This window comes from Pradoshia sp. Z3_51 (assembly GCF_058215915.1).
Map to the genome: position 1 here is coordinate 1 of NZ_JBZAJC010000008.1, position 113,306 is coordinate 113,306.

Annotated in this window: 123 protein-coding genes, 6 pseudogenes, 2 riboswitches and 1 other annotated feature; of the genes and pseudogenes, 39 read left to right on the forward strand and 90 right to left on the reverse strand. The window is 35.9% G+C overall.

Annotated features, from left to right (window positions below):
- Nucleotides 1–228: 228 nt before the first annotated feature.
- From abc-f to AC4BHA_RS14100, 3 genes are all read right to left on the reverse strand, one after another.
- Nucleotides 229–2,121 carry a ribosomal protection-like ABC-F family protein gene (gene abc-f, locus AC4BHA_RS14090; RefSeq protein ID WP_066101673.1) on the reverse strand — a complete coding sequence of 631 codons (1,893 nt, stop codon included), beginning with the start codon at nucleotides 2,119–2,121 and terminating at the stop codon, nucleotides 229–231.
- Between the two features lie 129 nt (nucleotides 2,122–2,250).
- A complete protein-coding gene (locus tag AC4BHA_RS14095) occupies nucleotides 2,251–2,370 on the reverse strand; it encodes an RAxF-45 family protein (RefSeq protein WP_368072416.1) in 120 nt (39 codons plus the stop codon).
- Nucleotides 2,371–2,469: 99 nt separating this feature from the next.
- A complete protein-coding gene (locus AC4BHA_RS14100) occupies nucleotides 2,470–3,081 on the reverse strand; it encodes a TVP38/TMEM64 family protein (protein ID WP_066101678.1) in 612 nt (203 codons plus the stop codon).
- A 213-nt stretch (nucleotides 3,082–3,294) separates the two neighbouring features.
- On the opposite strand from AC4BHA_RS14100, the gene AC4BHA_RS14105 reads away from it, so the two are divergent.
- Complete coding sequence (locus AC4BHA_RS14105) at nucleotides 3,295–3,669, forward strand: YhjD family protein (RefSeq protein WP_066101681.1); 375 nt, start codon at nucleotides 3,295–3,297, stop codon at nucleotides 3,667–3,669.
- Nucleotides 3,670–3,681: 12 nt separating this feature from the next.
- Here the strand turns inward: AC4BHA_RS14105 and AC4BHA_RS14110 are convergent, their stop codons facing one another.
- Nucleotides 3,682–4,278: a competence protein ComK gene (locus AC4BHA_RS14110; RefSeq protein ID WP_066101684.1), complete on the reverse strand. Its 597-nt coding sequence runs from the start codon at nucleotides 4,276–4,278 to the stop codon at nucleotides 3,682–3,684.
- 258 nt (nucleotides 4,279–4,536) lie between these two features.
- On the opposite strand from AC4BHA_RS14110, the gene AC4BHA_RS14115 reads away from it, so the two are divergent.
- A complete protein-coding gene (locus tag AC4BHA_RS14115; protein WP_066101689.1) occupies nucleotides 4,537–4,767 on the forward strand; it encodes an IDEAL domain-containing protein in 231 nt (76 codons plus the stop codon).
- Between the two features lie 112 nt (nucleotides 4,768–4,879).
- On the opposite strand, the gene AC4BHA_RS14120 is transcribed toward AC4BHA_RS14115, so the two are convergent.
- The 5 genes and pseudogenes from AC4BHA_RS14120 to AC4BHA_RS14140 all read right to left on the reverse strand — a co-directional run bounded on the left by AC4BHA_RS14120 (nucleotide 4,880) and on the right by AC4BHA_RS14140 (nucleotide 8,674).
- Nucleotides 4,880–5,695, reverse strand: a complete 816-nt coding sequence (locus tag AC4BHA_RS14120) for an aminoglycoside adenylyltransferase domain-containing protein (RefSeq protein ID WP_140461140.1) — start codon at nucleotides 5,693–5,695, stop codon at nucleotides 4,880–4,882.
- 22 nt (nucleotides 5,696–5,717) lie between these two features.
- A pseudogene (locus AC4BHA_RS14125) lies at nucleotides 5,718–6,175 on the reverse strand (GNAT family N-acetyltransferase).
- 46 nt (nucleotides 6,176–6,221) lie between these two features.
- The gene (locus tag AC4BHA_RS14130; protein WP_490558825.1) at nucleotides 6,222–6,689 is read right to left on the reverse strand and encodes an NUDIX domain-containing protein; all 468 of its coding nucleotides are present in this window, start codon (nucleotides 6,687–6,689) and stop codon (nucleotides 6,222–6,224) included.
- A 62-nt stretch (nucleotides 6,690–6,751) separates the two neighbouring features.
- Nucleotides 6,752–7,288 (reverse strand): DinB family protein, encoded by a 537-nt coding sequence (locus AC4BHA_RS14135; protein WP_066101702.1) that lies wholly within the window; start codon nucleotides 7,286–7,288, stop codon nucleotides 6,752–6,754.
- Nucleotides 7,289–7,417: 129 nt separating this feature from the next.
- Entirely contained in the window at nucleotides 7,418–8,674 is a 1,257-nt protein-coding gene (locus AC4BHA_RS14140) for a M48 family metallopeptidase (RefSeq protein WP_490558826.1), read from the reverse strand.
- Between the two features lie 197 nt (nucleotides 8,675–8,871).
- Between AC4BHA_RS14140 and AC4BHA_RS14145 the strand changes: the two genes are divergently transcribed.
- Nucleotides 8,872–9,465 (forward strand): SCO family protein, encoded by a 594-nt coding sequence (locus AC4BHA_RS14145; RefSeq protein ID WP_139891472.1) that lies wholly within the window; start codon nucleotides 8,872–8,874, stop codon nucleotides 9,463–9,465.
- 166 nt (nucleotides 9,466–9,631) lie between these two features.
- Here the strand turns inward: AC4BHA_RS14145 and AC4BHA_RS14150 are convergent, their stop codons facing one another.
- Nucleotides 9,632–10,534, reverse strand: coding sequence for a patatin-like phospholipase family protein (locus tag AC4BHA_RS14150; RefSeq protein WP_139891473.1), 903 nt, complete (start codon nucleotides 10,532–10,534; stop codon nucleotides 9,632–9,634).
- Nucleotides 10,535–11,070: 536 nt separating this feature from the next.
- Nucleotides 11,071–11,341 (forward strand) — a binding site (T-box leader).
- 64 nt (nucleotides 11,342–11,405) lie between these two features.
- Between AC4BHA_RS14150 and AC4BHA_RS14155 the strand changes: the two genes are divergently transcribed.
- Nucleotides 11,406–12,611 (forward strand): MFS transporter, encoded by a 1,206-nt coding sequence (locus AC4BHA_RS14155; protein WP_490552047.1) that lies wholly within the window; start codon nucleotides 11,406–11,408, stop codon nucleotides 12,609–12,611.
- Between the two features lie 70 nt (nucleotides 12,612–12,681).
- On the opposite strand, the gene AC4BHA_RS14160 is transcribed toward AC4BHA_RS14155, so the two are convergent.
- From AC4BHA_RS14160 to AC4BHA_RS14170, 3 genes are all read right to left on the reverse strand, one after another.
- Nucleotides 12,682–13,494 (reverse strand): alpha/beta fold hydrolase, encoded by an 813-nt coding sequence (locus tag AC4BHA_RS14160; RefSeq protein WP_066101718.1) that lies wholly within the window; start codon nucleotides 13,492–13,494, stop codon nucleotides 12,682–12,684.
- A 154-nt stretch (nucleotides 13,495–13,648) separates the two neighbouring features.
- Entirely contained in the window at nucleotides 13,649–14,074 is a 426-nt protein-coding gene (locus tag AC4BHA_RS14165; RefSeq protein ID WP_139891475.1) for a hypothetical protein, read from the reverse strand.
- A 223-nt stretch (nucleotides 14,075–14,297) separates the two neighbouring features.
- Nucleotides 14,298–15,056: an SDR family NAD(P)-dependent oxidoreductase gene (locus tag AC4BHA_RS14170; RefSeq protein WP_066101722.1), complete on the reverse strand. Its 759-nt coding sequence runs from the start codon at nucleotides 15,054–15,056 to the stop codon at nucleotides 14,298–14,300.
- Between the two features lie 136 nt (nucleotides 15,057–15,192).
- Here AC4BHA_RS14170 and AC4BHA_RS14175 point away from each other — a divergent pair, with 136 nt between their 5' ends.
- Nucleotides 15,193–15,621 carry an RrF2 family transcriptional regulator gene (locus tag AC4BHA_RS14175; RefSeq protein ID WP_066101725.1) on the forward strand — a complete coding sequence of 143 codons (429 nt, stop codon included), beginning with the start codon at nucleotides 15,193–15,195 and terminating at the stop codon, nucleotides 15,619–15,621.
- A 120-nt stretch (nucleotides 15,622–15,741) separates the two neighbouring features.
- Here the strand turns inward: AC4BHA_RS14175 and AC4BHA_RS14180 are convergent, their stop codons facing one another.
- The 12 genes and pseudogenes from AC4BHA_RS14180 to AC4BHA_RS14235 form a co-directional block, all read right to left on the reverse strand.
- Nucleotides 15,742–16,728 (reverse strand): ABC transporter substrate-binding protein, encoded by a 987-nt coding sequence (locus AC4BHA_RS14180; protein ID WP_139891476.1) that lies wholly within the window; start codon nucleotides 16,726–16,728, stop codon nucleotides 15,742–15,744.
- Between the two features lie 14 nt (nucleotides 16,729–16,742).
- A complete protein-coding gene (locus AC4BHA_RS14185; protein ID WP_490558827.1) occupies nucleotides 16,743–17,411 on the reverse strand; it encodes an ABC transporter ATP-binding protein in 669 nt (222 codons plus the stop codon).
- 25 nt (nucleotides 17,412–17,436) lie between these two features.
- Nucleotides 17,437–18,198, reverse strand: coding sequence for an ABC transporter permease (locus AC4BHA_RS14190; protein WP_148630851.1), 762 nt, complete (start codon nucleotides 18,196–18,198; stop codon nucleotides 17,437–17,439).
- Complete coding sequence (locus tag AC4BHA_RS14195) at nucleotides 18,191–18,814, reverse strand: hypothetical protein (RefSeq protein ID WP_066101735.1); 624 nt, start codon at nucleotides 18,812–18,814, stop codon at nucleotides 18,191–18,193. The genes AC4BHA_RS14190 and AC4BHA_RS14195 overlap by 8 nt, the downstream gene beginning before the upstream one ends.
- 381 nt (nucleotides 18,815–19,195) lie before the next feature.
- Nucleotides 19,196–19,546: an immunity protein CdiI family protein gene (locus AC4BHA_RS14200; protein ID WP_066101738.1), complete on the reverse strand. Its 351-nt coding sequence runs from the start codon at nucleotides 19,544–19,546 to the stop codon at nucleotides 19,196–19,198.
- A gap of 194 nt (nucleotides 19,547–19,740) precedes the next feature.
- Entirely contained in the window at nucleotides 19,741–20,085 is a 345-nt protein-coding gene (locus tag AC4BHA_RS14205; RefSeq protein ID WP_490558828.1) for a DUF2178 domain-containing protein, read from the reverse strand.
- Nucleotides 20,075–20,314, reverse strand: a complete 240-nt coding sequence (locus tag AC4BHA_RS14210) for a helix-turn-helix transcriptional regulator (RefSeq protein WP_077247964.1) — start codon at nucleotides 20,312–20,314, stop codon at nucleotides 20,075–20,077. The genes AC4BHA_RS14205 and AC4BHA_RS14210 overlap by 11 nt, the downstream gene beginning before the upstream one ends.
- Nucleotides 20,315–20,502: 188 nt before the next feature.
- Nucleotides 20,503–21,381 (reverse strand): SMP-30/gluconolactonase/LRE family protein, encoded by an 879-nt coding sequence (locus tag AC4BHA_RS14215; RefSeq protein ID WP_139891480.1) that lies wholly within the window; start codon nucleotides 21,379–21,381, stop codon nucleotides 20,503–20,505.
- A gap of 408 nt (nucleotides 21,382–21,789) precedes the next feature.
- Nucleotides 21,790–22,977 carry an MFS transporter gene (locus AC4BHA_RS14220; protein ID WP_225983657.1) on the reverse strand — a complete coding sequence of 396 codons (1,188 nt, stop codon included), beginning with the start codon at nucleotides 22,975–22,977 and terminating at the stop codon, nucleotides 21,790–21,792.
- Between the two features lie 285 nt (nucleotides 22,978–23,262).
- Nucleotides 23,263–23,766, reverse strand: coding sequence for a GNAT family N-acetyltransferase (locus AC4BHA_RS14225; RefSeq protein ID WP_490558829.1), 504 nt, complete (start codon nucleotides 23,764–23,766; stop codon nucleotides 23,263–23,265).
- A gap of 97 nt (nucleotides 23,767–23,863) precedes the next feature.
- Nucleotides 23,864–24,160 (reverse strand): annotated as a pseudogene (locus AC4BHA_RS14230) (GNAT family N-acetyltransferase); the annotation flags it as partial.
- Between the two features lie 18 nt (nucleotides 24,161–24,178).
- Nucleotides 24,179–24,319 carry a hypothetical protein gene (locus tag AC4BHA_RS14235; RefSeq protein WP_490558830.1) on the reverse strand — a complete coding sequence of 47 codons (141 nt, stop codon included), beginning with the start codon at nucleotides 24,317–24,319 and terminating at the stop codon, nucleotides 24,179–24,181.
- Nucleotides 24,320–24,590: 271 nt separating this feature from the next.
- Here AC4BHA_RS14235 and AC4BHA_RS14240 point away from each other — a divergent pair, with 271 nt between their 5' ends.
- Complete coding sequence (locus tag AC4BHA_RS14240; RefSeq protein WP_139063794.1) at nucleotides 24,591–24,908, forward strand: hypothetical protein; 318 nt, start codon at nucleotides 24,591–24,593, stop codon at nucleotides 24,906–24,908.
- A gap of 93 nt (nucleotides 24,909–25,001) precedes the next feature.
- Nucleotides 25,002–25,274: a DUF2651 family protein gene (locus AC4BHA_RS14245; protein WP_490558831.1), complete on the forward strand. Its 273-nt coding sequence runs from the start codon at nucleotides 25,002–25,004 to the stop codon at nucleotides 25,272–25,274.
- 114 nt (nucleotides 25,275–25,388) lie between these two features.
- Here AC4BHA_RS14245 and AC4BHA_RS14250 read toward each other — a convergent pair whose 3' ends face one another.
- The 6 genes from AC4BHA_RS14250 to AC4BHA_RS14275 form a co-directional block, all read right to left on the reverse strand.
- Entirely contained in the window at nucleotides 25,389–26,003 is a 615-nt protein-coding gene (locus tag AC4BHA_RS14250; protein WP_139891483.1) for an FMN-binding negative transcriptional regulator, read from the reverse strand.
- Between the two features lie 79 nt (nucleotides 26,004–26,082).
- Nucleotides 26,083–26,793 (reverse strand): B3/B4 domain-containing protein, encoded by a 711-nt coding sequence (locus AC4BHA_RS14255; protein WP_490558832.1) that lies wholly within the window; start codon nucleotides 26,791–26,793, stop codon nucleotides 26,083–26,085.
- 51 nt (nucleotides 26,794–26,844) lie between these two features.
- Complete coding sequence (paiA, locus tag AC4BHA_RS14260; RefSeq protein WP_490558833.1) at nucleotides 26,845–27,363, reverse strand: spermidine/spermine N(1)-acetyltransferase; 519 nt, start codon at nucleotides 27,361–27,363, stop codon at nucleotides 26,845–26,847.
- 24 nt (nucleotides 27,364–27,387) lie between these two features.
- Nucleotides 27,388–27,840 (reverse strand): MarR family winged helix-turn-helix transcriptional regulator, encoded by a 453-nt coding sequence (locus tag AC4BHA_RS14265; RefSeq protein WP_066101766.1) that lies wholly within the window; start codon nucleotides 27,838–27,840, stop codon nucleotides 27,388–27,390.
- Between the two features lie 184 nt (nucleotides 27,841–28,024).
- A complete protein-coding gene (locus AC4BHA_RS14270) occupies nucleotides 28,025–28,924 on the reverse strand; it encodes an alpha/beta fold hydrolase (protein ID WP_490552062.1) in 900 nt (299 codons plus the stop codon).
- A gap of 195 nt (nucleotides 28,925–29,119) precedes the next feature.
- Nucleotides 29,120–29,506 carry a nuclear transport factor 2 family protein gene (locus tag AC4BHA_RS14275; RefSeq protein ID WP_140461135.1) on the reverse strand — a complete coding sequence of 129 codons (387 nt, stop codon included), beginning with the start codon at nucleotides 29,504–29,506 and terminating at the stop codon, nucleotides 29,120–29,122.
- A gap of 206 nt (nucleotides 29,507–29,712) precedes the next feature.
- Between AC4BHA_RS14275 and AC4BHA_RS14280 the strand changes: the two genes are divergently transcribed.
- Together AC4BHA_RS14280 and AC4BHA_RS14285 are read left to right on the forward strand one after the other, a co-directional pair.
- Entirely contained in the window at nucleotides 29,713–29,853 is a 141-nt protein-coding gene (locus AC4BHA_RS14280; protein ID WP_490552064.1) for a hypothetical protein, read from the forward strand.
- A 35-nt stretch (nucleotides 29,854–29,888) separates the two neighbouring features.
- Entirely contained in the window at nucleotides 29,889–30,170 is a 282-nt protein-coding gene (locus AC4BHA_RS14285; protein ID WP_066101781.1) for a hypothetical protein, read from the forward strand.
- Between the two features lie 30 nt (nucleotides 30,171–30,200).
- Here the strand turns inward: AC4BHA_RS14285 and AC4BHA_RS14290 are convergent, their stop codons facing one another.
- The 7 genes and pseudogenes from AC4BHA_RS14290 to AC4BHA_RS14320 all read right to left on the reverse strand — a co-directional run bounded on the left by AC4BHA_RS14290 (nucleotide 30,201) and on the right by AC4BHA_RS14320 (nucleotide 35,285).
- Complete coding sequence (locus AC4BHA_RS14290) at nucleotides 30,201–31,040, reverse strand: phosphotransferase family protein (RefSeq protein WP_175354228.1); 840 nt, start codon at nucleotides 31,038–31,040, stop codon at nucleotides 30,201–30,203.
- Nucleotides 31,041–31,176: 136 nt separating this feature from the next.
- A complete protein-coding gene (locus tag AC4BHA_RS14295) occupies nucleotides 31,177–31,641 on the reverse strand; it encodes a GNAT family N-acetyltransferase (protein ID WP_066101788.1) in 465 nt (154 codons plus the stop codon).
- A 79-nt stretch (nucleotides 31,642–31,720) separates the two neighbouring features.
- The gene (locus AC4BHA_RS14300; protein WP_490552067.1) at nucleotides 31,721–32,614 is read right to left on the reverse strand and encodes a DMT family transporter; all 894 of its coding nucleotides are present in this window, start codon (nucleotides 32,612–32,614) and stop codon (nucleotides 31,721–31,723) included.
- Between the two features lie 206 nt (nucleotides 32,615–32,820).
- A complete protein-coding gene (locus AC4BHA_RS14305) occupies nucleotides 32,821–33,357 on the reverse strand; it encodes a GNAT family N-acetyltransferase (protein ID WP_066101794.1) in 537 nt (178 codons plus the stop codon).
- Between the two features lie 45 nt (nucleotides 33,358–33,402).
- Nucleotides 33,403–33,840, reverse strand: a complete 438-nt coding sequence (locus tag AC4BHA_RS14310) for a GNAT family N-acetyltransferase (protein ID WP_066101797.1) — start codon at nucleotides 33,838–33,840, stop codon at nucleotides 33,403–33,405.
- Between the two features lie 85 nt (nucleotides 33,841–33,925).
- A pseudogene (locus tag AC4BHA_RS14315) lies at nucleotides 33,926–34,622 on the reverse strand (nucleotidyltransferase domain-containing protein).
- A 138-nt stretch (nucleotides 34,623–34,760) separates the two neighbouring features.
- Entirely contained in the window at nucleotides 34,761–35,285 is a 525-nt protein-coding gene (locus AC4BHA_RS14320) for a GNAT family N-acetyltransferase (RefSeq protein ID WP_490558850.1), read from the reverse strand.
- Between the two features lie 189 nt (nucleotides 35,286–35,474).
- Here AC4BHA_RS14320 and AC4BHA_RS14325 point away from each other — a divergent pair, with 189 nt between their 5' ends.
- Nucleotides 35,475–35,882: a hypothetical protein gene (locus tag AC4BHA_RS14325; protein ID WP_066101814.1), complete on the forward strand. Its 408-nt coding sequence runs from the start codon at nucleotides 35,475–35,477 to the stop codon at nucleotides 35,880–35,882.
- Nucleotides 35,883–35,943: 61 nt separating this feature from the next.
- Here the strand turns inward: AC4BHA_RS14325 and AC4BHA_RS14330 are convergent, their stop codons facing one another.
- The 6 genes from AC4BHA_RS14330 to AC4BHA_RS14355 form a co-directional block, all read right to left on the reverse strand.
- Entirely contained in the window at nucleotides 35,944–36,738 is a 795-nt protein-coding gene (locus AC4BHA_RS14330) for an ABC transporter ATP-binding protein (protein ID WP_066101815.1), read from the reverse strand.
- Nucleotides 36,704–37,750 carry an ABC transporter permease gene (locus tag AC4BHA_RS14335; protein ID WP_490558834.1) on the reverse strand — a complete coding sequence of 349 codons (1,047 nt, stop codon included), beginning with the start codon at nucleotides 37,748–37,750 and terminating at the stop codon, nucleotides 36,704–36,706. The genes AC4BHA_RS14330 and AC4BHA_RS14335 overlap by 35 nt, the downstream gene beginning before the upstream one ends.
- Before the next feature lie 45 nt (nucleotides 37,751–37,795).
- On the reverse strand, nucleotides 37,796–38,785 hold the full coding sequence (locus AC4BHA_RS14340; RefSeq protein ID WP_066101818.1) for an ABC transporter substrate-binding protein: 990 nt from the start codon (nucleotides 38,783–38,785) through the stop codon (nucleotides 37,796–37,798).
- Nucleotides 38,786–39,055: 270 nt separating this feature from the next.
- Complete coding sequence (locus tag AC4BHA_RS14345) at nucleotides 39,056–40,609, reverse strand: fatty acid--CoA ligase family protein (protein ID WP_140461130.1); 1,554 nt, start codon at nucleotides 40,607–40,609, stop codon at nucleotides 39,056–39,058.
- Nucleotides 40,610–40,896: 287 nt separating this feature from the next.
- Entirely contained in the window at nucleotides 40,897–41,886 is a 990-nt protein-coding gene (gene lplA, locus AC4BHA_RS14350) for a lipoate--protein ligase (protein ID WP_066101822.1), read from the reverse strand.
- 18 nt (nucleotides 41,887–41,904) lie between these two features.
- Nucleotides 41,905–42,642: an MBL fold metallo-hydrolase gene (locus AC4BHA_RS14355; protein WP_490558835.1), complete on the reverse strand. Its 738-nt coding sequence runs from the start codon at nucleotides 42,640–42,642 to the stop codon at nucleotides 41,905–41,907.
- Nucleotides 42,643–42,990: 348 nt separating this feature from the next.
- Here AC4BHA_RS14355 and yhfH point away from each other — a divergent pair, with 348 nt between their 5' ends.
- Nucleotides 42,991–43,125, forward strand: coding sequence for a protein YhfH (yhfH, locus tag AC4BHA_RS14360; RefSeq protein WP_077247967.1), 135 nt, complete (start codon nucleotides 42,991–42,993; stop codon nucleotides 43,123–43,125).
- Between the two features lie 994 nt (nucleotides 43,126–44,119).
- The gene (locus AC4BHA_RS14365; protein ID WP_257468976.1) at nucleotides 44,120–44,254 is read left to right on the forward strand and encodes a hypothetical protein; all 135 of its coding nucleotides are present in this window, start codon (nucleotides 44,120–44,122) and stop codon (nucleotides 44,252–44,254) included.
- A gap of 302 nt (nucleotides 44,255–44,556) precedes the next feature.
- Here the strand turns inward: AC4BHA_RS14365 and AC4BHA_RS14370 are convergent, their stop codons facing one another.
- From AC4BHA_RS14370 to hemE, 4 genes are all read right to left on the reverse strand, one after another.
- Nucleotides 44,557–45,087, reverse strand: coding sequence for a GNAT family N-acetyltransferase (locus tag AC4BHA_RS14370; protein ID WP_490558836.1), 531 nt, complete (start codon nucleotides 45,085–45,087; stop codon nucleotides 44,557–44,559).
- Nucleotides 45,088–45,315: 228 nt separating this feature from the next.
- The gene (hemY, locus tag AC4BHA_RS14375) at nucleotides 45,316–46,749 is read right to left on the reverse strand and encodes a protoporphyrinogen oxidase (protein ID WP_490558837.1); all 1,434 of its coding nucleotides are present in this window, start codon (nucleotides 46,747–46,749) and stop codon (nucleotides 45,316–45,318) included.
- A gap of 29 nt (nucleotides 46,750–46,778) precedes the next feature.
- Entirely contained in the window at nucleotides 46,779–47,717 is a 939-nt protein-coding gene (gene hemH, locus AC4BHA_RS14380; protein ID WP_066101838.1) for a ferrochelatase, read from the reverse strand.
- Nucleotides 47,717–48,778, reverse strand: a complete 1,062-nt coding sequence (gene hemE, locus AC4BHA_RS14385) for a uroporphyrinogen decarboxylase (RefSeq protein WP_490558838.1) — start codon at nucleotides 48,776–48,778, stop codon at nucleotides 47,717–47,719. The genes hemH and hemE overlap by 1 nt, the downstream gene beginning before the upstream one ends.
- A 287-nt stretch (nucleotides 48,779–49,065) precedes the next feature.
- On the opposite strand from hemE, the gene AC4BHA_RS14390 reads away from it, so the two are divergent.
- On the forward strand, nucleotides 49,066–49,560 hold the full coding sequence (locus tag AC4BHA_RS14390) for a hypothetical protein (RefSeq protein WP_066101844.1): 495 nt from the start codon (nucleotides 49,066–49,068) through the stop codon (nucleotides 49,558–49,560).
- 205 nt (nucleotides 49,561–49,765) lie between these two features.
- On the forward strand, nucleotides 49,766–50,950 hold the full coding sequence (locus AC4BHA_RS14395) for a M20 metallopeptidase family protein (protein ID WP_139891496.1): 1,185 nt from the start codon (nucleotides 49,766–49,768) through the stop codon (nucleotides 50,948–50,950).
- Between the two features lie 108 nt (nucleotides 50,951–51,058).
- Here AC4BHA_RS14395 and AC4BHA_RS14400 read toward each other — a convergent pair whose 3' ends face one another.
- The 3 genes from AC4BHA_RS14400 to AC4BHA_RS14410 are packed head-to-tail and all read right to left on the reverse strand — an operon-like array spanning nucleotide 51,059 to nucleotide 53,736.
- Complete coding sequence (locus tag AC4BHA_RS14400) at nucleotides 51,059–51,784, reverse strand: EcsC family protein (RefSeq protein ID WP_139891497.1); 726 nt, start codon at nucleotides 51,782–51,784, stop codon at nucleotides 51,059–51,061.
- Between the two features lie 19 nt (nucleotides 51,785–51,803).
- A complete protein-coding gene (locus tag AC4BHA_RS14405; protein ID WP_490558839.1) occupies nucleotides 51,804–53,003 on the reverse strand; it encodes an ABC transporter permease in 1,200 nt (399 codons plus the stop codon).
- Nucleotides 52,996–53,736, reverse strand: a complete 741-nt coding sequence (locus tag AC4BHA_RS14410) for an ABC transporter ATP-binding protein (RefSeq protein WP_066101856.1) — start codon at nucleotides 53,734–53,736, stop codon at nucleotides 52,996–52,998. The genes AC4BHA_RS14405 and AC4BHA_RS14410 overlap by 8 nt, the downstream gene beginning before the upstream one ends.
- A 520-nt stretch (nucleotides 53,737–54,256) precedes the next feature.
- On the opposite strand from AC4BHA_RS14410, the gene AC4BHA_RS14415 reads away from it, so the two are divergent.
- Complete coding sequence (locus AC4BHA_RS14415) at nucleotides 54,257–54,679, forward strand: HIT family protein (RefSeq protein ID WP_066101859.1); 423 nt, start codon at nucleotides 54,257–54,259, stop codon at nucleotides 54,677–54,679.
- Between the two features lie 327 nt (nucleotides 54,680–55,006).
- Nucleotides 55,007–55,873 carry a glycosyltransferase family 8 protein gene (locus AC4BHA_RS14420; RefSeq protein WP_139891498.1) on the forward strand — a complete coding sequence of 289 codons (867 nt, stop codon included), beginning with the start codon at nucleotides 55,007–55,009 and terminating at the stop codon, nucleotides 55,871–55,873.
- A gap of 279 nt (nucleotides 55,874–56,152) precedes the next feature.
- Here AC4BHA_RS14420 and AC4BHA_RS14425 read toward each other — a convergent pair whose 3' ends face one another.
- The gene (locus AC4BHA_RS14425) at nucleotides 56,153–57,139 is read right to left on the reverse strand and encodes an alpha/beta fold hydrolase (RefSeq protein WP_257468977.1); all 987 of its coding nucleotides are present in this window, start codon (nucleotides 57,137–57,139) and stop codon (nucleotides 56,153–56,155) included.
- Between the two features lie 349 nt (nucleotides 57,140–57,488).
- Between AC4BHA_RS14425 and serC the strand changes: the two genes are divergently transcribed.
- Both serC and AC4BHA_RS14435 read left to right on the forward strand, forming a co-directional pair.
- Nucleotides 57,489–58,568, forward strand: coding sequence for a 3-phosphoserine/phosphohydroxythreonine transaminase (gene serC, locus AC4BHA_RS14430; RefSeq protein WP_066101865.1), 1,080 nt, complete (start codon nucleotides 57,489–57,491; stop codon nucleotides 58,566–58,568).
- 114 nt (nucleotides 58,569–58,682) lie between these two features.
- Entirely contained in the window at nucleotides 58,683–59,198 is a 516-nt protein-coding gene (locus AC4BHA_RS14435) for a tryptophan transporter (RefSeq protein ID WP_066101867.1), read from the forward strand.
- A 60-nt stretch (nucleotides 59,199–59,258) separates the two neighbouring features.
- Here the strand turns inward: AC4BHA_RS14435 and yhzF are convergent, their stop codons facing one another.
- Nucleotides 59,259–59,486, reverse strand: coding sequence for a membrane protein YhzF (yhzF, locus tag AC4BHA_RS14440; RefSeq protein WP_483861443.1), 228 nt, complete (start codon nucleotides 59,484–59,486; stop codon nucleotides 59,259–59,261).
- A 216-nt stretch (nucleotides 59,487–59,702) separates the two neighbouring features.
- Between yhzF and AC4BHA_RS14445 the strand changes: the two genes are divergently transcribed.
- From AC4BHA_RS14445 to AC4BHA_RS14455, 3 genes are all read left to right on the forward strand, one after another.
- Nucleotides 59,703–60,068 (forward strand): YtxH domain-containing protein, encoded by a 366-nt coding sequence (locus AC4BHA_RS14445; RefSeq protein ID WP_139891499.1) that lies wholly within the window; start codon nucleotides 59,703–59,705, stop codon nucleotides 60,066–60,068.
- Between the two features lie 123 nt (nucleotides 60,069–60,191).
- Nucleotides 60,192–60,767, forward strand: coding sequence for an HTH-type transcriptional regulator Hpr (locus AC4BHA_RS14450; protein ID WP_066101876.1), 576 nt, complete (start codon nucleotides 60,192–60,194; stop codon nucleotides 60,765–60,767).
- Nucleotides 60,768–60,976: 209 nt separating this feature from the next.
- Nucleotides 60,977–61,165, forward strand: a complete 189-nt coding sequence (locus AC4BHA_RS14455; RefSeq protein ID WP_066101879.1) for a hypothetical protein — start codon at nucleotides 60,977–60,979, stop codon at nucleotides 61,163–61,165.
- 81 nt (nucleotides 61,166–61,246) lie between these two features.
- Here AC4BHA_RS14455 and AC4BHA_RS14460 read toward each other — a convergent pair whose 3' ends face one another.
- Entirely contained in the window at nucleotides 61,247–61,333 is an 87-nt protein-coding gene (locus AC4BHA_RS14460) for a YjcZ family sporulation protein (protein ID WP_066101882.1), read from the reverse strand.
- 34 nt (nucleotides 61,334–61,367) lie between these two features.
- Nucleotides 61,368–61,454: a YjcZ family sporulation protein gene (locus AC4BHA_RS14465; protein WP_066101885.1), complete on the reverse strand. Its 87-nt coding sequence runs from the start codon at nucleotides 61,452–61,454 to the stop codon at nucleotides 61,368–61,370.
- A 282-nt stretch (nucleotides 61,455–61,736) separates the two neighbouring features.
- Here AC4BHA_RS14465 and AC4BHA_RS14470 point away from each other — a divergent pair, with 282 nt between their 5' ends.
- Nucleotides 61,737–62,585 carry a peptidylprolyl isomerase gene (locus AC4BHA_RS14470; RefSeq protein ID WP_066101888.1) on the forward strand — a complete coding sequence of 283 codons (849 nt, stop codon included), beginning with the start codon at nucleotides 61,737–61,739 and terminating at the stop codon, nucleotides 62,583–62,585.
- Between the two features lie 38 nt (nucleotides 62,586–62,623).
- On the opposite strand, the gene AC4BHA_RS14475 is transcribed toward AC4BHA_RS14470, so the two are convergent.
- The 6 genes from AC4BHA_RS14475 to AC4BHA_RS14500 form a co-directional block, all read right to left on the reverse strand.
- Nucleotides 62,624–62,794: a sporulation YhaL family protein gene (locus AC4BHA_RS14475; protein WP_066101891.1), complete on the reverse strand. Its 171-nt coding sequence runs from the start codon at nucleotides 62,792–62,794 to the stop codon at nucleotides 62,624–62,626.
- 109 nt (nucleotides 62,795–62,903) lie between these two features.
- Nucleotides 62,904–63,842, reverse strand: coding sequence for a 3'-5' exoribonuclease YhaM (yhaM, locus tag AC4BHA_RS14480; RefSeq protein ID WP_066101894.1), 939 nt, complete (start codon nucleotides 63,840–63,842; stop codon nucleotides 62,904–62,906).
- A gap of 65 nt (nucleotides 63,843–63,907) precedes the next feature.
- Entirely contained in the window at nucleotides 63,908–66,886 is a 2,979-nt protein-coding gene (locus AC4BHA_RS14485) for an ATP-binding protein (protein ID WP_139891500.1), read from the reverse strand.
- Between the two features lie 18 nt (nucleotides 66,887–66,904).
- On the reverse strand, nucleotides 66,905–68,128 hold the full coding sequence (locus AC4BHA_RS14490) for a metallophosphoesterase family protein (RefSeq protein ID WP_180349927.1): 1,224 nt from the start codon (nucleotides 68,126–68,128) through the stop codon (nucleotides 66,905–66,907).
- A 216-nt stretch (nucleotides 68,129–68,344) separates the two neighbouring features.
- A complete protein-coding gene (locus tag AC4BHA_RS14495; protein WP_139891502.1) occupies nucleotides 68,345–69,583 on the reverse strand; it encodes an ABC transporter permease in 1,239 nt (412 codons plus the stop codon).
- The gene (locus AC4BHA_RS14500; RefSeq protein WP_139891503.1) at nucleotides 69,576–70,475 is read right to left on the reverse strand and encodes an ABC transporter ATP-binding protein; all 900 of its coding nucleotides are present in this window, start codon (nucleotides 70,473–70,475) and stop codon (nucleotides 69,576–69,578) included. Before AC4BHA_RS14500 ends, AC4BHA_RS14495 begins: the two co-directional genes overlap by 8 nt.
- Nucleotides 70,476–70,627: 152 nt before the next feature.
- Here AC4BHA_RS14500 and AC4BHA_RS14505 point away from each other — a divergent pair, with 152 nt between their 5' ends.
- Complete coding sequence (locus AC4BHA_RS14505) at nucleotides 70,628–70,813, forward strand: YhzD family protein (protein ID WP_139891504.1); 186 nt, start codon at nucleotides 70,628–70,630, stop codon at nucleotides 70,811–70,813.
- A gap of 46 nt (nucleotides 70,814–70,859) precedes the next feature.
- Here AC4BHA_RS14505 and AC4BHA_RS14510 read toward each other — a convergent pair whose 3' ends face one another.
- The 5 genes from AC4BHA_RS14510 to AC4BHA_RS14530 form a co-directional block, all read right to left on the reverse strand.
- Nucleotides 70,860–71,651, reverse strand: coding sequence for an enoyl-CoA hydratase (locus AC4BHA_RS14510; RefSeq protein WP_139891505.1), 792 nt, complete (start codon nucleotides 71,649–71,651; stop codon nucleotides 70,860–70,862).
- A 154-nt stretch (nucleotides 71,652–71,805) separates the two neighbouring features.
- Complete coding sequence (locus AC4BHA_RS14515) at nucleotides 71,806–73,308, reverse strand: coproporphyrinogen III oxidase (protein WP_139891506.1); 1,503 nt, start codon at nucleotides 73,306–73,308, stop codon at nucleotides 71,806–71,808.
- A gap of 673 nt (nucleotides 73,309–73,981) precedes the next feature.
- Nucleotides 73,982–74,851 (reverse strand): HAD hydrolase family protein, encoded by an 870-nt coding sequence (locus AC4BHA_RS14520; protein ID WP_066101926.1) that lies wholly within the window; start codon nucleotides 74,849–74,851, stop codon nucleotides 73,982–73,984.
- 171 nt (nucleotides 74,852–75,022) lie between these two features.
- Nucleotides 75,023–75,373: a YlbF/YmcA family competence regulator gene (locus tag AC4BHA_RS14525; RefSeq protein WP_066101929.1), complete on the reverse strand. Its 351-nt coding sequence runs from the start codon at nucleotides 75,371–75,373 to the stop codon at nucleotides 75,023–75,025.
- 93 nt (nucleotides 75,374–75,466) lie between these two features.
- The gene (locus AC4BHA_RS14530) at nucleotides 75,467–76,603 is read right to left on the reverse strand and encodes a DUF445 domain-containing protein (protein ID WP_139891507.1); all 1,137 of its coding nucleotides are present in this window, start codon (nucleotides 76,601–76,603) and stop codon (nucleotides 75,467–75,469) included.
- 199 nt (nucleotides 76,604–76,802) lie between these two features.
- Here AC4BHA_RS14530 and AC4BHA_RS14535 point away from each other — a divergent pair, with 199 nt between their 5' ends.
- The 4 genes from AC4BHA_RS14535 (at nucleotide 76,803) to AC4BHA_RS14550 (ending at nucleotide 80,052) form a co-directional block, all read left to right on the forward strand.
- Entirely contained in the window at nucleotides 76,803–77,018 is a 216-nt protein-coding gene (locus AC4BHA_RS14535; RefSeq protein WP_066101936.1) for a YheE family protein, read from the forward strand.
- Between the two features lie 31 nt (nucleotides 77,019–77,049).
- A complete protein-coding gene (locus AC4BHA_RS14540) occupies nucleotides 77,050–77,949 on the forward strand; it encodes a PucR family transcriptional regulator (protein WP_066101938.1) in 900 nt (299 codons plus the stop codon).
- Between the two features lie 135 nt (nucleotides 77,950–78,084).
- Nucleotides 78,085–79,185, forward strand: a complete 1,101-nt coding sequence (locus AC4BHA_RS14545; RefSeq protein WP_066101941.1) for an ABC transporter ATP-binding protein — start codon at nucleotides 78,085–78,087, stop codon at nucleotides 79,183–79,185.
- Between the two features lie 651 nt (nucleotides 79,186–79,836).
- Nucleotides 79,837–80,052: an alpha/beta-type small acid-soluble spore protein gene (locus AC4BHA_RS14550; protein WP_066101945.1), complete on the forward strand. Its 216-nt coding sequence runs from the start codon at nucleotides 79,837–79,839 to the stop codon at nucleotides 80,050–80,052.
- Between the two features lie 67 nt (nucleotides 80,053–80,119).
- Here the strand turns inward: AC4BHA_RS14550 and fumC are convergent, their stop codons facing one another.
- Nucleotides 80,120–81,508, reverse strand: coding sequence for a class II fumarate hydratase (gene fumC, locus AC4BHA_RS14555; RefSeq protein ID WP_139891508.1), 1,389 nt, complete (start codon nucleotides 81,506–81,508; stop codon nucleotides 80,120–80,122).
- Nucleotides 81,509–81,935: 427 nt separating this feature from the next.
- Between fumC and AC4BHA_RS14560 the strand changes: the two genes are divergently transcribed.
- Complete coding sequence (locus tag AC4BHA_RS14560; protein WP_066101953.1) at nucleotides 81,936–82,232, forward strand: HPr family phosphocarrier protein; 297 nt, start codon at nucleotides 81,936–81,938, stop codon at nucleotides 82,230–82,232.
- A 100-nt stretch (nucleotides 82,233–82,332) separates the two neighbouring features.
- Here the strand turns inward: AC4BHA_RS14560 and AC4BHA_RS14565 are convergent, their stop codons facing one another.
- Both AC4BHA_RS14565 and AC4BHA_RS14570 read right to left on the reverse strand, forming a co-directional pair.
- Nucleotides 82,333–84,330, reverse strand: coding sequence for a transglycosylase domain-containing protein (locus AC4BHA_RS14565; protein ID WP_490558840.1), 1,998 nt, complete (start codon nucleotides 84,328–84,330; stop codon nucleotides 82,333–82,335).
- A 111-nt stretch (nucleotides 84,331–84,441) separates the two neighbouring features.
- Nucleotides 84,442–84,606, reverse strand: a complete 165-nt coding sequence (locus AC4BHA_RS14570; protein ID WP_175354229.1) for a hypothetical protein — start codon at nucleotides 84,604–84,606, stop codon at nucleotides 84,442–84,444.
- 300 nt (nucleotides 84,607–84,906) lie between these two features.
- On the opposite strand from AC4BHA_RS14570, the gene AC4BHA_RS14575 reads away from it, so the two are divergent.
- A complete protein-coding gene (locus tag AC4BHA_RS14575) occupies nucleotides 84,907–85,407 on the forward strand; it encodes a universal stress protein (protein ID WP_066101960.1) in 501 nt (166 codons plus the stop codon).
- Nucleotides 85,408–85,576: 169 nt separating this feature from the next.
- Here the strand turns inward: AC4BHA_RS14575 and AC4BHA_RS14580 are convergent, their stop codons facing one another.
- The 4 genes from AC4BHA_RS14580 to AC4BHA_RS14595 all read right to left on the reverse strand — a co-directional run bounded on the left by AC4BHA_RS14580 (nucleotide 85,577) and on the right by AC4BHA_RS14595 (nucleotide 88,988).
- Nucleotides 85,577–86,038 (reverse strand): helix-turn-helix domain-containing protein, encoded by a 462-nt coding sequence (locus AC4BHA_RS14580; protein WP_066101963.1) that lies wholly within the window; start codon nucleotides 86,036–86,038, stop codon nucleotides 85,577–85,579.
- A 301-nt stretch (nucleotides 86,039–86,339) separates the two neighbouring features.
- The gene (gene thiT, locus AC4BHA_RS14585) at nucleotides 86,340–86,930 is read right to left on the reverse strand and encodes an energy-coupled thiamine transporter ThiT (RefSeq protein WP_066101964.1); all 591 of its coding nucleotides are present in this window, start codon (nucleotides 86,928–86,930) and stop codon (nucleotides 86,340–86,342) included.
- A gap of 113 nt (nucleotides 86,931–87,043) precedes the next feature.
- Nucleotides 87,044–87,144, reverse strand: a riboswitch (TPP riboswitch).
- A 64-nt stretch (nucleotides 87,145–87,208) separates the two neighbouring features.
- Nucleotides 87,209–88,468 carry a dicarboxylate/amino acid:cation symporter gene (locus AC4BHA_RS14590; protein WP_066101967.1) on the reverse strand — a complete coding sequence of 420 codons (1,260 nt, stop codon included), beginning with the start codon at nucleotides 88,466–88,468 and terminating at the stop codon, nucleotides 87,209–87,211.
- Between the two features lie 349 nt (nucleotides 88,469–88,817).
- Nucleotides 88,818–88,988 (reverse strand): hypothetical protein, encoded by a 171-nt coding sequence (locus AC4BHA_RS14595; RefSeq protein ID WP_180349928.1) that lies wholly within the window; start codon nucleotides 88,986–88,988, stop codon nucleotides 88,818–88,820.
- Nucleotides 88,989–89,462: 474 nt separating this feature from the next.
- On the opposite strand from AC4BHA_RS14595, the gene AC4BHA_RS14600 reads away from it, so the two are divergent.
- Nucleotides 89,463–90,824, forward strand: coding sequence for a hemolysin family protein (locus AC4BHA_RS14600; RefSeq protein ID WP_077247972.1), 1,362 nt, complete (start codon nucleotides 89,463–89,465; stop codon nucleotides 90,822–90,824).
- Nucleotides 90,825–91,010: 186 nt separating this feature from the next.
- Here AC4BHA_RS14600 and AC4BHA_RS14605 read toward each other — a convergent pair whose 3' ends face one another.
- A complete protein-coding gene (locus AC4BHA_RS14605) occupies nucleotides 91,011–92,108 on the reverse strand; it encodes an AI-2E family transporter (RefSeq protein ID WP_066101969.1) in 1,098 nt (365 codons plus the stop codon).
- A gap of 167 nt (nucleotides 92,109–92,275) precedes the next feature.
- On the opposite strand from AC4BHA_RS14605, the gene AC4BHA_RS14610 reads away from it, so the two are divergent.
- From AC4BHA_RS14610 to AC4BHA_RS14620, 3 genes and pseudogenes are all read left to right on the forward strand, one after another.
- Complete coding sequence (locus AC4BHA_RS14610) at nucleotides 92,276–92,482, forward strand: hypothetical protein (RefSeq protein ID WP_139891509.1); 207 nt, start codon at nucleotides 92,276–92,278, stop codon at nucleotides 92,480–92,482.
- 47 nt (nucleotides 92,483–92,529) lie between these two features.
- Nucleotides 92,530–92,745: pseudogene (locus AC4BHA_RS14615) on the forward strand (hypothetical protein); the annotation flags it as partial.
- Between the two features lie 80 nt (nucleotides 92,746–92,825).
- Entirely contained in the window at nucleotides 92,826–93,065 is a 240-nt protein-coding gene (locus tag AC4BHA_RS14620) for a hypothetical protein (RefSeq protein WP_066101977.1), read from the forward strand.
- Between the two features lie 161 nt (nucleotides 93,066–93,226).
- On the opposite strand, the gene AC4BHA_RS14625 is transcribed toward AC4BHA_RS14620, so the two are convergent.
- Nucleotides 93,227–94,450, reverse strand: a complete 1,224-nt coding sequence (locus AC4BHA_RS14625) for an aminopeptidase (RefSeq protein WP_066101980.1) — start codon at nucleotides 94,448–94,450, stop codon at nucleotides 93,227–93,229.
- Between the two features lie 118 nt (nucleotides 94,451–94,568).
- Nucleotides 94,569–95,486, reverse strand: coding sequence for a LysR family transcriptional regulator (locus AC4BHA_RS14630; RefSeq protein WP_066101984.1), 918 nt, complete (start codon nucleotides 95,484–95,486; stop codon nucleotides 94,569–94,571).
- A gap of 122 nt (nucleotides 95,487–95,608) precedes the next feature.
- On the opposite strand from AC4BHA_RS14630, the gene AC4BHA_RS14635 reads away from it, so the two are divergent.
- Nucleotides 95,609–96,898 carry an NCS2 family permease gene (locus AC4BHA_RS14635; RefSeq protein WP_139891510.1) on the forward strand — a complete coding sequence of 430 codons (1,290 nt, stop codon included), beginning with the start codon at nucleotides 95,609–95,611 and terminating at the stop codon, nucleotides 96,896–96,898.
- A 136-nt stretch (nucleotides 96,899–97,034) separates the two neighbouring features.
- Here AC4BHA_RS14635 and AC4BHA_RS14640 read toward each other — a convergent pair whose 3' ends face one another.
- From AC4BHA_RS14640 to AC4BHA_RS14655, 4 genes are all read right to left on the reverse strand, one after another.
- Complete coding sequence (locus AC4BHA_RS14640; protein WP_139891579.1) at nucleotides 97,035–97,907, reverse strand: cation diffusion facilitator family transporter; 873 nt, start codon at nucleotides 97,905–97,907, stop codon at nucleotides 97,035–97,037.
- A 226-nt stretch (nucleotides 97,908–98,133) separates the two neighbouring features.
- The gene (locus AC4BHA_RS14645; protein WP_066101990.1) at nucleotides 98,134–99,072 is read right to left on the reverse strand and encodes a magnesium transporter CorA family protein; all 939 of its coding nucleotides are present in this window, start codon (nucleotides 99,070–99,072) and stop codon (nucleotides 98,134–98,136) included.
- Between the two features lie 18 nt (nucleotides 99,073–99,090).
- Entirely contained in the window at nucleotides 99,091–99,213 is a 123-nt protein-coding gene (locus tag AC4BHA_RS14650) for a hypothetical protein (RefSeq protein WP_257468979.1), read from the reverse strand.
- 295 nt (nucleotides 99,214–99,508) lie between these two features.
- Nucleotides 99,509–100,033: a YusW family protein gene (locus tag AC4BHA_RS14655; protein ID WP_066101994.1), complete on the reverse strand. Its 525-nt coding sequence runs from the start codon at nucleotides 100,031–100,033 to the stop codon at nucleotides 99,509–99,511.
- 232 nt (nucleotides 100,034–100,265) lie between these two features.
- Here AC4BHA_RS14655 and AC4BHA_RS14660 point away from each other — a divergent pair, with 232 nt between their 5' ends.
- Complete coding sequence (locus tag AC4BHA_RS14660; protein ID WP_139891511.1) at nucleotides 100,266–102,413, forward strand: MMPL family transporter; 2,148 nt, start codon at nucleotides 100,266–100,268, stop codon at nucleotides 102,411–102,413.
- An 80-nt stretch (nucleotides 102,414–102,493) separates the two neighbouring features.
- Nucleotides 102,494–102,607: pseudogene (locus AC4BHA_RS14665) on the forward strand (AIM24 family protein); the annotation flags it as partial.
- 691 nt (nucleotides 102,608–103,298) lie between these two features.
- Here AC4BHA_RS14665 and AC4BHA_RS14670 read toward each other — a convergent pair.
- Nucleotides 103,299–103,502 (reverse strand): hypothetical protein, encoded by a 204-nt coding sequence (locus tag AC4BHA_RS14670; protein WP_490558841.1) that lies wholly within the window; start codon nucleotides 103,500–103,502, stop codon nucleotides 103,299–103,301.
- Nucleotides 103,503–103,747: 245 nt separating this feature from the next.
- Between AC4BHA_RS14670 and AC4BHA_RS14675 the strand changes: the two genes are divergently transcribed.
- Nucleotides 103,748–104,155, forward strand: coding sequence for a small multi-drug export protein (locus AC4BHA_RS14675; protein WP_490558842.1), 408 nt, complete (start codon nucleotides 103,748–103,750; stop codon nucleotides 104,153–104,155).
- A 146-nt stretch (nucleotides 104,156–104,301) separates the two neighbouring features.
- Here the strand turns inward: AC4BHA_RS14675 and AC4BHA_RS14680 are convergent, their stop codons facing one another.
- The 4 genes and pseudogenes from AC4BHA_RS14680 to AC4BHA_RS14695 all read right to left on the reverse strand — a co-directional run bounded on the left by AC4BHA_RS14680 (nucleotide 104,302) and on the right by AC4BHA_RS14695 (nucleotide 108,163).
- Nucleotides 104,302–104,499, reverse strand: a complete 198-nt coding sequence (locus AC4BHA_RS14680) for a hypothetical protein (RefSeq protein WP_490558843.1) — start codon at nucleotides 104,497–104,499, stop codon at nucleotides 104,302–104,304.
- A gap of 799 nt (nucleotides 104,500–105,298) precedes the next feature.
- A complete protein-coding gene (locus AC4BHA_RS14685) occupies nucleotides 105,299–105,670 on the reverse strand; it encodes a fluoride efflux transporter FluC (RefSeq protein WP_490558844.1) in 372 nt (123 codons plus the stop codon).
- Nucleotides 105,667–106,041 carry a fluoride efflux transporter CrcB gene (gene crcB, locus AC4BHA_RS14690; protein WP_490558845.1) on the reverse strand — a complete coding sequence of 125 codons (375 nt, stop codon included), beginning with the start codon at nucleotides 106,039–106,041 and terminating at the stop codon, nucleotides 105,667–105,669. Before crcB ends, AC4BHA_RS14685 begins: the two co-directional genes overlap by 4 nt.
- 47 nt (nucleotides 106,042–106,088) lie before the next feature.
- A riboswitch (Fluoride riboswitch) is annotated at nucleotides 106,089–106,149 on the reverse strand.
- 769 nt (nucleotides 106,150–106,918) lie between these two features.
- Nucleotides 106,919–108,163: pseudogene (locus AC4BHA_RS14695) on the reverse strand (IS110 family RNA-guided transposase).
- 964 nt (nucleotides 108,164–109,127) lie between these two features.
- Between AC4BHA_RS14695 and AC4BHA_RS14700 the strand changes: the two are divergent.
- A complete protein-coding gene (locus AC4BHA_RS14700) occupies nucleotides 109,128–109,430 on the forward strand; it encodes a DUF2089 family protein (protein WP_151675531.1) in 303 nt (100 codons plus the stop codon).
- Entirely contained in the window at nucleotides 109,423–109,707 is a 285-nt protein-coding gene (locus tag AC4BHA_RS14705) for a hypothetical protein (RefSeq protein ID WP_490553213.1), read from the forward strand. Before AC4BHA_RS14700 ends, AC4BHA_RS14705 begins: the two co-directional genes overlap by 8 nt.
- A gap of 231 nt (nucleotides 109,708–109,938) precedes the next feature.
- On the opposite strand, the gene AC4BHA_RS14710 is transcribed toward AC4BHA_RS14705, so the two are convergent.
- The 5 genes from AC4BHA_RS14710 to AC4BHA_RS14730 all read right to left on the reverse strand — a co-directional run.
- Nucleotides 109,939–110,313: a DUF2750 domain-containing protein gene (locus AC4BHA_RS14710; RefSeq protein ID WP_490558846.1), complete on the reverse strand. Its 375-nt coding sequence runs from the start codon at nucleotides 110,311–110,313 to the stop codon at nucleotides 109,939–109,941.
- A 172-nt stretch (nucleotides 110,314–110,485) separates the two neighbouring features.
- Nucleotides 110,486–110,767, reverse strand: coding sequence for a colicin immunity domain-containing protein (locus AC4BHA_RS14715; protein WP_490558847.1), 282 nt, complete (start codon nucleotides 110,765–110,767; stop codon nucleotides 110,486–110,488).
- A 422-nt stretch (nucleotides 110,768–111,189) separates the two neighbouring features.
- Nucleotides 111,190–111,726: a hypothetical protein gene (locus tag AC4BHA_RS14720; RefSeq protein ID WP_490558848.1), complete on the reverse strand. Its 537-nt coding sequence runs from the start codon at nucleotides 111,724–111,726 to the stop codon at nucleotides 111,190–111,192.
- 226 nt (nucleotides 111,727–111,952) lie between these two features.
- The gene (locus tag AC4BHA_RS14725; protein ID WP_139892834.1) at nucleotides 111,953–112,456 is read right to left on the reverse strand and encodes an SMI1/KNR4 family protein; all 504 of its coding nucleotides are present in this window, start codon (nucleotides 112,454–112,456) and stop codon (nucleotides 111,953–111,955) included.
- Nucleotides 112,457–112,808: 352 nt separating this feature from the next.
- On the reverse strand, nucleotides 112,809–113,306 hold a 498-nt coding region (locus AC4BHA_RS14730; protein WP_490558849.1), incomplete at its 5' end, for an Ltp family lipoprotein.

Genomic DNA, 113,306 nt, shown 5'->3' on the forward strand with positions numbered 1-113,306 from the left:
ATTTATATTATAATATACCATAAAAAGAAAATAATTCCTTTTTGTACCTAAAAGCAACAATCTATACGAAAAGAGCCAAAAATAAAAATATCAATCACTTCGCCTACAACAATCTCATTCGACAAATTCCACTTTTTCCCTGCACAATTTCTTTTTCAAAAGCAAGAAAAAGACGGCAATCATTAGTTTGCCGTCTCTTCAGCCCATATTTGATTTATTTTAGATCATCTACTCTCCACAATCCAACCTATCCAATTCTTCATAAAGATCTTCACGTACCTCTTCTGCTTCTTTCTTTTTTACATATAGTAGTTGAAGTGCTTCTACCGCTGTCTCCTTCTCCATATCACGAATGATTTCTGATAAGCGATGTTCCACTTTATCAATTTTTTTCTCCAGTGATTCGTAAGTCTCATTCGAAATTACATGGTGTACAAGCTTCACATTACTCTGACTCTGAGTCACCAATTGACTTGCTTGCTTTACTTGTAACATATCTGCAAGCATATGCTCTCTCGCCCAAGAGTAATTTCCTAAATAAACCTGTAATATTCGATTTTGTAGCCAATATGTTTTTTGAAATAGCTTATTCAGCAAGTATCGATCATGGCTGACCACAATAATGGTCCCCGAAAATTCACTTAATGCTTCTTCCAGCACTTCTCTCGAATCAATATCCAAATGATTCGTTGGTTCATCCAGTATCAATAAATTAATATCCTGGTACATTAGCTGAGCGAGTCGTAATCTCATACGCTCACCCCCGCTTAATTTTTCTACCTTTTGAAAGACTTGAAAACCATAGAAAAGGAACCGGGCCAGAATATGACGGGCTTCCCCTTCTGTAACATGGACCTCTTGGCGGAAGGCCTCCAAAACGGTCATGTCTTTTCCTTCTTGAAATAGCTGTTGAGACAAGTATCCAATCTTCACATTGCTGCCCAGTTTGACCTCTCCAACGTCAGGTGTAAACTCATTCAGAACCAGTTTAAGAATGGTTGATTTCCCGGTGCCGTTAGCACCAACAATCGCAATTCGTTCACCGTATTGAACAAGCAGGTTCATATTCTCAAACAGTGTTTGCGTACCAAATCGCTTCGTAATTCCATGAAGCTGCAGGACATCTTTACCGCTTCGCTCAGATTGGTCGAAGTCTAGGTCCATTTTACGTCTTTCTAAAATGGGCCGTTTAATTTTCTCCATTCTCTCTAAGGCACGTTCCATATTGCGGGCACGTTTATGCAATCCTTCACTCGGTGGATTCGCCTGATTGGCCCATTCCCGCAATCGTTTTATCGCTTCCTTCATTTTTTTGATTTTCTTCTGCTGTTCCTTATATTGATTAAATTCTTCCAAAAGCCGCTTTTCTTTTGCTTGCACGAATTCAGAGTAGTTTCCTTCGTATACGAATACCTCTCCATCGTCCAAATCTAAAATCCTCTTAACTGTTCGATCCAGGAAAAATCGATCATGCGAGACAATCAGAACTGTCCCATCATAGTCTTCGAGGAATCCTTCAAGCCATTCAACTGCACCAATATCCAGGTGATTGGTTGGTTCATCCAACAATAGGAGATCTGGCTTTTGCAGAAGCAGCACTCCTAAACAAACTTTTGTTTTCTCACCTCCGCTTAAGGAAACAAAACGTTTATCGAGCATCAAATCGAGCATCAGCCCATTGGCTATCTTCATAATCGTGCTATCCATCTCATAGCCACCAAGCCGTTCAAACTGCTCCTGAACTTCTCCATACTGTTCTATACTGCGAGCCAATGAGCTATCATTGGTCTCAGTAGCCATACTATGTTCTAATTTATCCAGTCTCTCCTTCAGCTCAATCATATGGCCAAAAGCAGATTGCAAGCATTCATATACCGTGATGCCGTCAGTAAAGTCAGGGATTTGTGACAGCAAGCCTATTGCTGCACCCTTTTTAATGTGAATAGCCCCCTCATCAATTGTTTCGACGCCTGCTATCATTTTTAGAATTGTTGATTTCCCACAGCCATTCCGACCGACGAATCCAACTCGTTCTCCTTCCTTGATCTCAAACGTAATATTTTCAAATAGCTTTGTTCCGCCATAGTTTTTTTCAATTTGCTGTACACTGCATACAATCATGTGTATGAACCCCTCTCATGCTCATACCCTGTACATGAAAAAAAGCCATAGGAAAGTCGATATAAGACTTCCCCATGGCTTTTGAATTCCTATTTTATCAAGGGTATAGAGACTTATTATCGTTCTTTTTCATATGAAATTTCCTGAAAAGGGCAGACTACCCCCTTGGCGAAATTGCACATGAAAAATGGCACGGATCAATGACAAGTTTTCAAGCCATTGCAAACATACCTTCACAGAACGATTCATCTCTACACCTCCTTTAATGGAATAATTTAGTTATAATTATAAACTTTCAGTCAACTATTAACAACTGCTTTTTTCACTCTTCACAGATATCCTTCCATTCTACGAATGGTCCTTCTGTTCCACCCGATTCAAACGGATTTCTACTTGTTTGCCTACTAGCCATAAAAGGAAAATGACGATACCAACAATAATACTTTTTACTGGTTCGCGAATTAAAGACATAATGTCATGGCCAATATAACTAATAGTAAAGATCATGACCAATTTCCCTGCAAAGACAGCAAGCATATATTGTTTTGGACTAATGTCAGATAATCCGCAAACTATATTTACGATCGCGGAAGGAGTGAATGGGAAACAAAGCAAGATAAACAACGGGCCAAATCCATGATGATTGATCCAGAGCATCGCTTTTTGCACAGCCGAATGTCTATGTAAAAATGAAAGGGCTTTTTTCTTTCCATATTTTCTGGACAAATAAAACACAACCATCGCACCAGCGACAGCACCTGTCCAGGAGAGAAGAAATCCAATCCATAAGCCAAAAGCATTGGCATTAGCCGTCACAAAAACAAACAAAGGCAAAAAAGGAAGGAACGCTTCAACAAACGGGAGCAACAATCCCGGAATGGGACCTAAGTTTCTATAATCACTTATTAATTCGGCTAAATGCTCCAATGTTAGCCATTCTGTTAACCAATTAAGATCCATAGTCTCTCCTCACAAACAAATAACAAATTCAGTCCATACTATATAAATATCCCCATATACATTAGATTGAAACAATCCTTACCCCTATTATATCAGATTGCTGTAAGGAGAGAATTAGTTAGAAAATAAACTTGTCAAAAATGTGAAAAGCGATTATTCTATATAGGAACATACGTTCGTTTTTTTTACAGACATTGAAAGGACGCGATTTACATGACCCGCATCCCTACAGAAGAGCGCAATATAATGGAAAAAGCGATCTATCTACCCATGGTCCTCACCGTACTTGCCCGAGACCTTCAAGTGGTAAAAGCATCGCCCCTTAAATTAAAACAACCATACATATTATTAATTGATGAAACCATGAAACAGGTCCAAGCAGAATTGAAGCAAGCAAGCCACTATATGAGGACACATCAACTCAAAGTGGAAGAAACAAAAAGAGACGAATCATTCACCTCCTTTTTATTTCTGTATAAAGGCTATGAGGAATACCATAATTATTTCAATCCCCGTATTCGAAATAAAGTACAGGAATTACTGGAGTATTATTTTTTGAAGCAGTGGACTGACCAACTGAAAAATTAACAGCAATAAGTTTCATCGACCTTCCTTATAACTATTTGATGAATGCATTAAACCATGCTTTGCTTGGAAATCCGAATTCCTATCATTAACTTGCATGGCGTTATATAAATAATGTGTCTTTCGCTCCGTCTCTGCTAAGGTTTGAAGCAGCTTCGACTTCAGCATTGCAGTTCTGAGCATCTGGTTTTCAATGATACTATATGAAACTGGAACAACGATAGATTGCTTATTATGAAAATTAATTTGGGTTTTAGTCGCGTCAATCTTAACTCTGGATACAATGTGTTCATAAGAAAGCCAAATACATGATTCTTTTGCAGGAGATGTAGTAGGAAAAAAGAATAATCGATTAGCCGGTTCTAACGATATCGGCACTTTATGCGAGATACCGAGGAGCTTTTTCGTCGACTGGCACCTCCCAGGATAATCAGCCCCAAAATAATCACAGCTGGATTTTACTACTTCCGATGGCCTAAAAGGTACTAAAATTTCTTCATCAAATTCAATCACTTTAGAATACGTTTTCGATCCGTATTCTACTGGAACAACAGCAAATGTAAATGGACTTATTTCGTAATCCTCTCTCCTGGTAATCACGTTCTTTTCCATAGCTTCCTCCTTATAAATCCTGCAATTAAACTACAATTTCAATATAACATAATATTTTAAAATAATTGGTTTATTCACCAAAATTTCAATTTTAACCCAGAACCCCCATGATTGTTACGGTTAATTCATTTTATATTCTGGGTATATGATAAATAACTATTTCAAACTACCAAAGTAAATTTTCTGAATAATTTAAATATTTAGTTGATTTTTCTTTTCATCTGACTTATAATAAAAAAAAGCAACGGGGGGATATCCATGAATCACGAAAAAGCAAATACAGATATCGTAAAAGCTGTTGATGTGACTGTTGACCAGGGGACCATGGAAGATCTACTGATGGATATGATGATTTACGAAGCTCAACTAACCCATGCACATAGGAAACTGAAAGAAGAAATCGATCATGCCTTGGACAATAAGGACAAAGAAGCATTTATGAAACTTTCCGCCGAGCTAATTGAATTGGAGAAAAACTTTGGGAATTAATTCAAACAACTTGTAACGAATAAATACGGTGTATAAACAAAATCACAGAGCGAGGATCATTTAATCCCGCCCTGTGATTTTCTTGTTTTCACTCTTTAATCACGGTATTTCCCTAAATAAAATGAAAACGTTGACAGTATTTAATCAAATACTTTGAAAATGTTAGGGTCGAATCCAAACGTTCCTTGTTTGAACTATATAAAGTCTCCTTATCAGTTGTGCGAGCAAGAACAGCTTCATTAATAATCTGATGATACTCTTTTGGCATATGGCTTAAACCATATCTCCCTGCCCCTGTCTTGGAAATGATATCGTCTTCCGCTAACGTATAGTATTGACAAAGCAGCCCAAGAACTGTCCATTCTATTTCCTCCCGTATATCGTGAGCAGGCATGTTCAGCAATTCATCGAATGAGGATTCCAACCACTGAACTCGATCGCCCCAGTATGTATTCATATTCGCGAATACATAGGATTGTAATTGTTTCGAGCGGAATTCCAGTTCAAAATCCGAGGAAGCAGGCCCAAGAACAGTAATTCCTTTTTTAGCAAAAAGTGTCCATGTCACAGGATTGAAATTAAAATAGGGGCCAAAGCTTAAATTTCCGCTATTATAATAAAAATGATTTTGATGATTATTGTTCACTTTCCCTAAGTCTCCCCAAGTAATATAGACACCGTCCATCTCTGGAGTCTTATATTTTTGAGCGATCATTCTATGAATCTTTGAGAGAATACCAGCTTCATCTTCTGTGAAATGCCGACTTGTGACAGAAATAAAATCGATATCACTTTTACCTTTTTCAAAGGCATCCAGTGCAATGGAGCCATGTAAATACAAGCCCTCCAACTCATTTGGCAGATATTCATTGAATAATCCTTCGTATTCATTCAAAATAGTTTCTACGATTTTTGGTATTTTCAACATACCTATCCCTCTATTACTATAGTTAGTATAATTCTATTGTCATAAACACACTGTTCGGGTTCTCTTTGTAATCTGCAAACGGCTTACAATATTGAAATCCAACACTCTCTAAAGCCTTTGGGCTGGTTTAAAGGCAGCCATTGATCCGGTTTCCAGACTTAGTTTCTTATAGTTACGTTCCTTCGCTATATTGATAATGTCCTCTAGCAGCTTTCTAGCTACCCCTTTTCTTAAATGATTCAGTGAAGTTTTCATCGATTTAATCTCTCCATGAGTCATATCAAGTTCTTTCAGGGCCCCACAGCCAACTAACTCCTCATTCTCCCAGACACTCCAAACCGTGATATTTGTTTTTTTCAACTCTTCCAGATTTAAAGCATGTATACTCTCAGGTGGAGAATGCTCGGCCATACTGTAAAGATGGCTACTAATTAAAGCAGCCACTTCAGTTCCTCTTAAATCATCCAATTTAATCTTCATTCAATCATCCCTCACCTTTGACGCCCCCAAAAGAATATACAAATCTTTAATTTATGTCTCCTAAATAGACGGGAACCTTATCACCTTTGTGATAGTTGATTACCTGTTTTCTCATTGCTTGAGGATAGAGTCTGTATGCTAATAAATCACTTAACGGCAGCCATTCTACTCCGATTTGTCCCTCATCAGGATTTAGTCCATTTTGAATCACTGTATTCCTTCCTTTAATCGTACATAAAAACATATATTCAATTTGATGGGTTTCCATATCAAAAGCAGCATGTTCATGATTTTGTCCGATATATTCACGAATCAGGATTAAATCACTAATTTCAACCTCCTGTCCTATTTCTTCTATACATTCTCTTATTAACGCTTGATGAAAGGTTTCTCCATGCTCTTGCCCGCCACCAGGCAATATATAATAGACACCTTCCTGATCTTCTTTTTTTATCGCAAGTAATTGATCATCCTGAATAATAATGGCTTTAGCAGAATTTCGAATCGGCATCATCGTTCATCCCTTTATCTATGTATTTTAAATTACAAAAAGAGCTGAAAATCCAGCTCATATGGTTATTGATTTGGAATTGAGTCAGCGTTCATATATCGTTCACTGATGATACTGCGATGATGTAATTCATGCCCGGCAATGATAACAGCCAGAGCCCGAACCGTTATATCGCAATCATTAGCTGTGCCTCGGCGCAGCCACTCTTCACTGCGGAGACTTTTTAATAATATAATCGTTGACTGACGGACGATAGAAAAGTTTTGTAGGAGCTCTTCTACTGTTTGTTTTGTAAAGGATGCTTGCTGAACATATTCTTCTTCATTAAAACCTGGCAAGTTTCTGCGTTCTCCTCGCGCGATTGCAAGAAGCCTGTATGCCATGATTCTCTCTGTATCAATCATATGCCCAATAACTTCCTTGATACTCCATTTTCCTTCGGCATAACGGAATTCCGCCTGAGTATCAGTTGTTTTTTCCAGATTGGCAATCGTCTGTTTTATTTGTTCGGATAAAATTTGGATCAAATCACCTTCCGGAACTAATTCTACATATGGTTGATAATAAGGAGCATATTCATTTTGTTTTAATTGTTTTCGCATATTCCCTCTCCTTTTATGTATTTCCTCTATTTATTCCACCTTCATTGCTTAAATTCCTTTATTGCACGATAGCAAAAACAGAGCCACTCCGTCTAACGAAGGGCTCTTCATTTTATTCATTATAACTTTTTATTTTTTATACTTCTCTGCCATTTCAATCCGTTCAAGCATGGTTGGATGACTGTTCCGGAATATTTTAATCAGTAAAGGCGGATTCACTTGGCTTAGCCCCTTTTCAGAAAGTTTCTGAAAGGAGGAAATAGCTGCTTCAGGATTATCGGTCATGTTTAATGCATAGGTGTCTGCTCTTGTTTCCTGCACACGGGATACATAATTTGTAACGGGACTTGCTGCGAACAACAGAATGGACGTAATCAGTAAAAAGAGCGGCAATGACCGAACATCACTCATGGATTCTAAGTGATACAATTCCCCTCTGTTCCGTATGGCTCTTTTCATCCATTTATCTGTCAGCCATAAACCAACCAACATGAGAACCAAATACCCGGCAATACCGAGGTATATATGTTTTTCCACATAATGAGCCATTTCATGAGCCATGATAAATAAAATCTCATCATCCTCTAGGCTGTTCAATGTGGTGTCCCAGAGTACAATTCTGGAATTTGAGCCAACCCCTGTTACATAAGCATTTAAAGAATTGGTTTTCTCTGACATATTTACTTCATACACATGCTCAGCCGGAATATTGGCTTTTGCTGCCAAATCAAGGATTTGTTCTTCCAATACTTTATCTTTCAGTGGGTAAAAATCATTGTAAAGCGGATCGATGACAACCGGCTGAATAAACATGACGAATATCGTGAATGGAATGCATAAAAGCCAGCTATACAGCCACCAGCGAGCGGGACTTTTCCGAATGAGCCAATACAAGACAAGAACAACAATTAATGTCATTCCTAGATCCACCCAAAACTCAATAAAATTATCCTTCATCCAGGAGGAGAAAACCTGAGAGGATATGCCATAGGCAAGCGATATTTTATATCGAATGTATGAAAGCGGCAGGAAGACAATAAATAAAAGGAGTGAAAGCCAAAAGACATAGGCGCTAATTTGAACGGAATGTCTTTTCCAGGATTGCTTCCCCCATTTCTCTAGCCCTTTGGACAATCCAGATATCAGAACAATCGCATAGAATAGCCACTCAAGCGGTGTACTGATAAAAAAGAAAAAGTTTCGTATTTTAGAATACGTTTCACTCTTTTCTAACAATTCCTTATTCATAAACGTAGAGGGATCTGCATTGGTTCCCCTCATCGATTCAGGAATAGCTGTATTGGCACCATGAAAAAGATAAACATATATCGCCAATGCATAAATTAGAAATAGGCCTAATATGATTAAAATCCATTTTCTCCGCAAATATACCCCTCCTCAAACATTCCATCTATATAGTTTACCGGCATTTGTACAAGTTAGAACCTTAATTCATTCTTTCTCCATACGACACAAAATAGACACTCATTTCTCACAAGTTTCCAACAACTTTACCATAACCACTATCTATATAATGGTAAAATAGGGGAGGAATAACAAACAGAGGGGAACTGTTAAACGATATGAAAAAGTTATATATAGGTTTTACTATCTTATTAATTTTAAGTATCGGTGCTGGTATATACTACTTCACTGGTTATAGGCAGTCACAAATGGAGTTTCCTAATGAAGTTACAATGGAATCCACTACCGGTACGGATTATTCATTCAAGGAAATTCCACAAAAAATACGCCTATTGGAATTTATGTATACAAACTGTCCTGATGTCTGTCCAAATACAACCTATCAAATGGTCGATATACGCGATCGGCTTGTGAAAGACGGTCTGTTTGGCGATAAAGTCGAATTCCTGACAGTCACAATTGATCCAGCTCGGGATACACTCCCGATTATGAAAGAGTACGGTGAGACCTTTAAAACAACTGCTGCAGACGGATGGTATGTATTGCGTGGAGATGCAGAGGATACAAGAAAGCTCGCAGATGCATTCCGTTTCCAATATAAAGACCCCGGTTCAGGATTCCTAATCCACACAAATGCCACTTATCTTATTAATGAAAAAAACCGTGTCATTGAAGTATTTGGAATGGGAGAAAAGGATTTTGACCGAGAAGAAGTTTACAAGAAAATTGTTAAGAATGCTGAAAAGATGTAGCTGATTCCAGAAGATTTGTATATAAAGGTGTAGGCAAAAAAAGACAGCTCTTTTAATTATCAAACCAATCAACCTTCTCCATCCACTCTAAGAGTATAAGAAAAGACTGTCCATTGACAGTCTTGTTCTTATGCGGAAATACTATCCCTCGCACAATTAGAGAAACCTAAATTTCCATGAGAGAAGCTTCAGCTTTGCAGCCTGCATAATCAGCTCCAAGAAAATCTAGTAATTCCTGATTTCGGTCATGAAATTGTTCTAACCCTTTATTATGTGATTTCCACATAATCTCTGTGTTTTTTTCAAAACTCTTAAGTTCAAACGGCGGTCGATAAACGAATGCTTTCCCTTCTTGCTCCAGCTTTTCTATCAAATCCATGGTTTGATTATAATGATGTGCACGGTTCTCCATGGCTTGAACCAGTTGCGGATATTTCTTACGCAATAGTTTCACTGCCCATTTTGTCTGACTGTCGAGCTTCTTCCTGTAGCCCGGCGGCCTGGTCAAGATGATGACATGCTTTTCATAGCCATCTGCTATCGCCTTTTGGATTGGTACCGAATCAGCTAATCCTCCATCATAATAAGGAACATTATTTATTTTAATTTCAGGAAACAGGACTGGAATAGCACATGTGGCCCGCAAAATTGTAGCCCCTTTGTCCATTGTTTTACCATCCATGTATTCTACCTGTCCGGTATAGGCATTTGTCACGCCAAACAAAACTTGACCTTGATAGTTTTGATATGTCTCCCAATCAAAGAAATCCAACTGATTAGGAACCGTATCATAGGCAAACGTCAGCCCAAACAGACTTCGCTCCGTTAGAAAATTGCGCACTCCGACATAGCGCTTATCATTCCGGTAAGTAGATATAAAGCGAATCGTCCTGTTTTTTTGCTCAGAAATATAGGAACAAGCACTAATAGCACCCGCAGAGATTCCCAATATGTAAGGAAACATCATCTCTTTCTCTAAAAAACCGTCTAAGACACCCGCTGTATATACCATGCGGAATGTTCCGCCCTCTAAGATCAAGCTCGTATTTTTTATATTGATAGGAATCATCAAAAAGTCTCCTTTATTCATGCTCATTATAGATGTTTATAGATGTTGTTTAAGCCATAAGCCTCTCTTCATCCACAATCAATTGTAACGTATCAAAACTTCTATAACGCTGGTTAATCTATACTATTTTTCCTAGTAAAAAGGAGCTGTCCCGAAAGCCAGGGAAGTATGGCTAATAAGAGGACAGCTCTTACATTCTATTTAAATGGTAGGATAGTAATAAACTTATTCTTCCACTACAATCCGGTCACATAACACCATAATACAAGGACGTTGTTGATATATCTATTGATACCACTAAATAAGTTGAACAACTAATCCTCAACAAGGAAGTTATGCTATGACCCTTTACATTTATTATAAGGCAAATAATATATATTTTTCTAACTGTAATGACTGCCAAAGTGGTGACTGAAAAAAATACTATTTCAATCTTAGTAAATACAAAATTATAAATCAGGAAGTACATCCCCATTTTTATTTTAGTATTTCCATATTATCCAAAACAATATATAATGTTATAAATCCATAATAAGGAAAAAGCGATGAAGAGAAGAGTAAGCGCGCTTAAGCATAACAGAGAACTCCAGTAGCTGAGAATGGAGGATGTAATAGCCCGCCGAACCAAGTCTCGGAGCTTCGTATAGGATATTTCATCTGATATTGATTATGCGTCGGTTTCTCCCGTTAAAGAGATAGAGTATAACCAGGCCTTGTCCTGCGTACTCGAAAAGATTTCTGTGGCGACACAGGAATAAACTGGGGTGGCACCGCGAACTACTAAATTCCAAAAGTCTCGTCCCCAAGGTTGTTAACCTTGGAGGTGAGACTTTTTTATTGGCCTAAAAATCAATGTCTGGGAGTGGATTAAATGAAGTGGAAATACCCCCTTTTACTCTTACTTGGAATTGGAGTATCGAATGTTGGTGCATGGATTTATTTGATTGCATTAAATTTAATTATTTTGGATAAGACAGAATCACCCTTAGCCGTTTCTATCCTATATATCCTATTGCCTATTGCATCCTTATGTACAAATTTCTGGTCTGGGACTTTAATTGATCGGTTCAATAAAAGAAAGCTCATGATTTATCTAGATATTATAAGAGCCATTTTTATTTTTATCTTACCGTTTTTAGATTCACTTCCATTTATTTACTTCATTGTATTTATCATCAATATTGCCAGGTCTATTTTTGAACCAACCTCAATGGTCTACATGACAAAATTAATTCCAAAAACAAATCGACAACGATTTAATGCCATGCGAAATTTTATTAATTCCTGTGGTTTTATACTAGGGCCTTCCATAGCTGGCTTCCTTTTTATCATTGGTTCTCCTAATTTAGCAATCCAAATAAATTCTTTCGCTTTGTTCTTTTCAGTAATCATTATTTTGTTTCTTCCAAATGTAGAATTTGGGAGTGAAGATCGTATATATGAAAAAATTAAACCTTCATTAATGGTGAATGATTGGAGAATCATCCTTCAATTCAATAAAACAAATAAACATATAACATTAATATATATTCTGTTTAGCGGAATTTCTGTATGTATGTCTGCCTTAGATTCATTAGAGGCTGCATTTGCAACCAAAGTTCTCTTTTTATCCGAAAGTACCTATGGATTTCTTGTTAGTATTGCCGGTGCAGGAATCATTGGGGGTTCACTAGTAAATACAATCTTTGCGAATCAATTGAAAATAAATGTACTAATGGGACTTGGAGCGTTCTTCACTCCGATTGGTTATCTAATCTTTGCCTTTTCAAACGATTTTATATGGGCTTCAATAGGATTTTTCGTTTTAACATTTTCTTTATCATTTGCAAATACAGGCTTTTTAACCTTCTACCAAAACAATGTGCCTGTAGATATTATGGGCAGATTCTCCAGTGTCTTAGGGATGCTAGAGGCAGTTTTAATCATCATATGTACAGCCTTAATTGGATTATCTGCCGAACTATTTGATATTCGCCCTGTTTATATCATGGGTTCCTTTATTTTTTTCCTGTTGGGGCTGGTCATTAATTTTGTTATATCTGATCATTCGAAAAGAAGTTATTATATTCAAGTATAAAAAACAATAATAATACAGGTACTTTCTAGAAAAGAGAAAGTACCTGTTTTTTGTATTATTTAATAATCTATCATAATCCTTCAATTCGATCCAACCATTCATTTATTAGAACGTTAAAAATTTCGGGCTGTTCAATTTGTAAATTATGGCCTGCTTTATCCAAAATAGCGAAAGTTGCTCTAGGATACTTTTTAATTAATTCGAGTGCGTCCTGATAGCCAACAGACGAATCTTGTCTGCTCAGCAGGAAAACGCTTGGCTTAATAAAATTTGTTTGGTCAATCTCGAAGGAAAATCCATATTGGTCTATGTACGCCATCAAAAATTTTTCATCACCTAGTTTACTGCCGCTTACAATCTCTCGTTTATACCTCAACCATGTGTATTCATCAAGTATGACATTATTTTTGCTGAAATTCTCTACATCTTCCGTTGTTAATGTGGCTAAAAATTCTTCATCCGTCTTAAATATTTGATGTTTCTCCACTCTTCTGTTTTCTAAATAGGGGAAGATAACCGGACAGATAAAAGCAGCACCTAATAAACTATCATATTGATTTTGAATAACTCCTCTTGCTATATATCCCCCATAGGACTCACCTGCAATGATATATTCTTGGTCAGGCAGGATGGCTTGAATAAAATCTTGAACGGTATTCAGCATATCATCAGCATTTGTAATGTCATCATAGTTTTTCGTCAAACCCATGCCAGGAAGGTCAAAATAAATACGGCGATACCCATTTCTATCAGTAAATATGGGTTCCATACACCCTTTCATTAATCGATGATCGAGGGAATACCCGTGTAACATTAAAATGGGTTTACCTTCACCTATGTCTTCATAATATATTTCTGCCTGGCAGACTTTGCAATATGGCATCCTATTAACCTCATTTCTAAGCAGTAAATCCTACATTCAATATTCTCTATAATTCGTTCCATGGCCTTCTTGCCCAGTTTATAGAATTAGAAAAAAAGAGCTGGTCACATCATATGAAGCGGACTGCTCGGAGTATCACTCTCACCTATACATATCAATCAGTAAGACTAAAGCCCATAATATGATCCGTATAAAGTGCATAGGATTCTAATTCAATGATGTTATCAGGTGCTGAAAATGGAATTATTTTTACATTTCTAAGCAATATCATTCCAGATAAATTGGTAGTATTGCCTTCATTAATAATGCTGTGTATATCATCTTCTGCTTCAAGGATTGATTGTTCCAATAAAGACATCTCACCCATAATAGGTTCTTTTGTATTGATTTTGTCGGCAATGATTAAACAATGAGAAGTCGTTATTTGGATTTTTTTATTTTCTTCTTTATGTAGCTCATCTAAGGTTGCTTGAGTTAATAATAAAGTTATTTTTTTCATATCATGTACCGTATTCAACTCATGACCTGTGACAGTGAAACGCATCATATTTCCCCCTTTATCACGAGCATACTCTTCCAAAAAGTCACTCTAAACAAGTAAATTCTCTATTAGGTTTAAGAAATCCTTCTTCAGCTAACTGTTTCTCCACCACATAAGAGGTTCAACAGAAAAAAGCGTTAATCCTTTTGAATCAACGCAACATTTGGTTCATTATACATATTCAAAGTCAAAGCACCAGTAATGTAAAATATCTCTTTTTATTTACCGTTTTTACCCCGTAAATTCAGTAAGGTAAATAAAACTATTTAGAACTCCATCCACCATCAATGATTAATTCTTCACCAGTAACAAATTTGGATTCATCAGAGGCTAAATATAAATAACCGTTAGCAATATCAATCGCTTCACCTGCGAATGGTGGTAATGGTATTGTACCTTCAAATGCTTTCCCCAATACTTCTCGGGATGTCACACCATGACGCTCGGCAGCACCTGTTAAAATGGCTCCTGGATAAATAGAATTTACTCGGATATTATCTTTAGCAAAGTTGATAGCTGCATGTTTTGATAGGGCACGGACACCACCTTTTGCTGCAGCATACGCAGCTGCACCATTGTCAGCGCTTCCAATAATCGCTGCTAAAGATACACAATTGACGATTGATCCACCGCTATTTTCTTGCATATAAGGAATAACGGATTGCATTCCTAGGAACACGGAGGTTAAATTTAAGTTAATAGTACGATTCCATCCATCTAATGTTTCTTCCAAAAGTGTTTTATGAAACGATACACCGGCATTATTAATTAAAATATCAATTTTACCAAATGCCTCTTTTGTTTGTTCCATTACAGTTTTCCAATCTTCATCAGAAGTGACATCTAAACGAGCACATAGTATATCGCCTTCTATTACAGCAGTTACTTCTTCTAACTTATCAAATGCGATATCTGTTGCTACAACCTTTGCGCCTTCACTTATGAATAATTGAACTGCAGCTAACCCCATACCTGACGCAGCACCCGTGATAATTGCTACTTTATTATCTAAACGTCCCATCAAAATCCCTCCATTCGATTAAATGTGATTTTTTATCACATTTAAAACTTAACAATCCATCCATTTAAGGTCAATCATTTTATCTTTAATTTCAAACAATTCATTGCTAAAATAGTAACAGATTGGACGTGAATGTATGGAAGACCTCTTACAATTAAGCTACTTAGGTAAAACGAACTTCATCGTTGCCATTAAGTCCTTAGCAATACTTGCAAACGAAAAAAAGCTTGTAACTAGCAGCACTTTAACTGAAAAACTAAATGTTGAATCGAGCTTTATTAGGAAGGTATTAGCTAAATTAATGCAGGAAAAAATGGTTGAAGGTTTTGAAGGGCGCTACGGTGGTTATAAGCTGGTTGTTAATCCCGAAAAGACAACTCTTTATGATGTGTATGTTGCCATTGTGAAAGACGCACATCCGACTAAAATGGATAAAGAAATCGATGAAATGGACAAAAATATTTTAGATATTCTACTAGAAGCACAACATAAAATAAAAGATGTCTTGAGCCAATATTCTATTAATGATCTTGCAAATAGTTCTTTAAAAAAGAATCTTTTTTGATTTTACCTTTATATTTTACAATAAAACACCTCTACACTATCAAATTAAGGCCGTTTAGTATTGCCATATCTTTTAATCAAAAAAAGCATGCTTCTTGATACAGAAACATGCTTTTTACTATTATTCTACATCTAAAATTAAGGACTCAATATCTACATCATTTTCGATCATATTATTCTCTTTCATGAATTTCACTGTTTTTTCCATACTCTCGATATCTGATGGTTTGATTTCCATATTGAAGTCATACATTTCATACATTTCTTTTACACCATCTAGAGGTAGTTCGGTTTCCTTTGCTGTAATTTCCATGACTTCCTCATAATTTTCATCGATATATTGCAGTGTCTCTTCTTGTACTTGTAAAAATTTCTTTACTAAGCCAGGATTCTTCGAGTAGAAATCTTCACTAGTTGCAACTACAATTGTTCCATCGACCAGCCCTTCACCATTTGTAACCACCTGGTACCCATCTTGAATCATATTATATGCGGTAGGGCCAGCTAGTAACGCAAAGTCGACTTCCTCTGCTACTAACGCTGCTTGTGCAGAAGGTATATCCATTTGAACAAATTCAATATCCTTTTCTGTTAAGCCTTCAGTTGCTAAATAATTGATAAGCAGTTCATGTAAAATTGTTCCCTTTGGACCAGCAACTTTTTTCCCTGCTAGATCTTCAGGTGATTTAATATCTTTCAGGTTTGTAAATAACATGAAAGCCTCAGGAGAACGGCTATACATGCTCATAATTTTGATATCCGCTCCATTCGATGCAGATAAAATGACAGATGTGGCACCGACTGCATTCAGGAATTGGATATCACCTGAAGCCAAAGCCTGAGTTTGTTCAGGGCCGGTTGTTAAATTGGAATAGCCGAATTCAATCCCTTCTTCCGCAAAAGAATTGGCCAACAATCCTTTTTCCTTTTCTACAATAGAAGGAATATTTAAAGGAGATTGCACATAAGTTGTCTGCACCTTATCAACAGTATACGTGTTCTCCTCGTTATTTTTTGTACTGTTCTTATCAGAATCGGTATCTTTTCCACAAGCAACGATAACTGATATGCTCAGTAAAGCAAGTAAAGATAATAACCATTTTTTCATTTTATGTCCCACTCTCACGCTAGTTTTTCTATGATGTTTTTCTTTATTTCTATTAGAGAAGGCGATAATACATCTCTTGGATATTCATATTGCTCTAAGTTAAATTGAGCATGAATCCTTCCTTCATTAACTACAAAGATATTTTGTCCTATTGCTATGGCTTCTTCGATACTATGGGTAACAAAGATTATACTTTTCTTTTTTAGTTGGTTAATTCTTATTAATTCTTTCTGCATTGCCTCACGTGTGAAATAATCGAGTGCAGCAAATGGTTCATCCATTAAGATAATGGATGGGTCATAGGCTAATGCTCTTGCTAATGCGACTCTTTGTTGCATGCCTCCGGATAATTGGTGTGGATAGGCTTTTTCAAACTTTTTTAATCCTATCAAATTCATTAACTCTTCTATTTCCACATCATTAATCTTTTGTTTTTCTAAACCGAATGTAATGTTCTTAGATACGGGTAACCATGGCATCAAACGGGGTTCTTGAAATACAAAGCTAATTTTTTCATTGCTATTAATGGACACTTCTCCTGCATCGTATTGCTCCAGATTGGCTAATATGCGCAGGAGTGTCGTCTTCCCACATCCGCTTTTTCCGAGAATGACACTGATGCTATTCTGAGGGAATTCGACATTAACATTTTTTAAAACATCATGCTTTTTTCCATCTACCATAAAACTTTTATAAAGTTGATTTATTTTAATCCCAGCTATTGTCTATACCTCCAATACGAGTGAATTTCTTGCTAAAGAACGAGAAAGTTTTATCGCAGATGACTCCCAGGAGGCCGATCACCAGAATTCCCACAATCACTTTATCAGAGCGAGACATCGTCTGCGCATCCAATATGAAGTACCCCAAACCGCTTGCAGCGGCAATCATTTCAGCACCAATAATAGCTCTCCAGCTATATCCCAGGCCAACCTTCATTCCTAAAAGAATATCTGGGACAGCAGACGGAAGAATTATTTTCAGAAAACGTTGCCTTGGATTTAATCCTAAAACTTTTCCGACCTCCAAAAGCTTATAATCACAAGAACCAAAGCCCTTTTTTATATTTAAAAACATTGGAAAAAAGGAAGCTAAAATGATTATGATTGTTTTGGATTCTTCTCCGATACCAACCCATAAAATTAGCAAGGGAATCAGGCTAAGTGGAGGTACATTTCTGAAGAACTCCACAATATGATTGTAATAAGGAGAAAGGGCAGGCTTTAAACCAGCAATGATGCCTAGAAAAAAGGCGAATACAAAGGCAATCGAAAAGCCGACTAGTACTCTATATAAACTTGCAAAGATATGAATAAATAATTCTCCGTTTTGTACCATTGATACAAAGGTATTCCATACTTGCATTGGACTAGGCAGAATATAGGCACTCCAAACTTCGAAATAGCTGCATAAATACCATGCGATTAAAATACAAGCAATCGGTATCAATCTTTTTATAAGATTATTCATTTGTTATCCTAACTCCATCTCCATTATGGCAGCCACCTTGGCAATATAACATTTCTATTAATTGTTTTTCTTGCTTAGGAGTACTCTGGAAAAAGCAATCAATATCATCCTTCGATGCAAGGCTGACTACATTAGGGATATTATCAAAAAAGCCTGGTGGAATCGGACTGTTTTCAGTTGGTTTACTATTAAGCTTGATTTGGTGATCTCTGCAAAATTCAGTCCATGTTTGAAATATCGTATTTTTCAATGCCAAGCTAGTTCCTAGGTCTTTTAAATCTGTACAAGGAGTGATGATATATAGTTCTGCATCATCATCTTTATATCTATTAGCCAGTTCTTCAGCACAATGAATTAAGATTGGTTGGATAGTAGCGTACTCCTGGCCAATTTGATCATAATGAGTTTTTACATAGGAAATTGCTTTAGGACATCTATTATCACAAAGGAGCTGATTACATCCTTCGTATCGCTCTTTGTATTTATTTTTCACAGTCATCAAGTGATTTTCCTCACAAGTAACAACCTGAAAATCTAAGCATTCTAAGGTAGAATATAATTCTTCCTGTTCATACATTTTTAAAACAACAGGATTTAGCCAAATATATTTTTTCACTTCCTTCTCCTTTCTAATTAGAAGTGATAAAGATTAACAAAATTATTTCTGAATAATATTATCATAAATGATAATGGTTATCAATGAAGTTCATATTCATTTATATCATTGCCAAAGAAAGTAAAATCTGTTAAACCTTAAAATATCTACTGTCCTTACAGTTAGCTTTAATTTATCATCACCAAATTTAAAATAGATATATAAATTAAGGACATAACCTATTAGGATAATAGATTATGTCCTTTGTTATTTCTAGAAAGACTTCATTTGTTTAAATACTTTTATCCATAAAAACTTATTATTTCGCTAATAGAGAATCTGTCCCATTAGCCTCCATAATTACTACTCAGTAGCAGTCTTGGTCTTCAACTTTTAACTGCTTCAACCATTTTCTAACTCGTTATATTGTTGTGCTGAACTAGATGGGACAAATACGATTGGATATTTTCCGCGTAATTGTTTCTTCACTTCCTGGAACAGCCGCAATCCTTTTTCATTGTGCCATTCCTCTAGCTTTACTCCATTTTCCTTTAATAGGTCGGTTTCTAACTCAATCCAATTGCCATATTCCGATATCCATTCCAATAGTTCTTCCTGTAATTTATCTGATATAGGGAAATTATCTATCTCCAAATTTACTCCACAATCATTACACCAAATTGGGTCACTCATAAAATCAGCTTCAAATTTATATGAAGTATGGTTGCAATTTCTATTTTGTTTCCAAATCATTAGTTAATCCCCATTTCAACTTTATAAATGAAGCTTGCAAATATACAATACTATGATTATATCTGTTATATACATATTATTACAAAACATCCCCTTTTTGCTGCATAAAAAATAGAGCTGTTCACAGCTCTGGATAGTATTGTAATATCCCGTTTTTTAAATTTGTATGAATTAAATGATCATCTGTTTCCTACTTAGTTTAAAAAATCCTTTTTATATTGAACAGCTAGAAATATTCCTGAAGCAATGAATGCAAGAGAATATTTAAATAAGAAGAAAATTTGCCACATATATTCTTTCGGGAAAATTACGTCACATAAAATTACTACGCTTAACATAATGAAGGTACTTTTTAAGTGTATTTGATTTATTCTTTCGTCAGCCTTACCTATTTTTCTATAAAATACGTACAACAGAATTACTCCGACTATAAGCAATAAAATACCGATGCCAATAAGCATATTCCAATTACCAGTTGATGCTTCCGCCCAAGTTTTTAATGGATAAAAAGTTGTATTTGATATTTCCTCACTTTTCATTTTGATCGCACCCTTTCACATAAGTAAAAATATGGTTAATATCTACGTTAAAGAACTCAGCAATTCGAAAAGCTAAAACAAGGGAAGGAGAGTAATTATTCTTCTCCATCACATATATGGTTTGTTTGGATACTCCCACAGCGTCAGCCAGCTCTTTTTGGGACAATCTTTTTAAAACTCGATGCTCATATACTTTATTTTCAACGTAATCCTCCATTTTTTCTTTCAAGGTCAACACCTTCCTTTTTTTACCATAAATATATAATAAACTACACTTTTATAAAAGTAAATTAAACTTATACAAAGGATAAATATTATTATGCAAATTAAAAAGGGTTAGAATCCTATCATCGATTCTCACCCTTTTTATATTTATAAAAAAACAGCCTAGAGATGTTCTTTCAACAATCAGGTTTATTACCCTTTAAACGAATAAGATGGACTTCCCTTTACATCCATTTTGATCCTGAAAAGTCCTCCTGATAATGGGTAATTCTTAAGTTGTTCTTCACTAAGTCCCGATTTTGCTGTAGTTATATATAATTCATTTAAATCTTTCCCTCCGAAAGTACAAGATGTAACATTTAGTGCTGGGACCTCTATGGAGCCTATCTGTTCACCTGTTTTAGGGTTCCACCTAGATACTTTTGAACCACCCCAATGGGCAATCCACAACATTCCTTCTTCATCTATAGTCATACCATCAGGCATTCCTTCTTCTTCTTTGAAACTGATAATTTCCACGGGATTTTCAATATCACCCGTAACAAGATTAAAATTAAAACAACTAACCTTTTTAGATAGAGTATCTATGTGATACATAAATTTATTATCAGGTGACCATGCCATGCCATTGGATAAGCCAATCTTACTCAGCTTCTTCTCTACTTTTCTATTTGTATCTAAGCAATAAAGGGAACCTTGTTCTTTAATATAAGATTTGTCCATTGTACCTGCCCAAAAGCGTCCATAAGCATCACATTTTCCATCATTAAACCGATTATTAATCAAGTGACTCTCCGGTTCATTTATCAGGGTTACTTTTTCCGTGGAGTAATTCAAAAAATAAAAACCATTTTCTAATGCCACTACTGCTTCGTCTATATTTCGAGGTACTATTGCCCCAATATATTGTTCTAACTGAATTCCGTGGTTTTCATTTGTATTTGGATTAAAGATGTATATCTTTTTTTCTAAAATATCAATCCAATATAACAATTGTCTTTGCCTATCCCAGCATGGACCTTCTCCCAGTGTCGCTTTTACATCTAGAACCAATTCTAAAACTCCTACCAAGCCAAACACCTCGTTTAGTATTATTTTCTCTATGTCCTTTATTCTATAACGATAAGAAGTAATCCTTCTTTCGCTAAACTGGCTCATTTTACTAACTAGAAATTGGCCCGGCAATAAAAATAGGCACGGATTTCATTCATTTAAAGATGAAATCTGCGCCTATTTTGGGTATCTCCTTCAGAGCTTGAAATTGAATGAATGAAATACTTCTCCAATAATTCCTTTCAGCTGGCGGACACCTATATCTGTGTTTGTCATGATGATTAATCCTGTTTCTTTATAATTCTTTAAAAGGTAAAAGTTGCTTGGACTTTCTGTAAGTAAATCAAAAGAAATGATAACCCCGCAAGGTTGTAAAGATTCTCCTTAATGTTCAGATCAGTAAGCACTCATACACCCCAGAGTTTTTTACAACTGTTTAGATAAAGTATCAAACTCAGTTGCTCTTTTCCTCTTTTCAATAATAATGGTTGCCCCAAGTAACGTAAGAGCAAAAATTACTAAAACGACCGGAAATAGATTCATTGTATAATTCTGAAACAGGATTCCTACTAACGGAGGTAAAATGGTTACCCCAACAGAGCCAAAAGCTACTTGAAGCCCAATAATTGCACTTGCACTCCTTTTCCCAAACCTTCTTGGAGTTTCATGTATCATGGTTGGAAAAATTGCCGCACATCCAAGACCAATTAATATGAATCCACCGTACAAAACGCTGCCTGTTCCAAAAGCAACCGTAATAATTCCTATGAGTAGTGCAATTTCGCTAAACAGTAACAATTTCTGATTAGATAGCCAAAACGTAATAAAACCAGAAATAAACCTTCCCATGGTTAAACTTGCAAAGAATACTGATATTATGAAACTAGCAGTAGCTACTGATAATGACTTCATTTCTATTAAATAACTACTTCCCCACAAAAATATTGTACCTTCTAAACCAACATAAAATACAAAAGATAATAGCGCAAAAACAACTCCCTTTTCTTTCAAAACCGAGCCATTGGACACGGGACTCTCTTCAGACTTTTCGGATCCCTTTTGTTGATTTGTCTTCCAGAGAGGAATAGATAGGAAGAGAATAATAGCTAATACAATTTGAATACCGCCAATAATAAAATAACCGTTTCTCCAGGAAAATTGATTATTTAAAACGACACCCATAATAACTGGGCCGAGAGTTGCTCCTACTCCCCAAAAAGCATGTAACCAATTCATATGATGTGCTTTGAAGTTAGCAGCCACGTAGTCATTTACAGAGGTGTCAATAGCGCCAGCTCCAAAACCTAAAGGTAATGCACAGACAATTAATAATAAGAAATTTTGTGTAAACGCAAACCCTATCAATCCAATCACAGTAAGCAATACACTACCTAGAACTAGTCTTCCCGTTCCGATTTTTTTATTAATTCGCATAGTCGACAAGCTAGAAATAACCGTACAAATTGCAATAGTCATTGAGATTAAGCCTGCCGCACTATGTGCTACATTAAATTCTCCCACCATCTCAGGCCAAGCTATCCCTAAAAGGGGATCGGGTAACCCTAAACTAATATAAGTGGCATAGATGATAAATATAAAAATTATCTTCCGCAAAAAGCAGTCCTCCATTATTCGCTTATGTATAAAGTTTTAGCACAGTGAGCGCCTGATTTAGTCTGGTATCAATATAGCGTGTCTCACCATTGTTCTCTATCTTTAATCAGAACCTGATAGTAGTTAACTACATATCGTTAAAATAATATATCTTCATTTATTAACCTATGCACTAAATTCATGTTGAATCAACAATACACATTGTTCATCTTTTTAATAATCACAGGAATTTCAGATAAATCATCCACAATAAAATCTGCATCGGCTTCAGACCAAAAAAGAAAATTAGCAATAGTACACAAAAACATCTTTTCCATTTAATAGTAGTTCTTTTTCTATTCGCATACCAATCTTTTGAGCAACTTTTTGAGAGGCAGTGTTGTCTTTTTGAATAAGGGCAATCATTTTTTCAAGCTTCAGCTTATTCTTCCCATATTCCATTACCCCTCTGGCTGCTTCAGTTGCAAATCCCCTACCCCAATATTCCTGTGAAATCCAGTAACCAATTTCAATCTCTTTTTTTCCATCTATCAATTGGGGTACCAATCCTGCATGACCTATTCTGTTGTTGCTTTCTTTTTCTAAAATGAGCTTCAATCCATAATTAGGATTAATGGCATATGTATCAATAATCCAATTCAAAAATTTTTGAATTCCTTCTTGATCTCTTATTTGTCCGTTTCCTATATATCGCACAATATTAGGATTCGTTAAAAGTGATTCAAGAAAATCTAAATCATGATTATTATATGATCTCAGCAATAAACGGTCTGATAGTGTTTCCATCATAAACTCCTCTTCAATTGTAACTTATGGGAACATTGCGGTTCCTTTTCGTTCATTTCAAAAAAATTATCAATCTCTCTTAGATTCATACCAAGCAAGTTTAACAAATACTTTCATTTCTAAATTCACATTGAAATCGTTCCACACCCGGATATTTTTCTCCTAAACTTGTTATCATGAAGCCATATTTACGATAAAAATCCACCCCATCCTTATCCGTTTCAGCAGAGATAAGACAGAATTGATTGGACAGGAAATTTATCATTTTGCTGCCAATCCCTTTTTCTCTTTGTTCCGGAAATACAGCAATATGTGAAATGACACATTCTTTTGGACTAATCATTTCAAATCCTATGCACCCAACATATTTCCCATTGCATTCTAAACCAAATAATTTTCGATTTGGAGATTTTAATTATTTATTGTATTCCTCGTCAATCCTAAATTCTGATGTCGCATAGGAAAGAAGATTCCGTATTAATGGATGGATTTTTTCGGTATTAATTTCTTTCATATCATTATCCTTCAAATGTGTGATGATTAAATAATTCTTCAATTACACGCAATATCCTTCTTGTATTAACCTGGACCATTAGATATATAAATCACATAAAAATCCTTCCTGCAAACAAACAAAAAGACACTAACTCAACACACTCCTAAGTGTTGAATTAGTGTCTCTAGCCATCTATTTGAACCTATATTAACCTCAAGCAACAAAATTGAATCATTCAGCCTTAAACTTCATATTATTACTATTTGTTTACATATTGTAGAAAGTATGAAGTGACATAATTTCCCAAATAATATATAATTAAATTATGGAGGTGAATATAATCAGAAAATATATTATTTTTATAGGTACCTTTTTAATCATTGGAATTATTAACTTTGCATTAACCTCATCGCTTGATGCTTCTTTCTTTGATTACAGTGTGTTTGTTGGCTTCTTTTCTACAATAATTATTTATTTTTTTACTTCAACTGGCGGCTACACAAGTCGCAGTCTTGATGTTCAAATTCAAGGCAGTACTGGCCTACGACCAGAAGGAACTCAAAGTAAGTTTAATCCTTCCTATGTTTTCTTTGGCTCTCTTGCATACTTTTTAACCTCACTTATTGTAACGATTTTCATTTATTTATAATTCTATTGTATATTTGTATCTCTTTACCTAATACAATCTATTCTTAGCGTTTATGAGATTCATATACACCGTTGTCTTGAGGAGAATATAAATATGAGTTTTCTTGACACTATGGATCCTTTTTTATTGCAGCTAGTTATTGTCCCAACCATTGTGATTGGATTAGGCGTATTAGTCTCAGCCATAACCAATAAAATTTTTATTGGCCCGCTAGTGACTTTAATAGCCAACCTGATCTTTGAAGTTTGGCATTCTAAATACTATTATCAATATCCTGATATTTCATTTTCAGAATGGAACATATTTCCTAGCATTTCCTTGTTCCTATCAGCAATTATTGTAGCTTATATTAGAACCAAAAATTAAAGATCCTATCAAATCCATTATTAATAAGAGAAATCTTTTGTCCAAATAAAAAGCATTAATCCATATGGACTAATGCTCTCTAAGAAAATCAAATTTTCCCACTATTACCTTCAGTCAATTGTTAATTAAATTTCTCTTTATTAAAGCTGCGATTTGTTTATCATTTTGATCTGGATTGTTTTCCAAATGTTTAATAATTAACTCTTGTCTCTCCACAGGATGATTTTGACTCAGCTTAGCCTGTGCCTCTATTTTAGAAATCTTAATCTTAAAGGCAACAAGCTCTCTGATCATACCTTCAACCGTACTGGAATCTAAGTCTAGATAATGGTATGAGCTATCTGCCTTTTCATACTTATTAACCAGGCTATTTAAGGTATGATGGATGACATTCTTTTCACTCACAATCTCCATTTTTCCATATACATGAATAGATACATAATCCCAAGTAGGTACTGCCTTAGTCGTTTTATAATAAGTAGGAGAAATATAACAATGAGGGCCATGGAAAACAGCAAGGACCTGCTGGTTTCCTACTTCTTCCCACTGTTTGTTTGCACGTGCCATATGGCCATATAAAGCAAATTGATCTCTATCTAATAATAGGGGTAAATGCGTAGCATATGGTTCGCCGTTATGCTGTGAAAAAAGAGTAGCGAAGCTGTATTCTTCAATAAAATCATAAATGGTTTCCTCGTCATCGATAGTAAAGCACTCAGGCATGAACATTGTGATATTCCTCCTTAAGTTCGTCTAAGAAAAGAACAAAGAAGAGTTAAAAAGATATGATTCAAAATATGTAAAAATATTAAAATTCAAAAGCTGAATCTTTTGCCGTCAATATCATATCCGTACTTATAGTGTTGAAATAGGAATCAATCAATTGCTTCAATTCATTCATGGCTTGATTAGCACGTTCAGCTTGTTCTTTGTTAATGGATTCAATGAATAAGACAGCATCCGTTGTGTCATCAGTTAGCATCGTTCTTTGAGCTTCTCTCCAGTTTAAGCATCTGCAAATAGCTCCGTCCTGATCATAATAGATGATTTCCTCCGGTAAAGCAGGGGAATCTTGATCAGCACCAAGTGGCAAGAATGGTTCTCCTCCTTTTGCTTTCCCAAGACGTAAGTCCCCAGTGATACAATTTAAATCTTCTCCGCCACAGGGAACAGCATATTTTAGAGAAACACTATTATAGATGTCCACCAAAGGATTAATTGGTGTAAACTCTCTACCTTGATTGGCTCTCTTTAGCAATGCTTCAATCGATGAACGAGTACCCTTTTTCGTTTTAAATTTGCCAAATGCTTTACGCCATTCATCAACAACTTGATTTTGGCTAAATGTATCTTCTGTCAGAAACTGAGTAGCCTCCTTAGCCGCTCTGTTAAGTAGTTCAGAGAAATCATCATGGTTTTCTTCCGAACCTCGATTATTAATATTTCTAACAATTAACATATTAATTTGAGCATCCGGGAAAACATCCCAAAATTCAGTATCGACAATAAATTTCACCATCACACAACACTCCACTTCATCGTTTTTAATCATGAAAGGATCTATAAATAGTTATATCAATGATTTACTCATGATAAAGTCGACTTGTTCTTCATCACCCATATAGAAGGAGTGAGATCCTATTTGAACAAATCCTCTTTTTTTATAAAAATTAAGAGCAATCTCATTCTTTTCCCAAACGCCCAGCCACATAAGCTTCTTCTTTTGTCCAATGGCTATTTCCTCTGCCTTATCCATCAGATAGTTGCCCAATCCGCTTCTTTTAAATTTTGACTTTATATAAATCCGCTCAATTTCTAGTGCCTCATCAGCTATTCTTTCAGTTTGAGCATCATTGAAATTGACCTTTAAATAGCCTGCGAGTTCTTCACAGAAATAGATGAAATAAAATTCAGAGGAAGCATTGGATAATTCCGTCTCTAACTGTTCGCGATTAAATGCCCTTTCTAAATAGGCCTTTAAATTTTCAGGCGAATTCTGATCCTTAAATGTATCAGTGAATGTCTGAATACTAATTTCTTGGAGGATCTGTATATCTTCATGATTGCACTTTTGTATATTTACATTCATTTTATGGATGTCTCCTTTATGTAATCAATACGTTCTCTTATTTCCTTTTTTCACAAATTCCCAATCTACTTCAATATTTTTTCTAACTCTTTGAAGGAGATCAAAAATAATATCTATCTCTGTTTCAGATAATCCAGCTAATGCTACTTTATTAGAATAATCATTCTCTCGTTTTATAAATGGGTAAACCTTTGCCCCTTTTTCCGTCGGAAAGAGCTTTTTTATTTTTTTGTTTTGATGATCAGCTTTCTTTTCAATAAAACCATTCAGTTCAAGTTTTTTTATAGCTCGTGCAGCCGTGGTTCGATCCACTTTTATCATCTCAGCTAACTTCTCTTGAATGATACCAGGATTCTCACAAATGCGGACCAGGTACAAATATTGCCCTTTAGTAAGGTCATATTCCTTAAATTCTATATTACTAATCGAATCTAAAGCCCTGGCAATCATGCCTATTTCCCGTAGAATTTCCTTCATAAATACATCTCCATTACTTTAAGCACTTAAATTATGCTATTATAATTATTATAGTACATTTTGTTGTATATGCAACAAAATGTATGATGAAAAAGACCGCAATGGATGTGCACCCTAAAAGTTAGAGTCAAAAGGCAACTTTTGGGGTCACCTTCAATTTAGCAGCCTTTTCATTACATCTTATTTATGTTAGATAGTCTGTTACCACATCACAGAATTCATCTGCAGCTTCATAATGAGGTGTATGACCGCTATTTTTCATCGTATATATTTCACCTTGTTTAACCACGGTTATATACGTTTGAACTTGAATCGGGCAGGTCACAACATCATGCTCTCCTAAAATTAAGAGACAGGGGATATTGATTTTTTTCAACAGAGGCAAAACTGACTCAAATATCTTTCCTTCATCTCTTAAGCGGTCGAAATGGATTGCTGATTTATTATAGAAGTTATCCCACTGATCATCTGAATATACGCCTGTATCAGTTGGATTAGTAAAATTATGAGTATAGATTTCCATCCTATTTTCTTCTAGAAGTTCACCAATCTCCATATATCCCTCTACCAGTTCTCGTGCTGAAAGAGTGGCGTCATTATAAAGTTTTATACACTTTAATTCATGCTCGACCATCTTATATTTTTCAAATAAACTAGCCGTTTTTTTAAGAAGTGCTTTAGCTGTTAGTCTAAAATCAAATGTTGGTCCTTCAAAAATTACTTTTTCTACGGAGTTAGGATACCGTGATGCATAAAGTACTGCCAAGTAACCTCCAAAAGAATGCCCTATTATAGACCATTTCTTTATTCTAAGTAATTGCCGAAGCCCCTCACAATCGTCAACCAAGTCATCAAGACAAAATGTTTCTCCAATACTTATGCCTTCAGACCTGCATACCCCTCTTTGATCAAATGCTATTAGTTTGAATTTATCTCCTAAACGAGTCTTTTGGTGATAGGTGAAATCGAAGCAGCCTTCTCCGGGGCCTCCGTGTAAATATAAAATCGCTTTATCACATTTTTTATGGCTGATTTCCACATATATCTTTTTCCCTTTAATATCAATTAATTGTCCATTCTCCATTTAGTTATCCTCCTTATATTCAATGATTAGATTATCTACTTCCTATATAAGGAGGAGCTCTTGTAGAGAAGCATAGAATACAGTGTTAATGAAACGGCTTATTACAGTACCTCACAATTTACCTCCAATCAAGTTTTTAAAAATCCTTTTAGGTTTAAAGAGAAAACTAAGTTATTCTATTGAGAAGTAACTATCCTAATTCGGATTAGGGTTTTTAAGAACCTCACTTAATTGTAAAGGAGAGATAGTTCCTTGATGAAAATATAATTGCCATCTGCCACCAATCAATTTCCATATTGAACTTCGATAGGTGTTACGATTACGAGTGCTATCAACAATGAAATAAGTAGATAAAACAACATCTTGCGCTAACGGATAAATATTATAGTTATAGAGTGACATCTCAGTTAAAACCACTCCATCTTCCAGACAGGCTTTTTTATCAAACATAAACCCTGAACTGCCAATCTCAAAGAAATCGTCTGCCAGTATGTTATCCAGCTTGTCCCGACTTTTACGAACTTCAAATCCAATATGGCTTTCTTCTAATTCCTTTAATTGTTCCTTTAATTTCACATCCATTTAATCAGTCCCTTTACTAACGCATTATTATTTTAATCCGCTTATTTTATAGCCCTTTATCTACTAATTGTGTTTTTACTATCTAATATTTATTTTCAAATTAGGTGTAGCATTCTCATTTCTGGTGAGGTATCTTAACATTTTGCGCTTGAAATTGAATATTTTTCTGTATTTCTTCAAATGTTAGACAATGGAGGTGAGAGTAAATGAAGAATAATCAAAATCAATCTAATCAATTCCGGGTACGAAATCAGGAAACGACATCAAAAAACGGTGATACTCCCTTAAAACATATACCCACTGTAAATAGCCGTCACGGTTCAAATATCAAGACGAATGATGAGTGATCTAATGATATCAGCCAAATGAAAGGAGCAATTGGATGACTAACTCTAGCAAGGATTCTATTCAAATAAAAATGGAGCAAATTTTATCTCATACCTGCGGCTCCTTTGAAAATTGTACAGAAACCAATATCCAGACTTTTTTAACCCAATGCTATGAAGAAAATATCGATCCCCAATATTGCTTAAGCTGGATCGCAGAGCATAATGCAAAAATCCCTAATTGGGCTAATGTATCAAAAATCTCACAGGAATGGATTAATGGACATACCTCTACTGGCTCTACGTTTTTTAATAATGAGGGAGATGTACTTCGGTAAAAGCAAAGCTGTCCATAGGGCAGCTTTTTATTACTTACCTTCACTTCTATTTGATGGTAAAAGTTTTTTCAAAATCGCTAAATTTTCTTCAAGAAATGCAGCGTTTTTTTCCATTCCACGCTTCTTACACCACCCAATGCTATTGAAGGCATCTGTAAATCGATAAAAGGGCAATACAATATCTAAATCAATTAAAGGTCGGATACTTTTATAGCCCTCTTTATATGCCTGGTAGAGGGTATGATCGCAGCTTAAAATATCACGATAAATTTTAGTGAAATCGATTTCTGTTGAACCAAATCGTACGGATTCAAAATCGATGATTCCTGAGACTTGATTGTCGTCCACTATAATATTGGCGGGGCGAAAATCCATATGTACTAAGCTTGGTCCGTCTGGGGCAGGGAGTTGCCGTTTCATGATTTCAAACTTTTCTATAGCCTGTTCATATAAATGTTCATCCAATACATCTCTTACATCCACAGCAAAACTATAGAATTTTGATTCAAGAAAGTCGGACCAATTCGGGAATTCATTTTGTATGGCAATCAACTCGTTCGTTATCGGCAGCTGAATAGAATGCATTGAAGCATGTATAACTCCAACATGATATACTGCTTTGGGTGAAGCCACAGGTGTTAAAGGTTGTCCTTTTAATTCGGAAAGCAAAAAAGCACTAGGGCACTCCTCATCTCCAAACCAACAATCTAGCATATCAGGAATCGCAATTCTTCCTTTTAAAATCTCATAAGCTTCCAATTCCCGCTGAAACTTTAACTTTGTATAAGGAATTTTAATAAAAACCGTCGCTCCCCTAAGCAACTCACATTTATAGACGTTTGAACTAAAGGAATCTTCAACTTCATTCATTGATATTACCTGCAATCCAAAATGTTCAATGATATGTTTTATAATAAAAATCTCCTCCTCATCGAACTTACTCTATCTGAAAGCTCAAAGACAACGCTCTTTACGATACTCGTTTCTCAATATAAAACAACAAAATTTAACATATGTATTCCATCTTTAAAAACTCGAAAGTGCTGCCATTTGTATCTTGCATAAAAATCTCAACATCTTTAAATCCAACTTTTCTATATACATTAATTGCTCTTTGATTAAATGTAGCAACTGATAAGGTGATTTTTTGAGGGTTCGCTTCAAATTTAATAAACTCCATACCTTCCTTTAAAAATTCTAATCCCATCCCTTTTCCAGTTAAATCAGGCCTCATCCCTAAACCGATATCAACCGTGTTATCGTCAATTCTGTGAATACTCAAGAAAGCTATTAATTCTTCATCTTTTGATACAGCGAACATAGAGTTACCTCGTTTATCAACATCTAAAAATTCCTCTAAATCATCTTTATCCGCTTCCAAATCATAAAAAGAATATTCACTATCATAATGCCAGGTGAAAGCAATTGTTTCTGCTTGTTCTTGTGCCATACTATATATTTCAAATGACATTCTATCTTTCACTCCTCATTATTTTTATTCACCTTAGCTGTAAAAAAGAAAGCAAGATAACTTGCCCTCTTGAAAGAATTTACACCTGTTTTTCCTTTTGAAAAGTAACTATTACAACACCAGCAATAATTAAAATGGCACCTACAAAGAAATTAATGCCCAACTTTTCATTTAGTATGAACCACCCTAAGAAAGAACCAACCAGTGGCTGAAAAAAGAAAAATAATGAGCCGATTCCTGCATCCATCATTTCTAATCCTTTGTTCCAAAGGAAAAACGCTCCCGCAGTTGAAACTACCCCCAGATAGATAACCCCCATGATAACTAAAGCACTATCATAGTCAGCAGCATTTGATTGAAGTTCCCATATCATTACAGGTGTTGTAAACACAAGCGCAAACATGACCGCATAGGTAGTGATTGTTAATGACGTAAAACGCGCAGAGGCAATTTTTACATAGACGGATAATAAAGCCCAGGTAATGGCAGCTCCCACTAATATCATGCTACCTAAAAAATAATCTCCAGCCTTTGTATCCCATCCAATAACAATGGTGACTCCGATTGATGCGAGTATGACCGAGATAACTTTTCTGCCCGTTAGCTTTTCCTTCAGAATAAGCGTTGCAAAAACAACCATAAAAGCTGGTGTAGCTGATGTTATTAAAGATCCCGTATGGGCATCGGATAATTTAGTACCAATGAATTGAAAAGCAATTGATACAAAGTAACCTATAAACCCAATCCACCCCAGCAGCAGCCAATCTTTCATCTGTATCGTTTCACGAGTTTTACTTTTGACTTGAATGGTCTTTAAAATAGCGTACAAAACAACAAATGCAACTACATACCTTAGCCATACTAGCGTCAATGGCGGAATAAAATCCAAAACATATTTGCTCACTACGTACATACCGCCCCACAAACTGGCGGCCAAGGATAAACAAACAGCTCCGAGTAAACTTTGTTTCATTTTGAAAATACCTCCGTCTACAAAAATAGGATTATTAAAAATCATCTTCAGCTAAGACGAGGTATGACTTTTTTGACTGTTCATTCCTCAACTTATGAATGAACAGCTGGTTGGTCATTTTCTAATAGATTTAATTACAATCTCATTACCGATTACACCACAAATTGCCATTTTGTATTCATCTAAAGTATAAACTATCTCTTCTACTATACGTTTTTAATCTCCAGCCATTCATTTTCTAAAATACTCATTTCCCATAAACTCCAGTATTCATCGCCATTTTTACTTGCATCTCTATGTAAACCCTCTTTTACAAATCCTGCCTTTTCGTAACAATCAATGGCAGAGTCATTAAAGTCAAATACTCCAAGACTAACCCTATGTAAGTGAAGTTCTTCAAATGCGATTTTAAGTATTTCTTTAATCATTTGCTGACCGATCCCTTTACCTCTTGTGTTTTTATCACCGATTAGGACTTTTCCAACTCTTGCAGATTCGTTTTTTCTATCAATTCTCCCCAAAGAGATATGTCCAATAACGTTGCCTGTTTCTTGATCAACCACTTTATAAATCAGAGCTTCTGAGTTAGCATGATTGGCATTCTCCATGTACTTTTCTAATTGAGTATCATTCAAGGGATAGTTAAACCCAGGGCCACCCCATTGAAGTAAAAATGCAGGCGAATCAATCCAATTGATAAGCTGTTTAAAATCAGAGCGTTCAAAATACTTTAGTTCTATCATGATTACCACCTCCCCTTAATACTGGTCTAGATATATAGAACATCTCTAATTTAAAGACTTCTTAAATACATAACTTACTTTGTCATAGTTCATCCGCTCTTCATAAAAACGATGGGTATCTTTACGCTGCAATCCTGATGATAAGGATATCGTTTCATAATTGTTTTCCTTAGCCCATTGATGAACATATGTAAGTAATTGTTCACCATATCCTTTGGAACGTTTATTTATATCCGTAACCAAATCACATACCCAAACAAATCGTCCATAATAAAGAGTGATCATCGTTTTAAAACCAATTACCGCAACTATTTCACCCGCATCAACCAAAGCAAACATTTTGTATCTATCGCTTTCTTGTGCATCCAAGACGAGTTCAAGATAGGAGTTTTCATCGAGATGAGTACGCAGCTGCTTCATCACAGGGAATGCTTCAACTATTTCATTTACTGATTTAATTTCTTTAATCGTGAACGGATCCATAATCCACCTCTTATTTCTGAATATTTAGTCATTTTATCTTGCAATTTGCCTGTTCTACTCTATTCTTTAGTAATTCCGACTTCCTTTATTTTTCCCCCAGTAAAAAGCCATGGAATAACTCCCCTCCAAAAGGTTCTAATATATTTTCAACTAAATGGATTACTTGATCCTTTTCTCCTGTCTTATAAAAACAATCAAATGCTTCTACAAATTGGTTTGCAAATAATTCATCATATTAGAGAACGAACTACCCATTTTGATGTGCCAATCCATTGACGGTTTGCTCTTAAGATAAATTCACTTACCAATTCAGCAAGTGTATTGGCTATAAAGAGTTCCTCTGCCCGATTCGTACAGCCTTTAAAATCATCGAGTGCATCCGTAATAAAATAACGCTTCGTATTGATTATTTCGGCTGTCCATTCTTCTGGACCTTTAGCCAGTATTTCTTTAGCCTCTTTTTTAATCGAATCGATTATTCCGCAATCTTTTAAGATTATCCCTTCAGAAATCATTCTTGACAGTGAAGGTCTTGCCCTTTCACAGTCACTTTCAACAAACAGTTTATAAGAGGTTAAATTATATACGAACATTTCAATAGGCCATCCAAATTCAACTAATGACTCTCGATAGGATGAACTGATATTTTTATCGAAAATAACGATATCCAAGTCAGATGTTTCAGTTGCTTCACCCCGAACAACGCTCCCTGCCAATAGAGCACCCTGACAGTTTGGAAAATAAATTTTAATAAACCGTTGCCCGGCTTCAATTGGACTTATTTTATTAAATCCACCCATTGACTCACCTCTGATTCGACAAATTTCTCAATTATTTGATTCTACATTGAGATATGAAATACCTTCCAAAAACCAAAGCTTTATCGAAAACAAAAAAGAACTGGTTGACAGCTCTTGATTTTATTTAATAGTTTCCCATTCTTCTCGCAATAAGCCCATTCTAATTGAATCGTAATATTCGTTATCATAGAAACGGCATTTTCTTAACCTTGCTTCCATTTGCATACCTAATTTTTCTCCAACTTTGATCATTCGCTGATTACCAGACCAGGTTGTGTACCCTACACGAACTAAAGGCATCGTTTTAAATAAATGGTCAATCCATAATTTTAAAGCTCTCGTACCATATCCCCCATTCCAATATTGAGGACTATATATACCAATGCCCATTTCTAGCCACTTTGACGGCTCATGCTCCCAGTAATAACTGACTGTACCAATTATTTTTCCATCTACTTCTATTCCCCAGTAGTAATCTTGATTGATAATCTTATCCCTTTTCTTCAAGTAATCATCATAGGATATAGACTTATGTTCAAAATAGGGGGCATCCCACTTTTTCCATTCAGGAGATTCTTCTTTATAAACTAATTCCCATAAAGAATATAAATCTTCTTCAAGATAAAATAAGCTATTCCTAATAATTCAAGGGTTTTTACTCTTATCTACCAAGCTTCTGTAAGAGATTTACGTATTTTACTTATTCTTTTAATGGTTATACCAAAAGTCTGTCTTATCTAACTTATCTTTTGTATTGGAATTTTTTGAATATTGTAGAATTACATTCATCCCTCATATAATGGATTTATGATGAAGATGAAAGTAGGGATACTTATGCAAGGTAATGAAAAAACATTAGGATATGTACGAGTAGTTATTGATGAAGTTGGCAAAGTAGCACATATTTGTCCAAACACTCTGCATCATCCTGATCCAGACGAACAAGAACGTTTACAAAAAATAATTTCAGTTAATCACTTAGATGAAGTTTTCTCTAAAATGGGCCATTCCTATAAAGATTGCCAGGTTTTAGTCGTATTCCACGAAAACAATAACCATGTATGTGTAGAGCATTCTATGACGATTCAACCAAATTTCAAAAGCTTCTGGAGAGAGAGAATCACCAAAAAAATCGAAAAGCATCATGAAAGCATGCGCGATGAAATCCATATCCAGAGCCGAATTGATTTGTGGGAAGATACATACAAAGAAACATTTGTTCCAACAAGAAAGGTTGGCTAAAATAGATGGAAACAGCAAGCATAATGCTTGCTGTTTCTGTTTGTTTACTCCTATACATCTATTATCCCAACAAGCTCCTATCAGAAATTTGCGTATTCCGTTTTAGTTTTTGGAATTCATTCAATAACTGATCAATGGTTAACGTTTGTTTAGAGTTTTGATCTGCTTCATAAATAATTTCACCGCTATCCATCATGATTAATCGATTGCCCAAATCAAGGGCCTGCTGCATATTGTGGGTTACCATTAAGGTTGTCAATTTATGTTCTTTTACGATTTTTTTCGTAAGTTCGGTTATAAGCTGAGCCCGTGATGGATCGAGTGCTGCAGTATGCTCATCAAGGAGGAGTATATCCGGCTCTGTAAAAGTAGCCATTAATAAGGATAGCGCCTGTCTTTCCCCTCCTGATAACAAGCCGACCTTCGCAGATAATCGGTTCTCCAAACCTAAATGAAGCTCCTCTAGTTTTTCTTTAAAAAACAGTCTGCGCTTATTTGTAACTCCGAAACTGAGCCCTGCTCTTTTTGTTCTTGCATAGGCAATGGCCAGGTTTTCTTCGATTGTCATCGTCGGAGCAGTACCTGCCAGAGGATCCTGAAAGACCCTTCCTATTTTTCGGGCACGGCGGTGTTCCCCCGCATACGTCAAATCGGTTCCGTTAAGGATGATTTTTCCTGAATCGGGCAGGATTTTCCCTGAAATTAAATTCATAAGTGTGGATTTACCCGCTCCATTACTTCCAATTACCGTCACAAAATCCCCTTGCTTCAATTCAAGATTAATCTGATTTAATGCCATTTTTTCATCAGGAGAGCCTTCATTAAACACTTTTAATATCTGACTTAGTTGCAGCAAGCTGCTCTCCCCCATTCTCATTTATACTAGGTTTAACTGCTTCAGCATTCAAGGCTTTCATTCGATTGCGTCTTTTCCGGGATTTTTTCGTACTGTCTATCCATTTTGGAATAAGCAAAGCAATAATAACAATTACTGCCGTAATTAGTTTCATATCTCCCGCTTCAAGAAACTCCACTTTAAGGGAAAAGGCTACAACCAATCGATATAAAATCGCTCCGCCAATAACCGCTAAGGTCGCTCTGGCAATGGATTTAGAACCGAAGACTGCTTCCCCGATAATAACGGATGCAAGCCCAATGACGATCATTCCAATCCCCATTCCGACATCAGCAGACCCAATATACTGTGCGACAAAAGCTCCTGATAAAGCGACCAGCGCATTGGCGATTCCAAGTCCCAGCATTTTCGTCATATCTGTATGAACCGAAAAGCTGCGCACCATTTGCTCATTATCTCCAGTTCCTCGAATGGCAAGGCCTATTTCTGTTTTCAAAAATGCATCCAGTAACATCTTGCCTACGATAACAAATAAAATCATCGGCAATACAATGGACCATGTATGCGGAATATAGCCTTCTAATCCAATGTTTGTGAAAAGTGATGCAATCCAGTTATCAATTCCAAGACTCGCCCACCATGTACCAAGCTTAGTAAAAATTGTATCCTCTGATAATAAGGATACATTTGGCTTACCTAGAATTCTTAGATTAATAGAATATAAGGCAATCATCATTAAAATTCCCGATAACAGTGGATTAATCTTCCCTTTTGTGTGCAGTAACCCCGTAATTATTCCTACAAAGAACCCTACAAATATCGCCGAAAACGTAGCAAGGATAGGACTTGTTCCGCCTGTAATTAAAATGGAAGCGACGGCCGCCCCTGTTACAAAGCTTCCGTCCACTGTCATATCAGGAAAGTTAAGAATTCGAAATGATAAGTAAACACCTAAGGCCATAATGCTATAAATAATGCCGGCTTCCACCGAACCAAAAACAGATGCAAACACGTATTAACCTTCCTTTCTGTTTGGATTAATTACGGCTGAAGAACCTTATTCCAGAAATTCAGCTTCCTCTTTAATTTTAGTAAGATCTATCTTCATTTTTTCAGCGGCTGATTTATTAATAACTAATTTCAAATCATTCGGTGCTTCAACAGGCAAGTCCTTCACCTCTTTTTCACCCTTCAGTAATTGCACAGCTTGTTCCCCCGCCTGATAGCCGATATCATAATAATTGAAGCCATATGCTGCAAAGCCACCTCTTTTGACTGAATCCAATTCTCCAACAAATAAAGGAATACTTTCTTTTTCTGCAACCTGGATCACAGACTCGAGTGCGGATACAACTGTATTATCTGTAATGATATAAATAGCATCTACTCTACCCACCAAAGAATCTGCAGCTTGCTTTACTTCAGAAGTGTTTGCAACAGAAACCTTTTCAACAGACACTCCATTTTTCTTTGCTTCATCTTCAACAGTTTTGACCTGAACCTCCGAATTTTGCTCACCGGCATTATAAATCGTTCCTATTTTCGTATAGCCCATTTCTTTTATCAACTTCACTGTATTAGGGATCGCTTCAGGGTGAGTATCTGTTGTTCCCGTCACATTTTTATCCGGTGCTTCCATGCTGGATACCAATTTTGCCCCTACTGGATCTGTAACAGATGTAAATACAATCGGTATATCCTTTGTAACATTGGCTGCAGTTTGAGCACTTGGAGTAGCATTAGCAAAGATTAAATCGACTTTTTCACTCACTAAATTAGTAGCAATCGTTTGATTATTATTTAACTCCCCCTGAGCATTCTGTTCATCATATTTAATGGACAACCCAGAATCCTCAAGAGCCTTTTTAAAGCCCTTTGTGGCCTCATCAAGCGATGGATGTTCAACAAATTGAGAAATCCCTACTGTATACTGTTTTCCTTCTCCATTTTTCTCACCTTCGCCGGACGATTTTTCATCCGAACCACAGCCTGCAAGTGCAATGGTTGATATTACAGCTATACTTGCCAATAAACTTTTCCATTTCATGATATGCTCCCCCACCCTTTATCGCTTTTATGCTTTTATTCGTTAAATTATAGCCTGAAAATTTTAGAATTGCAATAAATAATATAGAATATTCAGACAATAAAGCAGTGGCATATCTGTAAAAATTGAAACTTAAACTATAATATGCTGTTTTTTAGCTGGGTGAGTAGGTTGATTAGTTTTAGCAGGATAAGACCCATAAAAATGATAGATAAATACGGATTAAGCAAAAAAAATTCCCGCATCACTGCGGGTCCAAAGTTCGTTTTTCTATTTTGTTTGCTGCAGCACAGTATTTCTTAAAGCTCTGCGTAAAATCTTACCTGTCGTATTTTTAGGAAGCTCCTCCATAAATTCAATCGATGTAGGTACTTTATATTTTGCTAAATGCTCATGGCAATAGTTGATTAATTGCTCTTCCGTTAAATCTAGGCTTTTGGATACTACAAAACATCGGATGACTTCTCCAAGATTCGGATCCGGAGCCCCTATTACAGCTACCTCCGATACTTCGGGGTGTGCAAATAAAACTTCTTCAACTTCCCTAGGATAAACATTAAAGCCACCGACAATAACCATGTCTTTTTTCCGATCAACAATATAAAAATATTCTTCATCATCTGCACGAGCTAAGTCACCAGTATATAACCAACCATCCTTAATGGTAGCTGCAGTTTCTTCTGGCATTTTATAATAGCCCTTCATGACATTTGGACCTTTAACAATCAATTCTCCAACTTCACCCGCTGGAACCTCTTCACCCAATTCATTTACGACTTTATTCTCAACATGAATGATGGATTTTCCAATAGAGCCAGGCTTTCTAGGGCGATCAATTGGGTTAAAACAGGTAACTGGAGATGCTTCTGAAAGACCATATCCCTCTGACACAATAACATTAAATTTCTTCTCGAAATTTGTTAATAACGCAACCGGCATAGCTGAACCTCCGGAAATACAGAACCTGAGAGTTTTAAAGCTATCTTGATTAGCCTCGGGATATTGCAATAGATAATTGAACATAGTAGGCACACCTGCGAAAAGGGTTACTTCATATTTCTCGGCCACTCTGAACACTTCTTGTGGACTGAATTTAGGCAGGATGATTAATGTACCTCCATTTATTAGTGGCGCATTTAAAGAAACCGTTAAACAAAATACATGGAACATTGGCAGCACCGTAATAACACGGTCATCTTCATTGATCTGTAAGTAATCTGCTACATCCCGGGCATTACTATAGAGATTTTTATGCGTAAGCATAGCACCCTTTGGTTTACCGGTCGTCCCTGAGGTGTACAAAATAAGGGCGGTGTCATCTTCCTCCACTTTCGGGGCAGAAAATTGTCCGGTAGCAATTTTGAGTATATCTGTAAACGGTTTCATTTTGTCGCTGATAGATAGGTTCTGAGGCAATTCATCTGGTCCTGTACCGGACGGACAAACAATCACATGATTAATATCTGGCAGTATCTTTCTCATCTTATCAAACATAGGAATCAGCAAATCCAATGTGATTACTGCTTTTACATCACCATTTTTCAATATGTAGGCTATTTCATCTGGTGTATACGTTGGATTAATCGGGATAGCCGTTGCACCCAATCTCATTAATCCATATAAACCAATTATGAAATGCGGTGAATTACCCAATAATAGAGCAACATTATCTCCTTTGTTTACCCCTAAACTCTGAAGACCATCAGCAAACCGTGTAACAGCTGCATTCAATTCAGCATAACTCGTTTCCTGATCCATAAAAATATAAGCTGGTTTTGTTTTAAACTTTTCTGCCGTTTCTAGAAGTTGGGTTGATAAATTCATATTATTCCCTCCCCTGTTAGAAAGGTGTAAGTTTTGTTAAAATATTCTAAATACACCCAATTTTTATTATAGAAAAAGAACTAGGTATAAGCAACTATTTAATCGAAATCATAGATTAAGCAATCCCTACATTCACAATATTCATAAACAGGATAATTTACCTATAACCTTTATGTTTTCACAAAAATATCGTATTTTTATTGATATAGTTATTTGTATAAATAAAAAGCTTCAAACGGATTTAACCCATTAGAAGCTTTTTGATAGAAAGTATTTTCACTTTTTATTTAATATAAAAGATTAACAAAATCCTCTTTTGTGATATTTCCAAAATAATGACTGATATTCACATCTTTCAATGCATTTTCTAGTTCAGATTTTGAAAATCTAACACCAACTAATCGTTTTTGGATTTCTTCTACATCACCCACTCCAAAGAAGTCACCAAATATTTTGCATTCCTCAATTTTACCTTTAGCTACCTCTAAGCGAACATCTATTTGTCCAACTGGGAAACGATGAGAATGCTGAATATTAAACTTAGGTGATTTTCCATAATTCCAATCCCATTGTTGATAACGTTCTTCAGAGATTTCCATAATTTTTTTCCAGTCTTCATCAGTCCATTGATATTCTTGTACATTCTCCATTCCACCAAAAATATGTTCAAGTAGCTTTTGGCGGAATTCTTCCATAGTCAATGGTTCAGACAGGAACTCGGAAATATTGGCAACTCTTGAGCGAATGGATTTTATTCCTTTTGATTTAATTTTATCTTCTTTCACCTTTAAGGCCGAAACCACATTTTCAATTTCACTGGAAAGCATTAATGTTCCATGGCTGAACATTCTTCCCTTAGTGGCAAATTGAGCATTTCCTGAAATTTTGCGTTCTCCAACTACTAAATCATTACGACCACTTAATTCAGCATTTACGCCTAGTTCCTTCAATGCTTCCACCACAGGTTCAGTGAACTTCTTATAATTATGGAAGCTTTCACCATCATCTTTAGTGATAAAGCTATAGTTCAAATTACCGAGATCATGGTAAACCGCACCGCCGCCGGAAAGTCTGCGGACAACAATAATATCGTTCTCTTCTACATAATCACTGTTGATTTCCTCAATTGTATTTTGGTTCTTTCCAATAATAATGGATGGCTGATTAATATAAAATAATAAATATGATTCATCAATATCCAAATGTTTTAATGCATACTCCTCAATTGCCAAATTAATACGTGGATCTGTTATTCCTCTATTATCTAAAAATAGCATTACTCAATCCCCCTAAAATTAAATATAAATTTGTAAACCAGTCTTGGCTAAATCAATCTCACCCTTATAGACTTTTGCGGCTTGCTTTACCAGATCATTCTGATTCCCGAAGTGCGGCAAATGGGTCAAGATTAAGGTTTGAACTGTTGCATCCCTGGCTATTTCTCCGGCTTGAATGCTGGTTAAATGACCGGCCCTTTCAGCCATATCCATGCCCTCATAAAAATTGCACTCGCATAGTAAAACATTCGCATCCCTGAAAAAAGACACGAGTTCAGGAAAATAGGCTGTATCTGCCGTATAAGCCAATCTTTTGCCCCCTGCTTCAATAACATAAGCATAGCATGGAACGGAATGCTTCGTCTTAAGTGCCTTAACATGGAAAGGACCAATTTGAACAGATTTCCCTTCCACAATAGGTTCCCATACAGTCTGGCTTTTATATGTCAGAGTAACAGCTGTAGCTTTATCTTCCGTATGAGCATATATAGGCAATGGCTCTTTTTCAATTCCTACCATTTGATCGATTAATAATGCATGCTGCAGGACCCCTATATCTGCAATATGATCTGTATGAAAATGTGATAAAAGAACGGCGTCCAAATCGCCTGGTCTTATGTATTCCTGTAACTGAGATAATACTCCGCTTCCACAATCAAGCAGCAATTTAAATCCTTCATGCTCAATCAGATAACCCGAACTGGCTTCTTTCTTCCCAGGATAGCCGCCCCAAAACCCGATAACTGTTAAACGCATTTTATCCCCCCATTAAAAATCAATCTAACTTTATATTGTTTGTTGGCAAATGGCTGTAACGAAATCTATAAGCTATAAAATTCCTATCGTTCTTTCTCATAATCTGTCCTTTTCCACTAATTGCATGCAATTATAACCAATTTCATGGTTATGACTCCGCAAAATCTAATATAGCTTCACACTCAATATATAACAATTAGCCTATTTTTTCATCTTTTTCAAAATTGTCTTAAAACAGTGTTGACTTTCCATATCTGTTATAATACAATGACATTATCAAGCAGTTATATAACAGATTCGAAAATGGATTATCTGTTATAAATCAATTAAAAAACGGAGGTTTTAAACATGGTACGAAACGTTATGGAATTCTTCAGAAATTTGCCCCCTAAGAAATGTTCAGAATGCGGTGAAAACATTGAAGAACAGCACGAATGCTACGGAATCGTCTGTGATAAATGCCTGCGTCATGTATCTGAATAGTCTTTAAATAATGTTAGCAGCAATCCCCTTTAATCCTGGGGTGCTCATATCGACTGTATTCATACAGTCCCTGATTTTTTAAATTCCCTCTATTTTGCGATTTGCAAAAAACCAGCCAATTATATATGGCTGGTTATTTTTTAGGTTATTTTTAAAGAAAACATAAATAAATCATTCATTTATAAATTCACTTGATAAGAGTTCCTATAGTAAGAAATCCTTTATTGATGTTAACTTTTCAACATATAGCTAAACAATGGTCTGCTTCTGCTTTAAACCCTTTATCAATTCGAATTTCGGTTCTATAGAAGAAAGAATTGTTAATCTCCCCTTTGAAAAAAGACAATAATCCATCTTATAATTCCAATCAACACTATAAGAATTCCATTTGCTATTGTAATAAGTCCTAAAAACGCTCCAAGAATAATAAAGATAGCTCCGAAAAATTAGCATCCTATCTACTATGGATTAGCTCTAATAATGAAAATATAGAGATAGTTACCGATAGCGATAAATATATAAAATTATCAAAGCAAGATTCAACAGACCTATATAAAATTTTAACAGGGGAAACATTAATAAAATAATTCTATATCTTTTATTCCTATCATGGATGTAGCGTTTGTTGATAACAAGTATAGCCCTTCCTTTACATCTCAGATTAATAGTAACAATAACAGCAATCTCTATGAAAACAGTCTTTATAAAGAAACGCTCAAACGGTGGTTCACATCATTTGAGCGTTTCTTCGTTATTAGACTGTCTTCATTGTATTTAGATAAGAAATAACTAGGTTCTAAAATGCAATCCCTTCTAAATAATAGATAGCCTATGTTTTTACACAGCTATCTGTTCTCCCCCGTTGCCGCTAGGGATTGAATCATCGTCATATCTCCAATTTTATTATTCAAGGTGATTGCCTCCTTCTGAATGTGGGTATAAAGCTGTAATAGGACTCATATATAATACTTCAGAAGCTAAGGAGTGATTGAATATGATAACCTGGATGCTGGCCTTTATATTTTTTATCATACTATTAATAATCGGTGAAACGGCAGGTAATATCTATTTAACAAAATTAATACAATCTTCACATGATCTTGAGGATGCAGCATTGAAAGAGAATTAAATATTTTTCAGCTGATTCTTTTTTATAAAACAAAATGCTGTTCGTAGAGGTTATTACTAATAGCTTAATAAAAAGAGACTATTTTGGTGCCATATCCGAAAAGTTAGAGTAAAACTAACTCCTAGGGTGCGACACCTTATTTGCAATCGCCTGCGTTATCTCTATTTTAATTAACCACTATAGAATTATCTAATGTATTTACTGATATTAATAAAATCCCCTTTGAACTAAACTGTCCTTCGTATTATAAAAAGGGCGTTAATCCGTCTTGGGTTAATACCCCACATAGTTGAAGGGGAAAATTATTTATGGTACTCCATTAACCAACAGTCCTGAAATTCCCCTTCGTGCAATTCATTCTTAGGCAGTATTTTAACCTTTTTAAATCCACATTTTTCATAGCATCTGATAGCCCTTGTATTTCTTAATTGAGGGTCCATCACTACTCTTTCAGCTCCTTTTTCTTCAGTTAAAAAATAAACCATAGATGATACAAGTAATGTTCCAATCCCTTTATTCCAGTAATCTATTTCCCCAATAAATTGGTCAGTACCAAAAACATTTTCTTGAAAAAATCCATAGTCATTTTTTGTGTCATCATCCAATTGGTAAAATTGAATATATCCAATTTCGGTATCATCGATTTCCACAATACATCTCACTTCACTATCTTCAGGTGGATAAAAAGCTTTTTCAACTTTTTCTAAATTAAATGGGTTGTCTCTACCCTCATAAAATTCGAGAACCGTTGGGTTTGATAGCCATTTTACAAATAGATATTTATCCTTTTTTTCTAATCTTCGAACCTTTAGATTACCATTTTGAAACAGCATAAATATTCCTCACTTATTATTTATAATAGATAGGTAATTCGTTTCCTTATAGGCAAATTCCTGCAATTAGCTAGCTATCCAGCTAATCCTTCCCCCGATAGTTAAATAAGAAGTAAGTTTAATTAGAAAACAATATCTACGAACAGAGCCCAATAAAAAGATATAAAAAATCCGATTAATTCTTCTCCATAATAAGAGGAATTAATCGGATTTGTTTATTTTGTAAAGTTATAGATTTTTTTCTTTAATAAATGTAAGGACCTGATTCATGGCAGCAATCCCCTGATCAATACAGTCAGGCATTCCAATACCATTATAGGATGCTCCGGCCAGATAAATTCCCGGAAGCTCCTTGTCCATTCTTTCTTTAATCATTTTTAAACGATCTAAATGACCGACTTCGTACTGAGGCATCCCTTCATTCCAACGAGTGACGATGGTGAAATCCGGTTTTTCAGTAATTTGCATGATTCTGTTTAAATCATCCAATACAATTTGTTCAATTTCACCGTCTGATAAGTCTACGACTACCTCATCACCGGCTCTTCCTACATAACAGCGCAGTAAAACCTTGCCATGAGGCGTAGTATGCGGCCATTTTTTATGAGTCCATGTACAAGCCGTAATCGTATAATCACTGTTTCTTGATACAAGGAATCCTGTTCCATCAATATCCTCTTTAATCGCGCTTACATCAAATGCCATTGATACCGTTGCAACCGATGTGGAAGGTATTACCTTAAACGGCTCAAACATCCCATAATCCGGCAGCATTTGCGGAACAGCCTGATGGGGAGTAGCCAATATAGCTGAAATGACAGGTAACCGATCCCCATTATTTAATGTCAGCATATATCCTTCACCTGTTTTAATAATCCCATCAACTCTTGTCCCTTTAAGGATTTGATTTGCTGGAAGCTTTGCTTCAATGGCATCCGTCAATGATTGCAGCCCTTTATTAAAGGTTCGGAACATACCAATTTTGCTATCTGCTGCTGATTTATTGTCTTGTGATACTGGTTTTTTAGGACGGTTCTTTTTTGTACCCAATACAATGCTTCTGTATTTCTTCTCCAATTTTAGCATATCAGGAAACGTGGACATTGTGCTTAACTTGTCGAGATCGCCTGCATAAATTCCTGAAAGAAGAGGCTCAACCAGATTCTCCACTATCTCATCCCCAAGACGGCGCCTTAAAAATTTCCCTAATGGCTGATCGCCTGGCTCTTTAGAACGCGGCAGGATAAAATCCATAGCTGCTCTCATTTTACCTGATAGAGAAAACAGCCCCGTTGTAATAAACGGCCCTATCTCCGTAGGAATCCCCATAACCGATCCACCCGGAATTGGATGAAGGTTATCCTTTACGAGAATATAAGATTTCCCTGTTGAATTTGGAACAATCGTGCTTTCAAGACCCACTTCTTTCGCCAATTCTGTCATGCTCTTCTTTCGAGCCAAGAATGAATCTGGGCCTCTTTCAATGACAAAACCGTCACGTTCTACCGTTTGCATTTTACCGCCAAGCCTAGTTGTAGACTCTATTAGAATTACATTATATGGAAGATTGTCTTCCTTTACTTTTTTATCAAGGTAATAGGCTGCCGTCAGACCCGCGATTCCACCACCAATGATTGCAATATTTTGTTTCGTTGAATCCAATTTTATCGCCTTCTTTTCATTGTTGGTTATCAGTTAAGCTCCATTTTTTTCATAACTGCATCAACCATGGCATTGATGAAATCAGGATGCGTATTCGGCATGGCAGGGCGATAGTATGTTGCGCCTATCTCATCCGTAACCACCTTACATTCATAATCATTGTCATAAAGAACTTCCAAATGCTCAGCCACAAAGCCAACCGGTGTATAGACAAACGCTTTATATCCATGTTGTTCATAAAGATCTCTTGTCAAATCCTGAACATCCGGTCCAAGCCATGGATCAGGTGTATTTCCGGCACTTTGCCAACCAACCGCATAGTTTTCAACGCCTGCTCCTTCAGCAACCAGTTTTGCTGTTTCTTCTAATTGCTGTTCATATGGATCGCCTAGCTGTTTAATTTTTTCAGGTAAGCTATGTGCAGATACGATTAATACCGCTGCTGATCTTTCCTCCGGAGTCATTTGATTAAATGCTTCTTTTACATGGTCAACCCAATATTTAATGAAGTTTGGTTCTTTGTACCAGCTTTCAACTGAAGTAATTTTCATGCCATATTTATCAGCAACATCTTTTGCACGTCCATTGTATGATTTAATGCTGAAAGTGGAATAATGAGGTGCAAGCACAATGCTAACTGCCTCCGTGATTCCGTCAGCATGCATTTTTTCAACAGTATCTTCAATAAATGGCTCAATATGTTTCAAACCTATATAAGCTACAAATTCATATTGATCCTGTACTTTATTTAGCGCTGCTTCCAAATGAGCTGCCTGATCTTCCGTTGTCTTTCCAAGCGGTGAAATCCCGCCAATCGCACGATATCTTGAAGTCAAGTCTTCAAGCATTTCTTCAGACGGCTTTCTTCCGTGACGAATATGTGTATAATAACGCTCAATATCATCTTCCTTATAAGGTGTACCGTATGCCATTACTAATAAACCGATTTTTTTCTTTGTATGTGCCATTATTCAGCCTCTCCTTTTGATGTGATGATAGTTGCAGAATACTCATGTATAAATGCAGTCAGGCGTTTTAGAACTTCAGGATTTACCTCTGGGAAGACCCCATGTCCAAGGTTAAATACATGACCCGGTTCCTGTAATCCCTGTTCGATAATCTCTTTTGCCTTCTTCTCAATGGCATCCCAGGATGAGGTAAGCAATGCCGGATCAAGATTTCCCATTACTGTTTTGTTTATTCCGATATTTCTTGCTTCAGTAATGGACAGCCTCCAGTCAAGACCGACAACATCAAGTGGAAGGCTATTCCATTCCTTAGCCAAATGGCTTGCTCCCACACCGAACATAATCAAAGGAACTCGCACTTCCCTAAGTTCTGTGAATATCCGATTCATAATTGGTTTAATATAGTATTGGTAGTCTTGAACATTTAAGGCACCGACCCATGAATCAAATATTTGGATTGCTTTTGCGCCTGCTTTTACTTGAGCTTTCACATAGATAATAATGGTATCTGCCAGCTTATCCATTAATGCAAACCATGCCATTGGTTCGGTATACATAAATGCTTTTGTTTTTGTATAATTCTTAGAAGGACCGCCTTCAATCATGTAACTTGCGATTGTGAAAGGAGCTCCTGAAAATCCGATTAACGGGACGGATAATTGTTCTTCAGTCAACAGTTTAATCGTATCGAGAATATAAGGAACATCTTCTTCTGGATTTAATTCACCAAGCTTTTCGACATCGGCTAATGATTGAATTGGATTGTCGATAACCGGACCAATTCCTGATTTAATGTCAACCTGTACACCAATTCCAGGCAGCGGAGACATAATATCTTTATATAGAATAGCTGCATCTACATCGTATTGTTCAACCGGTAGTCGAGTTACATAGGCTGCTAATTCAGGTTGATGAGTAATTTCAAATAAGGAATATTTTTCTTTAATTTTTCGGTATTCAGGCTGAGATCTTCCCGCCTGTCTCATATACCATACTGGAGTGTGATTTACCTTCTCTTTATTAATTGCTTTTAGGAAGGTATCATTGAATTTTTGTCTCAAAGCCGCTCCGCCCCTCTTTTTTACTATATATTTTATATTTTTTTCCTAAATTACATCGTTTAGGCATCAATAACAACTATATCCTTTCAGCCTTTCCTTGTATATAATCGTGAAAAAATTGTCAAAAAATAGACTTAATTTAAACCATTATAGTTAAATGCTCCTTACCTAACAGCAATGTAGGTTATGACTTAACTAATAATGGGTAAATAAAATGTTACAAATTAGAATAATTACTATTAACTAACGACTCCATTATACTAAAATATCTAATCAGGGGGCAAATAATGAACTTCTATATAACGACAGGAACCTTCAGCTTTTTAAAAAGGATACAAGATAAACGAGCAAATTTACCGCTTATTTTATTGAACAATCCTAAAACTGCCGCTCTGATTCATGAAACGGATCAGAAAACAATCTTTTCTTCAGCAAGAAAGTTCGAAGTTTTGGATGGATTCGGTCCACTTAAACAAGAAGGATTTTATGCTCTACATAATATACCTGTTTCTATTGAAGATCGGCCTGCATTTGAATTTGACCTTAAAAATAAATTAGTGTCCATCAAAAATGAAACTGGGATCCATGCGATGCGTATACTTAGCCCTATCAAATCTGATACCTATGTTGTTTTGACAAACTGGAAGAACGAACAGGCCTATGCAAAAGGGGATACAAGTGCACTAGTCCCAAATAAGTCCAGCCTTTTTAACACACAGGTATTGTTTACAGGCAGTCCTTACACTGTCACCTTTCATGCTTACAAAGAAGAAAACAAGTAGGGGAATGCAATTATCATATTTGAAAACCGTCTACAATGATAACCATACTGACATATCATCTATTTGGCTCCTTAATCATTGTTTATCCTTTTTTTAAAATGTCAATCTACTAAACTTATAGAAGTTTTACTAAATTTAGTTTAATAATGGTTAATTATGTAAATAAGGATACTAGGAAACCATGTCATTTAATTAGGGGGATTATATGGAAAAGGAGCTATTTCAAAGATTAGAAGATGATTTCAAAGAAATGGTGGCCATTCGCCGTTATTTGCATAAGCACCCTGAGCTTTCCTTTCATGAAAAGAAAACAGTACAATTCATAAAAAATTTTTATAAAGAATTAAATGTCCCTATCCGAAGCAATGTTGGAGGTGGCGGGATTGTGGCGACCATACATGGTAAATCCCCTGGCAGAACAGTTGCCCTGCGTGCAGATTTTGATGCCCTCCCCATCCAGGATGGAAAAAATGTCTCTTACCGCTCAACAGTCCCTGGAGTCATGCATGCCTGTGGCCATGACGGACACACAGCTTTATTGCTAATATTGGCCAAAGCGATTAAAGAAATGCAGCATCTGTTGGAAGGAACATATGTCTTTATACATCAGCATGCAGAAGAACTTGCTCCCGGTGGGGCAAAATTTATGATTGAAGATGGCTGCCTTGATGGTGTAGATGCCATTTTTGGAACACATCTTTGGTCTCCATTCCCTACTGGATCTATTTATATAAGCCCTGGCCCAATAACCGCCACTGCCGATCGGTTTAAAGTGACCATATACGGTCAGGGTGGTCATGGGGCAGAGCCTCATACTTCAAAAGACTCATTGGTCATTGCGTCAGAAATCGTATCTCTCCTGCAAACTATAACGAGCAGAAGAATTGATCCAATGGAAGCAGCCGTTTTAACAATCGGGAAATTTAAAGCTGGGGAAGCATTTAATATCATACCTGATAAAGCCTTTTTAGAAGGTACTGTCCGAACCTTTGAATCAGAAGTTCAAGAACAAATTATTGAGGAAATTGAACGAATTGTTCAAGGTGTCTGCCTGGCAAATAACTGCCAATATGAACTGAGATACTTCAGAGGATATCCTCCAACCATTAATCATCCATCAGAGACTGACTATATTGAATATAAGGCAACCGAAATCGTCGGATGCGAAAACATAAAAAAACTTACACCCCTGTTGGTAGGAGAGGATTTCTCGTACTATCTTCAACAGGTCAGGGGATCTATGTTTTTTACAGGCGCTGCTCCCGAGAACACAGATCACCCTTATCCACACCACCATCCTTTATTCGATTTTAATGAGAAAGCCATGTTAATTGCCGCAAAGACCTTGGGCAGTGCAGCCATCGGTTTTCAGGAATGGCGCTATTTCTAATCCCCTTACTTCCACCAGCAAATTTTATCTTCGACATTTTAATATGAAAAACAGAAAAACTGGCATATCTTTAATCGATGCCAGTTTTTAAGCCTAATAATTTTATTTTCAGCCCATTTCCTCTTCAGTAAACCATCTCATTTGATAAGCGTGTTTTGCCGTTTCACCCAATTGTTCAAGCAGCTGATGATTGGCCCAGGCTCCTACAATTGCGCCGATTCCCGGCACCAACTGCATCATTTTTATAAAGTCAATCGAATCCCGGTACTCCTGCTGAAAGCTTTGCCAATCAATTTCCTGGTACAATCCTTTTTTGTTTTCCCAGTCTTCAATCACTGGGAGAAGCTCTTTCCTTTTTTCTAAAGAAGAAAAAGCAAGCTGGAATACTAACAGGATAAATACTCTTTCCTCCCATTTTCTTGGGTCAAAACCATAAAGCTGAGAGATATTAAATAGATACTTTATTTTTATAGATAGAAGCAGTGGAAAGTCCGATAGACCAAGCAATATTCCTCCTGCCCCTGTTCCCGCTCCTTCAATGACTGCTGTTCTTCTATATATATTCAGCATAGATTGAGCCAGCTCTTCCTTTTCCTCGAGCGTATTCCCAACATGGTCTACTTTCTTAAAATAGGTTGAACCGTATAATACGCCGTCCACCATTGTTTTAATAGAAGAGCTAATTATATCATGTACTTTTTGAGGTATCTTTTGATTAATTGCCGTTTGGGCCTGTTTGGAGATACGCATTGCCATACTTGGCTTAGCGCTGATTTTCTTCTTCCATAACATCAAATCCTGCTTGGCTCTTTCCTCGTACCGTTCAGATGACATACAAAACCTCCAATGCCACTCACATTTTTTTCATTGCATACGGTCTGAAAATGAAAATGAACGCAAAACCACTCACTAATGTTACAATTGCCAATTTAACTCCTGCACCAATCAGAACCGTCATAAAGAAAATTAAATTTTGAATAACTAGAACGGTAATGAGCAGTCTAAGAACAGCCTTCCTTCTATAATCTGTATGCAATGGATAAAGATCCATCACCATTTTTTGATCATGATGATGCCAGATTGGCAGGAGCTGTAAACCTGTTATATATAAAAAGAGAATCGCAATAAATAATGTTCCCCATCCCAGATCTGTAAACAGGAATAAAACAGCCGCAATGAAAGTTAACCTCACAAATAAACCTAGATAGTCATTCGCTCTTACAAATGTTCTGGCATATAAATAGCTGAATGGATTGTTAGACTTACCCGAAAGAAGAGTCATAACACCACCAAGCCATCTTCTCTCTGAGATTTTTTCACGTAATTTTGGAACATCCGTAAACAAATTTGCTACTCGATAAAAAGCAGCCATTCTTCCATTCTCTAGCTCAATCAGCTTTTCCCAATGTAAACTTTCCTCTCTTGTGCTTTTCCAATAATAGAAGCAAAGCCCTCCTAAAAGAAGGAGGACAATTCCCATAAAAAGAAAAGACTCATTCTTAACAAGAAAATACACAAAAGCCGCATTTAGGACGAAACGGACTAATCCATCAACGAAAGATGCACTTTTTTCCCTATAGTACAAAACGAACCAGCGCGAACAAAGATTAATCCCCTTTACAATCAACAAGGATAGGAGCATCCACAAGAAGGATACCGTTTGTTCTTGCATTGTTTGCATATACATTGGCATTAATACAGCCAGAACCATGATAAGAATATAGCCCTGCATGACTAAGCTAAATATGATCGTTTTTTTTATATAGGAGGATAATTTTGACTCGATTGGCAGTAAGAACACTATGTCCGGATCGCGGAAAAACGTTGAAACCGGGCTAATTGTTGTAACTAATCCTAAGAGAATCGCCATAATCCATACGGTTGGAAAATCAGGACTTAATGTTTTAAGCCATTCACTGTAATAGAACCCCGCTCCTCCCAGCAGAATAATCATTACAAAGACCAGATGTCCATTAAATATGAACCGCAAGTATTTAGTTGTCTCCTTCAGATAATTATTAAAACGGTCCTTCCACAATGTTTCCCTATTCATGGCGATCTTCCTTTGTCAATTGCAGATAAATATCATCCAGGGAAGCTCCAGGCATGTTAAATTGATTGCGTAAATCTTCAATATTTCCTTTAGCCCGTACCTCACCTTCATGAAGAATGATAAAGGAGTCACAATATTTTTCAGCCGTAGCCAAGATGTGGGTAGACATTAAGATTCCTGCCCCCTGATTTTTCATATCCTTCATCATATCCAATAAGGATTGGATGGCAATCGGATCAAGCCCAACAAATGGTTCGTCAACAATATATAAAGAAGGCTCAGCAAGAAATGCACACATGATCATTACTTTTTGCTTCATCCCTTTGGAAAAGTGAGCTGGAAACCATTTCAGCCTTTTTTCCATTCGATATTCCTTTAATAGCTTTTCGACTCTTTCTTGATAAACAGACTCTTCTATACCATAGGCCATAGCAGTCAATTTTAAATGCTCTTCCAAAGTCAGTTCTTCATATAAGATAGGGGTTTCAGGCACAAATGAAAATTGTTTGCGATAGTTGTCTTTATCATCCTTAAACTGGCTTCCATTTATCTTGATTTCGCCATTTTTCGGTGTCATTAAACCAATAATATGTTTGATGATCGTTGATTTCCCTGCCCCATTTAATCCAATCAATGCGACAAGTTCATTGGGTTTCACTTCAAAACTCACGTCTTTTAATACAGGTGTTTTTGTGTAACCGCCTGTTATATGATTAATTTCAAGCAATGACATAGAGACAGTCTCCTTTTCTTTTTCTCCCTATCATTGTAACAAACGGTTCCTAAAACGGAAAACGCTAAAAGTAAATGTGGAACTTTTTTGGACATTTAATATGTATATTAGGAAAAAACATGGGCAATCTATAATCAGAGGGGAACAACATTCACTTTACTTCATTGATAAATGGGGTGTTGGTTCGCGATAACGTAAGGCTTTAACCTAGGGTTTGATCAGTGTACTTCTTTCGAAAATGGGGTGTTCGCTAAAGGCCTAGAACCTGAAATTGGGATCAATAATTCCAAGTGTTAAGGGGATGGTTGCATTGGACATAACATGGGAAAACGACAAAATTGCTTCATCTAAACGATTGGAGTAATTGTCAGAGAAGATTCTGTAAGAATATCCAGGAATTAAGCTTCCCCTCGAGGACTTAGGGGCGTAACATTATATGTTGCGTCCCTTTCCTTTTTTCCCGTTTTTGTCTGTGCTACACTAATACATAATGAATCAATAAATAGAAAGGATGTTAACCATGGAAGATTGTATATTTTGTAAAATTATTAAAGGTGATATCCCCTCTGCAAAAGTATACGAAGATGAGCATGTGATGGCATTTTTAGATATAAGCCAGGTCACTAAGGGACATACTCTCGTCATCCCAAAAGTACATAAAGAAAATGTTTATGAATTAACTCCTGAAATAGCAAGCCATGTGTTCCAGGTAGTTCCAAAAATAACTCGTGCCTTGAAGCAGGAATATCAACCGATCGGAATGAATGTTCTAAATAATAATGGTGAACATGCTGGACAATCCGTATTCCACTTCCACATCCACTTGATTCCACGCTATGGACAAAACGATGGGTTTGGCGCTGTTTGGAAAACACATACAAGTGAATATACGGGCGAAGACCTCGCTAATATTGCTGCATCAATCAATCAGCATATACAATAATAAGAAAAATGGCTTCCTTTCAATAGGGGAGCCTTTTTTTAATTTTACAGCTAAGAAGGCTGTCTGTCTTATTAGTATACATTCAAACAACCAATGTTCATTTTAAGATACAGGTGTTTTTTGAAAATAACTGTTAACTCAATTGTTAGAATTACAATAAAACGGTATAGTAAGTCGAAATAATGATTTGAGAAATATTTTAAAAATATACTATACTATTTTTATATTATTTATTTATTATTAGATGTAGATGTTACATAATCGTTCAGATAAAAAAGGTGTATTTCTTACAAGCCTATATAAATGCAATTGGAAGGATGATTTACAGTGATTAATATACTGGTAACGCTAAATTCCACTTATTTAAAACCACTTAAAGTAATGCTTCAGTCCTTGTTCCTAAATAACTCACATAAAACCTTTAAAATTTTTATTATGCATACTGATATTAAAACAGAAGAGATTCATTCCTTAGAACAATTTGTCCATAGAAATGGAAGTGAGCTTATAAGTGTTCAGGTGGATGATGGACATTTTCAAGATGCACCGGTTTTAATGCATTATACAAAAGAAATGTACTATCGATTATTGGCCTTCAAGTTCCTACCGAAAAATTTGGACCGAATCCTGTACCTGGATCCGGATATTCTTGTTCTAAACTCTGTTGATGACCTTTATGAGATGGACCTAGGCAATAATTTATTTGCTGCTGCCTGTCATAATAAAATATCAGTAAAAGGAATTAATCAAATCCGTTTATCCCCTTATGAAATAGATGCTTATTACAATTCAGGTGTATTGTTAATGAATTTAAAAGAACAGCGAAAAGTAATAAACGAGGATGAGATTTTTAAATTTGTAGAAGAAAATAAGAAAAAATTAATTTTGCCTGATCAGGATATATTAAACGCACTTTACTCCAAATATATTAAAAATTTAGAAGAAACGATTTATAACTATGACGCCAGATACTACAATTATTATAAATTAATGTCCAATCATAAGATGGATATGGATTATGTAATCCATCACACCGTGTTTCTCCACTTTTGCGGAAAGAAAAAGCCATGGAAACAAAACTACAACGGTAGATTCCATGCTTTATATAAACACTATGATAAAATGGCATTTCGTGGAGCATACGCTATTGGTCAAGAAATCATGCAGCCTTCTCTAAGGAGTAAGCCAATATAAGGCTGTTATTTAAAAGGCTGTTTCGTAAGAATTGTTGCTATTGTTTAATATTTTTTCTGAGTGTGAAAACAGCCACCTCCATACAGGAAGTGGCTGTACTTGTTATTGAACTAAAATGCCCAGATAGTTTAAGGACAAGAAATCAAATGCTCCTCATTGCTTGTCTAAATTCAAACATTACTATCAATTTCCTACGCGAGGTATAAAAACAGCCACCCCTATATAGAACGACTGTATTCCTTATTCAGTTAAAGCCCCTTCAATGGCCTTCGCATGTTGTTATTGCTCAACAGAAAATGAACTTGTGAATTCATTAATTTCTTTGTTCATTTCCTTAGAACGTGTCCAATGAAGATAGTGATGACCCTGTAAGACTACAACTTTACTAGCAGGATGATTAGTTAATTGTGTCTGATAAAAAGACACGTTATTCTTGCCATCCTCTAATCCCTTTTCTTCTTTCGTTGTAAAGAATAAGACTGGAATAGTAGATGGTAACTTCATATCAACGGTTTTATCAATATTTTCTTTTATTTCATTGGCTTCAGCAACAACGTTTTTGTTGTAACCCTTCCATGCGGAAAGTGCCTTGGTCATTTTTAAATTTTTTTCGGAATAGGTGCCGTCATCTGCAATAGGTAAAAAAACTTGAGAATTAATATACAATGCTAATCTAGCGATTCCGGTTGGTGCCAGATATTTTAAAAACTTAGGCATTTTAGGTGCATCCTCACTAAAATATTCTAAAGCATGTGGTAATGTCGGGTCGATTCCTATGATACCTTTAACTTCCTCTGGGTATGTATTAGCAAAATACATACTGTAAATTCCTGAAACTGAATGAGGCATCAGAATATACGGGCCTTGTATGTTTGATTTTTTTAAGGCTACTCTTATTTCCTCTACAATGTTTTCAACTGTCCGTTCTTTTTTGGTTATATCACTCCATCCGTATCCAAACGGCTCTACCACTACTACTTTATTATTTTTTGAGATTTCATTTATTAAAGGGTCAAAATCCAATGCTGGTGCTGCTGTTCCGAGCCCGCTTAATAAAACGATTGTGTCAGCGCCCTCACCCTTTGTATAAATGTGTATATTTTCACCATCCACTTCAACTACTTCCCCTATGGGTTGGTATTTTGTTTGTTCATATACTGTCATAATATTACTAAAGGTAATCCAAATAACAAACGCTGCTAGAATGGAGAATAAAATATTTCTTAAAACTATCCAAATTCGATATCTTTTTTTAGTTTTCTTCATTACTTTTTATGACCCACTTTCTTTTTATCTATCATAAGTTAGCAACAAGATAATAGAAATGAGCCTCAGAAGTATTTTAAGATAAGTCTTAAGCCTTATAAAACTCTACATCTAATTTCATAAAACCCTCAAGATAGAATCTCCCATATTAGAGTTTTAATTTATTCCATTAACCTGTGTTGATCCTAACAAGTTATCTCCACGCCCCCTGCAATTAACCTAATAGTCTGATTATTTATTTATTTTTATCTCCTTTTGTTGTAGAATATGGTGGAATTCACTCACTTTAGTACTGAAAAGTATTATAGGGAATTAAGTAAAGAATCGCGATATCGGAAGGGGAATAATCATGACACGTGCTTACAATTTTAATGCCGGTCCTGCTGCATTACCGGAAGAAGTATTATTGAAGGCTAAACAGGAGTGGATGAACTTTGAAGGCAGCCATATGTCTGTTATGGAATTGAGCCATCGCAGCAAAGAATATGACAAAGTGCATTCAAAAGCTACCCATTTATTGAAAGAGCTATTAGATATTCCTGATAATTATGAAGTACTATTTTTACAAGGCGGAGCTAGTCTTCAATTTTCTATGGTACCTATGAATCTTCTTTCACCCGATAAATGCGCAAGCTATATTTTGACTGGATCCTGGTCTGAAAAAGCTTTAAAAGAGGCTCGTAAAATTGGACACACAGAAATTGCCGCTTCCACTAAGGATATAAATTATAAGCGTATTCCTGAACATAACAATATTTCTTTGAAACCTGATGCTGCCTATCTGCATATCACCAGTAATAATACCATTTACGGCACTCAGTGGCAGGAATTCCCCAAAACAAATACAGTTCCTCTGATTGCAGATATGTCCAGCGACATTTTAAGCAGGCGAATTAACATAACTGATTTTGGACTGATTTATGCAGGTGCTCAAAAAAACCTAGGTCCATCTGGCGTCACAGTCGTGATTATCCGGGATGACTTAATTAAAGAACATCAGCAATTACCAACCATGCTCTCTTATGATACTTATGCGGCTTCAAAGTCTTTATATAACACACCGCCGACTTTGGCCATCTATTTATTGGCCTTAGTCCTTGAGTGGACAAAAGATAAAGGCGGTGTTGACGAAATAGAAAAAATAAATTCACAAAAAGCCCAGATCATTTATCAGACAATAGACGAGAGTAACGGATTTTACAGTGGCCATGCCGAGAAAGATAGCCGCTCAACCATGAACATCACCTTTACTCTTCCTACTAAAGAATTATCCGACCTATTCATTCAAGAGTCCAAGAATGCTGGCTTCGTCGGTTTGGCGGGCCACCGTTCCATTGGAGGATGCAGGGCATCTATCTATAATGCAGTTCCGATTGAGCACTGCCAAAAGCTGGCCGACTTCATGAATAATTTTAAAAATAAGCATTAACATGTGTTAAATATTGCTAATGGGTGATATACTCTATATAACCTTTTCGCGGTTGGCAACGAGTGCACAATCGGAGAAGAAAATGAGATAAGCTTAGAATAGGAGAGATGAGAAGTGAATACGAAGAATTTGGTGACTTTATCACTGCTAGTTGGAATTGGTACTGTATTGCACACTGTCATGCCGGGAATTGTGTTTGGGATGAAGCCAGACCTTATGCTGATTATGATGTTCCTAGGGATATTTTTATTCCCTGATTTGAAAAGCACGGTACTGTTAGGCAGCGTAACCGGGGTCATATCCGGATTGACCACTACTTTCCCTGGAGGATTAATTCCAAATCTGATTGATAAATTTTTCACTGCTTTACTTATATATGCTATTTTTAGTATCGTTCAAAAGTTAGGCAAAACCTTTGCCTTTTCACTTGTACTGACTTTTATAGGTACACTGGTATCCGGCATGCTATTTCTTGGATCGGCCTATCTGATCGTTGGATTACCTGGACCATTTCTAGCTTTGGCAGCTGGCGTAGTCTTACCTGCAACAGTTGTTAATACTGTCGTAATGGCCCTTATACACCCCATTGCCAGCGGCATTTTAAAACGCTCGAATATAGCAGTTAACTAATAGAACAAGAGGATGCAAACCATAAAAGGTTAACATCCTCTTTTTACGTTCCTCTACTATCTACAACTTCCATATTAAGATTAATACCAAAAGAAGAACTGAAGCCCATATTCCACTCATATGAATCCTCTTCTTTAGTACACGTCTAGCTGGATATACGCCTCCTTTTCCCAGAGAAATGATTGAGTAAAACAATATACTTATAAACCCACTGAAGAGAATTAATATGAGTAAAAATAATGACACTTCCTCCTCCTCCTTTTCATCTACATATCTAATTGTATGCACATTCAATATTTATATGAAATAACATAATACTGGATGAAAAATAAGGTATAACCTAAAAACAAATGAATTTTTTTCCAAAAATAGTTTCCGAAAATAGCTTTTTACGTTTAAAATAATATAAAAAAAGGAATTGTTAAATATAAGGAATAATTTTAAAGGGTATTTTAACTTTATGTAGAAATCTGTTATGGAAAGATAAAATTGAGGTGAATAGCAATGAAAGGAAAATCATTATTAATTGGTTTTATTTCCGGGTTTACAGTAGCTGGAGTCTCAGTATTGTTAAGCACTCCTTCATCCGGACAAGAGCTCAGATTGAAGCTTAAACAATCGAAAGATGAGACTATGGACCTTCTTCAGGATGTAAAAAGAAGTATCGTCCAGTTAAAGAACGAATCCGTATCTGCAACCGCGGTCAGCAAGACACAGATTCAAGTGTTCGTAAAAGGTGTAAAAGAAGCATTGGAAGAATGGAAACAAGACAGCCAGGCACACACAAGTGCTATTCAAGTCCAAATTAATGATGTTGAAACAGCCATCCAGGAGCTTGAAACAGCTATATCTCCGCTCACTACAAAATAACTCAGCGCCAAGAAAATCTCGGTAAAAAAACTAAAAATTTGGCAAATTACCATTTTTGTTATTTAATATTTTATAAGGATAATAAATCAGTAAGATAAATTGAGAAAAGTAGGTGAGCGTATTATGACTGAAAATTTAAATTCCATCAAAGAAGCCATGCTATTTACCCAGCGGGTTGCTCAGCTTAGCAAAGCTCTCTGGAAAGCAATTGAAAAAGACTGGCAGCAGTGGATTAAACCCTATAATTTAAATATCAATGAACATCATATTCTATGGATTGCTTATCATCTTAAGGGAGCATCCATATCTGATGTGGCCAAGTTCGGTGTTATGCATGTATCTACAGCCTTTAACTTTTCAAAAAAGCTGGAAGAACGTGGTCTTCTCAGATTTTCAAAAAAGGAAAATGACAAACGTAACACCTATATTGAGCTTACAGATGAAGGGAACGAACTATTGCTTGAAATCGTAAGCGTATTCGATTCATCCAAGAACTCCGTCTATTTAGGTGCTCAACCCTTAAAAGACTTATACGGAAAATTCCCTGATATGATGGAAATGATGGCGATTGTTAAAAATATCTATGGTGACGACTTTATGAATATATTCGAAAAATCATTTGCAAATCTTGAGAATGAATTCACAGACGAAAATGGAATTCTCGAAAAAATTGAAAATCAAAAAGAGCCCATTCAATAATAATAGATAAAAGCGGACACTAATCTATCATACCTCCGCTTTTATCTTGAATGGGCTTGTGTATTTAATCACAATGTTTTATATATCCCTCGTTTTCTTCCCCCTCTTAATTTCCTGAGTAATTAATGTTCTAACGATTCATATTCTTTACAGAATTGATACTTTTTTGATAATGTTAGAGAGATACTAGCGTCAAGGAGGATAACAGGATGATACCTCTCATTTGGTTTTCATTATTTGCACTTTTTATTTTGTATTATATCAATAAATTATCAGACAGCTTCTGTACTAAAAAGGAATTGCCAGAAGCTAAACAGGCCAAATTTTTTCGAACAATCAATATCCTTATTACCATCCTGTTAATCTCTACTTATATTGAAATATTCTACACCATATAAAAGACGAGTGTTACTCACACTCGTCTTTCGTTCAACCTATAGATCATAGGTGACCTTTATGAGGATTTTGCAAATCTTGAATTAGTTAATCCAAGATGCTCCAATGATAACCAACAAGATAAATAAAACTACTAATAAAGCGAAACCTCCGCCGTATCCACCAGACATGTTGTATCCTCCCTTCAGTTACATACTTACTTAGTTAGTACACATATGACGCACCAACAATCACGAGTAGAATAAACAGAACTACGATGAAAGCAAATCCTCCACCAAATCCTTGACTCATGATCACACCTCCTTTTGAGCTGCTACCGTATCATATTCAATTTCCACAAAAAGGAATGGGCCTTTTGCTTAAATAAATGATTTTTAATGAAGACCCTAAACAGACTTAAAAACACATGAGATTCCATGAAAACGCTGATTAGAATTTAAGTAAGATTGTTCCAATTATTATAATTATCAAATAACATTTGTGCTTATCCTTTTTTTAACAGAATTTTTGTGTTATAGTTAGGCTTGTTATGAAATACTTTTACTTGGCAACACGCTAAAAGGAGTGTAATGGATGAAGAAATGGTTAATTACGTTGGCATCAGCAGCTTTACTTGTCAGTCTTGCAGCCTGCAATAATGAATCTGATGAAGCAGTGGTAGAAACGAAAGCAGGAAATGTTACTAAAGAGGAGCTTTATCAACAACTAAAAGATCAATACGGGGATCAAGCAGTAAAAGAACTCGTATATAAAAAAGTTCTCTCTGATAAATATAAAGTAACAGATAAAGAAGTGAATAAACAGGTTGAAGAAGCCAAAGAAAATCTTGGCGAAAATTTTGAAGCAGCTTTGGCACAGTCTGGCTTTAAAGATGAAGAAGCTTTTAAAGAATCTGTGAAATTCAATCTTTTACAGGAAAAAGCCGCTCTTGATACAATCAAAGTAACAGATAAAGAACTTAAGGATTACTATAATAACAAATATAAAATCGACTTAAAAGCTCGCCATATTCTTGTAGCAGATGAGGAAACAGCGAAAGAAGTAAAGGCTAAGCTTGATAAAGGTGAAAAATTCGAGGATTTGGCAAAAGAATATTCAACAGATACAGCCAATAAAGATAAAGGTGGAGACCTTGGTTGGTTTGGGGTTGGACAAATGGTAACTGCATTTGAAGATGCTGCATACGGCCTTGAAGTCAACAAAATTTCTGATCCTGTACAAACTGAGCATGGATTCCATATCATTCAAGTAACAGAGAAGAAAGAAAATGACAATCCTTCTTTTGAAGAATCCAAAGATGAAGTAACTAGAAACGTTAAAATGACCAAGCTAGATTCCGCAAAAGCTCAAGAAGCTATTCAAAAAGTGATTGATGATGCTGATGTTGAAGTAAAAGATAAAGATTTAAAAGATGCATTCTAATAGGTGAAACAGAAAACTCGACCGGTTTGGTCGAGTTTTTATTGTGCCATTGCTCTTTTTCTTTTTTCTTCTTCCATTCTTTCTATATAAACATTCCCCTCCTGTTCAATCCACGATTCATCAACTTTTTGCTCTTCCCTGATTGATTTTATGGTCATAAAGGCACTAAAGAAGATACCAGCTATGATTACTCCAATAAAAATTGACAAGCTTGTCCTCCCCCTCCTTAAGGATTAAGCATCCTTTTTAAAACTATATGCTTTTAAAAAAAAAATATGCTTTCCACTTAAAGGAAAGCATATTTTTAAAATCGATAATCTATTTGATATTCGGTTTATAAAGGCTGCGATTATCGAGAGGGAAGATTCGCTCTGTAAATTCTCCCGGTTTTACCCGATCAAGCGCACGATCCATCATATTCATTTTCGCATCCAAATTATCAATATAATGCAGAACCTCTGCCTCTTTAACCAATGGCGGTTTCGGACTTCCCCATTCCGCTTTTCCATGATGGCTTAAAACGATATGCTGAAGAATAAGAACTTCTTCCCCCTGAATATTTAATTCATCAGCAGCTTTACCGATTTCATTCACCATAATGGAAATATGGCCAAGCAAGTTGCCCTCCACTGTGTAAGTAGTCGCAATTGGTCCTGATAGTTCCTTCACTTTTCCGAGATCATGAAGGATGACTCCCGCATATAATAAATCTTTATTTAATGATGGGTATAGCTCAGCAATTGATTTTGCTAAGTTTAACATCGATACAACATGATATGCCAGACCAGAGAAAAATTCATGGTGATTTTTCGTGGCAGCAGGATATTCCAAAAACTCATTAAAATATTTTTTAACCAAATGTCTAGTAATCCGCTGTATATTAGGATTCGTCATCTCGAATATATATTTTGTAATCGTTTCAGACATTTCATTTTTTCCAAGAGGAGCAGTCGGCAATAAATCAGCAATATTAACCGTCTCATTATCGTACTTTAGGCGAATTGATCGAATCCGAAGCTGAAGCTTACCTTTATAATTTTGTATATCTCCTGTTACCCGTACGATTGCTTCCGGCATATACAGCTGTTCATCCTCAGGTTTTACATCCCAAAGCTTTGCTTCTATTTCTCCGCTTTTATCCTGGAAAATTAAAGATAAAAAAGGTTTTCCATTACTTGCTGTTCCTTTTATAGCATTCTTTATGAATAGATGAAGATCTATCGTATCTCCAACTTCATGATGGGCAATTCCCTTCATGTATATCCCTCCCCGGTCCATTCCAATATTTATTATATCATGCGAAGGCAAATTAATATTAAAAATCATCTTGTTAATTGGATGATATTCTGCCCATTAAACATCGCAGCAATATGATCATGGCAGGTAAAAAAGAGAACCTGATTCCCCTCTTTACTAATATGCTTTAATAGAGAAATCATTCTTTCCGTTCGCTTATCATCAAAATTGACAAACGTATCATCCATGATCAGCGGCCATTCTTTTCTTCCATCAATCGTACCCGCTAAAGCAAGCCTTATAGATACATAAGTAAGTTCTGCCGTCCCTCTGCTCAAATTTTTCGAATGAACCTCTAATCCCCTATGGTCCAATAAAGAGAGTCCCTCACCATTTTCTGAGAATAGGATTTTTTCATATCTTCCATTCGTAAGGTTACGTAGATACCCATTAGCTTGTTCAATAATTGCAGGCAGTTTTTCTTCTTTATACGTCGTTATAGACTCAGCCAGAGTCCCCTTCATGAGGCTGAGCGTTGTCCACTTCTTAGCCAACACTTGAAATTCCTGTTTTAAAAGCTGATGGTTATGAAGCAACGCCTCTACTGTTCCATCCTCCTCAAGCCTATTTATCTCGTACTTTACCTCTGCAAGTCTTTTTCGTAACCGATTTAATGTTGATTCATAGGAAGACTGCTCAGCCTCTTGTTCCTCAATTCTATCCTTTAAAACCAAGTCTGTAACAGAATGGTACTGATCGAGATTTGCATAACGTCCCAGCTGCCCAATCAATTGTCTCTTTGCTATGCTGAGCTGACTTCTTTCTTCGGCATCTCTACCGCGCTGATAGAACCCTTCCACTTCATGACAATCTGCTTCCTGAAGCAATTGCTGCTTTTCTTGATTTAGCTGTCTGCACAAGTCCTTTAAAGGTATAATTTCTTCCTCGAGCTCCTGTATTTTTTCGAGCATATTATTTTTTTGCCTATTGACCAATTCATTCTCTTTGTACTTCTGAACAATAGAGTAGTTTATTTGCTCGATACTTTGAGTGCCCGTAACACCAAATTCCTCTGAAAGCTTCCCTATATAGCGGATATACTCATCCTTTTTCTCCTCTGTATAAGCAAGCAATGAAATGAGTTTGCTCTTCTCCAACATAAGGTTTTTAATTTGTTCAATTCGCTCAAAAGCATCTGAAAGCATCGTACATGACACCTCATTAGGCAATGACCATTCATTTCCGAGCGTAATCAATTTATGTTTACAAAGCGCCAACTCTTTTTCCCATTCTTCAAAGGAATCAATTAAACTGTCAAATATTGCTTCCTGTTGCTCTTTGCGCAGTGATTCCAGCTTGTATTTTTCTCGATTTGCCGTATCCTCTTCAAGCATACTTTTTTGCATTCTGTAGCTTTGTTCATCAATTGAAATCGAAGATGATTTTTTTACAATTTCCTCATAGTAGTTAATTTCTTTCGCTAATTCCTCAGATTGCAATTGATTGCCATTCATCGAATTTATATATATAACGAGTACGATACCAACAACCGCCACAATCAATGCAACGCCAAGCTGTCCGCCTAAGATTAATAAAAGAACCGCCAAAATGGAAGCCAGTAAGACCGAGCCCAGAATAACTTTCTGTTTTTTCTTACCCTTTTTCTCTGATTCCAACGCTTGATTCCTTCGTTGCTTTAATCGCTGGATGACTTCCTTGGCTGACTTCTCTTCCTGTGCTGCCTTGTCAGCATGTTCATACTGCTCTACTATTCTTTTAAGCCTTTCTCTTTCATTTTCAGGCAGCAATTTTCTCTCATAAATTTCAGTGATTTGCTCGATTTGTTCCAATTTGACTCGTTCTTTTTCAAGCTGAGCATCAAGCTCCATCTTCTTTTTGGCAAGTGTATGCTTCTCTAATTCTATCTGTTTAATTTCTTCTTTCCGAAAGATACTTGTATCAAAACTTTCAACCATAACAGGATCAAATTGTGTATGTAATTCTCCCTGAAGCTTAATGATTTTATCCTCTATATGCTTTAATTCGATCGATTGAGTCCTAATTTCTTCGAGTAGGATGATCAATTTATCACTATAAAGCTCGGCTTGACGTACCCTCTCCCCACTTGCCAGCCACTGTTCATTGACTTGGAGGGAATCCTTTTCATTTTGGAGTACTTTCAATTTATTTAACTGAGTTTGCAGAAATGTTTCCTTTGCCGACCTTTCAGCCTCTATCTTTCCCATGCGCCCCATCCCATTTACCGGAAAAGGAGATTCTTCTAATTCTGACAGGCGCACTTCAATGGAAGCAAGCTCCTGAATGGATGGCAACAGTCTCTTCCAGTCCTTTAAATGAATTAAGTTCGTTTTTATTCGCTCTATTTGTTCTTGAGTGAGCGAAATTTCTTTACTTAGTTCCCTTTCTTCGCTCAAAAAGGTATTATAGCTTTTCTCTTTCTCCCTTGCTTTTTGAATTGCCTGGGAGCTTTGCTTTAATTCAGCCAGCTTTTGATTCAGAATAGGCTTCTTTCCACCTGGCTTAAATAGACTGTCCATTTGCTTTTGCAAGCCTGCTTCCATCTCCCAAAGCCTTTCACTGCCACTCATGCCAGCAAAAAAGAGATATTTGCCCAATTGATCTTCTTCCAGACGATAGATATCCTGCAAGCCGTCTAGATTAAAGGAGTATATAGATTCATAGAAGTTTCGGTCGACTCCCTTCAACCATTCTTTTATTTTCTCCTCCCCCCCTATTCTCCCAAACCTGTTATAAACTCCACATTCTGTACCCTGGTGCCCTTTAACTCTTTCAATCGTTATTTCACCTATTTCAGGGAGCTCAATGACCAGTTTTCCACCATACCGGCCGCTCCCCGACGGTTCGTAGGAGGCTGTTGTTTGGTTCTTAGCAGGGAATCCAAATAACATGGCATGGATAAAGGAAAAAATCGTTGATTTACCAGCCTCATTTTCTCCGTAGAATACATTTATATCTGATGTTAATTCTTGTTTGTAGTCTACAAATTTACCAAATCCATATATATGTATTTTCTTTATAATCAAAGCATTTTCTCCTCATTTTTAACGATTCAGGCGCTTTACTAATTCAAGCGTTGCCTCGTCCAAGATTTGCTGCCACTCGTTTTCCTCCCATGGCTCTATATATTTCCTTGCCGCAGAATGAGTAAAGAGAGCTTCCCCGTATTTCAGATACTGTTCAGAATTCATATTGACAGTTGTCCTCAAAAGTTCATCTATAAATGTATCAGACAGCTCTCCGCCTCCGCTTGCATAGCGGGGTGGAATCAGTGTACAGGAATGAATCCATACAGAAATCTCATCCATCTCCTCATCCTGTAGACCTTCAAGTAAATGATCCATATCCACAAACAGCCATTCAGGATTCATTTTGCAATCAGATGCATCGATCATGATATTCAGCAGAATAGACTTATCCGGCTCATACGCACCCTCTTTTATTTTATCCAGTTCAGCAATAAGTTCGTTTACAGATGAAATATGATCTGCCTGAATGGTTTCCGTTTTCCATTCAACTGTCGATACAGGTACAAATTCTAAAGAAGTATCTGACCCTGACATGGAGACTAGATAGAAGCCTTTTTCACCTGTCTCTTTTTTATTTCTCCCCTGCAAGCAGCCTGGATAAATGGCTGGTGGTTCCTGCAGAATTTCCATTCGTTTATGGATATGCCCCAGAGCCCAGTAATCAAATTGCTTACTAAGCAGCTCACTTCTGGTAAAAGGAGCATAGTTTCCATGAGCACTCTCTCCATCTAAATTACCGTGTAATATACCAATATGATAATCAGCATCGTCTGCCTTTTTATACTCCTGAATAACCCGATCATGTATATGGCGCTTATCATAACTGAATCCATAAAGATTTACGGTAGTTGCATCATTTTCTTTAATAAATTGTTTAACTTCTACTTCGCGTCCATACAGATGAACATTCGCTGGTAAGCTTATATCAAAGTAATTCCCATTCATGTAATCATGATTTCCATGAATTAAATAGACAGGAATCGAATAGTTTTCCAATCTTTCCATTTCAGCCTTAAATTTCAATTGTGCCTTCAAGTTTCGTTCTTCATTATCATAAATATCTCCAGCAAAAATAACAAAATCGATTCTTTCCTGAATTGCCGTATCCACAAGCCTTGTTAATGCTGAATATCCGCTGTTTTTTATTTTGTCATAAATGGCACTATGCATATGCTGAAATCCTGAAAAAACGCTGCCCAAATGCAGATCAGCTGCATGTATAAATTTTACGCCTCGCACTGTACCACACTCCTTCCATGCCATTTTACTACAAACGATTGTTCTTTTAATCAAAAAAAACGTAAATTTAATTATCTCATATACAAATACAATTAGATAAATATGACCTCCCCGTAATGAGCAAGGGGATTGCAAAGGATTTCTTTATTTAGGCAAACTAAATTTACTGCTAAGAACCATAAAAAACTCACTTCCCATTTGGAAGTGAGTCCTTGTTTACTTATTGCTGTTTGTTAAATCAAGTGCTTTTTTAATATCTTTAAAAGAACTTGAATTTCCATACATTAAAACTCCGCCTTTATAGACTTTAGCTCCAAAATAGGCTAATAGTCCAATCGTCACAAGCAGAATACCAATGCTTATCGCAATTTCGATATTGGATATTTCAAGCATTCCTATACGCATAAACATTAGCATAGGCGTGAAGAACGGAATATAGGATGACACCTTTATAAAGGTTGCTTCCGGATTGCCAAGCCCGGTCATGGCAAGCATGAAAGCCAGGATAACCAGCATGGTCATTGGCATGATCATTTGTTGCAAGTCTTCAATCTTACTTACTAAGGAACCAAGAAACGCTGCCATTGTTGCATATAATAAATAGCCTAAGAAGGTAAATATAACCGCATAAACAATCGTCTTCGCTTTCATATTGTCAAAGCCAAAAGCCTCGAAAATTTCTCCCATCCCACTGCTGCTTTTAAATGATAAATATCCAACCAGCACAAATATGGCAAGCTGTGTCAATGTCAGCAGAGCAATTCCAGTGATTTTCGCGAACATTTGCTGAATTGGTGACACACTTGAAATTAAGATCTCCATCACACGTGATGATTTTTCAATGGCCACTTCGTTGGCAATCATACCGGCATACACAATAACAGAGAAATAAATGACAAAGATCATCACATAGACTAGGCCGCGGGCCTGATTAAGCTCTTCCTCTGATTTAGCCTGATTATTTAATGGGACGACTTCAAAGGAAACTGGCTTATAGATAGCTGCCAGCTGCTCATCTGTTATGTTAACCTGCTTTGTTAGAATACTTGTTTGTATTTGCTGCAAAGCATTTTGAATTTCTGTACTTTCATTTGAATTGGCGATGGATTGGGCCTTATAGACACCTATTGGAATACCGTCTTGCTCTTCAAGCAATAAATATCCTTCCAATTCTCCCTCTTCTTCAGCTTTCTTTACTTCAGTTTCAGATTTATATGCTTTCAGGCTTAATTCGCTCCCACTACTATCAAGCTGCTTTTCCAGTGCGGCATAGAAATTGCCTGAATTTTCCACAACTCCAATTGTTGTATCACCTTCATCAAACAAACCGATAATTCGATCCAAGTTCGTAAAAGCGAGAACCATTAATAAAATAACTGCAGTCGAAATGACAAATGACTTACTTTTAACCTTTGATATATACGTCTGAAATGTCATAATCCAAAACTTATTCATATTGAGCACCAACCTTTTCAATAAAGATATCCTTCAAGGATGGTTCTTCCAATTCAAATTTACGTATGAAACCACGCTTAACTGTATCCTGTAAGATTAATTCGGCATTCTTCTCATCCGCAATTTGCAAATGAATTCCTTCCGTTACTTCTACTGCTTTTGTCACACCAGGATAATCAGTCAGGAATTTAAGATCAAAATCAGCATGTATAGATACATTCTTTTTGCCATAGGAACGCTTGATATCCTTTAGTGAACCATTAACGACTGCCTCTCCTTGCTTAAGTATGCAGAGCTGTTCACATAATTCCTCTACGTGTTCCATACGGTGGCTGGAAAAGACGATAGTTGTTCCGTTTTTTCTTAAATCATGAACCGCTTTTTTTAATAATTCAACATTTACAGGGTCCAAACCGCTAAATGGTTCATCCAAAATTAACAATTCTGGCTTATGTATAACAGAGGCAATAAATTGTATTTTTTGTTGATTTCCTTTAGAAAGGTCACCAACTCTTTTATCGAAATATTCCGGGACATTAAAGCGATCCAACCAGACTTTTGCTTCTTGCATTGCATCCAATTTGTTCATCCCTCGCAAACGAGCCAGATAAATTAATTGTTCACCCGTTTTAATCTTTGGATACAACCCTCGCTCTTCAGGAAGATAACCTATCGTCGAGCTTGTGGAATAGTCAATTTTCCTTCCCTTCCAACTAATGCTCCCTTCTGTAGGGTCCAATAAACCAAGAATCATTCTGAAAGTAGTAGTCTTACCAGCCCCGTTTGCCCCGAGCATACCAAACATCGTTCCCTCTCCCACATCAAGTGAAAGATGATTTACTGCTGTAAATTCTCCAAATTGTTTTACTACGTTATTTACCAGTAAAGTCAAAAGCATTTCCCCCTTTTATCAATTTTTATGTCTATATATATTCTAATCTATCCGCCCAGAGAATTGAAAGGTAATTCTAAACTTTACAAATTTTGTCTTCTTATGCGAAAATAATATCAACTGCTGATCAGCTGAATTTAGGAGGAATAAAGATGAAAATCTATAAATTAACCGTGTTTGAAGCAGATGGTGAAAAGATTTTAGAAGAATCGATTCAGGCAGAGAATGATGAAAGCGCAAAAGAACTTGGACAAAAGCTTTTAGCTGAAAAAGAATACGAAGAAAAGACACATCGGTTCACCTCACCGCTTGGCAAGCTACTATTATTCCATAGATAAGAAAAGGTTTGTATGATCCGTTTATAACGGAATCATACAAACCTTTTTATTTCCCTTTAAAATTAGGCTTCCTTTTCTCAACAAACGCCTTGATACCTTCTTCATGATCCTCTGTTTGTCTCATTACATATTGCGAGTATTTCTCCAATTCAAGCATCTTCAATAGCTTAGGACGATTTGTTTCAGCAAGAATTTTCTTCGTCCGGATCATAGACAAAATTGGTTTTGCCTGCCATTCTTTTACCTTTTTCTGAACCTCATCCTCAAGGCTATTCGTTGTTACCAGATCAACCAATCCAATTTCTGATGCCTGCTCAGCGCTCATCACTTTACCTTCCCAGATTACTTCCTGAGCTTTCAATTCTCCCAGTCTTCGTTCTAGAAAGAAGTGCCCTCCGCCATCAGGAATCAAGCCGATCCCAATGAAATTCATGGCTAATTTACTCTCCTGCTCTGCAATAATGCAGTCAGTGGCCAAGGCAAGGCTGAATCCAAGTCCCGCTGCTGCCCCGTGAACTGCTGCAATTGTTAATTTTGGCATCGTATACATGGCCATGGCTAGTTCGTTAATACAATCCATTATTCCATAAAAATCTTTTTCACTGCCTAAATTAAACATCGATTTTATATCGCCGCCTGAGCAAAATCCGTTGCCATTTCCTTTAAGAATAATAATTGTAATTTCCTCATCAAGACTCAATGCTTTTAATTCCTTGTTTAATTCAACAAGCATCTCTTTATTAAGAGCATTTAATACTTCAGGACGGTTTAATGACACGGTAGCTACAGTGCCTTCCTTTTCCACAAGCACGCTCTTGATAATAGAGGCAGGTTTCACTGGCAAAATCCCCTTTCAAATTTGATATATATTTATTATAAAGGTTTATGTAAGCGTTTTAACACAAAAAAGGTGTAATTTATTAGAATTATTTGTATATTAGAAGAAAAAATAACCGAGTTCTTCATCCAAACAAGAACTCGGTTTGTTAATTTCAGCGCAAAAATAATTCTTTTAAGTAATCAATTTTTTTAGTTGTATAATGCTCATAACTATCATTATAGGATTTTGGATCTTTTGGGTTGGCAAAGTGCGTGATTTTTCCAGTATCAGGATCAATGAATTTACTTGCTGCCCCACATCCAAGTCCTATGATCGTTTGCTGCTCCTCCATAATCAGGATATTATACAAGCTCTCCATTCCAGGTAATGAATATCCGACATTCTCCAGGTTACCCAGTATATTCTTTTGCCTGTATAAATAGTATGGATGGTATCCATGGGCTGCAGTCCACTTTTCAGCTTCATTCATCATTTGTTCTACTTCCGTACGATCCGCAACCTTATAGCGCATTTTATTTCTCGTCATCTCAGAAGCCCGTTTAAAGGATAACGTATGAACAGTCAATGATTCCGGCATCAATTTTTCTGTTTCGTGTAAACTATTCTTTAATTCAGGGACACCTTCACCCGGAAGCCCTATAATTAAATCCATATTCACATTATTCATACCGGCCTCTTTAGCCAGTTTATATTTTTCAATTGTTTCCTCTACCGTGTGATGTCGCCCAATCGCCTTCAATGTTTCCTGTGTATAGGACTGTGGATTAATACTGATTCGATCAATATTCCATTTTTTTAAGACCTTCAATTTTTCCGGTGTAATCGTATCCGGCCGACCTGCTTCCACCGTAATTTCCCGTACATTTTTAATATCAGGGAATGATTCATATAGTTCCTCGTAAAGAATGTCCATTTCTTCAGCTGATATACTCGTAGGTGTACCGCCGCCAAAGTAAATAGTAGTAATTTTTATATGATTGTCCTTCAGCCATTTACCGATTTCTCGCATTTCATAATGCAGTCCACCCAGAAATGATGTTACATTTCCCTGACGTCCATTAATTGCATAAGCGGGGAATGTACAATAGGCGCATTTAGTAGGGCAGAAAGGAATTCCTATATAAATGCTCACTTCCCTTTTCAAATCATATAAATCTGGAATGACTTCTAATTGACGGTCAGCAATTTCCTCCAGTAAATTTAATTTCTCGTCTGTAATGGAGTAGGAGGCGCTCAACTCTCTCTTGGCAACAGATGCATCTATATTCTTTTTCACATATTGATGCCACAATTTTGTGGGACGAACACCTGTCAACAATCCCCACTTCTGAATCATTCCTGTATGTTGTTCCAAAACCTTTAAAAAAACATAAGAATAGGAATGCTTTTTTTGCTTAAAAAGAGCCTTTTCATCCGCCTGATTCAAGACATCTCTTTCAAATGTGGATTCATGTACTTTATTAGATGTAGAATCCTCTAGTATCGCTTTTGTATATAATGTATGATTAATCATTTCTTGTTTTAATGTAATTGATAAATCCGATGGTGATTCATCGCTATTAAGCAGTGTTGCCTCTTCAAAAAATAAGTCCGCAATTAAAGATAAGGGCCGATACAGCCTTTCATCCTCAATGCCATTTATTAAAATACGCATGCCTATCCCCTTTTCAAAAATTCAATCCATATCAGTTTACTGAACATCAAGACAGCGGTCAATCACAAATAAACCATCTCTTCCTTATCATGACTATTTGGGAATGAAGCTATTCAGCCAATAAAAAAGCTTAGGAGACTGTCCAGGAGCGACAAGCATAAGAAGAGTACTGAGAGGAAGGGTCCTATTGAGCAAAGACTAAGAAGCACCACATCGCGTAGAAAGATCATTGTGAACTAAATCCTGCAGGCCTCCGCTGAGTATTTACTGATGACTTGAGTTCCTAGAAGCCGAAGCTGGATTCCATCAAAAGAGTAAAGGAATGGCCCCATTTAGGCGTTTGGCTGGATTATTGTTTGAATCGGTTGGATTATTACGGAGTTTGGCTGGATTTTCAGCTGAATCGGCCGGATTATTACGAAGTTAAGCTGAATCTATGCTCAATTCGGCTGGATTCATCCTCGTTGGGCTGAATATCCTACATCTCTTGCCAAGAATTAAGTACACAAAATTAATTTAATTGCCAAGAAAACTGTTTCAGCCCTCCATAGCACCTTTATCATCATAACGAAACCCTAAACCGACAATATTTATTACCGAAGCCCAATAAAAAAGGATAACCCCAGAGGAGCCATCCTTTTGGTAGGTGGTAAAAAACACCTTCAACACCTATTTAGTCAGTTTTGATATTCATCTTTTTTAAGAAGCCAATTGGATGCTGTCTTCTGAATACCTCTTTAATGAGATAGGCCACACCCAGTTCATCATTACTGCGGGTAATCCATTTGGCTGAGCGCTTTACCGCTGCATCAGCATTTGCCACAGCTACACCAAGTCCCACATTTCTTACCAGCTCCGATTCATCTTGATCACTGCCAATTAAGACCACTTCATTTGCTGCTATACCCCTGTTTTTTAATAAGTAGTTAAAAGCCTTCTCTTTTGTGACTTGTTCTGGTAAAATCACAAGTTTATTCGGATGACTCTCCTGGATCATTACGTTTTCAAACATCGCTTCAAGACCAGACTTTGCATCTATTCTGTCCTGTTTCTTATCTATATATATATCAATTTGCAATGGAGACATCGGATGGGTGCGTAAATACTCATCTAGAGAATCTACAAATTGCTGGGCATATATATTGGTCTCTCCCGGCGTCCATTTGATTCTTGCAAAGAGCGGTGTTGGAAGATCCATTCTATTTCCGATTGTCATATCCTCATGAATTAAACGGATGTGCCCGCTTAATTTTTCTAAAAAACGAATGATATCGAGGGTAGTGTTCTCAGGTATTCGCTTAACAAAAATAGGATTATGAAGATTCTCCAAAATAAAGCCACCCTGATGCGCAATAATATGCGGATTACATCTAAGAGCTTTTCCGGTTCTTTGTGTATAGTCATAATTTTCAGAGGTCATCAGAGCTACTTCTACTCCCTTTTTAGCAACGTATTCAATTGATTCTCTTGTATGAGTGTGGAGTTTTCCTTTTGAAGATAATAGTGCACCATCCATATTAATCATTAACAGTTTATATACCATGATGTCCAATCCACCTTTCATGATGCCCATATACATTCTGTATGAGGATTTTGGCAGAAATAGAACAGTTATAAAGAAAAAAGAACCGATTTAGCGCCCTGAACTTCCCTTCACCAATTAAATAAATCTAACTGGCAGAGAAGCTTCGACACTAATCGGTTCCATATATGCTTAGGATTGTGTTCCGTACAAGTCTTCCAATGGTTTTGTGATAATACGATTGAGATCTGTAAGGATGACGCTCATTTTTTGTTCAGCATCCATTAATTTAGAAATCGCTTCATGTTGTTGCACAAGCGCAACAGTTTTTTGAGCCTGCATTACTTCTTCTTCAGTAATTTCCTGACCCATCATTTGTTTTTGCTGAAGATTTAGCTGAATATCTCTGAAATTGTTAAACATCGTTCTTGCTTGCTCATCAGCCATTATCGCATTGTATTGATTCTTTAGTTCTTGGTATTCTGCACTTTCACGTATTCCTTTTTCTACTGTATACGCTAAATCATATAAATTAACTGACATCATATACCTCCTGTTTTCTATTACACTGAAGTCTCTCTTACTATACCATTATCGAAAGCATTATACATCCATTGTATGTTTACTGGAATGGTTTTAATTCATCAAAATCATAAAGATTCCCTGGAAAACTCCAATCAAGCCTCCTAATAGGGCTCCTAAATACGTAATCATTTTCAATTCACTTTTTGTGATAGACAGTACCATTTCTTCCAGACGAGCCACCGGAAAAGAAGCAACCTGATCACGGACAATTTCCTTTAGTTTCAATTTTTCCATTATGCTTGGTACTTTTTCAATTAAAATCGCTGCAACCTCTTCAATAACATTTGGCAGCAATCTTCCCTTGATGGTCTCATTCCATTCACCAGTTATCTGATTAAGTGTCAGATTAGATAAATCCACTTTTTTATAGCCGGTTATAATTCCTTTATGGAGTAAACTTCTCATTTCATCCAATGAATAGAATTCCTCCACGTCTGAAATCTGCTTATGTTTTATTTTATGCCACTCACTATGCAGGAGTTGTGTCAGCGTATCCCTAGTCCCAGGATTTGAGAGAAATTTAATAATCTCCGGCTGAAGTTTCTCGCCAAGATTTACATTTCCTAATAGCATCTGCATAATTCCACCGAGTTTTCCCCGTTCCCTCATGAAATCATCTGCCATTTTTTGAAGTCTTTCCTTACCTTGATTGCTGGCAAAAAAAGCGATTCCCTTATCCAAGATATAATGAGATACATCCGGTATTTTGTTCTCTATTTTCTCCTCAACACTTGCTGGTATAAAGGTTGCTATAGGTTTATTTTTATGCTGCAAATACCAATCCTCTAACCAATTTGTTGAATGCGATTCAATTTTTCTTACGATTAAATCCGGAATGTCAGCCAACCCAGCTTTTTCAAGCGCCTTTTCTATAGAGATCTCAGAAAAAATTGTTTTATCTAATATATTTTCTCCAATTCTCTTAGCTTCCACTTTGACAGTACCAGTAAGCAGTTTATTTTTAATACTCTCTGGAGTGATTAAGTGTTCTACAACCATCTTCCCCATCTGCTCAGCCAATTCGTCTCGTCTTTTCGGTATTAACCCAGGCGTAAATGGCAAGCGTTTACCAAAGATATAAATAGCCTCGTAGGGGTGGAATAGCATTTTTATGGCCAAGGCGTTTGTAATACCGCCTATTAAAGCCCCTACTACAACCACTGTGATAATCGTTATAAATGTACCCATAAGTAACTCCTTTTTAAAACTTCCTGTTTGTAAGAAATAGTTTAGTCCTATCTACTATTAAATTGCAACCATCGGTGTCCATTTTTCAAAGATTTTGATGACAGCTTTCTTTATGCGAGGTTGTAATTGGATATAAATGCTTATTTAAAGTGTATAATTATAATTATTGCTATTAAATTTAGATTTGAGGTGCAATCTATTGATTAATCATTTTGAATGGAAATCATTATATGAAACAGAAAAAATACCTGGTTGGAAGTTTTCCTTCTACTTTGAAAAAAAACGTTATAAAGGAGTTTACCATAAAGATGGTTCTATTACCTGGATTGAAACACAACCATCTGACTATGCTAAAGCAGAATTAGAATCTAGAGTACACGAATTGATGCTTTATCATGTATATGATAATCAATAGACTATGATACAAAATATTTGGAGGATTACTCATGAACACTGACTTACTTATACTCTTTCCCAACGCAATCCGTGTTTCATATCCGTTGGAGGATCAATCCTATTATTGGTACATAGAAAATGCGAATCAATATATCGGTATTCCAAAAAGGTCTGTATCATCTGATCAATTGGCTCTATTAAATATTTTTTTAGAACCCTTTTTGCTTCATACTGAAGAACTTAATAGATCTGCACAGCAAATGCATTGGCACAAATTATTATACCAACAGGATTCTGCACCATTGCCGAAAATTGAAGATGGGTCATACCGCTTTATTCATTATAATCTTCCAAACAATGATATTAATATTACAGACTTCTCCGATGCTATAAATGGCTTTTTTCATGACCCGGTCATTTGCTGGAAGGACCCATCTAGCGGAGTCATTATAGAAAACACCAAATCCACTTTGCTCACAAATCAAGATTTTAATGCTGTCATTCATACCCTTGAAAGCGATTTATACGCACATTTCCGTTTATTTATAGGAAATAATTATCCGCTTTCGAATGAAATCATAACGTATTTTTCTTCAGAAGATACTTGCTTTAAAACCATACGTCTGTATAACTCAAAAGATAAAGTCATTACTTTTTCTTCAGCTTTTTTGGATCTTTTATTACTAGGTAAAAATCAAACTTTATGTATAACTCTAGCTAAAAATCTACTCGGCACTTTAGAAAATGAAAAAGATCTACTCCAAACTATTATGATTTACATTAAAGCTAATGCCAATGCTACTGTTGCTGCAAAACAGCTTTTTCTTCACCGTAACAGTCTGAAATATCGTCTTGATAAATTTTATGAAATTACCAATCTCGATGTTCGAAAATTCGAAGACAGCTTATGTGCCTATTTAGCTATCCGGTTACTGGAGAATACAAATTAACTATAAGTGCAACCAGCCCATTTCATAATCATTATATTTGTGCAAATTGAACATATATTTTTAACTATTAGACTAGTAAAATTATTTGTGAAAAGGGTTTCATTATTACATAGTTATCAAGGAGGACATTTAAAGATGGCTCAGTTAAAATTAGAAAATATTTATAAAGTTTATGATAATAAGGTAACTGCAGTAACCGATTTTAATTTACACATAAAAGATAAAGAGTTTATCGTTTTCGTAGGTCCATCTGGATGTGGTAAATCCACAACCTTACGTATGATCGCCGGATTAGAAGAAATCTCTAAAGGTGACTTCTATATTGATGATAAACGCGTGAATGATGTACCTCCAAAAGACCGTGATATTGCAATGGTTTTCCAAAACTATGCATTATATCCTCATATGAGTGTATATGATAATATGGCTTTTGGACTAAAGCTTCGTAAATTTGATAAAGCTGAAATCGATCGCCGCGTTAAAGATGCAGCACGTATTCTTGGTCTCGAGGAATATTTAAATCGTAAACCAAAAGCTCTTTCCGGCGGTCAACGTCAGCGTGTTGCATTGGGCCGTGCTATCGTTCGTGACGCAAAAGTTTTCCTTATGGATGAGCCTTTGTCTAACCTGGATGCTAAATTGCGCGTACAAATGCGTGCTGAAATCGCTAAGCTTCATCAAAGATTAAATACAACTACAATTTATGTAACACATGACCAAACAGAAGCAATGACAATGGCTACTCGTCTGGTAGTTATGAAAGACGGCTTCATCCAACAAGTCGGTGCACCGAAAGACGTTTATGAAAATCCAGAAAACATCTTTGTAGGTGGATTTATCGGATCTCCTGCCATGAACTTTATTAATGGTAAATTAGAAGATGGATATTTTGTAACCGGCAGCACTCGCATCGCCGTACCTGAAGGTAAATTAAGCTATTTGCGTAAACAAGACTATATAGGTAAAGACGTTGTCCTTGGCATTCGTCCTGAGGATATCCATGATGAACCTATATTCATGGATGCATCCCCAGAAACTACAGTCAGCTGCATAATTGAAGTGGCAGAATTAATGGGTGCTGAAACGATGCTTTATACTCAAATTGAAGGTCAATCCATCGTAGCACGTATCGATTCCCGTTCTGATATCAGTCCAATGGATACCATTAAATTAGGATTAGATATCAACAAAGCACACTTCTTTGATAAAGACACTGAGTTAAGAATTCGCCCATAATTAATTATAAAAACTCAAAGCCAAATCTCTCGGGATTTTGGCTTTTTTGTTTCCTGATATGGCTTTAATTCAGTTTTCAGGAATTATAATTATTCTCAAATATACATTTCGTGAATAGATACTACCTCGTCGTTTCCACATTGACTGCAGGATAAAAGATGTTTGCATATATTTTGTCTTACCGATTGAGGATCTCCGTCCGTTTGTTTTTGTATATTGGTTTCCAGGTATGCACTATAGTCGTCATAGTAATCCATTACCTTCCCAAAGTCCTCCATATTTATATCACAATTTTTACATAAGTATTCTATAGAAGTTAGACCATTACATAAAGGACATTCCATATTATCCTCTCCAAACCTTTTCTTTTCCTTAGCGTTTCACCCATGAGATTTTTTATGTTCATGGAATCCAGATAATATTTTCCTGCTTGTACACCCTTACGAATATTATCAACTCCAGCTTTTACCTTTTTATATCTATGTATAAATTAAAGTGTGACCTTCCATACTAGCTAGTAGAAAGACGCACTCACATCAATGGGTCAAGCCGTTTAGGGCTTAGGAGATTTCATACGATAATCTCCTGTATGTCGGTTCAAATCCGACTGACCCAGCCAAATAAATCATTTTTTTAAAGGAGATTAACATCATGGCTCAAAACAGCTCAAACAATAACTCTAATCAATTGGTTGCTCCAGGTGCAGCAGAAGCAATCAATCAAATGAAATACGAAATATCTACTGAGTTTGGAGTACAACTTGGTGCTGAAACAACAGCTCGCGCAAACGGATCTGTTGGAGGGGAAATCACAAAAAGACTTGTTCGTATGGGTGAACAACAAATCAGCGGCAGATCTCAATCTTAATTAAAAATTTCATATAAAATGGCTAAAACCCCCTTCCGAACAATTCGGAAGGGGGTTACGAATGTTTTTAGGATTTTTGTTTGACCATATCTTTTGGATTTACCCATTGATCAAATTCTTCCTCAGTTAAATAACCCAATTTCAAGGCTGTTTCTTTTAACGTACTGTTATCTTTAAAGGCAAGCTTAGCAATTTCAGCTGCTTTCTCATAGCCTATATGCGGGTTTAGTGCCGTTACGAGCATAAGGGAGGACTCTACATTTTTTTGAATGCTTTCAATATTAGCCTCAAGTCCAACCAGGCAATTAACCCTGAAGGATTTAAGCGAATCTGACAATAATCTGGAAGATTGCAGGAAATTATAAGCAATCACGGGTTTAAATACATTTAATTCGAAATTCCCCTGGCTTGCAGCAAATCCAATGGATGTATCATTTCCCAATACTTGAACAGCTACCATTGTTAAAGCTTCACTTTGCGTCGGATTTACTTTACCAGGCATAATCGAACTCCCAGGTTCATTTGCAGGAATGGTAATCTCCCCAATACCACTGCGAGGGCCGCTTGCCAACCAGCGTATATCATTGGCCACCTTCATCGCATCCATAGCCAAAGCTTTTAATGCACCATGCGCATAAACAATCTCATCATGGCTGGTCAATGCATGAAATTTGTTTGGTGAAGAAATGAAGTTATAACCGGTTTGTTCAGATATATATCCCGCTGTTTTATCCCCAAATTCGAGATGGGCATTAATGCCTGTACCAACAGCAGTACCTCCTATCGCAAGGCTAAGCAGCTTCTCGGCACTTTCCCTAATCATCTGTTCTGAACGTTCAAAACTGAATCTCCATCCGCTTATTTCCTGGCCAAGTGTTAATGGTGTAGCATCCTGCAGGTGAGTACGTCCAATTTTAACAATTCCCATAAACTCCTGCTCTTTTTCTTGAAGTACTTTCCTAAAAGCAATAATTTCAGGCAAAACATTTTTATGTATAGTTTCATAAGCTGCAATATGTAAAGCCGTTGGGTATGTATCATTGGAGCTTTGAGACATGTTTACATCATCATTAGGGTGCAGCGTTGCTTCAAACCCATTATTCTCCAGCCATTCATTCCCTTTACGTGCTACTACTTCATTCACATTCATATTGCTTTGGGTTCCACTTCCAGTTTGCCAAACTTTTAGAGGAAATTGACTATTTAAATTTCCTGCGATAATCTCATCACATACGTATGATATCGCATTCTTTTTTTCTTCCGATAAATTACCTAAATCAAAATTGGAATAAGCAGCTGCTTTTTTTAGGTGGGCAAAGGCATATACAATCTCAATTGGCATTAATTCTTGTCCAATTTTAAAATTGTTGCGGCTACGCTCTGTTTGAGCCCCCCAATAGCTATCAGCTGGAACACGCACTTCTCCCATCGTATCTTTTTCAATCCGATATTCCACCTTCATCATCCCCTATAAAGTATTATCTTACTATTAAGAACATACTCTCTATTATAGCAGATGGTCAAATGATAGCGCTTAAATCTAGCCCCCTTGACTGTTAGCTTTTAGGAGATATTAGGTTTACGTATCCCAAAGCATGTGCCCGATAAAAAAGCCTAAAGTCATGATACTAGCTATAGCAAGCGTTACAGTATAATCAATCATTTTCCCTACCTCCTCATATCCTTATAATGATAAAAATAGCACATTTAACTCTGGGCTGACCGGTTAAAAAATGAAAATATTTTACAATTCTATGACTATCACTCATGTTGATTCCAATCCATCATTAATTTCCCACGTTATCTATATTTTGTTTAATTAATTTAACACAGGGTAAATAGTATATAAATTAGCTCAATAACAGAGGAAAAGGTGAGACAAAATGCAAAAATATGAAATCGGTTCTTCTGAACTTTCCATTCAAAAACAAATAACACTTCCACAATTAATGTGTATAGCACAATATGCGAAAAACTTTAATGGAACAATCAAATTGGTAAGGAATACACAAGAAATTAACGTAAAGGATATTTCTTCTTTAACAGCTTTTTTCCTAACATTAGGTACGGATGCACATGTTAAAGTCCTTGTTAAAGGCGAAAATGCTCAAGGGGCAATTGAGCAAATCGAAACAATATGTCTGACAGAAAATACTGAGTTAACACCCTCTATGTCTTAATTACAGCATAGTAGAAAAGCCCATTTGAGACCGTAAAATTTACGATTTCAAATGGGCTTTTTTCATTCCTATTGAATATGGAAGGCAACTTATTTTTTAATTAATTTTTCCAGCGATTGATCCATTCATCAAAGTTTTTCTGAATCTTTTCCTTTTGCTCAATCCAATAGTTTTTAAAACGGTTCTTTTCTACTTCCTTTTCCATATCATCTATTGTTGGAACATCAAATGTTTGATTTTCGACATTTTGTAAGGCTTTTGTCATGATTTCCTGAAAAACAATATTTGCACCGCTTATTTTATCTTTGTAAAGATACTGATTGGCTGTTGTTTTATCATAGCCCATCCACACGGCACCAACGAGGTTGGGAGAATAACCGACAAACCATTGGTCCTTTACCGCGTCCTGTCTAGACACATTATCTACCTGAGTTGAACCTGTTTTTCCAGCGATATCTCTATTTTCAACCTTTGCATTTGTTCCAGTTCCACCTTCATAATCAACCACACCCTTTAGCATGGCAGTCATATTTTTTGCTACTTCCTTGGTCGTTACTTTAATTTTTTTCCCTTTAAAGACAGCAACTTCTTTGCCGCTCGCATCTACAATCTTCCGGATAAGGTGTGCTTCCTGACGTACACCTCCATTTGCAAATACAGAATAGGCTGAAGCCATCTGCAGTGGAGATACTCCCTCGTTTAGCCCACCTAAAGCAAGACCCAGTGTTCGGTCATTCTTTCCAAGTTTAATGCCAAATTTCTCTGCATAATCCATTCCAGCTTGTATGCCTATTTCATTCAAAAGCCAGACTGCAGGGATATTTTTCGATTTATACACAGCCTCGAACATCGGAACTTCTCCTTCATACTGATCATTATAATTCTTCGGTGAATAACCTCCTGCAAATTCCATCTCCGTATCTTTAATCAAATCTGTAGGTTTATATCCTTTTTCAAGGGCAGGTGTATAAACTGCGAGCGGCTTCATCACTGAACCTGGCTGGGCTTTTAATTGTGTCGCTCTGTTATATCCAAGAAAAACATGCTCTCCCCTTCCCCCAATAAGGGCTCTGACACCGCCAGTCTTTGGATCAAGCAAAACGGCACTGCTTTGTACTAATTCATCTGCATTTGAACCTTTTGCAAACAAATCATCTTGTTTATATACTTCTTCCATATCTTCCTGCATACCTTGATCTAGTTCTGTGTATATTTTATATCCACCTGTTAACAACTCGTCCTGCTTTATTCCATATGTTTTGTCAGCTTCCATAATCACCTGGTCAACATAGTAGGGAAACATTCCTTTTAAGGGATCGCTTAACTCTGTGAAACTTATTTCTTCTTCAGCTGCTGATTCCCTCTCTTCACTCGTAATAAACCCACTATTTTCCATATGAACCAACACTACTTCTTGCCTTTTTTTTGCCGCCTCAAAGTTTTTATAAGGATCCAGAACAGAGGGAGCATGTATTAAACCAGCTAACAAAGCTGCCTCAGATAGATTGACCTTTTCGATTTCTTTTCCAAAATATACTTTGCTGGCATTTTGAATTCCCCAAGCGCCATGCCCAAAATAAATTTGATTTAAATACATCTCCATGATTTCATCTTTTGAGTATTCACGTTCAATCTGGCTGGCTATCGAAACCTCCTTCAGCTTTCTCTTCAAGGTTTGTTCAGGCGTTAAAAGTGTTATTTTTGCTAGTTGCTGCGTGATAGTACTTCCACCCTGAACAACAGTTCCTGCAGTGAAATTCTCATATGCTGCTCGAATAATCCCTATATAATCAATCCCACTATGTTCATAAAAACGTCGGTCTTCTATTGATATAACAGCATCAATCACATGCTCTGGAATCTGATTAATTGAAACCCCTTCTGTCTTATTTGCTGAAATTTTACTAGCCTCTTCTCCATCCATATCATAAATGATGGTTGGCTGCATAAGCTCAGTTTTCAGATGAGACAAATCAACTTCCTGATTTAAGAGCAGATAAAGGAATGAACTTATGATAAGGGCTATGAACGATAGACCAAGCAGAAGAATGTGTACTAAACGAGAATGGTCAAATATTTTTAAAAACTTATAACCCATCCAATTCTCATCCTCTCTAAAAATCAACTAAATTTCTATCCATTGTTACATATTATACACAAAAAATAAAAAACAACTGATAGACAGTTGTTTTAGGTTTACCTATATCTTTCACTTGTTAATCTCATTATTCGAGTTTCCAATTTCTTTATGCAATGTTTCCATATACATATAAACAATTTGCTTTAATTTTACATCTGCTCCCAAAACATCCAAGTGAGTTAAGCATTTTTTAATAATTGGGTGAATATCCTGGGGTTGTTTTTCATCTAACATCCTCATCACCTCTTTTTTCTATAATACAAGAATACAAGATATTTGCTGGTATGACCATTGGTCTTTTGGCATATTTATCTATTTTTCGAACTTCTAAATAGGTAATCTTGATTTGACCCTATTTCACAACAAATTAAGACTAATTTTCCGAATTATCACAAAAATAACATACCTACTCTTTTAAGGCATAAGGTCACTATATAGGATATTGGATTGACAGGTTCCCTTGCCTGATGTTTCCAAAAGCCAAATAAAGGATAAATAATAACGAGTGCAAATAAAATGAAGGGACTGAGTTATATGTTTAACCATATATTGGTGGCGTTCGACGGCTCAGATTCGGCTAAATTGGGTTTATCAATGGGATTAAATTTTTGTAAGAGTAAAGAGAACTCCTTATTATCAGTAGTTTATGTTTATGAAGAAAATAATGAAGGATTAATTCCTGAGAATACATTTGTAGCCTCAACCAATAGCACATTTTACGCAGACTCCAGCCAGGGGCAGGCAATCGTTCCAGAAACTAATTCTTTAATAAACAATAACTCTGCGAATAACAATCGACTTGAGGAAATTGAACGCTATGTAAACAGCTTGGAAGGTAATAATCTTATCCATTCACATTTTGTAGTACTTGAAGGGACAATTGATGATATGATTCTTCAATATGCTGAAAAAGAGGGAGTCGATTTAATTATTGTCGGCAATAGCAGCACTACCGGTCTTCGTAAATTGTTTCTCGGCAATATCTCTGAAAAAATCATTAAAAATGCCTCATGTCCTGTGTTAGTGGCAAAATAATTAATTGTTCCTTAACTATATAAGGCCTCCTGCCTCATAGAGAGCAAAAGGAGGCCATTTATTTTGCTAGAAAATCCAAATCTAAAAAAATCATCAAACTAAAAAAAGAGACATTCCAGGCAACTTCATACAAACGTACGTTCAACAGGAATCTCTCAATATCAGAGTATTATTGCAACACTTTATTAACCAATTCTTTATATTTATTATGTGCATCATTCTCGTTTAATGAACTATAGATTCGATACTGATCCCCATCTAAAATACGATAGTGCTCACTAATCATATTTTGCTGCAGAACATACCCGCCATCATTAAGAATATCTTTCCACCATACCTTACCGCCAAGCATTTTTTCTTTCCTGTAATCAATTCTTTCTCTTGAAACCGTTTCAATGACCTCGAGAGGGTCCCCGCCAAATAAAGTCTGCACTGTTAATGTTTCACGAAATAATGAAACGACAGCCACGACAGTAGTCCAGCTTGCTTCATTACGCTCTTTTTCAATTTGTACCAATGTTTTTTTAGAAATACCGATTATTTCGGCCATCTTGTCTTGTGTATAATCAACTTCCACACGGATTAATCGCATACGTTCAGATATTAGACGAATAATTTCATCCTTACTCATAATCATCCCACTTCCCATCAATATAAAATATAATATTTATACTCCAAATTTAATGTTCACTACTATCATTATAATAGAAATAAATGGAAGATAGGTATTATTATGTATAAATTTACTAATTTTTTTATATTCTCTTCTTCTTTTTACATAAAACTGCTTTCTATTAATTAAAAAGGATGATAGAACTATAACTCTTTCAGGAGCTAAGCCAAGATGGGTCGGGTTCAAGTACATGGAATGAGAAAAACTCAAAAAGACTTTCGACTATGTCGAGAGCCCTAAATTCAAATTATTAATCTTTTTAGGAATGATGTACAGATTTCCGCAAGATAACCCGTGGTGCTGCTGCAAATAATAGCATCATTACCATTCCGCTTACAATAACACTTGGCAGCATATAGGATAAATTATAAAACAATGAGAAAACTGCGACTGATTGGCCATCTGCTGCGCCAGTTCCAAAGAAAACCATTCCAGCAATAAAGTGTGCAAAAAAACGCATCGTACTTCCCAGTAGTATTCCTAAAACAATAATACCTGATGTTTTAATATCCTTTTTGCCAATTCGTTCTCTATCTGCATATTTAAATACAATCCCAGCTAAGCCAACAACCGTATAAGCGACAATATAATCGAGAAAACCTTGTACAGGATGCATGATATAAGCAGTTCCTGATAGAATTTGTAGCAAACCCAACAGTAATCCTGTGGTTACGCCACCTTTAACACCCCATCGATAAGCCATTAAAAAAACAGGTACCATAGCGATTGACACGCTGCCACCCTGCGGCCATAAACTAAAAGATACAACAGTGGCCAACAAATCAAAAATAAATGCCAAAGCAGAAAAAACAGCAATTTCCACCATAAATAATAATCGTTTGTTTCTCATCTTACTTCCCCTTTCTAATCAAGAGCTCCTGAATCGTAACCTCCATCTTGATCGGGCATCCAAAAATGCAAAAAAGCAATGCTCGCACAAAAATGGCTCGCATTGCTTACATTACATTCATTCAGCCACATTCCTACGCTAGTGCTAACTAACAGGTTCGAAGGGTCAGAACTCGATCGTTCACTCTCAGCCATAGGCTCCCCTTGTGGAATACTATTCATTTCTTACATCGTACTAATTTTTCCATACATTAGCAAGTATTATTAATCCAAATCTAACTAAGCAGTCATTTCTTCTATTTTTATTGTATCTGCTTTATCTTCTTTTTCTTCACGTTTCTTTTCAGATTCGGCAATAATTACAGCACAAGATGCATCTCCAGTAATATTAACTGCTGTTCTCGTCATATCAAGTAAGCGATCAATACCGAGGATCAAACCTACACCCTCAACTGGAAGGCCAACCTGGCCAAGAACCATAGTCAACATGATTAATCCTACACCCGGCACACCTGCTGTTCCAATACTTGCAAGAACAGCTGTCAGGATGACAGTAATTAATTGCGTCATTGTAAGGTCCACACTATATGCCTGGGCAATAAATACAGTAGCAACCCCTTGCATAATAGCAGTTCCATCCATATTAATGGTAGCGCCAAGCGGCTGCACAAAGCTGCTGATACTTTTTGGTACATTCAGCTCTTTTTGTGTAAGCTCCATAGCTACCGGCAAAGTTGCACTGCTCGACGAAGTACTAAACCCGACTGTCATAGCTGGGAAAAACTTTTTGAAAAACTCTATTGGATTACGTTTCGCGAATATTGCAATCGCTCCCCCGTATATGACAATTGTATGAGCCAATAATGCCAAAAGAACTACGATCATATAAAGACCCATATTTTTAATAGCCGGAAGACCTTGGCTTCCGACAGCAGTTGCTATTAAGGCAAATGTTGCATAAGGTGCTGCCTTCATAATTAGGTTAACTAAATACATCAGTACTTCATTACCTTGCTCCAAAAGGTTGATAATACCTTTTGTTTTTTCTCCAAGAGCCGTAATTGCGATCCCAAAGAAAATAGACATTACAATTACCTGAAGCATATTTCCATCCGCCATTGCCTGAATTGGATTCTTTGGAATGATATTAATGAGAGTTTCAGTTATAGAAGGGGCTGTAGTGGCTGTATATTCAGCTGAGGCAATATCAAAATTACCTCCGTTCCCTGGTTTAATGACTAAGGCCAGGAATATACCAATTGTGATAGCAAATGCAGTCGTTGAAAGAAAATAAAGAATGGTTTTACCACCAATTCTGCCGAGTTTTTTAGGATCCCCTAAACCCGCCGTACCTAGAGTAATTGAGATAAGTACAATAGGAACAACCAGCATGGTAATAGCGTTAATGAACAGACTGCCGATTGGTGAAAATACTAAAGCATTTAAGATTTCAAATGATTGAGGTGAAAAAATGTTAAGCATCAATCCAACAATCGCACCAAAAAACAATCCTAATATAATTTTAACTGTAAGGTTCATAGATGTCCTCCTTCAATTATCTATTAGAAAAAATCTACTATACTCCACATAAAAGGAGAATTTAACGAAAAAACACCCCACAAATTAGAATGGTTTTTCTTATTTCTATATAATAATAGTAGATTATTCCTAAGATGACAATGGAAAGAATTACAGGGAGGTGTGTACAATCTTACTCTTAGCTTGAGTGAGGGCCTGTTTTTCCTCGTTTTGTCCCTTGATCACATAAATATAAATTTTTATATTTCCGTCTTTTCTGCATATCCTCATACAACAGCAAAAAAAGACGCATACATGCGTCTTCTGTGAAATGATCGTATTTTTAACTAATATGTATGTATGAGATTGATTAATGACTTTTTAGTTCTACTTCCTTCTTGGACTCAGATGCTTCCTCAGCCATTAATTCATGACCCAAATCAGAGAACCCTGAAATAAATACATTTGAAAATATTTCATTACGTGATTTTGTCTTTTCAATGATAATTCCCTGCACCTTAAATTTAGATACGATATCCATACACACTATCTCCACCTCTAATTTATACTAATCCATACAAATATACCCTTATATTAATCCCTCAAACCAAAATACAAGCATTTTATTTGACATTTATATCTGTTTTATTTACTAACTGATTTTATGTAAATAACACTATAATTATGTTACTTATGTAAATAATTCCACAACTTAAATTTTACTAAATTGCTGAAAAAAAGATAGTCCCAAATTTCATATTTATTGAAAATATAGTCAAATTATTAAATTAGGAATAAAAACAAATGCTATTCATTTATAAATTTAATATAATGGATAGTAATAACTCTTTTTCAAATACTTCTCTTTTATAATCCAAGGGGTGATTCACATGGGAAGTTGATGACCAAAAACATTCATATAGTCGATCTTTTATATTTAAACCATTTAGCTGATAGCAGCTTATTACTACAGGAGGTGACTCCTTGACCGTCATAAACGGTTAAAGGAAATTTATTGGACATATGGAATTTGGTTTTTATAGCCATTTTGATTGCATTAACCGCATTTTTTGTTGCATCGGAGTTCGCAATTGTTAAAATTCGTTCTTCACGGATAGATCAATTACTTGAAGAAGGAAATAAAAAGGCAATAAGTACAAAAAAAATCATCACAAATCTGGATGAATACTTGTCTGCCTGTCAGCTTGGCATAACGATGACAGCACTGGCACTTGGCTGGATCGGAGAAGAAACCTTTGCCACTATCATATCTCCAGTAATATCATTCTTGACATTACCGGATGCTGTTGCCAAAACACTGACCATCATTCTCTCTTTTATGTTAATTACATTTATTCACGTAGTCATTGGTGAATTGGCACCAAAGACTGTTGCCATTCAAAAAGCGGAATCAATTGCTCTTCTTACTTCAAAGCCACTTATGACTTTCTATAAAATCATGTATCCTTTTATATGGGCTCTTAACGGGTCAGCAAGGCTGATTGCCAAATCAGTCGGAGTTGAACCCGCATCAAAATATGAGATTGCACATACAGAAGAAGAACTGCAAATTATTTTGTCTGAGAGTTTGAAGAGCGGCGAAATTAATCAATCTGAGTTTAAATATGTGAACAATATATTTGAATTTGATAACCGAATTGCAAAAGAAATTATGGTACCACGAACAGAAATGATTTCCTTATCAAAAGATGACCTCGTAAAGGAATTTATTGATGTATTTCATGCTGAGAAATTCACTCGTTATCCTATTATTGATGGAGATAAGGATCACATCATTGGATTAGTAAATGTAAAAGAAATACTGACAGATATCGTCCAGCATAAACAGGTGACAACTGTCACTCTTGATCCCTACATTAGGCCGATAATCCGTGTCTTAGATACCATGCCGATTCATGACTTATTAGTCAAGATGCAAACTGAACGCATTCACATGGCTGTTCTGATGGATGAGTATGGCGGAACTTCAGGTTTAGTCACTATTGAAGATATAGTTGAAGAAATTGTTGGAGAAATCCGCGACGAATTCGATGCTGACGAGATACCTGAGATTCGTAAAAATCCAGACGGCTCCTATATCGTTGATTCAAAAGTACTTATCAGTGAAATTAATGACTTGCTTGGAACTAATTTGGATGACTCAGATATTGATACAATCGGCGGATGGGTTCTAACCGAAAATTATGATGCCAAGTTGGGGGATACGATTGACCTCGAAGGATATGAAGTAACCATCATCGATATGGAAGACCATCATATCCATTATGTTGAAATTAAGCAAAAGGTTAAAGAATATCAGATAATCGGTATACCACAAAAAAACGTCGCTGAAGAAGATAATGTCCTCTTCTCTTAATATTTAAATTATTTATAGAACACCAACCAACAAACCGCTTCTCCAAATTGGAATTTAATTTCCTTAGAGAAGCGGTTTTTATAATGTATGCCTCTTTTCCTGATTAGCTACAAGATCCTTTCGAGCTAGCTTATTTACTTCAGGAAAACAAAATTAAGCAGAACCTTAACAGGTCCTGCTCAATCATTACTCGGTTATAACAGTCGTTTTCGTCTTATACAATCTATAGAGCCTTACAATATTTTTGGTGATCGTTTTTACAACAGCATAGGTCGGCACGGCTAATATCATCCCCATTATACCAGCTAAACTTCCTGCAACCAATAATATCAAGATAATGGTCAATGGATGAATATTAAGTGATTTCCCAATAATCAACGGAGAAATCAGATTACCATCAATTTGTTGAACTATTACAATCACTAAGATGACCAAAATAGCTGTTAGCGGCGATTGGAATAGACCGACTACCACTGCCGGTGCAGCCCCAATAAACGGGCCTACATAAGGAATAATGTTTGTAATTGCAATTACTAATCCCAGCGTCAGTGCATATGGTAAATCCAGTATTAAGAAACCGATAAAACAACACGTACCGACAAAAATACAGACAATAATTTGTCCCTGTATATAGCTTGCCAATGTCTCAGAGGTTTCCTGAATAATAACCATTCCTTCTTTTCTAAAAGAAGATGGTAAAAATCTCATGATTGCATTGGGAAGTTTATTCCCATCCTTCAACATATAAAACAGGATGAACGGAACTGTTATGATAATTAATGTCAGATTTGTGATAAAGGAGAAGACGGCCGAGACTCCAGTCGTTATATTCTTTGTCACAGTGGTTGTGAATTCAAGCAATCTGTCCTTCAGTTCGTCTATTTTAACTATATCCTGTTGAATTACATAATTAACCAAAGGGGAATCAGATGCATCCTCAATGATTCTTCCAATATCATCAATGATTTTAGGCGTATTCTCGACTATATCTGTTATTTGATTCGAAACGATTGGCCCAACTGTTGCTCCACCAAATATAAATAAACCAATCAGGGCTATGTATACGATCAAGATTCCAATGATTTTTGGTACTTTCCGCTTTATCATAAATTTTAAAAGTGGATTTAATAAATAAAACAGAAATCCTGAAATCAAAATTGGGAAAAAAAGCGTAGATATGAAGATCCCAATCGGATTAAATAAGAAGGAAATTTTTGTACTTACGAATATAATCAATAACAGTAACAAGATTTCCAATGTCCAAAAATGTAATTTTGATTTCAATTGTATCCTCCTCTCCTCATATTCGGTTATTCCCCATTATATCGTATTTATTCGTTAGAAAAAACATTCCCATTAATATAATGTTTTAATACATTAGATGTCATACTTTTTATAAAAATCTGTTTTCCTACTGATTGTTGTATAATATTGGTAAGGCGGTGTTTAAATTGAAGAACTACACAGTGATGTTTCTGTTGCTATTTGTTGCAAGTATCGCAGGTGGTATGGCACTAAAAAACATTTTCGGATTTTCAATGTTAGTTGGAGTTGGGTTAGCATTCATATTTTTGCTTTGTTCAGCTTTTTCACTAAGCATAAACAACCATAAGAACCAAAACACAGAAATGGGAGATGAAATTAGAAGATTGTCTTAATATTCAATTCCCGAACTTTGAAAAGGGTATAACAATTCACCAGCTATTACGGAGTATGGATAGAGAAACATAATGATGAGATTTTCAAATATCATATTATGAGTTATGACCCGGGAGTTAGTTTCCATTCGGCATTTTATCCTAAGATGTCAATTACAGCCGTAATATGTTCTAACAAATCTAAAGGTGCATATGATATTACGCAGGAAATTGAGAAGGAAATTTTAACCCTTTGGAATCATAGAAAGAGTAACTCAGGTTGAAGTGAGGTTAATCCATAACAATGTTTAATGTAGAATTAATGGACTTATAGAAAAATACTATGTAAAGGAGTGACACTATAGTGGAAACAGTGAAGCCAGAGGTGGAAACATCGAATTTTGTAGATATCTTTACGAATGTTTTACCTTTTTTTCTATTGGCGGTAATGATTTTAATTATTATCGCTATTATATATATTGTTAAGATTTTTAAGCGTTATCTAACTAACAGTAAAATAGTTGAGCAAAAACTAAAGCTGATAGAAACAGATATACAGGAGACTAAACAACGTCTTGACCGAATTGAAAAAAATCTTAAATAAAATTTAATATATTTTTTTAGTATGCTAGCTAGGGGCTTCAACAAAGTAATGACAGCACAAAAGCTGTCTTTTTTTATTGAGATATCAGCAATATACTATTAGAAAAGAACTAATACAAATAAACCGGAACTTTTATGTTCCGGCTCTATCTCCAGCTTTGTTTAGAACGCCCAATTCCCTTTTCGGAAAATAGGTTCTTTTGTTCCATCTGCCAATTCTCCATCAATGTCCATTTCAGCAGAACCAATCATAAAATCAACATGATTAATACTTATATTGACACCATCATTCGCTAATTGATCTTCATTCATCTCTTTGCCTCCTTCAAGACAAAAAGCATAGCCTGAGCCAATAGCCAAGTGATTGGATGCATTTTCATCAAAGAGAGTATTATAGAATAAAATATTTGTATCAGAGATTGGTGACTGATGAGGTACTAGGGCAACTTCACCAAGATAGCGAGATCCTTCATCAGAGTCAAGAAGATTCTTAAGAACATTCTCACCTGTTTCTGCCTTTACATCTACAACTTTCCCTTTTTCAAATGTTAACGTGAAATTGTTAATGACATTTCCGCCATAGCTTAAAGGCTTCGTGCTTGTAACAGTTCCATTCACGCCTTCTTTATAAGGAACCGTAAAGACTTCCTCTGTTGGCATATTAGCCATAAACGATATACCTTTTGAATTCACACTACCGGCTCCGCACCATATATGTTTATCAGACAGCTCAATGGATAAATCTGTTCCTGGCGCTTTATAATGAAGAACTTTATATTTTTTTGAATTTAAATAGTCTGCTTTTGTACGCAGGGTTTCATCGTGTTCCTTCCAAGCAGCAACTGGATCCTCACTATCTACTCGGACTGCTTTAAAAATCGCATCCCAAAGTAATTCCACACTGTTTTCGGAATCAGGGAAAATCTTGTCAGCCCAGGCCTTCCCTGCAGCAGCTGTTACACACCAGCTCACTTTATCAGATTGTGTAGCTTGTCTAAATTTATTTAATGCAGTGCCTGCCGCTTTTTGAAAGCTAGCAATTCGATTCGGATCGATTCCTTTTAATAGGTCAGGACTCTGAGAAACAATTGATAGGAAAGCACCACCTTTTTCTACCAACTCCTCTCGTTGAGCCACTATCCATTGCGGAAATTCATTAAAGGCTTCATCTGGAGCCAATTCATATTTGATTCTGCTAACCTCTTCATCAGCCCAATCCACGTATACATGCTTTGCACCGGCTTCATAAGCTTTTTTAACAACTTGGCGTGTAAACGATGCTGATTCAATTGAGGATGAGATTACCAAAATTTGCCCTTCTTGAATATTGACTCCCACTTTAACAACCAATTCTGCATATTTGTTTAATTTTTGTTCAAAATTCATTCTTTCAGCTCCTTTAAAACATCATTCCCATTCGTTACTATTTTACCACTCCTTGTTGGAATACACAGTTGAACGAATTGGTTTTTTTGAAAAATTATAAAAAAAGAGAATACCTTTATCAATACTGGTTATTATCACTTGATTCAGTAACTGGACTTCCCGCTGTTCTTTGTTTAATCATACTCAGGAAATTTTCCACTGTCTTTGCCAGATATCTTTCTTTGGACCAAATAACACCCACCGTAGATGTTAAATCTTTTTCTTGAAGCTGATAACTGTATAATTGGTGTGTATCATATGTCTTTACAACTGATTCCGGTACAACAGTGACCCCAAATCCCTGCTTTACCAATTGAAGTAATAGCTTGATGTCTGAGCATTCGCTTTTCACTAACGGTTTTATGTGCAGCCTTGAGAATTCACTGACAATCATTTTGTAGATTCCTAAACCTTCATTGCTTGGTAGAATTAATGGTTTTTTACTAATGCTTTTTAAAGAAACGATTGTTTCAGAGCTCTCTATTTTTTCATTTGTTAAATAAACAAATGGCTCTGTTTTAATGGGCAGTATATTCACCTCATGAGACTCAATTGGAAAGATGACATATCCAATGTCAAGCAGCCCCTCCTTAATCATTTTCGTCAATTCCACTGAATTCCCTTGATAAACGGTGTAATAAACATTAGGATATTTTTGATGAAAGTCATTTAGATAACCTGCTAATTGATAATCAGAAAATGTATTTACTCCAATGCGGAGATTACCACTTAATCCTTCCACCATTTCTTTCGTTTCAGTTATCATTTCTTCAAATACTCTAATGATATCCACTGCTTTTTGATAGAGAGAGGCTCCTGCCTGAGTTAATTCAAGAGTGTTTCCTTTCCTATTAAAAAGGACAACTTCTAATTCATCTTCCATTCTCTTTAATTGTTGACTGAGCGGCGGCTGAGCCATATGCAATCGTTTTGCCGCTCTAGTAATTTGTTTTTCTTCTGCAATGGCTACAAAATAGCGTAACTGTTTTATATCCATATCCTGTCCTCATTTCCGTTATATCAAAAAGATATACTTATCATACAAAATAAATATTTTTCATATATTACACACAATGATAGCATGGGAAGGTAGCTTTTTAAAAAGGAGAACGACACATCATGGAAAAATTATTTAAATTGGATGCGCACGGTACTACCATAAAACGTGAAATCCTCGCTGGCTTTATTTCTTTTATCACCATTGTTTATATCGTAATTGTCAATTCCAAAATCCTATCAGAAGCCGGAATACCATATGACGCAGCTATGATTGGAACTATACTTACCTGTGTATTCGGTTGCATGATTATGGGACTTTGGAGTAATACTCCCATCATCGTCGTCCCGGGCATGGGAATTAACGCAATGTTCACATATACAATCGTTATCAATGGTAACTATAGCTGGCAGGAAGCACTTGGAATTGTTTTTCTTTCAGGTGTACTTTTCATGCTTATTGCGTTCACACCGTTAGCTAAAAAAATTACTGAAGCAATCCCGCATTCCTTAAAAGCAGGAATTACAGTTGGGATTGGAATTTTATTAATGTTTATAGGGTTTGAGCAAAGCGGAATTATCGTTTCCTCACCTGAAACTATTGTTGCTCTTGGTGACTTAACAAATGCGGAAACCTTGTTAACCATTCTTGGTCTTATAATTACCTTTATTCTATTTACTCGTAATATTCCTGGAAATCTCCTAATCAGTGTCGCTATCATCACCATCCTGGCCATCTTTCTTGGAGTGGTAAACCTTGATGGGTTTGAATGGACTCAACCATCATTTAACTCGTATGGAGAAGTTTTTGGAGCCATGTCATTTACCAATATCTTCTCAATCGGTTTTCTGTTAACTTCTTTTTCAATGGCCATGGTTGTAACCTTTGAAAATATTGGGTTAATTCATGCACATACTGTATCTATAAAACAACCCGAGAAAAATAATAAAGCCCTTAAAGCTAACGCTCTATCTGTCCTGTCATGCGGTATATTCGGGTCAAGCCCGACTGTTGCCACTGTGGAAACAGCAGCAGGGATTACAGCAGGCGGACGAACAGGATTAACAGCTGTCACTACAGGCTTGTTCTTTTTTGCTTCATTATTTTTATTACCTATAATTAAAATCATTCCAAATGCAGCTATATCCCCTATTTTGATTTTAATTGGGGCATTAATGATTCAAAATATAACGGAAATTGATCTGAATGACTTAACTGAGAGTTTCCCTGCTTTATTGGTGATTGTTTTAATTCCATTAACATTCAGCATTGCCAATGGAATGGCTATAGGATTCATAGCCTATCCATTAATTAAGCTATTTTTAGGAAAAAAACGCGATGTTTCAGTACCACTTTATATTATTGCTCTATTATTTACGCTCAATTTTGTCTTTCAATATACATCCATATAAGAAACAAACCGGACAGGTGTTAGATGGCTGTCCGGTTTGTTAATGTTAATTAAATCTTGAACGTGGATAACTAAAATTTCGGTAAAACAGAACGAAAAAAGGCCAATTTACAATTAACATGTAAATTGGCCTTCGTTTATTCTGGAAAGTATGGATTTAAATGAATGAGCACTTCTTCAATATGGTCAAATTTCTCCTTTAGAGAATTCTTAATCTCTCTTGATAGGTCATGACCTTCTTTAATTGTTTTATCCTGGTCAATGGAGATACGAATATCCATTATTATGTAGTGACCATGTTCTCTTGCCCTTATTCGGTCAATACGTCTGACTTCCTCAAAACTAAGGATAACAGCCTCAAATTGCTCCATCATTTCCGGCTGTACATTGCGTTCGATTAGAATATGGAAGGCTTCTGTCAGCATTTCCCTTGCAATTTTAAAAATCAAATAGGCTACAAATATACTCGCGACTTTATCCCCATATAAGAGAAAGGTAATTCCTAATTTATCCCCAAGATAAGATAAAAGTATACCTATTGCTGCAGCCAGCGATGCCACTATATCTGCCTGGTGATCATATGCTACCGCTTCAATCGCTTTACTGTTTACCCGTTTGCCGACATTCATGGAATAACGGAATAAGCATTCTTTCGTTACATAAGAAAATAAAGCAATCCAGAAGGCAATCATGCTTGGAGTTTCAATAGGATGGAAAAATCCAGCTACACCTTCATACACAATATAAAGGGATACTAATAATAATAAGATTCCAATTACCCCGGAAACAATTACTTCAGCTTTGCCGTGTCCGTATGGATGCTCAAGATCCGCAGGTTTATTTGAAACTTTAAGTACCAATAATACGATGACCGCCGCAAAAACATCCGCTGCCGAGTGTATCCCATCTGCGAATAACGCATCACTGCTTGCGATTATTCCGATTACGATTTTTCCAACTGTAAGAATTATATTGCTCCAAATACTAATCCAGGCTACCCTTTTTGCCATTGACTCTCTAAGTTCCAAGAAAATTCACCCCATACTTATTACACCTATATGAAATGGATTCCATACGTTGGTGCAAAAAAAATGTTATGCCACTGTTTAATCAAACTGTATAAAACTGATTTCGGAAACATATCAATTGTGAACACAAAACAATATTTTATCTTTTTCACGAAAGAGACTCAACATATTTAGCTTACCCAAAAAAAAGAGATAGCTTTTGCTATCTTCAAAAGTATCTCTTTTTCCAAAATATTATAGTTGTAATGGATGATAACAATAGGGCAACACAAATAACACCTATAAACGCATACGGGTTATTTTGAAAAGGTAAATTAACATTCATCCCATATATGCTTGCTACAATAGTCGGGAATGATAAAATAATCGTTATGGAAGTTAAGAATTTCATCACGATATTCAGGTTATTCGAAATAACTGAAGCAAATGTGTTCATCATACTCGTCAAAATGGAATGATACGTCTCAGCCATCTCAATCGCCTGCGTGTTTTCAATAATAACATCTTCTAAAAGATCCTTATCCTCTTCATACATCTTCAAGTGATTTAACCGCAAAAGTTTTTGTAATACGATTTTATTGGATTTTAGCGACGTCGTAAAATACACCAAACTCTTTTCTAATGAAAGAAATGCATAAAGCTCTTCATTTTTCATAGACTGGTGTAATTCTTTTTCGATATCATCTGTTTTACGATTGATCTGTTTTAAATATCTTAAATAATAGCTAGAGATATTAAACAGAATTTGAAGAGCAAATCTTGTCTTTTTATACGTAAAAAATCCCTTCATTTTCTTACTCACAAAATCAGTAATAATGGGATTTTCAATGAGTGAGATTGTAATAAAGCATTCGTCTGTTACAATCAGACCAATTGGAAGAGTTTCATAAAGCGGGAATCCCCCATCATCATACGTAATGTATGGAAAGTCTACAATGATCAATATATGATTATCTTCTCTTTCAAGCCGAGACCGTTCTTCATCATCCAATGGGTCTTTAATGAAATCTTCCGGTATATCCAAACGATCCGAAATTAACTTGATTTCAGCTTCACTTGGCGCAACCATATTGACCCAGCACCCTTTTTTTAGTTCATCAATTTTCTGTAATTTACTATCTGTATCTGAGATATAATATTCTAACATTGATTTAACCTCCTCTCATTATGAGGAAGCAACAACTCTTTTTAATGGAATGACGATTATCTTTCCCCACCTTTTATAAAAAGCACTGTTGGTTTCCTCAGGCAAGCTCGTGTCTGGGTCACTCGAATCGTAGCTACTCAATAATCTCAACTCCTCCTGAAGATAGTTTTACCTCTTACATCTTATACCTAACATTCAAAGCTGTGCAATGGGAAATTAACTATTCATAAAAAGATTACCTTAGTCTGACTGTCATACTCCCTTTTTTTATAATAGCCTTTGCTCTTTCGTTCTCTAAAAAGACAATTAACCCCCTTACTTATCCCAACTGATTGGAAAAAGCATTTCTTACACCCTAAATAATAAAAAATAAAATCTACATAAAAACAAAGCATCCCCTTTTAATCTTAAGGGATGCTCTGATTGCGTATATCAATTACTTATTATTTCTATATTCTTTTTCTGTTCCGTCATTAAATGAAATATCTATATCAATCGCCTGATAATTATCATCTAATTCAAATGCTGAAATAACTTTGGATATAACATCATCCTGTGATGTATTAGAATCAATATCTAATTTTTTAAATATAGGATTTAAGCGGTCAACTGCATCATTACCATTTACTCGCTCATTATTTCGATCATCTTCAATCGAAGCTTCTACTCCATCGTTATCATTTTCGTAGCTAACCTCATAATCCTTATTATTTTCGTATTTCACTTCAAGATCAAAATCTCTAAAAGAATAAGCTGAATCATTTGTATTAGTACCCGTATTATTGTCTGTTGCTTGATTGTTTGCGTTGTTATTGTCTGTCGCTGTATCATTCGCATTGTTATTTTCTGTTGTTTGATTGTCATTTGCTTGATTATCTTTTTGTGCATCATCATTATTATTGCACCCTGCTGCAAATACTGTTAAAACGCACATACACATGATTAATGATAATTTCTTCATAATGTCTCCTCCTAAGTTTGTTATGTAACTGTTGTTTTAGTATTTCCCCACTTAGCTTCTAAATACACTATCTTTTCATATTTATAGTGATAATTATTTCATTATACTTACCGGGTAAAACCTATGATAAACTGCTTTTAAAGTTTAAAATGTTATATAGCGGGAGGATATATCTTGTATACATGGGTATAGAGAATTGTGGCACATAGAGCTAAAAGAGGAGGTTTATTGAATGATGTATACATATCGTAAAATAATCTTAGTGATTTGGATTATTTTCACATTGGTAATGGGATTCTTCGCTCTAAAAATGCCTGGTATTCTGCAAGGCAGCGGCTTTGAGATGGAAGAGTCCTCCTATGATAAAACAAATGAGCTATTAGAGGATCGGTTCGGTCAATCAGCCTCACCTTATATCATTTTATTTGAAAATAAGGATAATTTAGAGGAAAAGGATTTTAAACAAAAGATAAACTCAGTATTGAATGATGTGAAAAAAATCGACGGGTTTAGCTCAGTAGAATCCCCCTTAGAAAATGATTTACAATATAAAAAGGAGATTGCCTATGCCTCTATCTCTTTTGACGAAGACACACAAGAACCTGCAGATTATATTAAAGCTTTAAACCAAGAGATTGCTGGCCAGGATATATCCGCTTCTCTGACTGGTAGCCATGTCATTGAAGAAGATATGAGCAAAGCATCTCAAACTGATTTAAAAAATGCCGAAATGATTGGGATTCCAATCGCCATGATTGTATTGTTATTAGCTTTTGGAGGATTGGTTGCTGCTTCCATTCCCCTGATGACCGGGATTGTAGCCGTTGTATCCTCGATGGGGATTATTTATTTTATTGGTCAGAGTATTAATCTTTCCGTGTTTGTTTTAAATGTTGTTCCCATGATTGGGTTAGCAGTCAGCATTGATTTTGCCCTTCTCTACATCCATCGATTCAGAGAAGAACTGCAGCATCATGAAGTCAGTAAAGCCGTGAGCATTACAAACAAAACTGCCGGGAAAGCAATTGCTTTTTCTGGAACCTGTGTTGTTCTTGGTCTTGCAGGGATGTTTTTCATTAATATTGATATATTCCGAAGTATAGCTGTCGGCGGTATAGTCGCTGTTTTCATTTCTGTCATTTCTGCCCTTACCTTCCTGCCGGCCTTATTAGGCATTATCGGTAAAAACATTAACAAAGCTATGATTCTAAAAACTAAAGAAAACTCGGACAGTAAATGGAGAAGTTTCGCAAACTTCGTAATGAAACGCCCTATAATTATGGCCTTAGCCGCTTTACTCATTTTAATGATTGCAGCCACCCCTATTCGCAATATTGATTTAGAAATACCTAATGCTGATTCTTTGCCGGCTGACAGTCAAACAAGAATTGCATATGAAAAATTTGAAGACTCTTTCCTTCCAAGCAATCAGTCAAACGTACCGATTGTTTTAGAAACAAAAAATCAAGAGGACATATTATCAAAGGAATCCCTTGAGAACATAGAAGCATTTATAAATGAGCTTAAGGAAGATGAGCTTGTCGATCAAGTTGATTCAATATTTACGTATACAAACACAAACTCCGCTGAAGAGTTATATCAAACCTTACAATCTGATGCGGCTAGAGAAAAAATGGCTCCTGTCCTCGAAAAGCTAGTGAACGAAGATACAACCCACATAACGGTTAAACTCGATGCAGCATACAAAACCGCGAAAGCAAAAGATTGGGTTCGAGAGGCTGAGAATCAAGACATACATCCAGAGCTGACTCACACTATTGGCGGTCAGGCAAAATTCACACAAGAAATTTTTGATGAAATCCTGGAGCAGGTCCCAAAAGGTTTATTACTGATTATCGGGGCTACTTATTTGATTTTATTAGTTGCATTCCGGTCTGTACTCATTCCGGTGAAAGCTATTCTGATGAATATCCTTTCCCTTGGAGCTGCCTTTGGTATCATTGTATGGATTTTCCAGCACGGGAATTTAGGAGTTGATCCTAACCCAATTGCACTAATGATACCTATCTTAACCTTTGCAATTGTTTTTGGATTAAGTATGGATTATGAAGTTTTCTTAATCTCCCGTATCCAAGAGATTTATCTCGAAACTGGAGATAACGATAAAGCTACCCTTGAAGGCTTAACTACAACAAGCAAAATTATCACCTCGGCAGCCGCCATAATGATTGCTGTTACAGGTGCCTTTGCTTTTACAGATATTGTACCGGTAAAGCAAATCGGGGTTGGTGTGGCCTTAGCTATTTTTATAGATGCCACCCTTGTCCGTATGGTCCTTGTTCCTTCTCTAATGAAATTGCTGGGCAAATGGAATTGGTGGTTCCCTGGACAAAAAAGGGCGAAAAAAAGCAATAATTGATTGTATACCAAACTCGCATCCTCAATTGTTTTGGATTACACTTTAACTGAAGAGATTTATCAATTTGGAGGTGTTTGGCAATGAACAACCATGAAATTGATTACAAGATATACGGAGACGATATGCAATTTGTAGAAGTGGAATTAGATCCGAAAGAAACAGTCGTGGCCGAGGCCGGAAGCTTAATGATGATGTTATTGGTATGATTTTTTATGTGCGAAATATATATTTCTAGTGACATCAAGGGTTAAGGTAATTTCGCCAAAACTCGATGGGCGTTATTGGCTGTAAAACGGTCTTTTTTTGGACTCATCTTCAATAAAAATCACGATGATCATTGGTCAATTCACTTGTATTGAAACACAAAAAACTAGTTTACTTTTTTTGTTTGCTAGAGTAATGAGCGAAACCAAAATTCAAAATAACCTCTCAAACAAGCGATTTAAGAGTTGAATCTCTATCAGGTCCAAACACCTAACACCTTACCCTGTTCTGAAAAGCGCGAAAATGAGCCGTTTTAACAATAGGCTTTGTTAAAGTTTACTGATGATTTATGTATTCAAAGAAAAACGGAACTTCCATAAGCTTGGAAGTTCCGTTTGTTTTATTGTCTTATTGAACTAACGCCCCTATTAGTTTAAGTACGTTCTTTCACATACTTAACCACACTGTTCATTTATTACAGGAAGCTGTCCCTATAGTAAAAAAGCTCCTCTTTTTTTCTTCCACAATCGCGCCCAATCGTGGAAAGAAAACATCTACATTTTAACTGCGGAAGTTTTTATAAAGATATATTAAAACTCCACATATAGTAGTTGTTCCCCTCCAAAGTAAAAACTTAAAAAGGGTAAGACAGAAAATATACTTTACCCTTTTTACCTAAAATTAAATTTTCTTTATTATAAATTCATAATCATTTGGTTCTTCATAGCTTTCTCCAGACAGTTCAAGAACTTCTGCCCCTGTCATAAAATTATTAATTGCTTCGTCTAAAGCGTATTCAGCATCTTCTTTACTGTGATATATTTCATCATCAGCTTCTTCAAGACTTCCATCAAATTTATTTTTCATAAATATCTTATAAGCCATATTACACCTCCTATTTGTTTCCTATATTTATTCGACTTTCAAAGGTCTCTATCCTTCTTCCACTAACCTGCCCCGTTTCTACAATAAGGAATTCAACAAAAAGAGCATTAATCCTTCTTCGATCAATGCCCCTATTAGTTTAAGTACATTTATTCACAAACTTTGTTGATTTTGCATAATTAATTGGTTCATTCATTACAGGAATGCTGCCCCTTAGCTGCATAACAAAAAAGGAGTTAATCCCATTGGAAAATAGTATAGATATTACACCAACAGATTCAGTCGGTATTATTTTTGGTTTTCCTGCTGTTCCGACACTAATAGTGGCTTCGTTTGGGAACTTGCTGTCTGTTATGGTGATTATTGTGTTATATGAAAAAATAGGTTATACGCGAAACACTAAACAGAAAGAAGGGTATTCGGGCAAACGAATGAATCTCGCTCGCAAGTTATTCAAGAAATACGGCATACCTGGTATCTCCTTTCTCGGACCGCTTGGTGTTGGGCATCATATCGGGGCAGTTATTACGCTTATAGCAGGAGCACCGAAGAATTATGTAGCATTGTGGATGACGATTGGCATTTTGGTCTGGACAATTGGTACTGGAGTTTTAGTTATATATGGTGTTAATCTTGCAGATCGCTTGGTATAAGTTACCTACGTCCTTAAAGTGAGTTCTTTTTCAAGGAATGTATAAAAGATAGATAGAATCCTGACCCGTTACTTCCACCCAGAGGTGTTACTTATCAATTAAATATTTACGTAAGGTGTGAAAACAGAAACGTTAATCTAAAAGGATTAACGTTTCTGTTTGCTAGGTAATCTTTTAATACCCTCTGTACAAACAACACTTCCTAAAATACCAACTAAAACGCTTGATGAAATGATTTTAAATGCATAATAAATACTTGTACCTGCGATAAAATCTAGTATTAGAAATTTTTTAATTGTTGACCATTTAATTGTATAGAAAATAACTTGATTTTGTGCTTTCATATAGATTTATCACACCTAAATCATTTTTCCTAAGATATGGTTAAATAAGTTTGTCTTATTCCACTAAACTGCCCCTGTTCGTTATTCATTTGTCTTGGTTTGTTTTATGGGTATTCTAAGTCAAGCTTCCCGGATCATCGTAAATAAACGAGATGAGGCTAAGCTCATTTCATCTTTCCAAGGGTCAAGCTTAGTCTTTTTCGTTTGTTGCGTGATATTTTACTTGAAGACTTGGTTATAATAACACTGTAGCTTATGCTACAAATTTACAGCAGTTCTGTATTGGTGGGACACCACAAAAAAAGCGACTATTTTAAACCGTCGCTTTTTCTCTGTTTATAGGAACTAAAAGAACGATTCTTCTTAGTGAAGAATTGTCCTAACTGGGTTATTTAATTCTACTTCCGGCTCAACAAACCCATCTTCCGCTAACCTGCCCCTTTAGCAGCATAGAAAAAGATTCAATCGATCAATTATATAAATTGATTGAGCCAACGAAATTAAATAAGTCATTAATCCTTTTCTTGGTTTAATGACTTGTTTAATTTTCTTATTTCTTCTGTTTGATTAATAATATTGTTATTTAAAGGCTCTGTTCGTAAAGATTGTTGCTAAAGGTAAAAAAGAGACAGTTTTTATGCTGTCTCGCTATTCAACACCCCTGTTCAAGTAAATTCCTTCACAAACTTTGAGTAAAATGGGGTCAAACTCCGAGGAAAAATATTTTAATATTAAAGATATAATTTGTATGCAATAAAAAATTGCAAAAAAGAGCATCGAATTCGATGCTTTTATAACATCACCCTAAGAGGAAGTTACCAGCCAAATACCCCAAGTATGCAAGAATAATCCCTGCTACGTAGGTGATGATTGTATAGAAGAAAAATATCCTTTTGTAATTACTTAAATATCTTTGAACCATTTCTAGTTTGAGTGTAGAGAAGGTTGTAAAAGCACCCATAAATCCTGTTCCAAGCAAAAGAACTATCATCGTATCCGCTTTAGCACCAGTAATAATACCTAATAGAAAGGCTCCCAATAGATTTACTGTAAGAGTTCCGATAGGCAGTTTAAATGTTGATTTACTGTTTAGTTTCTTACTAATTGAATAGCGAGAAATCGCTCCGAAAAAGCCGCCAATGCCGACCAATAAAATATGTGTGGCTGTCACGATTTTTGCACCTCCTGACTTACTCTAAAACCTAATCGACTCATTGCTAATCCACCAATAATACTTACGAATACATAAACTAAACCCAATACAATATTTCCATCCTGAAACAATTTAACGGTTTCGACACTAAGGGTTGAAAAGGTTGTAAAAGACCCAACAAATCCTGTTCCTATCACTGTTGCTACCGCAGGAGAAACGGAAATCCTCTTAAATAAATTAGTTGTTAACCAAGCCAAAAGAAAGCTACCAATTAAATTAACAATTAATGTAGCATAAGGAAATGTGCTATTTGTAAATAATGAAACTCCAACTATATACCTTAAAATAGCTCCTAATGCTCCTGCAATTCCTATCCAAAAGTAAATCATTTTGTTTCCTCCTTCCTAAAAACAAAAAGACTCCTGCCAGTATTAGTTTACCAGCAGGAGTCATTAGCCATTCGGCGGTTAAAGGCGAACTCCATCACCTGTTTAAATTTCATTAATATTATATATTCTATTTTATCGGATCGGAAGTAATTCCTTTTATCGTTTAGCGATAAAATTGAAAATGGCATCCATTTTAAACGAAAAAATCTGACCACTACGCTATAATCGTCAAGGAATATTTCAATCACCTTTGGAATGCTGTCCAACCTAATCACCATTTGTTAATATTATACAATTAGAATAGGTAGTTTTCTTCTTCAACTAAACTGCCCCTTTTCTACAATAAGGAATTCAACAAAAAAGAGCATTAATCCTCCTTGGATCAAAGCCCCTGTTTGTTTAAGTACGTCTTTTCACAAACTGAATTCGATATCATTTTTACCCCCTTAATCACATTAAAAATGGCAATAAAATAGCCAAAAATCCAGCCACTAGAATGATAGTACCGAAAATCCGAGACAGTAATTTTTCGTCTCCTGAAACCCCATTCCACAAAACAAGATTCACTAAGAAGAGAGCTTTTTTCTTGAGTACCAAATACCCTGTAAATATTAAAAATAGCCCAATTAAGATGACAATTATTTCATCGATAATCTTTCACCTCCAAGATGGTGATAATCCTAAAAACCCTACATTGATTTTAACATAATTATCCAATTGATTCTGGAATTCACATAGTATATATTGCTTAACCTTTCAGTCTTCACCTGCTGTTCTTCTTCCGCTAAACCAGCTAATAGGTTGTCAATATCTCTCTGTATATTTCATTTTTTTATATGCTATACTGTTTTTGGGTATGCCAAATAACCCTCCAGTTTCATTTTGGAAGGTTTTTCTTATGTTGGATAAATATCATTTCCAAAGCTATATCTAGGAAATTCTGGTTCTTTTTCAATAAAGCATAAATCCAATGAAGCAGCTTATTGATACAAGCTACAATGGCAACTTTCGAAGGTTTTCCTTCTGAACGTTTTCTATCATAGAACTCTTTGAGCTTTTTATTTCTAGAGCTTCTTATTCCACATAAAACAGCTAATTATAAGCTATGCCTTAGCCTACTGGAACCTCGTTTGGTTATGCGATTTATGTTCGCAGTAAACTTTCCAGATGAATGGACACTAGGATCGACTCCAGCGAAGGCCACTAGCTTCTTAGGGTGATTAAACCGATCAATTTCCCCAATCTCTGAAATAATTGTTGCCGCAATCTTTTCACCGATACCAGGAATCGATTGGATAATCTTATATTCTTCTATTTCATTTGCCAGGGATACCATTTGGCTCTCTAAATCCGTTAGGTGTCCTTGGTAGTGAAATAAAATATCGATATACATACTAAGATTGATAAGATGACTTTCATATTGCACTTTCTGAAAAGGATTCTGAGAAGCTGAATGAATTAACTTTCTTATTTTTTCTTTAGCCCACTGTACAGACCGACTTGGACAATGTTCTCGTATTTTATCTTCTAGTTCTTCCTTGCCAGCCTTTAGAACCTTCTCCGAGGTAGGATATTCCTTTAATACCGATAAAGATACTTTCGAAAAAAGATCTCCAAAAACCTTTCTGTATTCAGGGAAAACCTGATCTAAAATCGTATGAAAATGCAATTTTGCCTCCACATACATATTCGTCATTATTTCTTGTTGTCTCGATAGATTTCGAAGATTTAAGAGCTGAATTCCTCTCCTCTTTTGAGGTTCAAACTCTTCTTTATAATAGAGAACACACAGTTGATATGCATCATATGCGTCAGTTTTCACCTTTCTTAAACTGGCCTTCTTCGCTTGATGAGAAATGATTGGATTCAATAAGATATAAAGTATGTCATTCTCTTCTAAGCATTGAACAACTGGGGTATGATAATGTCCTGTTGATTCCAATATAACCACAGGCATCTGCCCAGTTGTTTCCTTCATTTCTTCTAAGAAATAGAAAAACTTCTCCAACTCTTCACGATTATGCTTAATCGAAAAACTTGTTCCATATGGCTTTCCTTTATCTAAAAAAGCCTGTACTTCACTTTCTTCTTTGGCTATATCTATACCCACAACTGGGTTCATTCTTTCTCCTCCTCTGATAAATTCACCAGTACCCCTATTTCCTCCAAGTAGTATTATAGCTTCGCTTGTTATACGAGATCTCAGTCCCAACCAGCCTCAAACATATTTCTACAAGTAGGGGGTGAACAGTTTAGCGGACGGGATCATTTGTCCCACTGCCCCTTACGTTCTACCCTGGCTACTGATAGATTAAATTCATATGAAAAAAGTTCAACCAGAAAGTTCTGGCTGAACTATATAATACGAACCTGCCCCTTTAGCAGCATAAGAAAAGACCGTCAATTTGACAGCTTTGATCTTCGGCTATCGTCAGTTAAAGTTAAAGGTTTAAAATGCTAAAAGTGATACGGTTAAATAAAAAACTGCAAATAGAAATGCTACAAACATAATTAAAGTACCTTGAGTTATAAAAAAAGTATTTATCATATTTTTCTTTTTGTTTATGGCATATTCTTTAGCGAAAGATAGATGAAATGGAATACAAATTATTGAAAAACAAAAACCAACACTCAGGCAGATTAAAACAAATTGAACGAATATGGGTACATTCGTTTCAAAAAAGAAATCTGATAACCCGAATAAGGGTATTCCATACCAAAATCCGACTGTAAGAATCAATACCATTAAAGTAATTAAAGATAAAAATATATTGTTTTTCATTGTTCGAAAATAAAACCGCATTTTGATACCCCTTTATCCCTTGGACTTAAGACTCCCATTTTCTTTATCTCGTCTATTGTAAAAATTCCACTTAGATATATTAAAATCCTTCTTCCGCTACCTGCCCCTTTACTTCCATAAGATAAGAATAGACTTATACCAGTTCTGAATCCTAAGCTATTGCTTACTTCAATTGAATAAGGTATCAACAAAAATTAATTACCCTTTAATAAAATTTAATTTTTATTTGATTTTATTAATAAATATGTTAATATTTAGTTAAATTTTATAAAGGAGGGATATTTTGGATAAAAATGAAGTGCCCAATTGGCTCTTGTCTTTGGAGAAAGAAGACATTGAGTTTATTAAGAATTTTGTTATAAATTCCGGTTCATTAAAGGAGATAGCAAAATATTACCAAGTCTCTTATCCAACCGTTAGACTTCGGTTAGATAAACTGATACAAAAAATTGAGGTTAATGACAGTATAGAAAGTGAAGAATTTATAGGTTTCATCAAGAAACTTTCAATTGATGATCGAATTAGCTTAGAGGATGCAAAATTAATCATTGATAAATATAAAAAGGAGGTGAGAATAAGTGAATGATTGGTATGTATTATTGATAGCTTTATTAGCGTTTGGTATTCAATATTTTTTATCAACTAGGATTAAATTGTATTGGGGTTCTATTTTACCGATTGTATATTTGGCGATGTTAATATATATCCAAATTTCCGGGATAATGGAATATTCGTTAATACAAATAATCCTCTTCGCAATTGTAGGTGAACTGTTTCTGATAGGATATTGGGTTACTGGCAGAAGAAGAGTAGATAATAACCGCAAAAAGGAACTAACTAAGATGAGGGCTTATGACATATAATTAGATCTGAGTCCAGGATAAATTTGGTATACCTTACTGAATAAATGCATACCTTTAAAACCCTAATAGTATGATTACTATGCTTGGATATTTAAAGATATAAAATAGAAGAGAAGAACAAGTTGATTATTTACTGATACCTCTTGTTCTTCTTGCACTAACCTGCCCCGTTTGTGGAATAACTAAAAAAGAGCTGAACCACAGCCCTTGATATTGAAACGCAAACCTTACTTAATAATTCTCTAACTCACTATTTAAATCTCTTAATAACACATCGATCTCCACCATTACTGAGTCTTCATTGATTGGGAAAATGGATGGTTTAACTCTATCTTTCTTCATACCAACAAGCCAGTTCTCAATAAACTCATTTAATTCAATTGGTTCAGCTTTGAAGTTATTCCACTCATTAACGGCACAGTATTCTGCAAATTCTTTTCTAGGAAAGAAAAGAATCAACATATTTCCATCATCATCCTGTGCTGTTGCCCAACCATCGTCATATAAACCCCAGACTTCCTCATAATCAGCGACCTTTTTAATAAAATACTCATATCTTATATTTGGTGGCTGTTTAATTATCGAATCTAATTCTTTTTGGTTCATATTGATATCCTCCAGTTACTGCGTTTAACAAGGCATTTAACATATTCTCCAATACTGATAAAAACACCTTCTTAAGCTAACCTGCCCCTTTAGCTGCATAAAAAAGACCACCAATTTGACAGCCGCGATCTTCTTCTATTTTCCCTGTTAGATAAATAACATTGAATAAGAGCTAACGATTATTCAACACTTTATTTAGTTGAACTAGTGCTTCACTTACTTCTTTTCTTAGTTGTTGTTCGGATATTTCAAAAGCAGTTTCTTGTCCAGGGAGACATTCGTACCAATAGCAATCAACTGCTTCAAAAACTTCGTTTAAAATTTCAAACAGTGTGTTATCCATTCTTTCTGTCTCACTTTTAAATGTATTTAAATATTCACATTCAAAAACTTTAACAGTAATTAGTTTATTTACAAAATCATCCATCAACCTCTTATACTTATACGCAAACATTTTTTACCTCTTCTAATAAATTTGTTTAATCCATTCTTAGGATATTGCTTTTTAAAGTAAATGCCCCGTTTGTTCCATAGTGAATGTAGGTAATTATTAAAGTCCTTAATTCTCAGATGATCTATTGATTTTCATCTCTTCTTTCTTTGATATGGCTCCTTTGCCCAATCATAGAATGAAAGAAGTAAGAATGCTATGAAGCACACCGCTATGTTTTCAACCCAATTAATCTCTGTTTCGGTAATGAAATCCCAACCGATTGATATTACAAAATAGATTATGGGGAAGCTAATATTCTGTTTGAAAATATTGATTTTGCCCCAACTTTCGTTTATTCATTTGGTAGAGAATTTTCGTTTGGTGTTCGCTGATAATAATATCTATGTAATAATTTTACATTAATATAAAAAGTCCTTCTTCAACTAACCTGCCCATTTAGTTGCATAAGAAAAGGGGATGCATTCACAGACCTTTGACATATAAAAATCACATTTGCCAAAACAATTACTAAAATCAACGAACTGATTTAGAAATTGTTTTATTTCACAAGTCATTTCTTTTAAGTCTCCATCAATTTCGTTCTTCGCTAAATAAACTCCATCTGATAAATAGTGAATTTCCATCTCCATCCATTCGCAGTCTTCTGGTAAATGCTGAATTAACTTGTCCATTATGGTGATAACATCATTTATATCTTGTTGTATGTAAAGGTAATCATTTAATAACCCCAGTATTATCTTGGGGGGAAGGCCTTTTTCAACATCTCCTTTAATCAACTCTAATTTCAACATAAATTCCTCTATATTTAATTTGGAGGATAAAGACAAATCAATAATTTCATACGGTGGGTTTTCAAGGGTTTTAATTGCATTATCTGCCCACTTTATAATTTCTTGTACTGAAAAAATACCAATAGAGATTCCTACTCTATAGACTTCTGCCGTTAATTTTATATTCAAAATGAATCCCCTTAAAATTATTTAAATTCAACTACTTTTCGTCATTTCCTTCTTCAACTAACCTGCCCCTTTTTTGTCAAAACAAAAAAGAGCTGCTCACAGCCCTCGATATTGGAGTATATCTATTCCTTCAATTCTACAAAATATATCGTTTATCCCTTCCTGGATTAACGCCCGAATTGTTCTATATGTACTGAAGAAATATTTTGTAATTCACTTGATTTTACTATTCCAAGATTATGCCATTTCTAAAGAACTCCACAAGAGAGTCAGCTACTTTTGCTTTACCGTGCTTAAGAATTTCATCTGGATTGTCTCCTACATCGTGATATATTTGAAATACAGGTGGGTTTTCAGAATCAAAATTAATAAAATAGGGGTCTCCAGAACCCGTTGGATCTCCGCCTATGCAGACATAACCTCTTTCTAAAATTTGTATACCTTGATATGCTTCAAAAGAGTAATCTATCATATGACTCGGCTGATATATTTCTACATATTCTATCCCATCATAATCTTCTTCAGGTTCATATGCTTGCCAACCAATTTCCATATGAATTAATGGAAGTTCGGAAATTAATTTACAATACCAACTTGGAATCTTACCCCCAAATTTGTCATTCAAAAGTTGGATTTCTTCTCTTGTAGCTGTTCTCCCTAAATATTTTTCACCTAATTTTTTTGCTTTTTCAATGAAGTTTTCGGCTTCTTGAAAAATAATTTCCGACATATAATCACCTCAAAATTTTATACAGCAAAAGTTGCTGTTCTTAACGACTTGTTTGTTTCTACTGTTGGAAATAAACAGGATGTGACCATCATATGTTTTAAATTCTTCACAGAACCCGGTTTAGCTCGTGACTAGTAAATGTTATCTCTAAAAATAGGATTTATAGGTAAATTATAACACCAGCTTACTTTAAGGGTAAATTGTTATTCAACTAACCTGCCCCGTTTCTACAATAAGGAATTCAACAAAAAAGAGCATTAATCCTCCTTGGATCAACGCCCCCTTATGTTTAAGTATTATTTACCACAAACAGAACCCTCCCATTGACTAGGAGGGTTTTTCAATAAATTTATTAAAGACCAACATTATCAGCTGCATAAGTAGCTTGCTCAGTAGTAAAGCCGTCATATTTCAATTGGTCGATTAGGCCACTTCTTGAGAAAGCTGAGAATGCAAGATAGTCTTGAGCCGCTGCCACAGCCTGTGAATCCCAATCCACTTGGTCTTCAATACTTTCTACCGCATATGTAGCGTCCGCCTTAGAGAACCCTTCATACTCTAGCTGTTCAATCAATCCGTTCTTAGAAAAAGCAGTGTAATTTAGATAATCTTTAGCTGCCCTGATAGCATTCTGTTGTGCTGCGGTTTCGGCAGCTTTCTTGGCTTCTTGCTTAGCTTTTTCTTCCGCTTCTTTTTTAGCTTTCTCTTCTGCCTCTTTCTTAGCCTTTTCCTCAGCTTCTTTCTTAGCCTTTTCCTCAGCTTCTTTCTTAGCCTTTTCCTCAGCTTCCTTCTTAGCTTTTTCCTCAGCTTCCTTCTTAGCTTTTTCCTCAGCTTCCTTCTTAGCTTTTTC

What these genes read in the sequence shown, in the direction of transcription:
- AC4BHA_RS14505 (WP_139891504.1), top strand. Translation starts at nt 70,628, where the DNA reads ATGAAAATCTATAAATTAACCGTGTTTGAAGCAGATGGTGAAAAGATT.
- AC4BHA_RS14265 (WP_066101766.1), bottom strand. Translation starts at nt 27,840, where the DNA reads ATGAAGGAAATTCTACGGGAAATAGGCATGATTGCCAGGGCTTTAGAT.
- AC4BHA_RS14470 (WP_066101888.1), top strand. Translation starts at nt 61,737, where the DNA reads ATGAAGAAATGGTTAATTACGTTGGCATCAGCAGCTTTACTTGTCAGT.
- AC4BHA_RS14625 (WP_066101980.1), bottom strand. Translation starts at nt 94,450, where the DNA reads ATGAATTTTGAACAAAAATTAAACAAATATGCAGAATTGGTTGTTAAA.
- AC4BHA_RS14590 (WP_066101967.1), bottom strand. Translation starts at nt 88,468, where the DNA reads ATGAACCTTACAGTTAAAATTATATTAGGATTGTTTTTTGGTGCGATT.
- AC4BHA_RS14250 (WP_139891483.1), bottom strand. Translation starts at nt 26,003, where the DNA reads ATGTTCATGCCTGAGTGCTTTACTATCGATGACGAGGAAACCATTTAT.
- AC4BHA_RS14630 (WP_066101984.1), bottom strand. Translation starts at nt 95,486, where the DNA reads ATGGATATAAAACAGTTACGCTATTTTGTAGCCATTGCAGAAGAAAAA.
- thiT (WP_066101964.1), bottom strand. Translation starts at nt 86,930, where the DNA reads ATGAGAAACAAACGATTATTATTTATGGTGGAAATTGCTGTTTTTTCT.
- AC4BHA_RS14410 (WP_066101856.1), bottom strand. Translation starts at nt 53,736, where the DNA reads ATGTCATTGCTTGAAATTAATCATATAACAGGCGGTTACACAAAAACA.
- AC4BHA_RS14550 (WP_066101945.1), top strand. Translation starts at nt 79,837, where the DNA reads ATGGCTCAAAACAGCTCAAACAATAACTCTAATCAATTGGTTGCTCCA.
- AC4BHA_RS14095 (WP_368072416.1), bottom strand. Translation starts at nt 2,370, where the DNA reads ATGAATCGTTCTGTGAAGGTATGTTTGCAATGGCTTGAAAACTTGTCA.
- AC4BHA_RS14150 (WP_139891473.1), bottom strand. Translation starts at nt 10,534, where the DNA reads ATGATTCCTATCAATATAAAAAATACGAGCTTGATCTTAGAGGGCGGA.
- AC4BHA_RS14450 (WP_066101876.1), top strand. Translation starts at nt 60,192, where the DNA reads ATGACTGAAAATTTAAATTCCATCAAAGAAGCCATGCTATTTACCCAG.
- abc-f (WP_066101673.1), bottom strand. Translation starts at nt 2,121, where the DNA reads ATGATTGTATGCAGTGTACAGCAAATTGAAAAAAACTATGGCGGAACA.
- AC4BHA_RS14370 (WP_490558836.1), bottom strand. Translation starts at nt 45,087, where the DNA reads ATGCTGTTTCAAAATGGTAATCTAAAGGTTCGAAGATTAGAAAAAAAG.
- AC4BHA_RS14670 (WP_490558841.1), bottom strand. Translation starts at nt 103,502, where the DNA reads ATGGCTTATAAGATATTTATGAAAAATAAATTTGATGGAAGTCTTGAA.
- AC4BHA_RS14655 (WP_066101994.1), bottom strand. Translation starts at nt 100,033, where the DNA reads ATGAAGAAATTATCATTAATCATGTGTATGTGCGTTTTAACAGTATTT.
- AC4BHA_RS14290 (WP_175354228.1), bottom strand. Translation starts at nt 31,040, where the DNA reads ATGAATGAAGTTGAAGATTCCTTTAGTTCAAACGTCTATAAATGTGAG.
- AC4BHA_RS14645 (WP_066101990.1), bottom strand. Translation starts at nt 99,072, where the DNA reads ATGTTAGAATATTATATCTCAGATACAGATAGTAAATTACAGAAAATT.
- AC4BHA_RS14425 (WP_257468977.1), bottom strand. Translation starts at nt 57,139, where the DNA reads ATGAAGAAAACTAAAAAAAGATATCGAATTTGGATAGTTTTAAGAAAT.
- AC4BHA_RS14445 (WP_139891499.1), top strand. Translation starts at nt 59,703, where the DNA reads ATGAAAGGAAAATCATTATTAATTGGTTTTATTTCCGGGTTTACAGTA.
- AC4BHA_RS14540 (WP_066101938.1), top strand. Translation starts at nt 77,050, where the DNA reads ATGAACACTGACTTACTTATACTCTTTCCCAACGCAATCCGTGTTTCA.
- lplA (WP_066101822.1), bottom strand. Translation starts at nt 41,886, where the DNA reads ATGCTATTTTTAGATAATAGAGGAATAACAGATCCACGTATTAATTTG.
- AC4BHA_RS14175 (WP_066101725.1), top strand. Translation starts at nt 15,193, where the DNA reads ATGGAAGACCTCTTACAATTAAGCTACTTAGGTAAAACGAACTTCATC.
- AC4BHA_RS14515 (WP_139891506.1), bottom strand. Translation starts at nt 73,308, where the DNA reads ATGCGTATTTTAATAAATGGCATTGAGGATGAAAGGCTGTATCGGCCC.
- AC4BHA_RS14135 (WP_066101702.1), bottom strand. Translation starts at nt 7,288, where the DNA reads ATGCGAAAACAATTAAAACAAAATGAATATGCTCCTTATTATCAACCA.
- AC4BHA_RS14245 (WP_490558831.1), top strand. Translation starts at nt 25,002, where the DNA reads ATGAGTTTTCTTGACACTATGGATCCTTTTTTATTGCAGCTAGTTATT.
- AC4BHA_RS14155 (WP_490552047.1), top strand. Translation starts at nt 11,406, where the DNA reads ATGAAGTGGAAATACCCCCTTTTACTCTTACTTGGAATTGGAGTATCG.
- AC4BHA_RS14680 (WP_490558843.1), bottom strand. Translation starts at nt 104,499, where the DNA reads ATGAAAGCACAAAATCAAGTTATTTTCTATACAATTAAATGGTCAACA.
- AC4BHA_RS14560 (WP_066101953.1), top strand. Translation starts at nt 81,936, where the DNA reads ATGCAAAAATATGAAATCGGTTCTTCTGAACTTTCCATTCAAAAACAA.
- AC4BHA_RS14725 (WP_139892834.1), bottom strand. Translation starts at nt 112,456, where the DNA reads ATGTCGGAAATTATTTTTCAAGAAGCCGAAAACTTCATTGAAAAAGCA.
- crcB (WP_490558845.1), bottom strand. Translation starts at nt 106,041, where the DNA reads ATGATTTACTTTTGGATAGGAATTGCAGGAGCATTAGGAGCTATTTTA.
- AC4BHA_RS14580 (WP_066101963.1), bottom strand. Translation starts at nt 86,038, where the DNA reads ATGAGTAAGGATGAAATTATTCGTCTAATATCTGAACGTATGCGATTA.
- AC4BHA_RS14285 (WP_066101781.1), top strand. Translation starts at nt 29,889, where the DNA reads ATGACTAACTCTAGCAAGGATTCTATTCAAATAAAAATGGAGCAAATT.
- AC4BHA_RS14190 (WP_148630851.1), bottom strand. Translation starts at nt 18,198, where the DNA reads ATGAATAATCTTATAAAAAGATTGATACCGATTGCTTGTATTTTAATC.
- AC4BHA_RS14200 (WP_066101738.1), bottom strand. Translation starts at nt 19,546, where the DNA reads ATGATTTGGAAACAAAATAGAAATTGCAACCATACTTCATATAAATTT.
- AC4BHA_RS14530 (WP_139891507.1), bottom strand. Translation starts at nt 76,603, where the DNA reads ATGGGTACATTTATAACGATTATCACAGTGGTTGTAGTAGGGGCTTTA.
- AC4BHA_RS14130 (WP_490558825.1), bottom strand. Translation starts at nt 6,689, where the DNA reads ATGATGCCGATTCGAAATTCTGCTAAAGCCATTATTATTCAGGATGAT.
- AC4BHA_RS14355 (WP_490558835.1), bottom strand. Translation starts at nt 42,642, where the DNA reads ATGCGTTTAACAGTTATCGGGTTTTGGGGCGGCTATCCTGGGAAGAAA.
- AC4BHA_RS14545 (WP_066101941.1), top strand. Translation starts at nt 78,085, where the DNA reads ATGGCTCAGTTAAAATTAGAAAATATTTATAAAGTTTATGATAATAAG.
- AC4BHA_RS14275 (WP_140461135.1), bottom strand. Translation starts at nt 29,506, where the DNA reads ATGGATGTGAAATTAAAGGAACAATTAAAGGAATTAGAAGAAAGCCAT.
- AC4BHA_RS14565 (WP_490558840.1), bottom strand. Translation starts at nt 84,330, where the DNA reads ATGGGTTATAAGTTTTTAAAAATATTTGACCATTCTCGTTTAGTACAC.
- AC4BHA_RS14185 (WP_490558827.1), bottom strand. Translation starts at nt 17,411, where the DNA reads ATGGTAGATGGAAAAAAGCATGATGTTTTAAAAAATGTTAATGTCGAA.
- AC4BHA_RS14170 (WP_066101722.1), bottom strand. Translation starts at nt 15,056, where the DNA reads ATGGGACGTTTAGATAATAAAGTAGCAATTATCACGGGTGCTGCGTCA.
- AC4BHA_RS14120 (WP_140461140.1), bottom strand. Translation starts at nt 5,695, where the DNA reads ATGTTGAAAATACCAAAAATCGTAGAAACTATTTTGAATGAATACGAA.
- AC4BHA_RS14390 (WP_066101844.1), top strand. Translation starts at nt 49,066, where the DNA reads ATGAACTTCTATATAACGACAGGAACCTTCAGCTTTTTAAAAAGGATA.
- AC4BHA_RS14100 (WP_066101678.1), bottom strand. Translation starts at nt 3,081, where the DNA reads ATGGATCTTAATTGGTTAACAGAATGGCTAACATTGGAGCATTTAGCC.
- AC4BHA_RS14345 (WP_140461130.1), bottom strand. Translation starts at nt 40,609, where the DNA reads ATGAATTTATCAACCCAACTTCTAGAAACGGCAGAAAAGTTTAAAACA.
- yhaM (WP_066101894.1), bottom strand. Translation starts at nt 63,842, where the DNA reads ATGAAGGGAATTGCCCATCATGAAGTTGGAGATACGATAGATCTTCAT.
- AC4BHA_RS14660 (WP_139891511.1), top strand. Translation starts at nt 100,266, where the DNA reads ATGATGTATACATATCGTAAAATAATCTTAGTGATTTGGATTATTTTC.
- serC (WP_066101865.1), top strand. Translation starts at nt 57,489, where the DNA reads ATGACACGTGCTTACAATTTTAATGCCGGTCCTGCTGCATTACCGGAA.
- hemH (WP_066101838.1), bottom strand. Translation starts at nt 47,717, where the DNA reads ATGGCACATACAAAGAAAAAAATCGGTTTATTAGTAATGGCATACGGT.
- AC4BHA_RS14340 (WP_066101818.1), bottom strand. Translation starts at nt 38,785, where the DNA reads ATGAAATGGAAAAGTTTATTGGCAAGTATAGCTGTAATATCAACCATT.
- AC4BHA_RS14110 (WP_066101684.1), bottom strand. Translation starts at nt 4,278, where the DNA reads ATGGAAAAGAACGTGATTACCAGGAGAGAGGATTACGAAATAAGTCCA.
- AC4BHA_RS14710 (WP_490558846.1), bottom strand. Translation starts at nt 110,313, where the DNA reads ATGAACCAAAAAGAATTAGATTCGATAATTAAACAGCCACCAAATATA.
- AC4BHA_RS14180 (WP_139891476.1), bottom strand. Translation starts at nt 16,728, where the DNA reads ATGAAAAAATGGTTATTATCTTTACTTGCTTTACTGAGCATATCAGTT.
- AC4BHA_RS14575 (WP_066101960.1), top strand. Translation starts at nt 84,907, where the DNA reads ATGTTTAACCATATATTGGTGGCGTTCGACGGCTCAGATTCGGCTAAA.
- AC4BHA_RS14105 (WP_066101681.1), top strand. Translation starts at nt 3,295, where the DNA reads ATGACCCGCATCCCTACAGAAGAGCGCAATATAATGGAAAAAGCGATC.
- AC4BHA_RS14280 (WP_490552064.1), top strand. Translation starts at nt 29,713, where the DNA reads ATGAAGAATAATCAAAATCAATCTAATCAATTCCGGGTACGAAATCAG.
- AC4BHA_RS14460 (WP_066101882.1), bottom strand. Translation starts at nt 61,333, where the DNA reads ATGTCTGGTGGATACGGCGGAGGTTTCGCTTTATTAGTAGTTTTATTT.
- AC4BHA_RS14115 (WP_066101689.1), top strand. Translation starts at nt 4,537, where the DNA reads ATGAATCACGAAAAAGCAAATACAGATATCGTAAAAGCTGTTGATGTG.
- AC4BHA_RS14635 (WP_139891510.1), top strand. Translation starts at nt 95,609, where the DNA reads ATGGAAAAATTATTTAAATTGGATGCGCACGGTACTACCATAAAACGT.
- paiA (WP_490558833.1), bottom strand. Translation starts at nt 27,363, where the DNA reads ATGAATGTAAATATACAAAAGTGCAATCATGAAGATATACAGATCCTC.
- AC4BHA_RS14310 (WP_066101797.1), bottom strand. Translation starts at nt 33,840, where the DNA reads ATGGATCCGTTCACGATTAAAGAAATTAAATCAGTAAATGAAATAGTT.
- AC4BHA_RS14405 (WP_490558839.1), bottom strand. Translation starts at nt 53,003, where the DNA reads ATGAATAGGGAAACATTGTGGAAGGACCGTTTTAATAATTATCTGAAG.
- AC4BHA_RS14400 (WP_139891497.1), bottom strand. Translation starts at nt 51,784, where the DNA reads ATGTCATCTGAACGGTACGAGGAAAGAGCCAAGCAGGATTTGATGTTA.
- AC4BHA_RS14640 (WP_139891579.1), bottom strand. Translation starts at nt 97,907, where the DNA reads ATGGCAAAAAGGGTAGCCTGGATTAGTATTTGGAGCAATATAATTCTT.
- AC4BHA_RS14520 (WP_066101926.1), bottom strand. Translation starts at nt 74,851, where the DNA reads ATGGTATATAAACTGTTAATGATTAATATGGATGGTGCACTATTATCT.
- AC4BHA_RS14295 (WP_066101788.1), bottom strand. Translation starts at nt 31,641, where the DNA reads ATGTCATTTGAAATATATAGTATGGCACAAGAACAAGCAGAAACAATT.
- yhfH (WP_077247967.1), top strand. Translation starts at nt 42,991, where the DNA reads ATGGTACGAAACGTTATGGAATTCTTCAGAAATTTGCCCCCTAAGAAA.
- AC4BHA_RS14455 (WP_066101879.1), top strand. Translation starts at nt 60,977, where the DNA reads ATGATACCTCTCATTTGGTTTTCATTATTTGCACTTTTTATTTTGTAT.
- AC4BHA_RS14305 (WP_066101794.1), bottom strand. Translation starts at nt 33,357, where the DNA reads ATGATAGAACTAAAGTATTTTGAACGCTCTGATTTTAAACAGCTTATC.
- AC4BHA_RS14395 (WP_139891496.1), top strand. Translation starts at nt 49,766, where the DNA reads ATGGAAAAGGAGCTATTTCAAAGATTAGAAGATGATTTCAAAGAAATG.
- AC4BHA_RS14595 (WP_180349928.1), bottom strand. Translation starts at nt 88,988, where the DNA reads ATGGATATCGTATCTAAATTTAAGGTGCAGGGAATTATCATTGAAAAG.
- AC4BHA_RS14270 (WP_490552062.1), bottom strand. Translation starts at nt 28,924, where the DNA reads ATGGAGAATGGACAATTAATTGATATTAAAGGGAAAAAGATATATGTG.
- AC4BHA_RS14255 (WP_490558832.1), bottom strand. Translation starts at nt 26,793, where the DNA reads ATGGTGAAATTTATTGTCGATACTGAATTTTGGGATGTTTTCCCGGAT.
- AC4BHA_RS14465 (WP_066101885.1), bottom strand. Translation starts at nt 61,454, where the DNA reads ATGAGTCAAGGATTTGGTGGAGGATTTGCTTTCATCGTAGTTCTGTTT.
- AC4BHA_RS14300 (WP_490552067.1), bottom strand. Translation starts at nt 32,614, where the DNA reads ATGAAACAAAGTTTACTCGGAGCTGTTTGTTTATCCTTGGCCGCCAGT.
- AC4BHA_RS14325 (WP_066101814.1), top strand. Translation starts at nt 35,475, where the DNA reads ATGCAAGGTAATGAAAAAACATTAGGATATGTACGAGTAGTTATTGAT.
- AC4BHA_RS14495 (WP_139891502.1), bottom strand. Translation starts at nt 69,583, where the DNA reads ATGAATAAGTTTTGGATTATGACATTTCAGACGTATATATCAAAGGTT.
- AC4BHA_RS14365 (WP_257468976.1), top strand. Translation starts at nt 44,120, where the DNA reads ATGATAACCTGGATGCTGGCCTTTATATTTTTTATCATACTATTAATA.
- AC4BHA_RS14225 (WP_490558829.1), bottom strand. Translation starts at nt 23,766, where the DNA reads ATGATGGAAACACTATCAGACCGTTTATTGCTGAGATCATATAATAAT.
- AC4BHA_RS14570 (WP_175354229.1), bottom strand. Translation starts at nt 84,606, where the DNA reads ATGTTAGATGAAAAACAACCCCAGGATATTCACCCAATTATTAAAAAA.
- AC4BHA_RS14145 (WP_139891472.1), top strand. Translation starts at nt 8,872, where the DNA reads ATGAAAAAGTTATATATAGGTTTTACTATCTTATTAATTTTAAGTATC.
- AC4BHA_RS14205 (WP_490558828.1), bottom strand. Translation starts at nt 20,085, where the DNA reads ATGAAAAGTGAGGAAATATCAAATACAACTTTTTATCCATTAAAAACT.
- AC4BHA_RS14160 (WP_066101718.1), bottom strand. Translation starts at nt 13,494, where the DNA reads ATGCCATATTGCAAAGTCTGCCAGGCAGAAATATATTATGAAGACATA.
- AC4BHA_RS14525 (WP_066101929.1), bottom strand. Translation starts at nt 75,373, where the DNA reads ATGTCAGTTAATTTATATGATTTAGCGTATACAGTAGAAAAAGGAATA.
- AC4BHA_RS14715 (WP_490558847.1), bottom strand. Translation starts at nt 110,767, where the DNA reads ATGTTTGCGTATAAGTATAAGAGGTTGATGGATGATTTTGTAAATAAA.
- AC4BHA_RS14415 (WP_066101859.1), top strand. Translation starts at nt 54,257, where the DNA reads ATGGAAGATTGTATATTTTGTAAAATTATTAAAGGTGATATCCCCTCT.